The sequence below is a fragment of the Synechocystis sp. PCC 7339 genome (assembly GCF_019924095.1).
Taxonomy (GTDB): Bacteria; Cyanobacteriota; Cyanobacteriia; order Cyanobacteriales; family Microcystaceae; genus Synechocystis.
In genome coordinates, this window is the sequence record NZ_CP063659.1 from 346,030 (window position 1) to 461,372 (window position 115,343).

Below are 115,343 nucleotides of genomic sequence, written 5' to 3' on the forward strand. Positions count from 1 at the left end.
AACGACAGGCAATGTCGGAACCCCGAATAGTACTTTGCAGAATGCGGGCGATAATTTTTAGTACATGATCCCCGGCATCGTGCCCCAGTTGGTCATTGAACTGTTTGAAATGGTCAATGTCGGCCATGATGACCCCAATGGCATGGTTATGACGGCGGGCCCGGCTAATTTCCTGCATCAAAAATTGCTTTAGGTAACGACGGTTAAATAGTCCCGTTAATGGATCTCGACTACTTTCATTTTCAAGTCTTTCCCGGAGTTTGATATTGGCGATCGCCAAACTGATTTGTTCTGCAATGGCCTTAGCCAACTGTTGTTGTTCGGGGTTAATACTACCGGCTTGATCACTGCAAAGATTAAATAAACCAATGGTTTCTGCCTGGGCAATGAGGGGAATACACAAACTTTCCTTGGGCAAACATTGACTATTTAGGTGATTACAAAAAAGATCATGTTGTTGCTCCCCCACCCAATGGGCTTGACCCCGCCGCAGAGCCCAACAATCTAATCTGTTAAAAACCGTTTGGGAACAAGTTACATTTCCCCAGGATTTAACCATTTCAAAATAGTTAGCGGCGGAGTCGAAAAGAAAAATTGTCCCCGCAGTGTTAGGAAAAAAAGGAGGAGCTAAGGCCGCCACACTAGCACAGGCATCGGGCACCACCACGCATGACTGTAAATAATCACTTAGGGTGGAGAGTACTTCCATTTCCTTGTTGCGGCGCTTAAGTTCCTCTAACCGTTGTTGCAACTGTTCATTAACTTGGTAGAGTCGTTCTTCACTTTTAGCCAAAGCTTGGGTCCGTTCTAAAACCCGTTGTTCCAATTCTTCGTTTAGTTTTTCTAGCTCTGCTTCTGCTCTTTTTTGCGCGCTAACATCCATGGCTACCCCTTGCAACCCCACAACTTCCCCATTCGGGTGGTGAACCGCTTCAATTCTTGTCCATATCCAGCCCTCGGTGCCATCACATCGGAAAAAACGGAATGTGAAACCCTGGGTCTCCCCTGTTTCTAATACTTTATCGACAACATCTTGATGTCTTTGGCGATCGCCTGGAACAATGACGGCAGTGGCATTTTCATAGGTAACTGGAGATTGGGGATCCCAACCAAATACTTCATACATCTCCTCTGACCAATCAATTTTTCCAGAGGGCAACTCAAATTTCCACCGGCCTAATTTAGCCAGTTTTTGGGTTTCTGTAAGTTCTATTTCCCGTTGCCGCAGTTTATCTTCACTTAACTTGCGATCAGTAATGTCTGTACCAGTCGCTAAAACTTCAACTAAATTACCCTGAGCGTCAAAAATAGGCTTATTTTTCCACGCAACCCAAACTCGATCACCATTTTTTTTGATATTTTCATTTTCATTGTATTCATACTTATCAGGATTGTCACAAATGTCCTTGACTAAAGTTTCTAAGTTTTCACCGCTACTACTAATCCTAGAAACAATAGTTTCCATGACAGATTTGCCAACTATTTCTGCTTCGGTAAAACCAAAAAAATCCTGACCATATTGATTAATAAAAATAATTTCGCCTGTCGGTTTCCAGCGCAATATGGTGTTGTTGATGGATTCTACTAAATTACGATATTGCCACTCACTTTTTTCTATTCTCAGGCGAGCCTCATGGCGATCATTAATGTCAACACAGGAACCAATGTAACCCAGAAATTTTCCATCCGAGGTAAAATGGGGTATCCCATTATCCAATAACCAACGGTATTCCCCAGCGGCATTGCGGAGGCGATATTCCATGGTGAAGGGTTGACGAGCATCAAAGGCTTGAACATAGGTATCTAAACAGCGTTGAAAATCATCGGGATGTACCCCTTCCGCCCAACCATTGCCCTCCTCTTGTTGTAAAGTTCGCCCAGTAAAATCAAGCCAGGGGCGATTGAAATAAAAACAGCCCTTATCCAAGCCAGACATCCAGATTAAAATCGGGGCATGGTCTGCTAAATTAAAAAAACGTCCTTCGCTTTCTTTGAGCATAACTCTTAGAGTCTTTTGGCCATCAATATTGAAGCTTTCTGTTTTAACAAAAGTTTGTAAGCTACTGGTATCTTAAGAAAATAATTTTTGCTTTTGTCATTAATATCTCATTGTCTTGGGGGTCATTGACCATGGGAATAAGACCGACAATTAGATTTTATTATTAATGGGATTTAGTTGGCCGGTCTTTTTTGTTAGCTAATGCTACCCTTACAAGCTAGCAAAAATAATTGTCTGAGGTGATAAAATTCACAGAACTTTACGTGATTTCACGCAAAACCTCCGTGATCACAGCATATTAATGTCAAGAAACCTAATCCGCCATTATGACTCGATTGCGACCAGCGGCCTTGGCTCGATATAGGGCTTCATCGGCTGCTTTGATAATAGTAGCCATGGTTTCTCCATGGTCAGGGTAACAGGCTACCCCCAGGGAAACGGTCAATGTGCTCAAGTTCTTTCCTTTGTATTCCACTTCCATGGAGGCGATCGCCTGACGGAGAGATTCTGCCTTGGCTAGGGTATCTTCCATGGAGGTTTGGGGCAAAACAATGGTCATTTCTTCCCCGCCGTATCGACAGGCAATGTCAGAACCACGAATGTTACTTTGCAGAATGCGCCCAATAACTTTCAACACATGATCTCCGGCGTCGTGGCCCAATTGGTCATTGAACTGTTTGAAATGGTCAATGTCCCCCATAATGACGCCAATGGAATAGTTATAGCGCCGAGCCCGGCCAAGCTCCTGCAGAAAAAACTGCTCTAGGTAACGGCGGTTAAATAACCCCGTGAGTGGATCTCGTATGCTCTGATTTTCTAGCTTTTCCCGCAATTTGATATTGGCGATCGCCAGACTAACCTGTTCGGCGATGGTTTTAGCTAACTGTTGTTGTTCTGGGTTAATTACTCCAACTTGCTTACTACAGAGATTGAGCAAGCCGAGGGTTTCCCCCTGGGCAATCAGAGGAATGCACAAACTTTCCTCGGCGGAACATTGATCATCCAGATGGTTGCAAAATAAATCGTGTTGGTCTTGCCCTACCCAATGAACCTGACCCCGCCGCAGAGCCCAACAATCAATGCCATTAAACACCGGCTGGGAACAGGGGAAAGCTCCCCAGGTTTTGGCCAGCTCAAAATAATTGGCTGTAGAATCAAAAAGGAAAATTGCTCCGGTAATATTCGGAAAAAGTGGCTTAGCCAGGGCGGCTACACTGGCACAGGCATCTTCTACCACCACACAGGACTGTAAATACTCGTTCAGGGTGGAAAGCAATTCCATTTCCTGATTGCGGCGCTTCAGTTCCTCCAGCCGTTGTTGCAATTGTTCATTGACTTGGTAGAGTTTTTCTTCACTTTTCGCCAAAGCCTGGGTTCTTTCCATTACCCTCTGCTCCAGTTCCGCATTGAGCTTTTCTAGTTCCGCTTCTATCAGTTCCCGTTGGTGGAGGGCCTGCTTCTGTTGCTTTATGTCGACCACCACACAAATGGTTAAATCAGTATTCCCCTCAAAGGGAGCTGCCCCAACTAAAACCGGGACAGTGCGGCCATTTTTATGAAAGTACTCCTTTTCCCAGGGCTTAGTGAAGCCGTATTTTCGCAAATTTTCTATGGCTTCAACATCCTTGGCCCGGTGTTCTACTGGAGTAAGTACGTCCCAGCGGATTAATCCCGCTTCTAGTTCCTTGCGGCTGTACCCTATCATGTCCAATAGACAATTGTTAGCCTCGAACACTTCACCGCTGAGACTAGCAAACATAATGCCGACAATGTCCGACTCAAACACTTTACGAAAACGAGACTCACTATTTTGTAGGGCAATTTCCGCTTCTTTTTGTTTAGTAATATCCATGGCAACGCCCTGGAGCCCGGTTATTTCCCCGTTTGGATTGAATAAAGCTTCCGTTTTTGCCCAAATCCAGCCCTGACTGCCATCGGTTCGACAAAAGCTATAGGTAAACTCCTGGGCTAGCCCTGTTTGCAAAACGTACTGCACTATTTCGCCAAAGCGTTGGCGATCGCCTGGGTGGATAAGCTGTTCTAGCTCTTGATAACTGGGGGGCCCCTGTTGGGGATCCCGGCCAAACATTTGGAAAATTTCCTCTGACCAATTAATTTTGCCGGAACGTAAATCGAATTTCCAGCGACCTAATTTAGCTAATTTTTGGGTTTCTATCAGTTCTGTTTCCCGTTGCCGCAATTTATCTTCAGCCAATTTCCGGTCTGTAATATCTATTCCCGAGGTTACAAATTCAATTAGATTACCTTCTTTGTCAAAAATGGGCTTATTTGTCCAGACGATCCAGGCTCGATCGCCATTTTTTTTAATATTTTCGTTTTCGGTAGATTGATACTTTTCGGGATTTTGGATGATATCTGCGATGTAGGCCTCTAAATCATGCCCCGAACTGCTAATTAAGGGCACAATGGTCTCGAAAACTGACTTACCGACCATTTCTTCGGCGCTAAAACCAAAAAAATCCTGGGCATATTGGTTGGCAAAAGTAATTTCCCCCGTCGATGACCAACGACCCACAATGGTATTGAGGGACTCCACTAGGGTGCGATATTTTTCTTCACTCCCTTCTAATACATGCCGAGTTTCTTGGCGGTCATTAATGTCAATGCAATAACCCATATAGCCAAGAAATTTTCCATCCGGGGCAAAACGGGGCACCCCATTCTCCAACAACCAATGGTATTCCCCCTCTCGGTTCCGTAGACGATACTCCATGGTGTATGGCTGCCGAGCATCGAAAGCCTCAACGTAGGTTTGTAAACAGTGGTCAAAATCTTCGGGATGCACCCCCTCCGTCCAACCATTACCCTGTTCCTGTTCGAGGGTGCGGCCGGTGAAGTCGAGCCAGGATTGATTGAAATAGAAACAGCCTTTGTCCAAACCAGTGACACAAATTAGCATAGGGGCGTTATCCACCAAGCTAAGAAATTGTTCTTCACTCTCTTGGAGAATGGCCGCTAGGGACTGGCCTTGGTCAGAGCTTCCATCGTCATCGACTGCAATCTCAGGTTGGTCGGGGTGAAAAAAAGTTTTCAATACCTGCTGGGACTTAAGAGCCGCTAATTCCGCCCTCAAAGTCTCTAATTCTGCCATTAACGAACCAACATCCGGACTGTCATCAGCCATATAATTCCATGATTTCTAGGCGATCGCCATTTTCTGCTGTTGCTACTATCGGTCACTATCCACGGTTAATCTGGGCAAATGGGGCAAAAAATAAAATAAGTAGTCATGCACCCGAGTCTATTAGCAGGCCCCGTCTCCCCAGCATAACAGAAACCTAGAAATTGTTTGAAAAGCCCCCTAACTGCCCAATTTTTGTAAAAAATCTACATATAAGTCAGTCCTCCAGCCGGAGCTTTAGGGGATCGATTTAGGAGGAAAACTAAAACTTTGGCAATTAGCTCTTATGTTGGCGGCTTGTCGGGACGAGGCTACGTCTCCTGGCAGTAGTTGGGTTAGAATCGGGGGAATTGTCTGTTGAGGGGAACTAGCCCCCAATATTCCCATTTGAGAAAATTATGTCAGTTTTAGCGGCGTTAGCGGCGATCGGAGTACTTGCGGTATTAATTGCGGTGCATGAGTTGGGGCACTTTGCGGCCGCCCGTTTACAGGGCATCCATGTCACTCGCTTTGCCTTGGGATTTGGGCCACCGCTGTTGAAATATCAAGGCGCTGAAACGGAATATTCCATCCGAGCCATTCCCCTGGGGGGCTATGTGGCTTTCCCCGATGATGATCCAGACAGTGAAATTCCTGCCGACGATCCCAACTTGCTAAAAAACCGCCCCATCCTCGACCGGGCCATTGTCATTAGTGCAGGGGTAATTGCCAATTTGGTTTTTGCTTACTTTCTGCTCATTGGTCAGGTAAGTACCATTGGTTTTCAGAATATTCAGCCCGGTTTAGTCATTCCTCAGGTGGACAGTGCCTCTGCAGCCCAGGCGGCCGGGGTGGAGCCGGGGGATATTGTGCTTTCCCTCCAGGGCAACATTTTACCCGGTTTTCCCGATGCCACCACCCAGTTTATTGACATAGTGCGGCGATCGCCGTCGGTGCCCATCACAGTGGAAGTGCAACGGGGGGAAGAGACTAAAACCCTAACCATTACCCCCAGTCAGGATCCCGAAGGTCACGGTAAAATTGGGGTCGCTTTGTTGCCCAACGTGGAAACCAAACAGGCCGCTAATCCCATCCAAGCTTTAACTTATAGCGCTGAAGCCTTTGAACGAATTGTCAAGCTGACTGGCCAGGGCTTTTGGCAGTTGGCCAGTAACTTTGCCGACAATGCTTCCCAGGTGGCCGGGCCGGTAAAAATTGTTGAGTATGGCGCTAACATTGCTCGCTCGGATGCCAGTAACCTATTCCAATTTGGGGCGCTGATTAGCATTAACCTAGCTGTAATTAATATTCTGCCTCTACCTGCGTTGGATGGTGGCCAACTGGTGTTTTTGTTGATTGAAGGACTTCTGGGCAAGCCCCTACCCGAAAAGTTCCAAATGGGGGTGATGCAAACGGGGTTAGTGCTTCTGCTGAGCTTGGGGGTATTTTTGATTGTGCGGGATACCCTGAATTTGACCTTTGTGCAGGAGTTTTTGCCTTCCTTTGCGGGCTATGAGTAGTTTGTTACGAAAAATGGCCAGTAAAAAACAACGGGCGACGGAAATTCTACTTATTCTCAAAAAACTTTACCCCGGTGCTACCTGTAGCCTGGATTATCAAACCCCAGTACAACTTTTGGTGGCCACCATCCTTTCGGCCCAATGCACCGATGAACGGGTAAATAAGGTCACCCCAGCCCTGTTTCAGCGTTATCCCGATGCGGCGGCCCTGGCCTACGGCGATCGCCAGGAGATTGAAGAATTAATCCATTCCACTGGTTTTTTTCGTAATAAAGCTAAAAATATCCAGGGAGCTTGCCGCAAAATTGTCGAAGAATTTGACGGGGAAGTGCCCCAACGGATGGAAGAGTTATTGACCCTACCCGGAGTGGCCCGCAAAACCGCCAATGTGGTTTTAGCCCACGCTTTCGGTATCCTCGCTGGGGTGACGGTGGACACCCACGTCAAACGCCTGAGCCAACGGTTGGGCTTAACTAAAGCGACCGATCCCATTCGTATTGAGCGGGATTTAATGAAACTGATTCCCCAGCCGGATTGGGAAAATTTTTCTATCCATATTATTTATCACGGTCGGGCAGTATGTGCGGCCCGCAAGCCCCTCTGTGGGGAATGTCAATTGGCCCATCTTTGCCCCAGTGCTCAAGCGAGTTGAGATCCACTAAGGCTGAAGATGGAAGTTGGAATCAGTTTACCAAGCTCCCCCGACTTCTCCATAGGGGAATTAAAACTTGTAACTTGGTCAAAGATTAGAAAAAAGCGATTAGTACTGGTGGAAAGGTAAAAAAAAGCGGCCAGCTTCGCCCCCATTAAATTAGGTTCGGAAACTAGCCCTGTGCTACATTGTGCACCCGCTTTTTTGAATCCTGCCATCATTATCTGATTCTCACTGGAGGTCAACAAGCGGATAGGTCACTGGAGAACGGTGATTCTAGTCACAGGCGATCGGTGCCACTTTTAAGCTCAATCCGAAGATGCAACCAGGCGATCGCCAAATTTTTGCCCTGGCATTAGAACGTGTTTGAAAAGTCCCCCAGTCCCAGTATTGCTGGAGCTTTAGTGAGGAGGTTTAGGTAGAAAAATGAGACTTTTTGGCCCTACTGCAGATAAACCCAACTAGTATGGTTTCAAGCGGCTTCGTTTCCAGCAGGGGCGGGGCCAATGGATATACTGGGGGAACAATCCACCTCAGTCTGTTTTAAATTACTAAATTCTTCTTGTTTATGCCCATTTCTCCCACCTCCCTAGCTAGCGATGATTATTGCGTACTTGGTTTAGCCACCTGCTTTTTGCGGGAAGACGGTGACTTCCATGCGGTAGACATCATTGAGCCCATTCCCTCCGCGGCCCTAGAAGCCATTCTCAAACAGGTGCCCACTTCTTACCAATGGGCAATCGCCGTGCGGGCAGGGGAAGTTTTCCAGGGAGAGGAAATTAATAAACCGGATATTTTTGACCAGAGTGCTCAATTCTGTGACGATTTTGCAGAACGGTTTACGGCAGCGGCCCGGACTTACCAAGTTCGACCCCAAGCCAAAGAACATTTATCCATTGGGGAAAAATGGGACAAATTTAACTTTTCCCTGGAAAAGAAACGGATCCTCAATGACAGTAAAGTGGTGAAAACTGAGGATAACGTTAAGCAACATTCCCACACTCACCAACGTTTGTAGGCAGAAAGCCCGAAGCAAACAACGGCAAATTTCAAAGAGGCTTTTAAAAGCCCCCTCGGTTCCCATAAGTTTGGGGAGAAACCAGAAAAAATTGCCCCAGAATTACAGTCGCTTTAGTGGATCAGTTTGGCAGGCAAACCAGATCTTAGGAAACGACGGATTGCTGTTTTTTTCTGGCTCGGTGTTGGGTAAACCAACTTTGTAATTGTTCACGGCATTGTTCCTGACACACTCCCCCCAGGCGTTGCAGACGGTGATTAGAGGCGGCGCTGGCGGCTAAGTCGAACACGCTATCGATGGTGCCGGTTTTGGGGTCGGGGGTGCCATAAACCAATAACCCTAAACGGGCTTGGATGATGGCGCCGGTACACATGGGACAGGGTTCCAACGTGACATAAAGAGTGCACTCATTCAAGCGCCAATGGCCTAGCCGACGGCAAGCAATTTGAATGGCCAGCATTTCCGCATGGGCGGTGGGATTTTGATCCCGTTGTTTACGATTTTGAGCAGTGGCTAAAACTTGCCCCATGGAGTTGACCACCACTGCCCCCACGGGAATTTCCCCCACGTTGCCCGCTTCCTCCGCCAAGGCGATCGCCATTTGCATCCAATCTTCATGGGTGGGCAGGGGTTGAGGCAATTGATCCATTGGTTATGTTTGAGTTATTTTTTTTGTGGGATTAATCAATGAAATTAATCAACTTTAATGTTTGGTTGATAATAGCATCGCGGTCTACTTTTTCTGCTAAGTTAACGGCATCATAAATTCCACCAAACGCTTCCAGGGATGCGTTATCTAAAGCTCGATCATAAGCTTCAGCTAAAATTTCTTGTAAATTCATTTGACTAACATGATAACCCACTGCTTGCCTGCGTTTATTAATACGTTCAATGGCGTTAATGGCATTACGAATAGAAACTTCCCAAGAATTAGTGCTCCTTGCTTCTGCCTGTTGTTTGATTAAATGAACCAGTAAAACAATGCAATAACTATAAATTTTATTGATTTTATCCTCTTTGCTCATTGTTTCTAGTTCGTCAATTAAAGCCAATGCGGCAGCGGTTTCCCCAGATTGTACTAATTGTTTTAACTCTAATAATTCTTCCATGGTCTCAACCTAAGTAATGACACCCATCTGTTCAATTTTACGGCGGGCTTCCACTGATTGGTGAAAATCCACACAGGGGCGGGGATAATCTACTCCCAATTGTAGTCCCCATTGTTTTTGTTCTGTGGCAGATAATAACCATGGTTGGTGGATTTTTTCACCGGGTAAATTATTCAATTCTGGCAACCAATGACGTAAATAATCTCCTTGGGAATCGTATTGTTGACTTTGTTTGGGAATATTAAAGTAACGGAAATCCCTAGCGTCATTACCTATGCCAGCGGTGTAGTTCCAATTGCCCCAGTTACTACAAACATCGTAATCAATTAAGCAAGATTCAAACCATTCTGCTCCCCAACGCCAATCAATGCCCAAATTTTTGCAGAGAAAGCTAGCGACATTTTGCCGTCCCCGATTAGACATAAAGCCGGTGAGATTTAATTCCCGCATATTGGCATCCACTAGGGGGTAACCAGTCTGTCCCGATCGCCAGAGTTGAAAACGAACTTGATCCCGTTGCCAGGGAATTTTTTTGTTCAGCAATCCTCCTTGGTTAAATAACCTATTGCCATATTTTTGGGCCACAAAACGGAAAAAATCCCGCCACATTAGCTCGAAAATTAACCAATAAGTAGAATCATTACTAATTCGTTCCTGCTCGTAGCGTTTCACTTCTTGGTAAATGAAACGGGGGGAAAGGCAACCCAATGTTAACCAAGGAGAAAACTTGCTGGAATAATCTGCTCCCACCATGCCATTGCGGGTTTCTTTATAACTTTTTAGGCGATCGCCATCCCAAAAGTAGCTTTGTAACCGAGCTAAGCCTGCTGTTTCTCCCCCTTGGAAAGCTAAAACAGAACGAGCATCCATGGTAGCGGCGGGGAAAAATTCTGACGGCGGCAGAGTTAAGGTCAGTTGAATATCAGGGCTAGGAGCCAGTGGAGAAGGGGTAGAAAAACACGGACGAATGGGGATTTTTTGCTTTTCGACACTTTTGCGGAAATTGGTAAATAAATCTGGCAAATCTTGGACAGAAAAAGGTAAATCTTCGGGATGGTAAAGGGTACTCCCCCAATAACCTTCTGCTTGTATGTCTACAGCTACTAATTGCTTAACTAAACTGCGCTCTACATCTAATTCTTCTTGGGTAACTTCCCGATGGTAATAAACAGTTTTAGCGTTAATTTGCTCAGCTATTTGGGGGATTGCTTGCTCCGGTAATCCCGTCGTTACTAACAACTTATTCCCTACTTTCTGCAAATTTTCAGCTAAATTCTGCACCCCTTGTCGCAGGAAATTAGCCCGCCAAGCTCCCGTTTTTGGAAAACCCTGGGCCGTGTGGCCAAATTGCCTGGGGTCATAACAGTAAACAGCGGCAACTGCCAAACCCGATCGCCATGCCTGGTAAAGAGGTTCGTGATCATGCAAACGGAGATCATTGCGAAACCAAACTAAAGCAGTGGAACGGGCCATGGCAATAACCGAAAAACCTTTCTCCGTAAGGAATCTAATTATCCTGGGGCAAGGCCCGTAGATGATTTAATCGTTCCTGGGCTTCCGATAGTTCCGGGGTCAGGGCCAAGGCTTGTTCATAACTGGGGATAGCTTGATCCTTTAGTTCCATCGCCTCCAACACAAAGCCTCGGCTCAGCCAAATATGACCATCCTCCGGATTTTGTTGCACCGCTTCTTCAAAATTAGCTAGGGCCTCCGTTAACCGCCCCATATTCCCTAACGCACTACCCCGGTTTTGCCATGCCGGCCCCATATTAGGATTCAAATTAATGGCCTCACTCCAACTGGCGATCGCGGCCTCTAACTCCCCTGTTTCCGCCTGCTGTAAACCGAGATAGAACCAATCTTCTGCAGTGGTAGGTTCCGGTAACTTTACTGGACTTTGTTGAAACTCAATTCCAACTTCGGGCATATCTTCCCGAACATTTAGACTAGATTCTGTTTTAGTAGCTTCCAAGTTTTGTTCCGCCGGTTCAGCTTGGGCCGCCCCATCTTCGGAAGGGTTATCCAACATTTCCGCCGGGATGCTGAATTTTTCCATCAAAGCTTGTAAAACCGCCTGGGGATCGGTGCTCTCAATGCCCAAAAAGCCGGCAAAATGGGCCACTAAACCGGGATCATGGGGTAAGCGTTGCACCAACTCATCAAAGGTGAAACTTTCCATTTGCCCTTCAGCTTGAGCCTGCTCCACCGAGACTAAATCTGGGCCATCATATTCCCATACCGTATCCATCTGGGGTGGTGACTGGCGAGCATACAGTTCCCTGCCAATGCGCTGGGATTTATCCCCAATGGGGGCAATCTGGGGAAAGGATTGGGCCAATTCCCCCAAACGCATCATCCGGGCGGCTAGAACCAAATTAGGGGAAGGGGAAGCCAGCACCGTAGTTTGAAACCGATCCAACCAATCAAGCCATTGTTTAGGGCGACAGCGGTGGTCCAACTGTTGAAAAAATTTGAGAATGCGTCCTTCGTGCCAACCGTGGGCAATGCCTTCTAGCAGTTGATTAAACAAAAATTCATAATCAGTGTCGCTCAGGGGGGGAAGTTCCTGGAGGGATTTAGTCCTCGGCCCTGGGCCGCCCACCAGGGGGGCAAAAAGTTGTTGTATCCACTGCCAAATACGCTGGAAAAATTTCTGCATCCTAAAATGGGGTGACGGTCACTGTTGACGGATTACGGGGGCGACACTTACTGACAATTATTCTAAGCCATGGTTTGCCCCTCCCTAAGGATTATCAACACCAACAGATTTTGGCCCTGGATTTTTGGCGATCGCCGGTTGCAATTTGAAATCTGCCACTACCATGGGGGGTAAAGTATCAGCGTCATTGCCCAGTCCGATTCCATTGGAGCCATTGCATGAGTACCACCCAAGCCCCTCCCCTCGTTTCCCTCCAAGCCCCCAAGGACGTTTCCCTAGAGGCGATCGAGTCTGAGTTAGCCCAAATTTGGCAAACCAGTGCCCAACAGGAAGAGGGTTTAATCGCTACTAGGGCCACCACTTTCAGTTTTTTAGTGTATGAACCGGACGGGGTCCAATCCCTGCTAGCCGCTCTCGGTTACTACACCGGCCCCATTGATGGCATTGCGGGGCCCCGCATGACCGCCGCCATTAAATCGGCTCAAAAAGCTTTGGGGGTGGCGGTTACCGGACTATCTAGCCCAGAATTTAAACAAGCATTACAGACTGCCTTTGAAGCGGCCCACCGGGAAGGCAATTTACTCAGCACCGCTGAACGGATCACTAAACCCTATTCCCCCGACTTGGAAGGGAGTGGCATTGCCGATACCATTGCTGCCTCTAACCCCTGTCGCATTATTACCCTTTGTCCCACCGCGGAGGATGACCAAGGGGTACAGGCCCAGCTTTCCGCTTACTGTCCCATCCAAAAGACTCAGCACAATACCCTCATTTGTTGTGAATACATCACCCTGCGGGGTACTTCCGATGCGTTAGAGCGCATTACCGGTGTGATCACAGAGTTAATGTTGCCCACCCTACCTAAATATGTGTGGTGGAAAGCAAGCCCAGAAATGGAGTATGGACTATTTCAAAGGTTATTGTCCCACGCGGACATGATCATTGTGGATTCCAGTATTTTTAACAATCCCGAACAGGATTTGTTCCAATTGGCCCAATTGGTTAATAAGCCAGAGGCGATCGCCGATTTGAATTGGAGCCGCTTGGCCCCCTGGCAGGAGTTGACGGCCGAAGCATTCGATCCGCCGGAGCGTCGTTCTGCGGTGGGGGAAATTGACCAAATTTCCATTGATTATGAAAAGGGTAACCATGCCCAGGCATTGATGTATTTGGGCTGGGTGGCCAGTCGTTTGCAATGGACTCCCATCAGCTATAGCTACGAACCAGGGGTGTACGAGATTCACAAAATCCAATTCTGTGCCCCCAACCAACGGGCCATTGAAGCAGAACTGGCCGGTTTACCTTTGGCCGATACGGGGCAGGTACTGGGGGATTTAATTAGCCTTAAACTGGGTTCCACCAATACCCAGGCCCATTGCGGCACCGTGCTTTGTTCCGGTACCGTCGGCTGTATGCGTATGGAAGCAGGGGGCGGAGCGCAAAACTACCGGGTGCAACAGGTCACTGCCCTGGACGACCAAAATACGGAGCAGTTACTGGGACGACAATTGCAACGCTGGGGCCGGGATGGTCTCTACGATGAATCCATGGCGATCGTGTTGGCTATTTTACAACTGTCCCAGGCAGGATAATGGCAGAATAAACATTAACTTCCTTTGGCTTAATGCGTTCTTAACCTTCTTCGGCTATGACTTCCCCCACTGTTCCGTTGATTTCCTTTGACCAGTTACAAAAAAACTTTGGCCCCCTCGAGGTTCTGCGAGGAGTAACGGGGGAAATTTATCCTAAGGATGTTATTTCCATCATCGGCCCTTCTGGCTGTGGCAAAAGTACTTTTTTGCGTTGCCTCAATCGCCTAGAACCCATCAGTGGTGGTCAGTTAGAGGTGGCTGGGGTGGATTTATCTGGGGCAAAGATTGACCAAAAACATCTGCGGCAATTGCGGGTGCGGGTGGGCATGGTCTTTCAGCATTTCAATCTTTTTCCCCACTTGACGGTTTTGCAAAATCTGCTATTGGCTCCCCGCAAAGTGTTGCAAATTCCTATGGCCGAAGCTAAGGATAGGGCCCTGACCTACCTGGATAAAGTGGGTTTAGGCAATAAAGCAGATAACTACCCTGACCAACTCTCCGGCGGCCAAAAGCAACGGGTGGCGATCGCCAGGGGTTTGTGTATGAAACCGGAAATTCTGTTATTCGATGAGCCTACCAGTGCCCTAGACCCAGAACTAGTGGGGGAAGTGCTGAATGTGATGAAACAGTTAGCCGAAGAGGGCATGACCATGGCGGTGGTGACCCATGAAATGCAGTTTGCCCGGGAAGTATCCAATCGGGTCTTTTTCTTTAACCAAGGGATCATTGAAGAAGAGGGAGACCCCGACGAAGTTTTTCGCAATCCTAAGAGCGATCGCCTGCGGGCATTTCTCAGTCGCATTCAGTCCAACTAGTTAGTTCAGTAATCAATTTTTTTCTAAATTCTCCGTATTTTCACTGTTGATTTTTCAACCAAATTTTCTGCCTTCCTTAGCTTTTTCCTAAAATGGTGGGGACTTAAAACAAAAAGCCTAGGACGAATGCCCCGGTGACCGGCCTAAGTAGCCATAAAAATAGGCTAGCGAAAGGCGATCGCCAGCCTAGGGATAGAAGTAAAAGCTTTACTAGTGTGGTTTTTGATCTATTTTCCGGTAATGCTGGGTTAAACAGCCTGGAAATTGCGCCAAACCCCCATTAAAATCCCCTGGATTTCAACATCACTGGCTTTCAGTTCTTGACCGGGGCCTTTGTTGTTGGAGGCCTTAAGTACGACTTTAGTGCCATCTTGGTAATAGCGTTTGATAGCAATTTTGCCACCCTTAATGCTGGCAGCTACCAATTCCCCATCTTCGATTTCTTCTTCCCCAGTCACAGAACGGAGAATCAGCATATCGCCTTCGACAATAAAGTCGTCCACCAGGTCATTGCTCATTACCCGGAGGGCAAAAACCGATGACTTCTTCATCAGGGGGGCAAAGTCAATCTTTTCCACTTCCTCTGCGTCTGCTTCCACCAGTTCACCGCCTTTGAGTTCGCCGATGACGGAAACTCCTTTGGGTTTTTGATGAAGAATTCTCAGGGTGCGGGCTTTGCCATCAGTCCAATCAACGTAACCCTTATTGCGTAGCCGTTCCAGCCGACTTTGAATGGGGGCCGGAGAACGCAAATTCATGGCCCGCATCATTTGGCGGATAGAGGGGGCATGCTGGGTTTCGTCAATGTAACTAACTAACCAGTCAAAAAGTTCTTTTTGGGCTCGGGTGAGAGGTTCCATGTAATATCTCCTATAGGAATGTATTTAGGACTCTCGGACTATTTTAAACCCAGTCATAACATTCAGGGCAACTATACTAAAAAAGATACAAAATTTTACATTTCTGCGGATTTTCCCTCATTTTTGGCTATTAGAAGGTGATCGCCGCTGTGATTGACGACGGCAAAGCAGAATCAATGATTACCCCGAAAAACGTTACTGTTGTCACCCTTGATCTCAGCGATTACCGATCTTCTCAGTTTCCTGCACCTGTTCAATTAAGCCCCGCACCTCCTTGGTACCAGCGGACGGTTCAAAGGCCAGGGGAAATTTGCCACTGCCAATCATCCGTAGTCCCAGGGGTAAAATACTAGCAATGCCCTTGAGGTCCCGGAAAAAATTACCCACTACATAGATACCAAATTTACGCTCATCCACCCAACCGCCGGCTTTAACCAAATCCACCATGACTTTACGGTGACGCACCGGGCGACTGTCCTGGGCTGTTTTCTTGGCCAGAAGGGCAGATTTAATTTTCCCAATCTGGTCCATGGGGGCTACTTCCATCGGGCACACTTCATTGCAGAGGTAACAGCGGGTACAACCCCAAGCTCCGGCGGTGGCATTGTTGTAGTTTTCGAGGCGATCGGCCGTGGCTCCATCCCGGGAGTCGGCCAATAATCTTTGAGCCTTTGCCAGGGCGTGGGGGCCAACAAAATCGGGGTTAACAGATTTAGCATTGCATTCGGAATAACAGGCCCCACAAAGGATGCAATTACCCATTTGGTTGAGTTTTTCCCTTTCCGCCGGGGTCTGGAGAAATTCCCGTTCCGGTACCTTGCGGCTCTGGGTACTAACATAGGGTTCCACCCGTTCCAAGTCGTCCCAGAAGGGTTGCATATCGACAATCAAATCCTTGATGACAGGCAAATTACCGAGGGGAGCCACCGTCACCACAGGAATGCCCGCTTCGTTAACCTGGGTAAATAATTGGGTTTCACTGCCCACATTTTCCTTACAGGCCAAGGCTGATCGCCCATTAACCCGCATACTACAACTGCCGCAGATGGTGTTGCGACAATTTTTGCGGAAGTTTAAGCTGCCATCCTGTTCCCATTTAATCCGATTTAAACACTCCAAAATAGTGGTGCCGGGCTCCACTTCTAGATCAAATTTTTCTAGGTAGGGAGACTGTTGCGGTTTTTGGCGCAAAATTTGGAATTGGACTTGCATAGAAAACACCGTGGGGAAAGCAATGTTGGCTGAGGCTCCACCTCAAAGTTTAGTGGAAGATTCATTGCCGTGGGTGGGGATTGGGCTGTGGCGATACGAATTGATTTCATATTGGTGTGAAACACTGAAAAAGTTGCGTTGTCATAGTTCTATGCAAAGCCGGATGATTGCTCGGAGTTGGGCTTTTACCCTGATGTTGGGAATATTAACGAGATCTTCTGCCGTAACTTTTGCCCATGCGGGGCACGGAGATGAATTTCACCAAAGTGAATCGGCCCAATCTGCCCAGGACATTTCCCTTGATGCAGATACCATTCGTCGCCTCCTCCCAAAAAGATTTTCTCCATAAATTGACCACTCAAATGGTGTGTGAAAACCAAACCATCACCGTTAAGCATCAGGGGATTTTGACTGTAGAAAGTGAACTAGGGCAAGGTAGTTGGTTTGCCGTTAGGCTTCCTCTGTTCCATGGAAGTGGAGATGGCTATGGTCTGAGCTATGGTAGTGGCTATGCTCATGCCAGAATCCTTGTTCAAAATGGTCAGAGGGTCGTAAAAAATAAAACAGAGTAAACAAGCTGAGGGCTAAAGTAGCCAGGTAGAAAAAACTGTTTTGAGCAGAGTAACTGCCTAGCCAGCCTGCTAAGGGATAGGAAAAAGTCCACCAGAGATGGCTCCAGGCAAAATGGGCACCATAAACTCGGCCTTGAAGGTTTTTAGCGACTCGGTTAGCAATCAAGGTTTGGGTGGGTACATTGACCAATACCAGCAACCGCCCACAAAACCAATAATCCCTGTAGATTTGCCATGGGGACAGGCAGAATAGCAAGGGTCATTAGAACAGCCCCAAAAGTAGTTAAAATAATGTGTTTTTCTTGTTGCTGACCATTACCTAAACCGAGGGAAGCCACCGTCGCTCCCAGCCCAAAAGCCGCCATTACCCAACCGTACTCAATTTTGCCTAAGTTCAAAACCCCTTGGACATAACCAACGGTATTAACCAAAATTCCTGCTCCAGCCAAGGACACGACTAACTGCATAGTTAGGGCATAACGAATCAGGCGATCGCCGAAAAGACATTGGGTTCCAGTAGCTATATCCTGTCCAATTTGGGCCGGGGTACGAACTGGCTGGGGAGCTGAGTTAGCCAAAAGCTTTCCTGGCAATGTGAGGATCAAAACGGCGGCTATCAAAAAAGTGAGGGCATCCCCCCAAAAGATATTTCTTATTCCCACAAAAGCTGCCAAGCTACCTGCTAACCCTGGCCCTAAAACCCCCAAAAGTTGATAAGTGGCACTGGAGAGGGCGAACCGCGAAGCGGCGGCGGAGCCTCCCGCCTGGGGATATTCGTCATTCTTTGTCACTAGAGGAATCGTCGCAGTATAAGTCGGGGTAAAAAAGTCGTTAAATACATTTAGCCCCAGAACTAGTCCATAAATTTGCCAAGCTTCGGTCACCCAGGGAAATAGACAAATAATTCCGAGTCTTGCCAGATGGGTGAATATCATAATTCGCTTGCGATCATAACGGTCGGCGATCGCCCCTGCCACAGGGGACAGCAGTACAAATATCGTTACTCTCAGGGTTAAGGCTCCAGCAAGGATGACCCCGGCCCCTTCACGAGCTAAATCAAAGGCTAATAGGGCCAATCCCACCCAGGTCAGCGCATCCCCCAGCAAATTAATGGTCTGTGCCAGGTATAACTGGGCGAATAGACGGTTTTGTAAACAATGGAGGATGGGGGGCAGTTTGCCCATGGTGCTGATGGAGAGTAGAAAGTTGATCTCTATTTTATGCCCCCAGGGGGGATATTACTTGCCCAATAGTGGTTAGGGCTAAATGGTTTGTTAATTAGCTTGGGCGAGTTCCTCCGCCAACAGTTTTTGATAAATTGTTGGCAGAGAAGCAGTCATAATATTGTCTTCAATACCATGACCTAAACTTGTCCAAGTGGGAGAAAGCTTTTTCAATACTTCTTCAACCTGACCCTTTTGCAATTGGGTGGAAAGGTCTATGCCCCAATGGTGTTGATCCATCAGCCATCGATAGGTAACTAAATCCTGGGATTCAGGGTCAAAACTATAGTTTGTTTTTCTTATTTGACGTTGAGGATGATATGAAGCCGCTTTTTCCTGCCAAGTTTTAGTCAAAAATTGATAACGTCCTGCCGCTGTGGAGCAAAGCCCTTGATTTACTTTTGTTTTAATAGGGATACAGGTATTGGGATGATGGCTTAAATCATGGATATGTTGGCCGCCATAAAGCAGAATATAGGGATTTTTACCATTAGATTCACTGGCAGAAATCGTCCGCATTAAAGCTCTGATATAAGGGTCACCTCCTTCCATTGCTAGGGGCGGTAAATGCCCAAAAAAGGGATTAATTTTTTCGGATTCAGGAGACTTTTTGACAAAAGTTGCCAAACATAGGGCAAATAACAAAGCCACCAGGGCAAAATGGGGCCACCAAGATGATTTTTTAGCCCTTCGGGGATGGCGATTATAGCGAGTCAGATTTTGAGTAATGGTCATGAAAGTTAACCAGCCAAAAGTATAGATAAAAAATCTCTCCTAATGTTCTTAAAAACAGATAAGGAGAGATAAAAATTCACGTTTAAAAATTCAATTTTTGGACACTCACTGTATCGTTACGGATAAAGGGAGTAATTTGATCTACATTGGTGGGCCGTTTGGGCATTAACCATTTACCGAATTTGGCATAGAGGGCAGGAATCACCAACAGGGTTAGGGCTGTGGAGGTACACAAACCACCAAGCACAACGATCGCCAAAGGTTGGAGAATTTCATTACCTGCACTGCTGGCCGTAGCAAGGGGTAACATCCCCAAAGCTGAAGTTAAAGCAGTCATTAGAATAGCATTGACCCGTTCCATAGACCCTTTAAAAATGGTTTCCTTGAGTTTCATTCCCTGGGCAAATTTCTGGTTGTAGTTATCCACTAGCAGTAACCCATTCCGTACTGCCACTCCAAAGAGGGTAATAAAACCCACTAGGGAAGCGATAGAAATGACTCCGCCGGTGAAAACAACGGATAGCAAACCCCCAATTAGGGCTAGGGGGAGGTTGATCATAATGGCGATCGTTGCTGGGAGAGATTTAACTGAAAAGAACATCAACACTCCAATCACCAAGGCGGCAATAAAACTAAAGAGAAGCAGACTATTAGTTGCCCGTTGTTCTGACTCAAACTGACCACCATATTCGATGAAATAGCCCTGGGGAAGTTGTACCTTTTGTTGAATTTGAGCTTGCACATCCCCCACGACACTACCTAAATCCCGCTCAGACACGTTGGCGGAAACCACAATTAAGCGAGAAACATCTTCACGGTTAACGACATTGGCTCCCATGCCGTATTCCACCTTAGCTACATCCCCTAGGGTAGTTATCTGACCAGTGGGCGTACTAATGGGAATTGCGCCGATGGCATCGAGACTATTGCGCTCAGTCTCCGGTATCATCACCACCACATTGATCAATTGTTGATCTTCAGGCACTTGGGACACAACCCGTCCATTTAAGGCCGTTTCCACTACGGCGGAAATATCAGCCATCTTTAACCCATACTGGGCGGCGGCGGTGCGGTCATAGTGAATTTGCACTTGACGGATGGGTAGCTGGGGTTCTAGTTGGAGGTCAACAATCCCCGGCACAGTTTTCATGGCTTCTTGTACCTGCTCCCCGATAGCCCTTAGTTCCTGTAGGTCTGGGCCAAAGATTTTAACGGCGATCGCACTTCTGACCCCTGATAACACCTCATCCATGCGGTGGGAAATAAAGCCCCCCATATTGGAAGCTACCCCCGGCAATTGGTTAAAGGCTTCCCGTAACTGTTTAACACTACCCTCCCGGTCTTTGAGCGCTTCATCACTCAATTCCACATCAACGTGGGCCATACTGACCCCAGCCCCATCGGCATCCCCCGGCGCACGACCAGCTCGAATTTGTACCCATTCATAAAAGGGATTATCCTTGAGGTTATTAAATAGGGCTATCCCAGCCCGATTGGTCATATCGAGGGAAACCCCTGGAAAAAGAACCATGGAATTGACCATGGATTTTTCTCGAAACTCTGGTAGAAAAACCCGTCCCAGACTAGGAACCAAAGAGACTGAGGCAATTAAAGCGATCAGGGCTATGCTCAAAATCACTTGGGGAGCGCGGAGGGAAAAATTTAACAACGGACGATATAACCGCTCTGCCCAGCGGGAAACAAAAGTACCTTCCTGGGGCAGTTGTTGGTTAGCCAAGAGAATCCCACACAAAGCCGGGGAAACGGTCATGGCCACTAGGGTGGAAGCACCAATGCAGAGTAAATAGGCTAAACCCATGGGGGCAAAAATCCGCCCTTCTACCCCCGTTAAGCTGAAAATAGGCGCAAAAACCACCACGATGATCACGGTGGAAAAGATCACCGCCAATCGGACTTCTACGGAAGTTTCATAAACTACCCGCAAAGGATGTTTGGGATTGCCTTCGGCTTGGTTGGTGCGTAAGCCCCGATAGCAATTTTCCATATCCACAATGGAGTCATCCACCACGGAACCGATCGCCACGACTAATCCCCCTAGGGTCATGGTGTTAATGCCTAATCCCCAGGCTTTCATGAACATCAAACCAATGAGCAGGGAAAGGGGAATGGCCGTTAAGGTAATCACCGCCGTGCGCCAATTCATTAAAAAGATCAGCATAATCACTGAAACAATGACAATGCCCTGTAACAGAGAAGTACTGACGTTGCGAATGGCAGAGTCAATAAAGTTAGCTTGGCGAAAGGTTCTGGCAATCTGCACATCGGCGGGAAACGTGGGTTTTAGAGAGGCGATCGCCGCTTCTACCGCTTTAGTGACCGTTGGCGTATCCACATCGGGTTGTTTATTGACCATCATTACAATGGCCGGTTGGCCGTTAAAGCTAGCATCTCCCCGCTTGAGGGCACTGCCAGTTTTAACTTCAGCCACATCCTCTAGCAGGATAGGTTGGCCGTCCACCACTTTCACCACCGATCGCCGCAGGTCTTCAATGGTTTGCATTTGACCCAGACCCCGTACCAATAGTTCTTGACCACCGCCAATTAAGAAACCCCCTGGGGCATTGGAATTGGCTCCAGCACTGGCTTGGGTAACTTCATTGAGGGAAACTTTGAGGGAACGCAGTTTGGCCGGATCGACTAAAACCTGTTCCTGACGTTCATCCCCTCCGTAGATGGTGACTTGGGAAACCCCTGGCACCGAGAGGATTTGGTTGCTGACGGTGGTTTCGAGCAATCGTCGTAGCTCCATTAAGTCGGAACTTCCCTGACCATTGATCGTAAAGGCATATTGCAAAATCGTTCCCAGGGGAGAAACCAAGGGCGAAATTTCCGGGGGATGACTCCCTTCCGGTAGTTGATTAGTGACCTGTTGCAGGCGTTCCGTCACTGTTTGACGGGCTTTATAGACATCCGCATCCTGGTCAAAGACCACACTGACCATGGAGAGGCCCACCTTAGAAGAAGACCGCACCGTTGTTACCCCCGGTAAACCATTCACCGCACTTTCAATGGGAACAGTGATTTGGGTTTCCACTTCTTCCGGTGCTAGGCCGGGGGCTTCGGTGTGAATATCCACCTGGGGTGGGGCAAACTCAGGAAACACATCCAGGGGCATTTGGGCAACACTAATGACTCCCCAAATGGTGATGCCAATGGCCGCAATGACAATAAACCAGCGTTGGGCGATCGAAGTTTTGAGAATTTGATTGAGAAGATTATTCAACATAAGTCAATGGGGGCAAGGGCTGGAGAGGAAAATTAAACTTATTTGCCAAAAATGTTTTTGCCTTTGCGACTCAGGTTATAAGCTCGTAATCCCAGAATTCCAGCCCCAATAACCCCTAATCCTCCCAAGGCAATGGGTAAAACGGGCAATCCTGATTCTGCCGCCACGGGGGGGCTTGCCTGGGTTTCATTGGGAGCAGTGCTTTGGGTTTCAGCAGGGGAAACGGTTTCAGGAGCCTCAGCTACCACCGGTTCCTCAGTTTCCGCCTCCGCCGTTTGAGTTTTGCGGGATTCAGCATAAAGGGATAAAGAGCCCTGGGTAACTAACTTTTCCCCCACCGATAATCCTTCAGTGATTTCAATCAATGCCCCCTGGGTTGCTCCGGTCGTCACAGGCACCGGCTCATAAAAACCTTCATACTGCACAAACACCAGTTGCTTATCTCCCCCGTCCACCAACGCTGTGGCAGGAATATAAACCCCCCCATTGCCCTCCGGTGCAGAGGCGATCGGTTCCACCACAATGCCTAACAAGGAATCGGTTTCTGCATTCACGGCAACCCGATTAATGCCTCCCTCGGCTTGAAACTCGTCACCGTGACCTACATGAGCGATCGCCAGGTTAGGTACTGCCAGGGTTAAACCGAGAGCCAGAAGGGAACTTGCTAATTGAATCGTTTTCATCACACCACCTCACATTGGGAATTTGGCCAAGATTTTTTCCAGTCTGCCAGAGGGGGTATGAAATTCAGGTGAAATTCTCCTTCCCCCGCTAAGATCAGACCGTTATAAAAAAGACAGAGGCGATGCGAATTTTATTGGTGGAAGACGAAACGGATTTGGGACTGGCAATTAAAAAAGTGCTGGTTAGTGAAAAATATGTAGTGGATTGGGTAACGGATGGCTCCCAAGCTTGGGATTATTTGGACCATCAATGGACGGAATACACCCTTGCCATTGTGGATTGGTTACTGCCAGGATTATCGGGTTTGGAACTCTGTCAAAAATTACGGGCCCAAGATAATCCCTTGCCGGTGTTGATGTTAACGGCGTTGGGAGAACCGGAAAATCGAGTCGAAGGGCTAGATGCGGGGGCAGATGACTATCTAACAAAACCTTTTGTGATGGCAGAGCTATTAGCGAGATTAAGGGCACTACAACGGCGATCGCCACAATTCCAACCGCAAATTTTGACTTTAGGCAACTTCAGCCTTGATCCCAGTAATAATCTGTTATCGGTAACTATCTCGGAGCCGTCAAACCCAGAAAGACAGGAAATTGCCTTAACCGTCAGAGAATTTCAAATTTTTCAATATCTGATGCAAAATCCCGAGCGGACTATTCCTGGTAGTAAGATTCGGCAACAACTGTGGGATCTTGATGAAGAACCGATGAGTAATGTGGTGGCGGCCCAAATGCGTTTGATACGGCGTAAGCTAGCTCAACAGAATTGTCCTTGCCCCATTAAAACAATTCCTGGTCAAGGATATCGGTTCACCCTTTTGTTATGAATACCCGTCGCCTCTTTGCCCGTAGTCGTCTGCAATTAGCTTTCTGGTATGCCCTAGTAATGGGGGGAATTCTTACCCTGTTGGGATTAGGGGTTTATCGTGCCATTGTGCAGGCCAACTGGATGGCATTGGAGCGGGAAGTGGAGTCGATCGCCGGAACGTTGCATGACAGTTTAGAGCCAATGCTACCGAGGAATGCCAGTCCCACGGGGGTATTACAAAAAATGTTGCCCGATCTATGTTTGATTAACCAACCTTGCCAGGTTACTCCCACCCTGATTGAACGCCACACATTGGGCATTAGTGATCGCCGTTTATACTACATTCGCTTATTTGATTATCAAGGCAACCTGCTGGCCTTTTCCCCCAATCAACCGTCTTCCCTATCCCCCATTTTCAACAAGGAAATTTGGCAGACTATTCAACCACCAAAGGGCGATCGCTATCGGCAATTCACCACTATTTTGCATAGCGCCGGTAATACAAATCAATCCTCCTGGGGTTATCTACAAATTGGCCGGAGCCTGGCGGCCTTTGATACGGAAAATCAACGTATTCTTTGGATTTTAGGAATAAGTTTACCTCTTGCCTTAGCTTTAGTTGCCCTTTCCAGTTGGGGCTTAGCAAGGTTAGCTATGCGTCCCATTTACCAGTCCTACCAACAACAGCAACAATTCACAGCCAATGCGGCCCATGAATTGCGATCGCCGTTGGCGAGTCTGTTGGCTACGGTAGAAGCGGTGTTACGCATTGACTCAAGCCATTCCCCAGAAATTAACACCATGTTAAATACCGTTGAACGACAGGGGAGGCGATTAAGCCAATTGATTACCGATTTATTGTTGCTAAGTCGCTTGGAGCAGGAAACCACCGTCGAAGATTGGCGAGTTTGTTGTTTAAATGATTTAGTCAGTGACCTTGCTGAAGAGTTTTTGGAGTTGGCGATCGCCGCTGACATTGATTTGAGCAGTGATGTTACCTCAAAAGAAATTTATGTCTTGGGTAATGAATCCCAACTTTACCGATTAGTCTCAAACTTAATTGCCAACGCCATTCAATATACGACTGTCGGCGAAAATATCCGTATTACTCTGACATCTAGTGAGGAAATAGCTACCATTACCGTTCAAGATACGGGGATTGGTATTGCCCTCGACCAACAGGAACGAATTTTTGAGCGTTTTTACCGAATTAATCGGGATCGTTCTCGAAAAACGGGGGGGACAGGTTTAGGACTCGCCATTGCCCAGGCGATCACCGTTAAGCATCAAGGCGTTTTGAATGTAGAGAGTGAATTGGGGCAAGGTAGTTGGTTCACCATACAGTTGCCCATTGTCTCCGCATCAATGGCCCATTCTTAACCCCATTTCATCTTGGTTTCATATTCCTGTGAAAGACTAAGAACGTTGCACTGTCGGAATTCTATGCAAAACCGAATCATTGCCCAGGGTTGGGCCTTCTCCCTGTTGTTGGGGGTGCTGGTATTGTCTCCCAAGGCAACCTTCGCCCACGCTGGCCATGGGGATGAATTTCACCAAAGTGAATCGGCTCAATCTGCCCAGGGCGTAGCCCTTGATGGGGATACTATTCGTCGCCTAGATATTCAAGTAGAGCCTTTACAACCTCGTTCCTTAATGACCGGCATTAGAGCAACTGGCCAGATTGAAACCCTGCCGCAACAACGGGTTGAGGTCACAACCCCCGTGGGGGGAAAATTACTCGAACTATTAGTTAATCCAGGGGAAAGCGTTACGGCCGGTCAAGTCGTCGCCATTATGACCAGTGCTGAATTAGCGGAACTACGCACCACCGCCCAAGACCGACGGAGCTTGGCGATCGCCGCTGTGGAAGAGGCCCAAGCCGATCTAGAGCTAGCTCGGGAAAATTACCGCCAACAGCAACGGGTCACCCAAAGTGAAATAGAAGAAACCCGCATTGCCAAGGATTTTGCCCAAGAGCGTTACAACCGAGACCAGGAACTCGAAGCCAATGGAGCCTTACCCCGTCGCCAGCTTTTAGAATCGGAAGTGGCCTTAGCCCAGGCTCAGGCTAATCTAGTGAGAACCCAAAGTCGTTTACCTGTCAGTGAGGCAATCGCCCAAATCAAACGGGCCCAAACCGCCTTAAATGTTGCCCAAAAACAGGTCAAATTAAGCGAGGAAACCTATCAGACCCGTTTGCAACAACTGGGAACCAATGCCCGCGCCGACGGCACCATTGTGATTACAGCTCCCATTGCTGGCATAGTCATTGACCCCGCCACTACCCCAGAGCATGAAATTAAGGTCGGAGAATCCCGACAGGATGCAGGGGAACCGATTTTTACCATTATCAATAGCCAGCAAGTTCAAGTTTCAGCCAATATTTACGAAAAGGATTTAAACAAAATTCGCCAGGGCCAACGCATTCGGGGCTGGGCTAGTAATACGCCAGAAAAAATCTTTACGGGAAGGATTAATCAAATCGGCTCCGTGGTGGAAGGGGAAAATCGTATCGTTTCGGTGAAAGCGACATTGGATAATGCGGATGGTCAACTAAAGCCCGGTCTGTTCGTTGAGTTGGAAGTTTTAACCGACCGCACTCCTGCCCCGGTGTTAGCCGTACCCCAATCGGCCATTGTCAAAACTAACGATCAGCAAAATCTTGTTTTTGTGCAGAATGGCAATGTTTTTGAACCTATTACCGTGACCCTAGGACAGGTGGCTGGGGATTGGGTAGAAATCAAAGAAGGCTTATTTGCAGGGGATTTAGTGGTTTCCCAACGGGCCAGTCAACTCTATGCCGAATCTTTACGCACCAAACCTCCTGAAACGGTAGAAGAGACCGAAGAATCCCTAGAAACAACAGAATCGACCTTTTCTCTACCGGTCTTGCCAACATGGCTTTTACCCTTGGGGGGAACTGTAGTTGCCGCTGGACTATTTTGGGCCGGTAGTCTCTGGGGAAAACGCCAACAGAGCCAACCGTTGCGGGAACGTAGCTTAATGTCTAGCCCAGACGAACCATCTCTGGAAATCGAAAAAGTGCTGGTTGAAAGTCCGTCCCCCCAAGACTTTTCCTAAATTCCCTGTCCCATCGAAGCTATCCATACTTCGGCAAGCTCAGTAACCTCGCTCAGTAACCAAACCCTTCTTATTCACTTACAAAATGCTTAATGCCATTCTCAAATGGTCGATCGCCCAACGTTGGTTAGTGGTTATTGGGGCCATTCTGGTGGGCATTTTAGGAAGCTACAACCTCACCCAGATGCCCCTGGATGTATTTCCCCCCTTTGCACCGCCCCAAGTTGAAATCCAAACAGAAGCCCCAGGCTTAGCACCGGAGGAAATAGAAACCCTAATTACCCTGCCCATCGAAAGTGCTGTTAACGGCACACCGGGGGTAGAAATGGTACGTTCATCGTCCGCCGTGGGCATTTCCGTCGTTAAGGTGATTTTTGCGGATAACACAGATATTTATCGGGCCAGACAATTGGTAACGGAACGGTTGCAATCTGCCCGGAGCAAACTACCGGCCGGTGCGGAGGAACCACAAATTTCTCCGGTTTCTTCCCCCATTAGCACCATTTTGATGTACGCCTTAACGGTGGATGAACCAGATAACCCCGAAGCAAATTTGATGGAAGTGCGACGGCGGGTGGATCGGGAAATTACCAATCAAATCTTGGCCGTACCGGGGGTTTCCCAGGTGGTTGCCTACGGGGGAGACGTTAAGCAGTATCAGGTTTTGGTAGATCCGGCTCTGCTCAAGGCTTTTAATATTTCTCTACAACAGGTGACAGAGGCGGTAGAAGAAGCCAATGTCAATGCGGCGGGGGGATTTTTATTAACTGCCGATCAGGAAGATGTAATTCGAGGTTTGGGGCGCATCGAAAATATCTCCCAATTGGCAGATTCTGTGGTGACAGCCAGGGACGGTAAACCCATTCTGCTCAGGGATGTGGCGGAAGTGACCATTGGCCCCGCCTTGACTAGGGGAGATGGCAGTGTCAATGGCCAACGGGCAGTGGTGTTGGTGATTGATAAACAACCCCAAGCGGATACCCCCACGGTGAGTAAGGCGGTGGAAAAAGCCATGGCAGAAGTCAAAGCGGCCCTGCCCACCGGGGTTAATCTCCAGGTGACGTTTAGGCAAGAAAATTTTATTGAAGCGGCGATCGCCAATGTGCGGGATTCTTTGCGGGATGGGATCATTATCGTTGCCGTGGTGATGGTTCTGTTTTTAATGAACTGGCGTACCGCTGTTATTACCCTTAGTGCCATTCCCCTTTCCCTTCTCATTGGCATGATGATTTTAAGTTGGTTCGGCCAAGGGATTAATGCCATGACCCTAGGCGGTTTAGCGGTGGCGATTGGGTCGGTGGTCGATGACTCCATTGTGGATATGGAAAATTGCTATCGGGGTCTGCGCCAAAACCAGGCCCTAGGCAATCCCAAGCATCCTTTCCAAGTGGTTTACGATACCTCCGTCGAAGTCCGTACCAGTGTGATTTTTTCCACAGTCATCATTGCCGTTGTGTTTGCCCCCATTTTTAGTCTAACGGGGGTCGAAGGGCGGATTTTTGCCCCTATGGGAGTGGCTTATCTGTTATCTATTTTTGCTTCCACCCTAGTGGCCATGACCCTTTCCCCAGCCCTTTGTGCCTTATTACTCACCCCTTGCCGTTTGCCCAGTGATGAAACTTGGTTGGCTCGCATTTGCCAAAGGATTTATCAACCTCTATTAAAGTTCAGTACCCACCATCCCCGCTGGATTATCGGGGCGGCGATCGCCTTTTTTGTTTTTGCCCTCAGCCTCGTTCCCGGTATGGGGCGGGTCTTTTTACCGGAATTTCAAGAACAGTCCTTGGTGAATGCCATGCTCCTTTATCCCGGCAGTTCCCTGGAAGCCACTAATCGGGTCGGTTTTGCCCTCCAGGATGCCCTCAAAGATGATCCTCGTTTTAGTACAGTGCAGTTACGCTCCGGTCGTGCGCCGGGGGATGCCGATGCCGGTGGGGTGAATTTAGGACATTTGGACGTAGAACTCAGTGATGAGGGAATAGCCGACCGAGAAGCCAGCATTGAAACCCTCCGGGCGGAATTTAATCGTATCCCTGGGGTTGCCCCCAATGTTGGTGGTTTTATCTCCCATCGTATGGACGAAGTACTTTCGGGGGTCAGAAGTGCGATCGCCGTTAAAATCTTTGGCCCCGACCTTGAACAACTCCGCACCATCGGCAAATCGGTGGAAACCGTCATGGCGGAGATTCCTGGGCTGGTGGATTTACAACTAGAACCCCAAGTCCCGGTGCGTCAGGTGCAAATTCAGTTTGATCGACTGGCCGCAGGGCGATATGGATTAACCGTCGGGCAACTTTCCCGCCTGGTTGAAACCGCATTGAATGGCCGGGTTGCCTCTCAGGTTTTACAAGACCAACAATTATTTGATCTCTTGGTCTGGCTGAAGGCAGATGCCCGCAACAACTTAGAAACCATCAGCAATTTGCTAGTGGATACCCCCACCGGCACTAAGATTCCCCTGGCCCAAGTGGCTCAAATTAGTTATGGCACTGGCCCCAACACCATCAATCGAGAAAATGTTTCCCGGTTAATTGTTGCTTCTGCCAACGTTAAGGGTCGAGATCTCCGTTCCGTTGTTAGCGACATCCAAACCCAAGTTAGGTCAAAAGTCACCCTTCCCACTGGTTATTTCATCCAGTACGGCGGCCAATTTGAATCGGAGGAACGAGCCAGTCAAAATCTTTTAATTTTTGGCTTTTTATCCATCGTTGTCATCACCGTTCTGATGTATTTTGCGGTTAAATCTTTGCCCGCAACCCTGATGATTATGGTCAACCTTCCCCTGGCCTTAGCTGGAGGGATTTTGGCGATCGCCGTTACGGGAGGAGTTATTTCCGTAGCATCCCTGGTGGGTTTTATTACCCTATTCGGAGTCGCAGTTCGTAATGGTTTATTGCTGGTAGATAACTACAATCAAAAATTTGCCCTAGCATTGCCCCTAGCCCAGGTGATCCAGGAAGGTTCCCAGGAACGATTAGCGGCAATTTTGATGACTGCCCTTACTTCCGCTCTAGGTATGCTTCCCCTGGCGATTGGCACCGGAGCCGGTAAAGAAATTCTCCAACCCCTGGCGATCGTTATTCTCGGCGGACTGTTCACCTCCACCGCTTTAACTCTACTAATATTACCCGCTTTATATGCCCAATTTGGCCGGTTTTTACGTCCATCGGCTAGCGTTACTACTCCAGAATCAACCCCCATTAATGTTCTGACAAAAGTTTAAATTTTAATTTATTTATGAAGTTCTCAATCCTAACCAATCCTGTTATCCTTTTAGTCACAGCTTTTCTGCTCAATGCCTGTGGTAATCAAACTTCGCCAACGGATATTTCCGTTAGTCCGACCCCGGCTCCTGCCATTGCTCCTACAGAAAATGTTGAGGAGAATAAAACCGAATCCCATGGAGGTCAAGGAGGACAGGTAATTGAAATGGGGGATTACCATTTAGAACTGCTCACCCTCAAAGAAGCCGGAGGTTTCCATCTTGACTTTTACCTACAAAAAGGAGCTGACCATAGCCCCATTACTGATGCCATTGTGACCGGTAAAGTTCAATTACCTGATGGCACTCAACAAGACATTAACTTTAAATATAGCGATCAAGACAAACACTATACTGCCCTTCTTTTTACTCAGGTACCAGGGGATTATAAACTCGCAATCTTAGTTGATATTAACGGTGAAAAAGTTAATGGAAGGTTTAATTTTAGCTATTAGAGTCTGTTTGAGCAACTTTAGGTGAGCCCATGTTAAACCCACTGTCTTCCCTAGCTCAGGCCCCTCCCCGTTCGCAAGGGGAGTATGGGATTGGTCTTCAATGTATGCCTTTCCCTGTCCCAAAACTAGATCAAATTTCAGTGCCAGACTATTTTTCATCCTGATTTCATATTGCTTTGTCAGACTAGACATAGGCACAAAAATAGGAGGGAATAACCTCTATGCGTAATCAACTCTGGATTTATGGTTTGGCTGGATTGCTCCTCAGCGGTTCAGCGGCTGGGGTGACGGCGGTTTATCGTCATCAATCTCCACCACAGATGATGGCCCAACACGGAATGCAGATGCAATGGACAGACCAAAGTTTCATTGAAATGATGATTCCCCACCATCAGGATGCCATTGATATGGCGGAGATGGCCCTGCAAAAAGCAGAACATCCTGAACTCAAAGAATTAGCTCAGAATATTATCCGAGACCAGGAAAGGGAAATTAAAGAAATGAAAACCTGGTATCAGCAATGGTTCGGGAAAGTAGTGCCTCCCCTGTCGAGCCAGGAAATGATGGGAATGCACCAAGGTCATGGCATGATGGCGATGGATTTGGAGGCTTTGGCTACTGCAAAAAACTTTGATCAGGAATTTATTCGTCAGATGATTCCCCACCATCAAATGGCAGTGATGATGGCCAGTCATTTAAAAACTAATACAGAACGCCCGGAGATGGATAAATTGATGGATGATATTATCCGTTCCCAAAGTGCAGAAATTAAGCAAATGAAGCAATGGTATCAGGCTTGGTATGGCCAATAGGAGACAATGAGACTTTTATTGGTAGAGGATGAGCCTGATCTGGGCATGGCGCTGGAAAAAACCCTCCGACGGGAAAATTACATTGTTGATTGGGTGCAGGAAGGTAATATGGCCTGGAGTTATCTGGATCAGGGTTGGGTGAACTATACCCTGGCAGTTTTTGATTGGATGGTGCCTGGCCTGTCCGGGATAGAGCTATGTCATAAACTCCGGGCCCAGGGTAGTTCTTTGCCCATCTTGATCCTGACAGCAAAAGATCGGATGGAAGACCGAGTCAGGGGTTTAGATGCGGGGGCAGATGATTATCTAATCAAACCTTTTGGCATGGCTGAACTATTGGCCCGTTTACGCTCCCTACAACGGCGATCGCCGCAATTACAACCTCAACATTTACAGGTCGGAGGGTGGCAATTAGATTATGGGAGTTTTGTGGTGATAACACCAGGACGCCAAAAAACTTCCCTGACTGCCAAGGAATTTCAACTTTTAGAATGCTTGATGAAGCATCCCCAACAAATTCTCAGTAGTGAACAAATTAAAAATCAACTTTGGGCTGTGTCGGTGGAATCCACAAGCAACGTAGTGGCCGCCCAGGTGCGTTTACTGCGGCGGAAACTAGGGCAATATGGCCATGTGATTGAAACTGTTTATGGCTTAGGATATCGTTTCCAGCCCCATCAAGTCCATGCAGAAAAATAGACTTTTCAACCTATCCCGTTGGCGTTTGGCCAGTTATTACGCTGGGGTAATGGGATTGATTTTGGGTTTTTGTGGTTTGGCCGTTTACGAAATGACCTCTCAGGATCATTGGCGATTGCTGGATCAAGAGCTTACTTCCCTAGCGGGAACCCTCCATGATGGATTGGAACCACTCCTAGGTCAACCGGGACAGCTAGAACCCTCCGTTAAACAATTTCTACCTAATCTTTGCTTAGGCAATCAAGTATGCTCTCCCCTACTTCAACAAAGGCATATTCTTAATGCCACCCAACAACCAGGCTATTATGTCCGTTTTTTGGACTTGAACGGTCAATTATTAGCAACAGCAGGGGAAAATCCACCCGGTTTGGCCTTCGAGAGAGAAACCACCCGCCAGTATCCTTTAACGGATCAAAGGGGCGATCGCTATCATCAGGTGTCCCTGCAACTTAAAACGGTAACAGGACAACCTTGGGGTTATCTAAAAGTGGGACGTTCCTTGACGGAATATGACCACCATTTAGACACGATCAAGAGTTTTTTAATCTTTGGTTTGCCCATTGTGATGATCGGAGTGGGGTTGGCCAGTTGGTGGTTAGCAGGCTTAGCCATGGAGCCAGTTTATCGCTCCTATGGCCAAATTCAGCAGTTCACCGCCGATATTGCTCACGAATTACGCACACCGATTACAGCTATTCAAGCTACCTTAGAAACAACTTTAAACACGGAGTCTAGCTCAGAGGAAGTCTACAATACCATCCAAATACTGAAACGACAAAATTTTCGCCTTACCCATTTAATTAACGATTTATTACTCCTCTCCCGTATGGATTTAAAAACAGTGAATCAGAATCAATTTACACTGTGTTGTCTTAACGATTTAGTTAGTGATTTAACAGAGGAATTTTCTGGTTTAGCGATCGCCGCTGGGGTATCTTTATCAGCAAAGCTAGACAGCCAAGAAATTATCTGGGTAAGGGGGGAAGAAGAACAGCTTTATCGTTTAGTGGGTAATTTAATCAGTAATGCCATTCATTACACTCCAACAGGGGGAAGGGTACAAGTTATTCTTGAGACTGATCAACGACAAGCCATCATTAAAGTTCAAGATACGGGCATTGGCATTGCTCCCTCCCAGCAAACTCGGATTTTTGATCGTTTTTATCGGGTAGATACGGCCCGCTCTCGACAGCGGGGGGGGCAGGATTAGGCCTTGCCATTGCCCAGGCGATCGCCATCAAGCATCAAGGCTGTTTAACAGTGGAAAGTGAGTTAGGTCGGGGAAGTCTATTTACTGTACAGTTACCTTTTTCTTCTTGTTTCTGACAGTCTCCCTAGGTTAACCAGAAGCGCTCAATGGTGCAGGAAAAATGGGAGAAACGCCATAAAATTTAACTGTGGGGAGCAAATTAGCTCAAGATAGTTGCTTTACCCTATTTTCCCAAGTCTTTGACGCCGTTCAATAACATCACCAATCCGGCTACTAAAATTCCCAAGGCGATCGCCCCTAAAATCCAATCTAAATTAGCCGTATTTTCCATATTTTCCAAGGGTTAATGTCGAGATGGCAGTGAATGATTTGGATGGGTAACCATGGCTACTTTTCACTCAGTCCTAACTAGAACATCCTAATGCAACTGTTGGGCCAAACTCCCTTCTGTGGAATTTTTGTTAATAAAATTGACAAACTCTTCCACCATTTCTGGGTTACGCCAACCCCGTTGGGCTTCTCCTTGTAAAATCTCCAAGGCCTGGACTGTATTTACCGCTTGCTTATAGCGACGATTATTAGTCAAAGCAGTGAAAATATCAATGATTTGAAAAACCTGTGCCAGCAGCGGAATTTCCTTCCCCCGGAGGCCGTCAGGGTAACCACTGCCATCCCATCGTTCATGGTGATAACGCATAATTTCCCCCACAGCTCTGCGTCCAGCCAGGGGTTCAAAAATGGTGGCTGCCACATGGACATGGTCCCTTACACAGTCCAATTCTGTGGAGTTGAGGGGCCCTTGTTTGAGCATAATTTCATCGGGTACTTGGATCATGCCCAAATCGTGTAGACGGGCCGCAAAAACGAGGTCATCAATTTGTCCCTGTTCTAGACCGAGAAATTGGCCAAAACCCGCCACTAGTTGACTACACGTAATGCTAGCTTCGCCGACAGCGTAACGTTCCTCGATCACCGCCGCTAAACGAAACAAAACCTGTTCAATCTGGGCCACAGATTCCGTTAATTTCTTTTTCTGGATCAATAAATCCACTTGATTGAGCAGTTCCACCCGCTCCAAGGGTTTGAGTAAATAGGCATCGGCTCCACTAGCCCGACTACGGAGACGACATTGGGGGTCATCCATGGCATTGGTGAGGATGACAGGAATATGTTGCCCGGCGGAGCTATGTTTGATTGCTTGGCACAGTTCAATGCCATTTTGGTGGGTTAAATTGACATCCATCAACACTAAGTCTGGAGCAACTTTTTCCACCTGTTCCACCACTTGGCCACAACTAAATCCCTGGGTGGTTTCCCCTTCAATGATTTGGTAGTTGTTCAAACGTAAAAGGTCGGCGCTGGCGATGCGACTGTAGGGGTGGTCATCGAGCAAAAAAATACGGAGGGGAGAAATTTGGTTCACGGATAGCCAGGGTTAAACTGCGGTCTTGTTCATCATCCTCTGCTCAAGGGGTTTGGGGTCTCCTTGGGCCACAATTTTGCCTTCTTCCAGCAGAAAAGCTCCATCACAATAGTCTAGCTCTTCCAAGCGATGGGTTACCCATAGGGCGGTGATGCCCCTTTCTTTGACTAGTTTTTGTACTTGCAATACTAATTCCCGTTGACTGTCTCGGTCTAGCAGGGCAGTGGGTTCATCCAACAACAGAACAGCACAGTGTCTGGCGATCGCCCCGGCAATGGCAATGCGTTGTTTTTGACCACCACTGAGGGCGTAGATGGGTCGGCGGGCCATATCGGCTAAGTTAACTGCCTGAAGAGCTTCTCCGACTCGACATTTCACCTCCTGGGGAGATAGTTTTTCTTTGACTAAACCAAAGGCAATGTCGGCTCCTACGGTGGGCATGACCAATTGATGGTCAGGATTTTGGAAAACAAAGCCCATGGGCTCCGCTAATTTCACTACACCGCCATGGGGAGTGAGGAGTCCCGCCAATAACCTTAACAGGGTAGATTTTCCACTACCATTGGTGCCCAACAGCATCCAAAATTGGCCCTGAGGCACCGCCAGGCTACAGTTGTGCAAACCAGGACGGGTGGGGGACCACTGAAAACTCAGATCCTGGGCGACGATGGCGGGGGCAGGGGGAAACATGGAAATTGGGAAGGGATAGGCCACTCCAATTTTAAGTTACTGAGCCAAAGCAGGTCGATGGGCACTGGACCTTGCCTCTGTTCAAAATTAGGTCTGGAAAATAGCTCAGCTTAGGTCGGTTTAGGTACACTGCAAAGAGATTTCATTTCTCAAAATTATTGCCATGGCAACTATCCAAGCTTTGTGGCGCTTTTCCCGACCCCACACCATCATTGGTACTACCTTGAGTGTTTGGACGGTGTACCTATTGGCCATGCTGGGGCACGGTACTCCAGATATTTTTCTAGCTTCCCTTAGTTTGGTTTTGGGCGCTTGGCTGGCTTGCCTGTTGGGCAATGTTTACATTGTCGGCCTAAATCAGTTGTGGGACGTTGAAATTGACCGCATCAATAAGCCGAATTTGCCCCTCGCTAACGGAGATTTTTCCATCGCCCAGGGCCGTTGGATTGTGGGACTTTGTGGCGTTGCTTCCTTGGCGATCGCCTGGGGATTAGGGCTATGGCTGGGGTTAACGGTGGGGATTAGTTTAATCATTGGCACGGCCTATTCTGTCCCCCCGGTGAGATTAAAGCGCTTTTCTCTGCTGGCGGCCCTGTGTATTCTCACAGTGCGGGGAATTGTCGTTAACTTAGGCTTATTTTTATTTTTTAGAACTGGTTTGGGTTCTCCCCCTACCCTGATTACTCCCATCTGGGTTTTGACTCTATTTATTTTAGTTTTCACCGTGGCGATCGCCGTCTTTAAAGATGTACCGGATATGGAAGGCGATAGACAATTCAAAATTCAAACCTTAACCCTACAAATTGGCAAACAAAATGTATTTATTGGAACGCTAATTTTGTTAACCATTTGCTACGTCGCCATGGTTATTTGGGGCTTATGGACTGTATTTCCTCTGAATATACCAGTTTTTATTGGCTCCCATTTGTTTTTATTATTCTTGCTTTGGGAGCGGAGTCGGGGGGTGAATTTGGAAGACAAGGGGGAAATTGCTACTTTTTATCAATTTATCTGGAAATTATTTTTCTTGGAATATTTACTTTATCCCCTAGCCATTTGGTTGCCCGCTTTTAAGTTGAGTATATTTTGATAATTTTTCTGCTTTTTAAATCCCCAGTATTCTGTAAAAAATAATTAGTATTCTGTCGAAAATAAATGGAATTTCCTCCCCACAGTGGTTACCACTGGCAAGGCCAGTCTCCCTTTTTTGAAGGTTGGTATGTGCGTCTGCTTTTGCCCCACTCCGGAGAAAGTTTCGCCTTTATGTACTCCATCGAAAATCCCGCTGGCGCTCGCCATTACAGCGGCGGTGCTGTACAAATTTTGGGGCCGGCTACAGAGACAAAGGCAAATCAGGATGACCAACTAATTTGGCGGACCTTTCCTTCAGTGAAAAAATTTTGGGCCAGTCCCCACCATTTTGCCCTGGGTCATTGGGGAAAACATACAGGCAATAACCCGGCCAGACCTCTACCATCGGACGAATTTTTTGCCCTGGTTAAGGAAGGCTATCAAATCTACCAAAATCAGCACCAAGGACAAATCACCAATGGCGATCGCCATTGCCGTTGGCAGTTCACCGTGGAGCCGGAAATTACCTGGGGTAATCCCCAACGTTTTCCCCGGGCCACAGCGGGTTGGCTTTCCTTTTTCCCCATGTTTGATCCTGGTTGGCAAATTCTTTTCGCCCAAGGTAGGGGGCACGGCTGGCTGGAATGGCAGGGGGAACAGTATGAATTTGACCACGCCCTAGTCTATGCCGAAAAAAACTGGGGCCATTCCTTTCCTTCTCGCTGGTTTTGGCTCCAAGCCAATCATTTTCCCCAACATCCAGGGTTGAGCGTCACTGCGGCCGGCGGGGAACGCATTGTCCTTGGTCGCCCCGAAGAAGTGGCTTTAATTGGCGTACATCACCAAGGTAATTTTTACGAATTTGGCCCGGGCCATGGCACCATCACTTGGCAAGTAGCTCCCTGGGGCAGTTGGCAGCTCAAAGCTAGCAATGACAGGTATTGGGTTACCCTATCAGCAACAACGGAAGGGAAAGGCAGTTTAGTCCACACCCCCACCGCCCAGGGTTTACAACTTAACTGCCGAGACACCACTAGAGGACATTTACATCTGCAGTTGGGAGCTATCTGTAAGGATTTAATAGTGGAAACCATAACGGACACCGCCGGTCTGGAAGTGGGAGGTATCCCACTTCCATCAGTCTAGGCAGATGAATAATAAAAGTTATCCCATAAATTTACCAGATATTTTAATCTGTCAAGCTCATTAACCCTGTTAAAAAGCTTAGTCAATTCTCTCAAAAGATGGGCGGGACTGAACAAAATTTTGTGTAAGGGGAGTAAAATCCAATCAAAAAAAGGAGACCCCAATGGTACGTAAAAAACAAGAACCGAATCGCGTCGATGTGTTACTAGATGAGTTGCTAGAAGAGCATAAAACCCCCGAAGAAATTTTGAGAGAGTCAGGACTAGACTACTAAAACAACTAACCAAAAGGTTGATAGAGAGCCCTGAGTGGGGAACTGAATGCTCATCTGAATAACCAGAAAGAAGAAGAAAAGGGCAATAGCCGGAACGGTTATTCAAGGAAAACAGTTCAATCAAACCAGGGTGAAATGGAAATAGCAATCCCTCGAAACAAGGAGAGTAGCTTTGAGCCAGTGTTAGTGCCTACCCGAACATCAACGGACGAAAAAATTCTGGGGTTGTATGCCAGGCGCATGAGTACTCGGGACATAAGTGCCGAACTGCAGGAATTGTATGGGGCAAAGGTGTCAGCCAGCTTGATTAGCGAAGTGACAGATTCAGTAACGGAGGAAGTTAAAGCCTGGCAATCTCGTCCATTAGAGGAGGTGTATGCCATTGTTTACCTAGATGCACTGTATGTAAACATCAAAGTCTCAGGTCGAGTGAGCAAACGGGCAGTGTATGCAGCGTTGGGTATTGACCGGGAGGGAGACAAACAGCTACTAGGACTATGGACTGGGGAAGCAGAAGCCGAGGGAGCCAAATTTTGGTTACGAATCCTGACAGAGCTCAAGAATCGGGAGCTAAAGGATATTCTAATTGCCTGTTGTGATGGCTTAAGGGGCTTCCCTGAGGCGATTGAGGCAGTTTATCCCCAAACCTAAGTCCAACCAACTATGTATTGTCCATTTGATGCGTAATTGCCTTAACTCTGTCCCCTGGAAAGACCCCAAGGCAGTGGCGACAGATTTGAAGCGGCTCTGGATGCTTTTTCCCAGAAATGGGATAAACTTTACCCCGCTATCACTCAAATCTGGCTACGTCATTGGGAGCATGTCATTCCCATTTTTGACTATCCCATGGAAATTCGACGGGTAATCTATACCACCAATGCTATTGAGTCCATGAACTGTTCTTTACGTAAAGTAATTAAAACCAAAGCCGTTTTTCCCGACGAAGATTCTGTTTTTACGCTATTACATTTAGCCATGAGGAACTTCACTAAAAAATGGCAACGCCCTATCCGAGATTGGCGAGCTGCTGCTTTCCATTTTGCTATTCTTTTTCCTGAACCCTTTTCTCTTTAATTTTCCTCTTTACACAAAATCTAGACCACTCTCCAGATTTGAATTATATAGAGCATGACTTTAGTGCATTAAAGAGGGTGAGAATGTATGCACTTTTGGGTACTAGCATAGATAAAATTATTCGAGATTACTGCACAGCTTAGCGTCTCATAATTATCCTAATCAGCTATATCTGATTTTCTTGGATATTAATTGTTGATCTTTTTAACCAAGAAGAGGGAGAAAATAATCTCCCCTCTCTGATTTAACGTCAACTAAACTGAGGTTAGAGTCTTCTCCCCAGTTAAACTTGCATCTCCATTGGCCTCAGGAGAACTCGCCTCGGAAGGGGGAACTGCCTGCCAGAACTTGCCCAAATAATCGGACCAGTTAGCCAAAATTACTTTCCCTTTCGGACTGCCTGTTCTTTCTACATGGGCCGTGATCATGGCTTTTAGTTGTTCTTCCCCTTTAGGAGCGGTAACCCGTTGCAAGGTGATAATTTCCGGATTGATTTTTTCCGGTAAATCCCCCGCTTCATCGAGGAAGTAGGCCAAGCCGCCGGTCATGCCAGCCCCCACGTTGCGACCCACAGGGCCAAGGACGACAATCACGCCGCCGGTCATATATTCACAACAGTGATCGCCAGCTCCTTCAATCACGGCTTTACCCATAGAGTTACGCACTGCAAAGCGTTCCCCCGCCCGGCCGTTGGCATAAAGGTTGCCCCCCGTTGCCCCATAGAGACAGGTGTTACCGATAATCACATTATCTTCCGGTGCAAAGCTGGCCTGGGAATGGGGCACGATGACAACTTCACCACCATTCATGCCTTTGCCCACATAATCGTTAGCTTCTCCTTGCAGATGCAGAGTCATGCCATCCAGGTTGAAGGCTCCAAAGCTCTGGCCTGCGGCTCCTTGGAAGTTGAGGGTAATACTGCCGGTGAAGCCATTGTTGCCATACTTTTTGGCGATCGCCCCGGAGAGACGGGTGCCCACGGTGCGGTCGGTGTTGACCAGCCGGTAGGTTTTGGTCACCGTGGTTTGATGGTTAATGGCTTCTTGGATGTCAGGGTCAGCCAAAATATCGTCATCCAACACAGGACCGTTGCTGTGGACAGGCTCATGGTTTAACCACTGTCGATTTTGCTTAGTATCAGGCAAATTCAGCAAACAATCTAAGGTCAGATTCTGGGTTTTGCTCAACTGGACATCGGAGCGAACTTTGAGCAAATCGGTGCGGCCAATGATTTTGTCCAAACTGCGATAACCCATATGGGCCAACAGGGAACGCACTTCCTCGGCAATGAAATACAAGAAATTGACTACCTGCCCCGGCACTCCTTTGAACCGTTGCCGTAACCGTTCCTGCTGGGTGGCAACCCCCACGGGACAATTGTTGGTGTGACAAACTCGGGCCATAATGCAACCTTCGGCAATCATGGCAATGGAGCCAAAGCCGTATTCTTCTGCCCCCATGAGCGCCGCCATCACCACGTCCCAACCGGTTTTCAGACCACCGTCAGCCCGGAGCAAAACGCGGTCCCGTAGTTGGTTTTCCATGAGCACTCGATGCACTTCGGTAACGCCCAGCTCCCAGGGAGAACCGGCGTGTTTGATGGAACTGAGGGGAGACGCTCCCGTACCGCCGTCATGGCCAGAAATTTGAATAATGTCCGCATTGGCCTTAGCGACCCCAGCGGCGATCGTACCAATGCCAATTTCCGCTACCAATTTCACCGATACCTGGGCTTCAGGATTAATTTGGTGCAGGTCGTAGATTAGCTGAGCTAGATCTTCAATGGAGTAGATATCGTGGTGGGGAGGGGGGGAAATGAGAGTTACACCGGGTTTAGAACGACGCAACATGGCAATGTATTCACTGACCTTCTTGCCAGGCAGTTGACCCCCTTCACCCGGTTTGGCTCCCTGGGCCATTTTGATTTCCAACTGTTTGCCGCTCATGAGATATTCCGGGGTGACCCCAAAACGGCCGGAGGCAATTTGTTTAATGGCGGAGTTAGCCGTGTCGCCATTTTGTAAGCCGTGGAGGTGGGGCAATGTGGGGGAGTTGCCTTCTGCATCTACGTCATCTAGGGTGAGGTAGCGCACCGTATCTTCGCCCCCTTCCCCGGAGTTGGATTTGGCCCCCAGCCGATTCATGGCGATCGCCAAAGTTTCATGGGCTTCCCGAGACAGGGCACCGAGGGACATACCACCGGTACAGAAGCGTTTGACAATGGATTCCACCGATTCCACCTCTTCCAGGGGAATGGCAGTCTGGTCAGGATTAAGATCAAGCAGATCCCGCAGCGCAGTAACGGGGCGCCCCCGGAGATATTGACGGTACAGGCCGTAGTGGTCATAGGCTTCGGCGTTGGTTTCATTGCCCCCCCGTTGGTAGGCCGCCACCGCTTTATGGAGGGATTTAGACATCTCCGGAGAGTTCATGTGGTACTCCCCACCGGGACGATAGTTAACAAAGCCAAAGTTTTCCAACTTTTTAGCCATTTGCGGGAAGGCCATGCCATGGAAAACCATCACTTCCTGGGCCACGTCGGCCATGGTTAACCCCCCCACTCGGCTAGTGGTGCCAGCAAAGGCATATTCCACCAATTCCGCCCCCAAACCGATCGCCTCAAAAATTTGGGCACCGTGGTAGGAGGACAGCAGTGAAATGCCCATTTTGGAGAGAATTTTAAACAGCCCTGCTTCCACCGATTGACGGTAGTTCTGCAACGCAGTGGCCAGGTCGATTTTATCTAGGCGGCCATTATCCATCAGTTTCTGGGTTTTCTCATCCCGCCACCATTGCCGTACTGATTCCAAGGCCAGGTAGGGACAAATGGCAGAAGCGCCATAGCCCACCAAGCAAGCAAAGTGATGGGTGCTCCAACATTGGGCCGTATCCACCACCAGGGATGCCTGTAACCTTAACCCGGCCCGAATCAGGTGATGGTGCACTGCTCCCACTGCCAGTAGGGGAGGAATAAAGCTCTGATTTTGGCCCAACGTAGCTCCATTGGGCCGGTCGGTTAATATCAAAATTTCAGTGCCGGATTGAACCGAGGTGATCGCCTTTTGCACTAAACTATCCAGGGCATTCTGGAGACTATTAACGCCGCCTAAATCGTAGAGGGTGGAAAGTACCGCAGTGTTCAATTGACCCTGTTTAATCGCCTCCAACTCCAACTCATTCACCAACGGCGATCGGAGCTTGATCATGCGGGCCGCTTCAGCCTTGGGCTCGAGAATATTGCCCCGGGGCCCCAGGAACATGGCCAAAGACATCACCAAATTTTCCCGCAGGGGGTCAATGGGGGGATTGGTCACCTGGGCAAAGCGTTGTTTGAAGTAGTCGTACAGTAGGCGGGGTTTATGGGACAGTACGGCCAAAGGAGCATCGTCCCCCATGCAAAAGGTCGGTTCCTTACCTTGATTAGCCATGGGGACAATCACCATTTCCACATCTTCGGCGGTATAGCCAAAGGCCGCCTGTTGTTGCAAAGTCGTTTCAGTGTCGGCAAACAGACTTTTGTCAGCAAAACTTTCCGAGGCAACCATTTGACGATTTGCTTTTAACCACTCCCCATAGGGATGTTTCCGGGCCGCCTGCTGTTTAATTTCGTAGTTTTTGAGAATTTTTTTCTGGTCTAAATCCACAGCAATCATTTGCCCCGGAGCTAACCGACCCTTTTCCACAATGCTTGCTTCTGGTAAATCTACTACCCCCGCTTCGGAGCCCACCACAATGTAATCATCTTTGGTAATGCAGTAGCGGGCCGGACGTAGGCCATTGCGGTCTAACCCGGCCCCGACAATTTTGCCGTCACTAAACACCAATAGGGCCGGGCCATCCCAGGGTTCCTGCAGGCCACTGTAATAGTCATAGAAATCGGTAATTTCGGGATAGTTGTTTAATGCCGGTTGATTTTTGTAGGCTTCCGGCACCAAAATCATCACCGCTTCGAGGGGCCCACGGCCAGTGCGGGTTAATAGTTCTAGGGCACTGTCGAGGTTGTAAGAATCGCTGTTAGCTTGGTTGACAATGGGAGTTAGAGCTTCCAATTCGGCCTTTGTCCAGCCTGGTACTTCTAACGCCGCTTCTCGGGCCGCCATCCAGTTAATATTTCCCAGGAGAGTATTGATTTCCCCGTTGTGCCCCAGCATGCGCATGGGCTGGGCTAGGGGCCATTTGGGCATGGTGTTGGTGCTAAACCGACGGTGGTAAACGGCGAAATTACTGATGTATTGGGGATTGAGTAAATCTAAATAAAATTCTCCCAAAACAACACTACGAACCATACCCTTATAGACGATGGTGCGGCAGGAAAAGGAACAAACATAAAAATCTTCCGCTAGCCTTTTACCAATGATGGAGCGGGCGATGTATAGGCGGCGGTCGAACTCATCCCCGGCACAACCAGCGGGGCAAGTGACCAAAATTTGTTCAATATGGGGTTGATTACTGCGGGCTTGGCTACCCAACACGTCTGGGTTCACCGGCACTTCCCGCCAGCCCAGCACCGTTAATTTTTCTAGCCGTACTACTTCTTCCACATAGGCCCGGGCCACTTCCCTTGCGGAAGGTTCCTGGGGCAAAAAGACCATTCCCACCCCCAGGCGATCGCCGTTGGGCATGGGCAAATTGCGAGTGGCAAACCACTGGGCTAACAAATCCCGGGGAATGGCGGTCATCACCCCGGCCCCGTCCCCCGAATCATTATCGGCACTGCATCCCCCCCGATGCTCCATGCATCCCAAGGCCTTTAGGGCCTGCTCCACCAGAGTATGGTCCGGTTTACCCCGGAGATTAGCGATAAAACCCACACCACAGGCATCTCGTTCTTCCACTAACCAAGGTTGACCAAGGAAAGGTTGGGTAGAATTGGTGGCAACAGAGGAGTTTAACATAGGTGCTAGCAACGGATATTGGAAGAAAATGTGGACGGCAATTGGAGACCCCAAAGGGCCCCTCAGCTTGGGGGCGGTGGTTAATTTTACCAGCTAGCCTAGGCAGTGGTTTGTTCGCCTTAACCGCTTCATGGTGGCGATCGCCAAATTTTGGGAGGGAGACGAAATTAACCTGATCGATTTTGCTTGTAACTATTCTTCACATTATCGCGCACCGAAAACCCAGATTAACTATTTTTTTGCACCACAGCCAGCAAAATTGGACTAGGAACGTGTTTGAAAAGTACAAAGCTAGGTATTTATCCCCCTAAATCTCCTCACTAAAGCTCCGGCTCAAAAAGGGGGACTTTTGTGACCTTTCCCTCCTTCCCAAGGGGGGCTAGAGGGGATTAGACAGCCAAAACTCAACTTTCCAAACAGGCTCTAAAGCCCTAGATAGGGGTTGAAATCTTAACTGCATCAGGTCAACATCCCTTGCCGTGTTAAAACCTTTTTACCGGTTAATTTCACAGTGAACATTTACGAGGCTTGTTAACCCAAAAACAATGGATAAACCTTCACCTTGGCGATCGCCTGCAACAATGGCTGGAGTTGGAACCTTGCTTACAGGAAGGAAATTAAGTTGCGGGAAAAACCGGACATTACTGCCCAGATTTTCTCGAGGGAAACTCTGATAGTGCTTCAAAAACCAAGACAGGATCAAGGATTGACTAGATCAAAAACGGCAAAATTTGATCCACCAAATTAACTTCATCGAGGGCAATGAGGGCAACCCCCGCAGTGATTACAGCGATGCCCAGCCACCGGGCAAGGGGAATGGTTTCTCTGAGCAAAAATTTGGCCCCTAATAAGCTCATCACATAACCCAACGCTCCCGCCGGTCGGATCAGGCTAATATCCGTCCAACTGAGCAGAGAAATGAAGGTAACAAAACTGATGGTTTGACAACCAATACCCCCTAAAACCGAAGGATGGGAAAGGATGCGGCCAATTAATTTGACCATTTTCAAGGGCGATTGCAAGCTTACAGGACCAATTTGTTTCATGCCCCGGGCGATTAATACGTCTCCAGCCGAATCGGTAAAAATTAGAATTAAAATGCCAAACCAAACTCGGGACAGGGCAATACCCACGGGAAATAACCACAATGGCGATCGCCGGGAAGACTTCACTGGCACGGCAGGGGGCGGGGTCGGACTAAACTTTTCCCGCATCAATTGGGAGCGGTGGCGATGTTCTGACCAACAGACAATAAACACGCCACTGGCGATCATAAAAGTGGCCAGCCAACGGTAAAAAGAAACTTCTTCCCCCAGTATTAGCCACGCCAGTAGAGCATTGAGGATATAGCTAGAAGAAAATAGGGGGAGAACTAAACTGAGATCCAGTCGAGATGTGGCGGTGAAATAGAGAAACAGAGCAAACAACAACGTGATTACCCCCACCACAATCCAAGGGGAGGTGAGCAGATAGAGAAATAAGGCCCACAAACCCGCCGGGCTATAGTCCTCCACTGCCCCAAACACTTTCATGCCCTGGCTGAGCCAAATATCCCCTAAAACCTGGGTTGTGACCATGGTCAGCAGGAGGCCAATGGTTTTCCACTCCGTTAACGTTAAGCGTTTAGCTCCGCTGAGCAAAGTTAGTGATCCTCCTTGTCCGAGTGTTGATGGGCAAAACTTGCCTGGATAGACTAAACCTAACCGATGAACATAGCTAGGCCATCCGTTGCTTTGAGTAGGCGATCGGCTGCTCTTTCTGGGTGGGGCATCATACCCAAGACATTACCCTGACCATTGGTAATGCCAGCAATGTGGTGTAGAGACCCGTTAGGATTACTGGCCGCGGTCAATTCCCCCTGGGCGTTGCTGTAGCGGAAGAGAATTTGGCCGTTATCTTCCAACGCCTTTAACGTATCTTCGTCTGCAAAATAGCGGCCTTCGCCGTGGGCAATGGGAAGGGTTATTACCTGTTGGGATTGGTAGCCCTGGGTCCACAGGGTATGGTTACTTTCCACCCGCACTGTTACCCGGTCACAGATGAAGTGTAAATCCCGGTTGCGGATCAAAGCCCCCGGCAGTAACCCAACCTCCGTCAGCACTTGAAAACCGTTACAGATGCCCAACACCCTTTTACCTGCTTTGGCATGGTCAATGATGGCGGCCATGATGGGGGAAAATCTGGCGATCGCCCCACAGCGGAGATAATCGCCGTAGCTAAAGCCCCCCGGTAAAACCACCACATCCACTCCCTGGAGATCGGCTTCCTGGTGCCAAATAAAACGGGTTGGCTGGTTCAACAAACCGGCAGTGACGGTGGCAATGTCCCGATCGCAGTTAGAACCGGGGAAAACAATAATACCAAAGCTGGTCATGGCGTGACGGCACCTTCTAGGGCAGTAATTTCAAAGCAATAATTTTCGATCACCGTATTGGCCAATAGTTGGTCACACATGGTGTCTAGCTGTTGGGAAGCGGTGGCTTCGTCCGGGGCCGCGAGGGTTAATTCAATATATTTACCAATTCTGACTTGGGAAACGCCATCGTAGCCTAATTGTTGCAAACCGGATTGCACAGCGGTACCGGCGGGGTCAAGTACGGAGGGACGGAGGGTAACGTAAATACGACAATGGTAGGAATGGGACATGGAGGGCCTTACCGGGGAATCTGCCACTGTTAATCCTGCCTTAGAAAGTCTTTCTCGGCAAGGTTCAAGCCTTGGGGTCAATGGGGGTAACCATATTAGGAAAATCGATGGAAATTGTCATGGCTACCAAGTTTTTTGCATCACCAGGGCGTGGGGGGAAAAGCCAAATTTTTCATACAGTTCCTGGGCCCCTTGGTTGTGGGTAAAAACCTGTAGTGCCAATCGCCGATCACCCCTTTGTTGACCCCATTGTTGGGCCTGTGCCATCAACGCAGTGGCAATACCCCGACGGCGGTGGGCCGGTTCCACATACAGCATAAAAATGTGGCCATGGCGATCGCCCGTGACCTGATCAACGGCGTTACCTAGCCAAAGGCCGGCAATGGGCTGGGCACAAGCAGTTTTTTCCCCTTGGCTATTTACCCTCTGATCCTGTACTGGCAAGTTAATTTGCGCCATCAATCCTAAGGGGTCTTCCCCAACGGAAAAACTATTATCATGGTGAACAGGGCTCCCCTGGCCAGTTTCCGGAGTGACCCACCACAATGGCGATCGCCAAGAAAAATAACTTTCCACTGTTTGTCCCAAATGGGAGAAGTCGTGCCGTTCTGGAAAGAGGGCCTGGTAAGTACGCTCCAAAAAATCCACCAGTAACCGTCGATCTCTGGTCGTTCCCTTATAGAGACAATAACCGGGGGGACTTAAGGCTGATTTTTCCATGGTTGCTGAACGCTATTGACCAGAGCAAGCAAATTGACTAAAATTTGCCAGTTTTTCCCATTTTCCCCAGATCGCCATGAAGTATCCCCTCAAAAACCTGCTAGGGTTTGGGCTCACTCTTATCCTAACGGCGATCGCCCTGGTCAGCCTGAACCAAAGACAAGTTTTGCAACCCCTCACCGTGGGCATGAGCGACTGGCCTGGTTATAGCGTCATCCTGTATGCCGAAGCTAAGGGCCTATTCACCAAGCGGGGACTAGACGTTAAGCTAGTTCATTTTGAAGAACAGAATGACAATCTCCGGGCCACCATGCGGGGTTACCAGGATGCTAGTTTTGCTCCCTTGCCCCAGGCCATGCAATTGGATTTTCCCCAAGCCACTCCAGAGTTCATCCTTGTTGCGGATGTTTCTGCCGGCTCCGACGGCATTGTGGCCCGGCCGGGATTAAATTTCATGGCCCAAATGGCCGGCAAAAAAATTAGTGCCCGTTTTGGCAGTATTGCCCACGTAATTTTGCTTGAAGCCTTATGGGCCAGCGATCTAGACCTGGACGAAGTGGAAATTGTTGACATACCCAATGAAGAAGGGATCGCCCACCTCAAGGATGGTTCCATTGACGCGGCAGTGCTTTGGGAACCGCTGTTGCACAAAACAGCCCAAGAAATTGGGGGTAACATTATCTACACCAGCGCAGAAATAGACAGCATGGTGGTGGATGGTCTGATAACCCGTGCAGAAGTGGTTCAGGAAAAACGAGAAGAATTAATTCGCTTCATTCAAGTATGGCTGGAGGTAATGGATGCGGTGGAAACCGATCCCCAAGAGGTTTTCACCATTGTGGCCCAACAGTTAGAGGTCCCTGTGGAAGTCTTTGTCCAAGGTTTCCAGGGTATGATTCACGGCGATCGCATCTTGAATGAGGAAATGTTAGTGCAAAGACGATTAGAGCCCATCATTGCCAGAAACTATCGATTATTACGAGAAAGTTGTCGTCATCGCTTGATTATTCGAGATGATATTGTCATAAATTCCCAACCATTTTCCCAAGCTGCGGAACGTCTTTAGCTATGGTTCAGGACAAACCCACTTTTACCCGCCCCCTACGTTACCAGTTGCTGGCTGGTTGCGCCCTCATTCTCCTGTTTACCAGTGCCATAGCTATAGTTTTTACCAGGCAACAATTACAAGAAAAATCAAGAATTAATATTACCAGAAGAGCCCAGCGATTGACCGAAGGTTTGGAATTTGCGGCGGAAGGTTTGGTAGAAACTAATGATGTTTATCGCCTCAACCGTTTAGTGCAAAATTATGCGGCTTGGCCCAACGTACAAAAAATTTCAATCATCGATCCCAATGGCGTTATCATTGCCCATGGTGAGGGGATAAAAATGGCGCGGGAAAAAAAATATGCCCAACTCGCACCAGCTCTTTTTCCTATTTTTGAACAGGTTTCCATCAGTGGCATTCCCCAATCCCTAATTACCAAAATTGATGGTGAAGAAGTGGTGGTTTATGCTCTTCCCTTTAACACTTATTCTTTTCCTGAGGAGGGAGAAAGTTCCGATGACCAAAATACCCATCAACGGGGAGTGGCAATCACTGTTCTAGCAAAACAGGAATTAAACCGAGAGGTTAACCAGGCACTTTTATTAGTTGTAGCTTCGTTCGTTATTGGCACTGTGGTGATCGTTCTGCTGTTGGGTTTACTAATTAGATATTCTGTCTTGGCCCCTTTAGGCAAACTGCACCGAGCATTAATTAACTATGACAATGTTGAGCAGTTTAGTTTGCCTTCCCTACCAAGTAACGAAATTGGTTTTTTGGGCCAAACCTTGGTGCAGACCTTCAATCAATTGCAGGTTTATCAACGGGAAGCCCTAGAAATTGCGGAAAGAAAATATGTGGAAATTGCCCAACGCTACGAATTAGCTTCCCAGGCCACAAGGGTATGGGTGTGGGAATATCAGCCCCAAATGCACTATATCGAGGCCGATCCAAATTTAATTGCTTGGTTAGGCTTTAAACAATCCCTTGAGCAGGAAGATGATGATTTTTTCATTCACCCTGACGATCGCCCTGAGTTCTGGCAGGCCATTGAGCAAGGTTTGGCCGATCCAACAGCGGAATTATCAGCAGAATTGCGTTTAGAAACTGCCGATGGTGAAATTTATTATTGTTTGTTGCGTGGACAAATTCATCAAGAGGCAGACCCAGTATTCACCAGGATTATTGGCACGATCGCCGATATTACGGAGATTAAGAAAGCTGAAGAACAATTAAAGTTTTCCAACAAAATTCTAGCCAAAGCCACCCAACTCAAGGATGAATTTCTGGCAAATATGAGCCACGAATTACGCACTCCCCTCAACTCCATTTTAGGCATGGCAGAAGCCCTACAAAATCAATTTTATGGCCCCTTAAATGGCAAACAAATTCAGTCTTTGGAAGCAGTGGAAAGGAGTGGAAAACATTTACTTTCTTTGATTAACGACATTCTTGACCTTTCCAAAATTGAAGCTGGGAAAATGGAGTTGGATTTAGAGCCAACTAACTTACCGACTCTGGTTAATCATAGTTTGACTTTTGTGCAACATTTTGCCCTACAAAAGCGAGTTAATTTGTCATTCAAAATTCTGCCCAATCTCCCAGACGTGGTGGTGGACAAACGAAGGATTTGCCAGGTTTTAATTAACTTACTCAACAATGCCGTTAAATTTACGCCGGAAGGGGGCAAAGTCACTCTACAGGTTAACTTGTTCATGGAAGAAGGGGCTCCCAATCACCATGGTCAATTGCCTCAGCTACAGATCACAGTTATAGACACAGGCATTGGCATTGCAACGGAAAGGTTAGGTAGTATTTTCGAGCCTTTTGTACAGATTGATGGTGCCCTCAATCGTCGTTACGACGGTACAGGACTGGGCCTCTCTTTGGTGAGAAAAATTGTTGAACTCCATGGAGGATCGGTGAATGTTACCAGTGAATTAGACCGGGGGAGTCAATTTTTGGTCGTTATTCCCTGCCTTCTTCAGGATGACGTTGGCTAATTTCACCAAGACGAACTATTTAAGGTTTCTAGCATTGATAATTTAATTCCAACAACCATCACTTTAATCAGCGAAAATTCCGCCTATGCCACTACCCTTAGTAGTTATTTCCGGGCCAGGGGTTACCAAATGCAATGGTTAAACTGCTCTTTTCCCACCATGGCCCAGTTAACTGCCTTACAACAATCGGTCAATCAATCTTCCCATTTGCTGGTGATGGATTTGCCCCAGGTTACCAACGCCACCAAGCAGACGCTGGATGAGATCAGAGACTTCTTGGGGGCTGATTCTGTGACCATTGTTGCTTTGATCGATGCCATGGATTATGCGGACGGTGACACTGTGCAAGCAGAGATTGCGGCCGATCAGTTTTTGGTCAGGCCAGTGCGCTTCCACCGATTGATGGAAATTTTTCTACAACATTCCCAGGCGATCGCCCCTAATCCCCCCTGGAGCTAACAATAGGGCGATTGTCCTCACGCTACTGCAATTGATTCTGGCAACTACAGCTTCTGAAATAATTTGACTTTCTGTTTCGGAAATCTACCGGCAATTTCAGGTAAGGCCAGGGGTAAGCCACGAACTAACGGCGATCGCCATCGGGCATAATCGTTTCGCCAAACTGTACCCCCTCTAAATCTGCATCGGTCAAGTCCGCCGCTGTTAAGTTGGCCCCCGTCAGGTTAGCGCCCTTTAGGTTAGCCCCGGTCAAATTGGTATTGCGTAGAAATCCCCGCTCCAAATTAACTCCACTTAAGTCTGCCCCGGCCAAGTTGGCCTCGGTTAATGCCGCCTCCGTCAAATTGGCCCCACTGAGATCAGCCCCAGCCAGATTAACCTGATCTAACAACGCCCGTCGCAAATTCATTGACGATAAATTCGCCCCCGACAAATTAGAACGGTTTAAGCGGGCATTTTCCAAATTAAACTCCCGCAAATCAGCCCCGGCCAAGTTGCAATCTAGACACTCCCCCGTCTCCTGTAACTGAGATAACGGATCAATCTCTTCGGTGGCAGGATTACAAGCTATCAGGGCTAAGGTTCCCACCAGTAGCAGGCCTAGGGTGAGTCTTTTTTTCTTCATGGCGATCGGAGTTCCTCTAAGGTTTTCTGTTGTGGAGAAAGAACATAAAACGTATCCCGTCCTGCATTATCGCTGGCGATATGGAGAAATTGCACCGGCTTGTCATCCCGGTACACCTCATACACCCGCAAGCCCGTATCCCGATAACCTTCACTCAAGCGAAATCCTTGCGCCTCCAAACGGGCCTGTAAATCTTGGGTGACATTTCGCACTGTTGCCCCCTCCAGAAAATGACAATTGTCTGAGCCATGGCATCCCGATGTCGCCCCTTCCAGGTGGGGAATTCCCGGCATCAGTTCCCTTATGGGCTCCGGGATGGGTTCCGGTTCGATGGGTCTGGCCTCTAATGCGGGAATAGGTTCAGGCTCAATGGCTTTGGTTTCATTGGCTTCCAAGGCCGGCTTCGGTTCGGGGGTTGGTGGGGCTGGCTGGGGTGGTGTTACAGCTTTAGGGGGAGCTTTAGGGGGAGAGGGTTGGGAACGGGGGGGCTTTGGCGTTACGGATTTAGCTGGTGCTTGGGGAGCCGGTGGGGGGGGAGGTGTAGGTTCTGGTGTCGGTTCCTGGGTTGATTTGGCCATGGGGGCCGGTGTGACTAAATCTGCTAGGGGAACTGTGGCGATCGCCTCTGGGGGAGACTCGGCCGACGTGGGAGGGGAAGGCTCCGGGGGCAGGGGCAACCACAATAGCCCTCCATGGATAGCAGACGCACAGACAAAGGCTAGGAAAAATTTTAACTGATGCCAGGGGGGGACCACATGGAGTCAACAAAAGGGGAGGAACAGGAACTGGCAACAAAAACACCGTACCCCCGATGATTTGAGCACGGCGTTTGATCCGTCCAAAACAATATCGTGTTCTGGCTTCTATCTGCAAGTTATATGCAATAAGCTGGAAACACAATCCGGCAATTATTCAATTTTATTCGCATTATTGCCAACCCACCTCATTCATCAAACGGGCTGAAACGGGCTGATAGCGTCCTAGGTTAGAAACATTGAGGGGATCCCCCTTTAGTTGTCCATGGCTGGCGAGCACCGGATCAATGGGAACCCCTGAAATAACTGGATACTCATTATTACCCTCGGCAAAATAACGCTGGGCCTCATCACTGGCTAGATACTGCAGGAAGGCGATCGCCGCATCCCGATTAGGGGCATTTTTGAGCACCCCGGCACCACTAACATTGACGTGGGTACCCCGCTCCCCGGGGCCAGTATTGGGAAAGAACATACTCACTTTTTGCACAACTTCCTGATCGGCGGGATCTGGGGATTTTTGCAGACGAATGTAGTAATAGCTATTGGCGATCGCCACATCCCCTATGCCTGCCGCAACAGCCCGAATTTGCGCCGTATCATTACCCTCCGGTTGCCGAGCAAAGTTACCCACCAAACCCTCCAGCCAGCGACGGGTGTCCGGTTCCCCATGGATAGCAATGCGGGAGGCGGTGAGGGAAAGATTGTATATATTACTGGAGGGACGAACCAGAATTTTCCCTCGCCATTGGGGATCCGCCAGGGCCTCGTAGGTGGAAAGATCCGCCGGATTAACCCGGTCTCGACTGTAATACAAAACCCGCGCCCTTTGGGTAAAGCCATACCACAAGCCATCGGGGTGCCGCAGATTTTCGGGAATGCGCTCATCCAGCTTGGCAGTGCGAACGGGTTGAAAAAGTCCCGCTTGTTCCGCCCGCCACAACATACCGGCATCTACGGTAAACAAAATATCCCCTGGGCTATTAGCCCCTTCACTCTGAATGCGCTCAATCAGTTCTTCGGCGCTGGCTTCAATGAGATTAACCTTTCCAAAGGCATCATAAAGGGCATCATCGGTGTTGTAATGCCGGGAGGAATAGAGATTGATGGTGCGGGACTGGGCTGAGGCCCGTCGGGGCAGATTCGCTACCACCAGGGCGGTGAGGGCGGTTCCTCCCACAAAAAAAGTCCGCCGGGAAATCTTAGTTGTCATTGATGTCTATGGCAATGGATAGTGGGCAATTGAAAAGGGAAAATGAAAAACATGAACCCGACCCAGCATTCCCTAACTTGGGTTGGTCTAGGCCTGGGCTGGTTGGGCGAGTCGTAGTCATCCTGATAAGCGCCTAAACTGGGTCAACTTTGGCCTATCACTTTTACTGCAAATTAAGTGCAATAATTTACAAAATATTGAACCACTTGCGCCGGATAATTGCAAGAGATTACTATTTAGAAGTTTTCCTGCCCCCTAGTCATGTTGCCATCGCCACTGTTGTTGACTGAAACCCCACGACTCCTAGACGAGTTTTCTAAAGGGGGGGCAGTGATGTTTCCTTTATTACTGCTGTCAATTCTGACCCTGACCACTGCTTTGGAACGGGGTTGGTTTTGGAGTCGTCTGTTAATTCAAGAAGATCGGATTGTGCGGGATGTCCTGGATGCGGCGGTGGAGGATTTGGCCAAGGCTCGGGAAATCGCTGAATATGCCCGACATTTAGCCATTGGTCGCTTTCTTCTAGCCCCGTTGAAATTGCGTTACCCCAGCCCAGAAACCTTCCGTTTAGCCATGGAAGCCACCGCCGATAAAGAATTTGTCCGGATGCGACGGGGGGATAAACTGCTGGAAACCATTATTGCCCTGGCTCCCCTCCTGGGCCTGTTGGGCACCGTCACAGGCCTAATTCGTACCTTTAATAATCTTAATATCGGGGGGGGAGGCTCCAGTGTGGAAGCAACCCAGGCCGCCTCCGGCATTGGAGAAGCCTTGATCACCACAGCGGCAGGGATGATGGTGGCTATTTTTGCCCTGCTGGTATTTCGCATTTTGGTTAGCTTACAATCCCAACAGATGGACTATTTTGCGGAAGTGGGCAGTGAGTTGGAACTGATTTACCGGGAAATTTGGTATGAACCCCATCAACCAATGCCTAATTTATTAAGGGCGGCTAAAGTTGCTAAGCCTTAAAAAAACAATGAAAAGCAGAGTTAGGGGGGCGAGGACGCCGGGGGTAAATTTAGTACCGATGATTGATGTGTTGATGTCGGTATTAACTTTTTTTGTGATTTTAACCATGTCCTTGACTGGAAAGGTTATTGCTGACCTGGAACCGCCCCAGGGTTCCGGAAACCCTGTTGAACAAGAAGCATCATCCCCGCCCAGATTTGAGGTGGGTTTAAATCGTCATGGGGAGCTTTTGGTGGAAGGAAAAGTTGTGGAGCAGGAGGCCTTTTTACAGGCGATCGCCATCTTTTTAGAAACCCATCCCCAGTCTGAGGTGAGGTTAACGGCGGATAGTCAGTTGAATTTCCGTCAAGTGGATGATTTATTAACCCAAATGGCGGAAGTTGGGGGAGATCGTGTGCTTTTGGTGATGGGAAAATAAGTGATAAAACAATGAGATTTAAACATCAAAAATCCCGCAATGATTTACCGGAACTAGAAATCACCCCCATGCTCAATGTGATGTTGGTGGTGTTGGCCTTTTTTGTGGCCGTGGCCGCTAACCTAGCGGAAGAAGGGCCGAATTTAATGGTGCGTTTACCCCAAAAAACGGAAGCTTTGGATAGGGATGACTCAAACAATGGTGAGGAGCCAGAATTTCTCCAAGTGATGCTACAGACTGGGGGAAAACTGTCGGTGAACGATCGCCCCCTGGAAAAGGCCCAACTTCTAGAGCAATTACCGGATTACCTGCAACAATCCGCCGATCGCCGTGTTTATCTCCAGGTAGCGGGGGATGTGCCCTATCAAACTGTCATTGAAACCTTAACCGCTTTGCAAGAAGTTGGGGGCGATCGGGTTTCCCTGGTGATCGGTGCTGGTGAAGAGCCTTGAAGGTCTGTTTTTAATGGTTCAATGGAGGAAAAAGTCTCTGTAGCTAATTCCCCACAATAAAGTCATGAAAATTATTAACACCGCCCATGCACCGGCCCCCGTTGGCCCCTACAACCAGGCGATCGCCGCCAACGGCTTTTTATTTACTGCGGGACAAATTGCCCTAGATCCCCAAACCATGACCATTGTGAGTGAGGGAAACGTGGAAGCCCAAGCAAAACAAGTCTTGGCTAATTTAGGGGCAGTGTTACAGGAAGCAGGCTGTGGTTGGGAAAATGTGGTTAAAACCACGGTTTTTTTGCAAGATATGAATGATTTCGCCGCTGTTAATGCCATCTATGCCCAATATTTCGATGAGGCGATCGCCCCGGCCCGTAGTTGTGTAGAAGTGGCCCGCCTGCCCAAGGATGTGTTGGTGGAAATTGATTGTGTCGCTGTGTTACCAAGCTAGGGGAATGTCAGCTAGTAATCCGGACTCCATGCTCTAATAGAACTATTGACCAAACTGATTTGTTCGTAATGTCAGGCCGCCCCAAGGGGTTATACCACAATGCCAACGGCGGCCCCACTGTTCCAGGAGTATCAATTATGGCTGGATCTCTTTTTACCGATGCCAGTAAACGCCTCGAAAAAGCCCTTAAATATGTGGCCATTTCCGATGATGCGGGGGAAAGATTAAAGTACCCCAAAACTAGCCTCAGCGTTTCCATTCCGGTGCGCATGGACGATGGTTCCCTAAAAATTTTTCCCGGTTACCGGGTTCGCTACGACGACACCAGAGGCCCCGGCAAGGGTGGGGTACGCTACCATCCCAACGTCACTATGGATGAGGTGCAGTCCCTTGCTTTTTGGATGACCTTTAAATGTGCCCTGTTAAATTTACCCTTCGGGGGGGCCAAGGGGGGCATTACCCTCAATCCCAAGGAACTAAGTCGGGCGGAATTAGAACGCCTTAGTCGGGGTTACATCGAGGCGATCGCCGATTTTATTGGCCCGGATGTCGACATCCTCGCTCCAGACGTTTACACCAACGAAATGATGATGGGCTGGATGATGGACCAATACAGCATCATTCGCCGCAAAATTAGTCCCGCCGTTGTCACCGGCAAACCAATCACCATGGGGGGCAGTCAGGGACGCAACACCGCCACTGGTACCGGGGCTTTTTTCATCATGCAGGCCATGTTGCCCAAATTTGACCGGTATCCCGAAAATACCACCGTGGCTGTCCAGGGCTTTGGTAATGCGGGCATGGTAGTGGCGGAATGCCTATACCAAGAAGGCTACAAAGTAGTGGCCATTAGTGATTCCCAGGGGGGCATTTACAACGAACAAGGGGTGGACATTCCCGCTGCCATTGACTACAAACAACACAACCGCAGTTTGGCTGGCATGTATTGTGACCAGACCCTGTGTGATTTGGGGGACAATCAACAACTGAGCAACGCTGAATTGTTAGCCCTGGACGTAGATGTACTGATTCCCGCCGCCCTGGAAAATCAACTTACTGCCGACAATGCGGATCAGGTGAAGGCCCGTTATATTTTTGAAGTGGCTAATGGCCCCACCACCAGCGGCGCCGACGATATTTTAGTCAGCAAAGGCATCTACGTTTTTCCCGATATTTTGGTCAATGCTGGGGGGGTGACGGTGAGCTACTTTGAATGGGTGCAGAACCGCAGTGGTCTGTACTGGAGTGCCAAGGAAGTTAACGATCGCCTGAAGGAAAAAATGGTGGAGGAAGCAGAACAGGTGTGGCACATTGCCCAGGACTTGGAAGTGAATGTGCGGACTGCGGCCTATATCCACGCCCTTAACCGCTTGAGTGAAGCTATGGACGCCAAGGGCACCAGGGACTACTACCAGGATACTTAGGAAAATCGGTCAGGAAAAATCTGAAATAATGGAGGATAGAGTTTTTTCCTTCCAATCCTGTTCATTTTTCACTGTTCACCATGACCGAAACTGCAATTACCACCAGCGATAACGTCGAAAAGTATGGCGAGCGGGAAATTCGGGATGCCCAACTGATTACTTTCCCCAATCCCCGCCCAGGCCGTCGTTATGATGTCCACATCACCCTGCCGGAATTTACCTGCAAATGTCCTTTTTCCGGCTACCCCGATTTTGCCACCCTTTATCTAACCTATTGTCCCGACCAAAAGGTGGTGGAACTGAAATCTATTAAGCTTTATATCAATAGTTACCGCGATCGCCATATTCCCCACGAAGAAGTAACCAACCAAATTTTGGATGACTTTGTGGCGGCGGCCAATCCTTTGTACGCTAGACTGAAAGCGGATTTTAACCCGCGGGGTAACGTCCATACGGTGATTAAAGTGGAATATCACCAACCAGATAAGCAAATTTAGATCAAGAAAAACCTATCCTAATTCGGTTTTCCAGCTTGTTTCTGCTCTATGAGGTGAGGTCATGACCGCCTGGCAAAAGCTACAAAAAATTGCGCCAGCGGCGATCGGGGCCTGCTTATTTGTGCTTTCCATTGGGGCCATCCACTCGGAATTGCATCACTACGGTTGGCAAAATGTTTTGACAAGTTTCCAGGGCATTGTCAAAACCCGTTTGGCCGGAGCCTTTGCGCTCATGCTGATCAACTACATAATTTTGACTGGCTACGACACCCTGGCCATGTTTTATCTAGGGCAATCTTTACCCCTAGCCAAAACTAGCTTTGTCGGCTTTGTTAGTTACGCCATTAGTAACAGTGTGGGTCTGGCCCTCCTCAGTGGCAGTGCCATTCGTTACCGGCTCTATCAATCCTGGCAGGTTCCCGCCTCCATCATTGCCCAGGCGATCGCCTTTTGTAACCTCAGTTTTTGGGTTGGTTTGCTGACTGTGGGAGGCATAACTTTTGTGGTCGATCCCTTACAGTTGCCCACGTTTCTCCATTTACCTTTTTTATCAGTCCATCCCATCGGCTTTACTTTCCTCGCCATCATTGGGGTTTATCTGCTGGTGACAGGCAATTTGATCAAACCTTTCAAAATTGGCCGATGGCAAACTCCCAAAATTCCCTTTGCCGTATCCCTGGCCCAAATTGGTCTGACTGCAGTGGATTGGATTTTAGCCTCGGGCATTTTATACGTTCTGTTACCGGGGCACCATCACCTGAGTTTTCCTGGCTTTTTTGGCATTTACCTCCTGGCCCAGGTGGCGGGCATTATCAGTAACGTGCCGGGGGGACTGGGGGTATTTGAAACAGTGGTGCTGTTTTTGTTGACTCCCAAATATTCCTCGGTGGAGGTGCTGGGGGCATTGTTAGCCTACCGAGTGATTTATTACTGGATTCCTTTGGGCAGCGCCAGCCTAAGCTTAGGAGCATTCGAGCTTTTCCAACATCGACGGGAACGACGGCAGAAATCTGGTTCTGAGTAGTTTTTCTGCCCAATCACATATGGGGATTGATTTGTGGATAACCCAAAGGACGAATCTGTTGACTTTTTCGTTTTTCCTCTAACTGTTTCAGTTCGTCGTAGGGCACCCAATGGATGCAGTCCACCGGACAGGTGTCGATCGCCTCTTGGATTACCGCCTCATCATCCCCATTTTGGCTAAAGGCCCGGGAGCGGCCGTGTTCCTGCTCAATTGTGAAAGTATTGGGGGCTACGTGGGCACAGTTTTTGCAACCAATGCAGGTCACCTCGTCCACATAGACCCCCCTTTCCCGCAACTCCCCACCCAATTCCGGCTCCAAACCAGAACGGTCATCGAAGTTACGCCAATCTCCCCCCAACTCCGGTTCCAATCCAGAACGGCGATCGGGAGGAAAATTTAGATCAGCCATCACCATCACGCACTCCAGCGTTGCACAACCAGGCGAACCGAACCATCTTCATTTTTTTGTTGTTCCGTTACGGCAAAGCCCTGTTTAGCCGATTCACCAAGTACGGTTTCCAGAGCATAACCCTGGGTGATTTTTTGTAAAAATCCTTCCACCGATAGGGGTTGCTGCCAGTACTGCAAATCCGTCACCAGCTCATATTCCTGACCATTCCAGCTAAAGCCCAGGTCATAATCATTGCCCTGTTCGATCACCACTGCGGCCTTGGCGGTCAAACCCTGGTAGCCTCGCACCGTGGCTGGCCCTTCTTTCCAATCCAACCCCAAGTTGGTCAGGGTGGTTTTCAACACATCAAGGTTACGGATGCGGGTTTTGATATTGCTAAAGTGAGACATAGGAAGTTACAAAAAAGTTGAAAGAATCGAGTAGGCTGGTTTTTTAAACTTTCGATAAACAAAAATCACCGACTAAAGGGATTTTCAGGTTTCCCCAGGCCAACTAGAAAGGGTCTGGGACTGCTGAACCGACTGGTTCAACGGATTGATTTGGGCAAAAAACTCCGAGGTGGTCTGCTGGGTAAGCACTACCCCTAGTTCAGCCTCGATCGCCGCGGTCACTTCCTGACAAGAGCGGCCCACAATGCCGGTTACCGTTTCTTTTACTCGGCCGTCGGGGTAAATGACGAATTCCAGAGTTTCTAGATTCACGGTCAATCCTCCCATGGGTGATCAGGGTGATAGTTCACTGTCTGGGTAATGAGTGGCCGGAACTCCCCCAGTGATTAATCCTGGTTGATGGGGCCCGACAAACCAGAAGTTATTCTAGTTTTGGCCCAACTAGCCAAGAAACTGGCATAAATTGTAGCAAAAATTAACATTTCTTGGGGACGCAAACCCCTATAGAGAGCATAGGGAAAGAATGGAAACAAAGGCATGGCAAGCTCCCAAAATTTCAAAAATCAAACTCAATTACTCTTATAACCCTTACCTGGCCGAGCCCCAATAACTGAATACAGCCGAAAAATTCGCCAAAACTTCTCTCGTCGCCAGAAAACTGAGAAGACAAAATCGCTCAAACAGGATTCAGAATTTAAGTAGTTATTTTTTTATTGTATTTTCCTGTACAGAAAAGTTCTTAGTTTTATGCTGTAGTGTGAGACACACAGAAAAGTTGTCAAAAAAATCTGTATTTAAGACGATTATATGAAAAATCTTTGGATATTGCGTATTTGCTTGTCAACAAGCCCTTTTTTATTGCGTTATTTGCTCCATAGATATAACTCTCTGTGTATGACTGCTAAATTTACTCAGCCCAGAGGATACTCAGATGAAAATTACCAAGGTTCGCTTGGCGATCGCCTTTGCCGTAACAGTTTTATTTGGGCAACCGGCCTTTGCTGATACATATATCCTTTTGATGAATGGTCTGGATGAAAAAATTTCCATTAACGGCAGTGCGCCGCTTGACGGCGAAGGAGGGGGCATTTGGTCACCCCTTGACGCTACTATCATTACCTCATCTGGCAAAAAGATCGGACAGATTAAAGATATGCACCAACAGTGCCCCCAAGGAGGCTGGTTAATTCGGGGCGCAGCCACCACAACTACTGATTACTGTATCCAGTTGGGCTTTGCTGAGGTTGGTTGTCTATTGGCAATTCTCGACGAGAAAGATTCAAAATATACTATCGAAATGGAGAAAGTCCGCGGCACTGTCTGTTCCGACCAATGGTTCAATACCAAAGGTAAAACCATGTTTTTAGAAGCCTATGACCTGTACGAAAGGCAGACTAGGTTAGGGCAGGATGGGGCCAAGGCCGCCGCAGAGTTTATATCCGCTGTCAAAGGCAAATAGTAAATAAAAGGAAAAAAATCTTGTTTGCTTTTAGTTGATCAATTTCCCCAGCTCTCTTTCAGCACCAAAATTTTGTACTATGCCGATGGCTGGGATCTTTGTTGTACCAATTCAGCAGCCAGTTTAATAGCGGCTACCATGCTATCAGCCCTAGCGATACCTTGCCCTGCAATGTCAAAAGCAGTGCCATGGTCGGGGGAAGTACGGACAAAGGGTAAGCCAATAGTGGTGTTAATAGCTTGATCAAACGCTAGCAGTTTAACGGGAATTAAGCCTTGGTCGTGGTACAAAGCCAAGTAAGCATCGGATGCCGTCGTTTGGGCATCGGTTAACCAAGCTTTTCCCGGACTGACCCACATGGTATCCGGGGGAATGGGGCCGATTAATTTGGCCTGGGGATGTTTTTTTCTAGCTTGCTCCAACCAGGGAATCAACCAATTTTGTTCTTCCTCGCCCAATTTGCCCTCTTCACCGCTGTGGGGATTTAATCCGGCGATCGCCACTGACGGTGCAGTAATGCCAAAGTCCTGGGCTAAGCAAGTTAACAATAAATCCAGTTTGCTGTCCATCAACTCCGGGGTCAACGCCGATGGTACAGCTTTCAAGGGAATATGGGTGGTGGCTAGCAGGGTGCGTAAAGTCCAACCGGTAAAGGGCGATCGCCCGACAAATGCCATGCCAAAGCGTTCTACCCCAGCACGGCTGGCTAAAACTTCCGTTTGCCCTGGGTAATTATGGCCAGCGGCCTGCCAAGCGGATTTGGCGATCGGGGCAGTGACAATGCCGGCAAATTCCCCGGCTAAAGTTCTGGCGATCGCTTCATTCAAATAAGCAAAACTGATGGCCCCACTAACTGCATCACCCCGGCCCACCCTGACTTTTGCTAGGTCGGGATGATCCACGTCGAGTAAATTAATCCTTTCCGGATCGGCTAAGTTTAAATCCGGATTTTTGGCCAACAGTTGCCCGTGGGTTTGGGCCAACACAGAATGGGAACCAATCACCGTCAACTGGCAAATTTCGGCTAACTCGGCTTCAGCTAGGGCTTTGAGCACCACCTCAGGACCAATGCCAGCCGGATCCCCCAAAGTCAAAATTAAACGGGGCAAACTCATACAATCCATACTCAATCAGGTTTAAGAGGATATTCCTATGGGATAATGAACCACCGACAACAAAGATTTTTTCATCCCAAATTATTCATCCCCCATTGAGGAATTAACTATGACCGCGGAAAGCATGTTGGCCAATGGCGCCTTTATCATGATTGGCTTGACCTTGTTAGGACTGGCCTGGGGCTTTGTCATTATCAAACTCCAAGGTAGCGAAGAATAGAAATTCCTGGGCCAAGGCGGTTTGATCCCTCCTGGTTTGGGAAAAAAATATTGAAGTGATACTGATACCAGGACGATTAACTGTCCATTGTGCCATTGCCTAGTGTGAATTTTACCTATCAGTGCCAAGCCCGGTGTTCCCATAGCCAAGCCCGGGCTGGAATTTTTCAAACACCCCATGGGCCGGTGGAAACTCCCCGTTTTATGCCCGTGGGTACCTTAGCTACAGTTAAAGGCATTACCCCTGCCCAGCTAGCCGATACCCAAGCTCAAATGGTGTTGGCCAACACCTACCATCTCCATCTCCAACCAGGGGAAAAGATCATTGCCGCCGCTGGGGGAGTACACAAATTTATGGGCTGGCCGGGCCCCATGCTGACGGATTCCGGTGGGTTTCAAGTTTTTAGCCTCAGTCAATTACGCACCATCGATGAACGGGGGGTCACATTTAGATCGCCAAGGGATGGCCGCCTGATTGATATGACTCCAGAAAATTCCATTCGCATCCAAAATGCTTTGGGCGCCGACGTGATTATGGCCTTTGATGAGTGTCCCCCTGGCCAAGGCGATCGCCTGATGGTGGAACAAGCTACAGCCCGCACTTACCGCTGGCTAGAAAGGTGTATTGAAGCCCACCAAAGACCCCAGGATCAAGCCCTGTTTGCCATCGTCCAGGGAGGCACCTTTTTAGACCTGCGTTCCCAAGCAGCGGAACAACTCATTGCTTTGGATTTACCCGGTTACGCCATTGGCGGAGTAAGCGTAGGGGAAGCACCAGCCCTGATTGACAAAGTGGTGCAACACACTGCCCCATTATTACCAGCCCATAAACCCCGTTATTTGATGGGGGTGGGCACCTACCGGGAAATGGCCAGGGCAATTTTTGCGGGCATTGATTTGTTTGATTGTGTCATTCCTACCCGTTTTGGTCGCCACGGCACAGCATTGGTACAGGGGCAACGGTGGAACTTAAAAAATGCTACTTTCCGTGAAGATCATCGCCCCTTGGATGAAACGTGCCCTTGCTATACCTGCCAAACTTTTTCCCGGGCTTACCTAAACCATTTGATCCGCTCCAGGGAGATGTTGGGGTACATTCTGCTTTCTTTGCACAATATTACGGAATTAATTCGCTTCACCCAAAGCATCCGCCAAGCAATTTTAAATGATACTTTTACCCAAGATTTTGCCCATTGGTTAACCCCACCAGAGTAGATCGATAGATTTAGGGAAATTTAGGCGATCGCAAATCCAGTGTGGGGACGTACTGACGGCTCATGGAAACCCAAAACAATGACTTCTTTAGGAATACCATTGGCAACTAGTTCATTGGCAATGCCGTCCTCAGTTCCATCACGTTGTACCCAATAAACCTTCAATGGTGGAAATCGTAACCAGATCCATAATACCAAGCTTCTAGACGGCGTTTTTGTTCAAAGCTAGGATTAGTAAATAGAATATTTTTACCCAGGGGATAGGCTATGCTATGCACCGCTAAGTTGGTATAATGACCGAGCCATTCTAGCAAAGCTGGTAGGCCAATTTGAGGCAATAAAGGTAACACGATGAACGGATTTACCCTCGGCAAAGTTTGGGTTAGACCAGACCATTGGATTACATCTTGCAAAAAAGGTTCCATTACTTCTTGTCCTTGCCGCTCCATAACAGCAAAAACTGCATTCATTAAGTGATTAATTTGATCTGGATCTGATTTTTGCCCGACTTTAACCCCCATGGTTTGTTGAAATAACCAAGTAACCCCAATATTAGGTTGATAGGGTTGCAAAAGAGCTAGATCTGCCGCAGTCAAATAGTCCCCGGCCAAGGCTTCCCCAATGCTGTTAGTTAATCGTTGTAAATGGCGTACCATACCGCCGAAACCACCAAAGCTAACGGGGGATTGACTGCCGGCACTGTCTCCCACTGCTAGCATCCGATCCCAAGGAAAATGTAAGGGGCTAGATTTATAGGCCGGGAAAAAACCAGATAAAAACCGTTGCCATTGCAGTTGGTCTAGATTAACTCTTTGATAACTGGGCAATAGGCGAAAATATTCCTGAAAAAGAAATTCTAAACTGATGCGGTCTGGATGCACATCTACATAGGTAAATAAATAGGTGGTGCGGCCATCCCGAGCAGGAAAAGCTTCCCAAAAGTATTGACAATTGTTGGCAATTTCCGTGGTGGTAGCAATTAAATCTCCAGTGCTGTTATCAGAATAACCCTGGGCGCAACTACCGACAACGAGGCAAACTCCATCGGGGATTTCCCCTTGTCGAGCCTGATTTACCAAAGGAGAACCGTGGCCCATGGCATCAATGAGCAAACGGCTGGTGAGTTTTTCTTCGACTTGATTTTCTCCATTATGCTGATAATGAATAGCAACTCCATCGGGGTGAATAGTTGCTTTCTGAAAGGCACTATGCTCTAACAATTTACCTCCGGCTTGGAGGAATTTTTGCTTAAGTTTTTCTAGTAAATAAACTGGGTCTACACCCACATTTAAAACATTTTCTACCCAAAATTCCTGCCCGCCATGGAAGGCAATGCGACCGGGATTATACTCACTGGCGATCGCCGTTTCCAATTCTTCTGAGGTAAGTAGGTTTAATTCGACAAAAGTTTGTAACTCCTGGCGAGAAATGTTCCATTCCTGGGCACGGCCCTGTAATTTTCCCCGTTCTAGGACAGCAATGCGCCAACCATTGGTTTGTAAACTGGCAGCTAGTAAAATCCCCAGGGTACCTCCGCAAATTACTGCGTCAAAATTCGTTTCCCCCAAGTTGGCGTTAACTTTTTGGGCTACTTCGGCAATGGGCGGTAAATTTCCCTGACATAGGGCCTGCCAACGCCGATCTAAACGTCGTAGATAACCCAGGGCATCCCCTGGCACAGAATTAAGTTTAGATTCCACAAAAGCTGTGGGCGTAGTTACATAGTTCATCTAATCAATTTTTTAGTTAAATTTCCTGAGCAAAAGTTATGATGCGTTCGTATAGTTGGGAGCTAACCCGAAATCCTGTTTGATTGATCAAACTGTCAATAATTGGTTTCACTTGCGGGATAAGATTTATTTGTTTGGCAACAAGTAAAACTCCCAAAATTCCGACTATTGACAACCCTAAGCGAGTGGTTTCCCTTCTCCCCAAGCGATCGTCCATTAGTAGATCATCAGCCTGTAAATCAAGGGCCAGGGCTATGGCATGGGCTTCTCCATAATCAAGTCCCCGTTCCCTTTGTAGTTGTTCAGCTAATTGATAGCTAGGAGGACTAGGCAAGCGGGTCTGAATCCAATCTAATTGGAGAATTAAGGAAATTTTGGGATTAGTGGCGACGGCGATTTCACTGGCAACAGCTTCTGGAATAACTACACTTTTATAAGTTGCTTGTAATAACCAAAAATGATCCACAACAGCAAGATTAGCAATGGCCGAGGTGTCACTAACAACAATCATAGCCAACTGCGACTTTGCAGATGCTGAATGTCCTGTTCAAATTCCTCCACATCGTAATGAATACAAATTCCCCGATCTGATAGGAGTTTTTGAAATTCCATAATTCCCATGGAGGAAATTTTACTGGCACGACTCAGGGAAATTTGTTCTTGTTCAAATAGGGCAATGGCAATTTCCCGAAGCCAATCATTCTGATCGAAGTTTCCTACCTGACTTAGGTGATCCGGTAGGTTTAAAGTGATTTGCATTGGACTACCATCAACCACTACCCTTTGATTCTACTGTTATGCCGTTGCCATAGCCACGATCGCCAAGAGGGTATTGATCAGGTAAAAGGAGCCCACAATCTGGGTTTCAGTCCAGCCGCTTAGTTCTAAATGGTGGTGGATGGGGGCCATTTTCAACAGCCTTTTGCCTACCCCGTCGGGTCCTTTGGTGGCTTTGTAGTAACCTACTTGGGCAATGACAGAGAGGGATTCCGCCAGGAAGATGCCACTGATCAATAGCAGTCCCCAGAGATTGCCGGTCATGATGCCCACCGCCGCTAAACTCCCCCCCAGGGCTAAAGACCCCGTATCCCCCATAAATACCCGAGCAGGATTATGGTTATGGTGCACGAAACCAATACAGCCACCGGCCATGGCGCAGCAGAAAAAGGCCAACGCCGGATTGTCCTTCACCACCAATAAACCCAACCCCACAAAGGCGATCGCCCCGGTGCCGGCGGCTAAACCATCCACTCCATCGGTCAAATTAGTGGCATTGCTTTCCGCCACTAGGGCAAAGGTTGCCACTAACCAAAAAAGGAAGCTCAGGGGTAAGACAAATTGCATAATGCGAATGTTGGTGATGTCCGTTGGCCCATAAAAAAATAGCCAAGCGCAAAAAATAACGGCGATCGCCACCTGTAAAAATAATTTCTGTTTAGGGGTTAAACCTTTATTAGATTTGTATTTTAAAATTTGCCAGTCATCCACCCAACCGATCGCCATATAACCCAAAGTTACTAAGCCCACCACCATGACATCGGCGTTAAACTGAGTGCCCACCACGGCGATCGCCACCGCCACGGGCACAAAAAAAATCCCTCCCATGGTAGGAGTACCCGCCTTTTTAAGATGACTTTGGGGGCCGTCGGACTGGATCACTTGGCTTGCTTTCAGATTTATCAACATTGGTACCACCGCCATACCAATTAAGGCCGTGACCAAGGCCGTAAAACCCAAGGCAATCAGTAATTTCCCATTGCCTAACCAAGGCAGACCCGCCCAGCTACTCAACAGGGCCATCAGGGCTAAAGCCAAGGCCCAGAGCAAGATTAGCAAAGTTTTACCGCTGGGATTTTTCCAACTGGGAAGGGACGAAGATTTTGCGTTGGCCATAGTCAAAAAATTAGTTCAGGGGTTGATCAATGACGTTTTCTCCATCAGACTAGCATCAAGGTTGCTGGCCTTTGGCTGTCGATTTTGCTGACAGATTGTAAGTATCAAGAACCATGCCCTTAATTACCAAACTAAAAAAATATCGACGCAAATATCAACGCTTCTTCTGGCTCGGTTGTGTTGTTTTAGCCCTACTACTGATCATTCCCCATCCTAGCCAAGCTCAGTTTGTGATGCCCCAAGGCTTTAGCACCCAGGGTGATTATCAACCCCCCGGAGTTTCCCGTTATGGCCCCATTGAAGTGGCCCCGGTACGATCGCCCGTTGATAACAGTTTTTTGTTTGATGTGGCATCTCCCACCGTGTATAACCGCCAAGAGAATACCAGCGAGGTCCCCGTAGAGCAGAGAGCCCAGGACATTGAAAGCAAACTGGAATTGGCTATTTTCACACGGGACATGAATCCCGACGATCTAAGGGTAGAAACATCTCGGCTTAACAATGTTGTGGTGGTTACTGTTAGCAATGATGATTATCCCCTCCCCCTGGTGCTGGCCTCCGTTACGGAAAATGATGCCGATTTCAACGGGCAACCTATCGATGTTTTAGCAGAGCAATGGCGGGAAAAACTGGATAAAGAAATTCGTCGGGGCCAGGCCAGCACTACCCCAGAAGCCTTACAGCAATCTTTTACTAAAGCTTTCCAAATATTTGCAGTGCTTATGGTGGCAACGGTCATCATTGGCGGCATTAAATATCTAATTTCTCGTTATCATCAAAGGCTTCTCAAGCGGAAACAGGCGATCGCCGCTGAAAAACAAGCGGAGTCGGAGAGCTTGGCTAACCATGATCCAGACCCCATAGAAGTTAGCTATACTACCCCGGAAGTGCTAGGGGAACAACAACGGCTCTTTTGGCAAAGATTACCCCAAATACTTAGTATCGACCGCAAAATTGGTTTTTGGAAGTTTGTCCAGTGGCTATTATTTTGGGTGATTATCCTCGGTTGGTACTTTGGCTTATTTGCCATCTTCCGGGAAATTCCCGGCCTAGCCACCCTCAGTGGCGCAATTTTAGGCAGGCCCCTGCAATTACTACTGCTATGGTTTTTCATCGGCTTAGTCATCCGCATCAGCCATCGCATCATCGAACTGTTAAAAAACAATTGGCAGAATAATAATACTGCTGGACTGAATAAATTTATCAATCTAGGGGATAACCAACGGCGAGATCTGCGCATTTCTACCATCGCTGGAGCTATCAAAGGCATGGTGACCGTGGTGATTACCGCCAGCGGCCTGTTAACAGCCCTAACCATCCTGGGAATTCCCACCGGTTCTGTAGTGGCGATCGGGGGGTTATTGGCCTTGGCCGTTTCCTTTGGTGCCCAGAGCTTGGTGAAGGATTTGGTAGATGGATTTTTGGTGTTAGCAGAAGATCAGTATGCCATCGGGGATGTAATTGACGTGGGCTTCGCCGCCGGAGGGGTGGAAAACTTAAACTTGCGGGTGACCCAGTTACGGAGTGCCGGAGGAGAATTGGTCACCATCCCCAACAGTGCCATCACCCAGGTTAAAAATCTGACCCGCTCTTGGTCTCGCGCTAATTTAAGCGTGAATGTGGCCTATGACACTGACCCAGCAAAGGCTATTAATGTCCTGCGCCAGGTGGGGGAAGACCTGTATAATGACCCAGAATGGCACGACAAAATGCTGGCAGTTCCCGATGTGTTGGGCATTGATAGTCTTACCCATGAGGGCATGACCATCACCATCTGGATTCAAACCGCCCCTGCCCAACAGTGGTCTGTGGGCCGAGAATTGCGTTTCCGGGTACGTCAGGCCCTGACGGAAAATAATATCGAAATCGGTGTTCCCAGGCAGATTTACACCACTAATGGGGCCGCCAATCCTCTCGTTAGTGCTCTTGAATCCAGTGCGGAAAGTTAGTGTTCGCGGGATTTAGACCTCTCCTAGGTAGATGCCCAACGATTTGGCCGTTTTAACCATAAAGCCATCCTTGTCCACCGGGAAAGCACAACGGTTTTCCTGGTGACATTTTTTAATGATGCCGATAATGGGTTGCAAATCAGTGTGCTCCACTTGACCATTGCGCCAAATCACCACTTGGTCATAAATCCCCTGTTCAATCAACTCCACTGCCTTGATGCCAAACACCGTGGCCAACAGGCGATCGAAAGATAGAGGTGTGCCACTCCGTTGTAAATGGCCCAGGGTGGTAGCTCGAATATCCAAATCGGTCAAATCACAAAAACTAGGATCTTTAATTTCACACAGATGCTGGCTAGTTTGACTAATTTTTTCCGTTAGATAGTCAGCAATATACTTATTCTTTTGTTCATTTTGATCATGGACACCTTCGGAAATAACAATAAGGGCAAAATGGCGGCCAGATTGACGCAAATTCACCAGTTGGTCACAGCAACCACGGATAACTTCTGGAGTTAGGCAGGGGGTAATTTCAGGAATTAAAATAATATCAGCTCCACCGGCAATACCCGCATGGAGAGTTAAATGCCCCGCATCCCTTCCCATCACCTGGACAATGATAATGCGTTCATGGCTAGCGGCGGTGAAAGTGAGGTCGTATAAAGCTTGGGTAACAATGTCCACTGCAGTACTAAATCCCACTGCCAAATCGGTAAAAGGCACATCGTTATCAATGGTTTTAGGAATGGCAATAATATGCCAATTTCCCTTGGTAGCTAAGTCGTAAATAATATCTAAACTGCCATCGCCACCAACAACAATGAGCGCTTCAAGGTCAAGCATGGCATAACCTTTAAGAATGGCAGCGGCGATCACAGGTTGTTCTGGGTGCCCTTTACTCAAGGAACCTAAAACGCTACCACTGAGAAATTGCAACACGTCCAAACCTTTGAGCATTCCAGGCAAAGCATAGCCATGTTTGGTTAACAGTAAATCCTCTGCTTGGTATTTTCCGTGGGCGACTTCAACAAAACCATCGGTGCCATAGGGAATGCCATACACTTCCCACCCCTTGAGAGCTGAGGCCTTAACCACTGATCGAATAATGGCATTGAGGCCAGGACAATCACCGCCACTAGTTAAAATTCCAATACGTTTTGTGCCCATACCAAACCCCCTTAATTTATCCGTAATTTAAGTTCTTCAATGGCTGATCCATGGTCAAAATCAAGCTCAAATCTATCGGCAATCACTGATCCGGCAGTCTATTAACCAACGGGTTCAAGGGGATCAAGGGCTTTCCAAATGGGGGCATAGGTCTGCAGAGCTTTGACATATTGGACTCGCTCAAAGGCAGTGGGATCGGGGCAATTAAGTTGACTCATACTGCCTTGCATTTGCCGCACCGATTCATATTCGTGCTCTTCCATCCAATGGGCTAAACTATTTTCTAAAGTGTGGATATAGCCAATGCCGTGCCGCAGTAGGGCACTGACCAATTGGGTAACTTTTGCCCCGGCCATTAACACCTTGACCAAATCCACTGTGTGTAAAATCCCACTGGTAGCAGCCAAGTCGCAGTCAATGCGCCCATATAAAATTGCTAACCAATGCAAGGGAAGGCGCATGCTTTGGGGGGTACTGAGCAGAATATGGGGATAAACTTCGAGGCTTTCTAGGTCAAAATCTGGCTGGTAAAAACGGTTGAAAAAAACTAGTCCATCAGCGCCATGATCGGCAAATTTTTTCGCCATATAGGCCATATTGCTAAAGAAGGGAGCAATTTTGACTGCAACGGGAATTTTAACTTCAGCTCTGACAGTTTTTACGATGTCAAGATAATTCTTTTCCACTTCTGTACCAGGTACATCTAGATCTGTAGGTACGTAGTAAATATTGAGTTCAATGGCGTCAGCCCCAGCCCCCTCTATTTGTTGGGAATAGTCTAACCATCCTCCTAAGGTAGAGCCATTTAAGCTACCAATAATGGGAATATCTAAACTCTCTTTGGCTAGGCGAATATGGTTGAGATATTCTTCGGAACCAACATGAAAAACCTGAGGTTCAGGAAAATAGGTTAAAGCTTCAGCAAAACTATTCGTCCCGTGGGTTAAGTGATGATGCATTTCCAATCTTTCTTGCCGTAATTGCTCTTCAAAGAAGGAGTGGAGCACGATCGCCGCAGCGCCACTATCCTCCATTTTTTTGAGATTGTCTAGGTCTTCTGTCAATGGGGCACAGGAGCCGACCATGAGGGGAGATTTCAGATTCAAGCCGAGGTACTGTGTAGTGAGATCCATGGCATTTAGTCGATTTTAGGTTAATGGAAGAAAATAGACAGGGGAATTATGGAATTATTAGATGAGGGAATTAATTCTAGCCTCTTGTCACTCGTAATATTGCGGAAAGAATCCATCTGGCAGAAAGGTTCGATCAAGAATCTCATCCATGAAAAATGGATTAATTTCTGGCAAAGTGTTTAAAGAAACTCCAGTTTCAGTAGCTATCATTTTGCGGGCATGGCTATAGACTTTATTTAAGTTTTTACATAAATGTTGCTTTAAATTAGGACTCCTTAAAAAACATTGATAGATTCTATTTCTACTTTGATCGATCATTATCCTCCAACTATTCGACCAAGTTTCTGGTTGGTATTTCCATTTAAGGAGGTGAATCAAAATAATCACGCAGTTTTCCCTGACAATACCTTGCTCTATGTGACTTAATGATTGAATTTTTTAGGCTAGATTTTCAAAATCAAGTTGCTCCCAGTTGTCGTCTTTTAAAAGATTGGCAGTAGTTTCTAGCCAAAGATAAAAATCTTGTTCATAAAGGGCTTTCGTCTGAATTTGAGTAACCATAAGCTTATCCTCATAATTGTTATTCAACTGATAGGGGAACAGGTAAAGTTATTTCCTCCTAATACCGATTCTAAACATATTTAGGAATTGCCTCCGGAGACGAGGCAACACTATGGCTTTTACCGTTACTTTCCCCACCCAGAGAGCGTTTCGCCAGATATTCGTACATGGCCCAGCGAGTGTTCACATCCCCTTGAGCTAACTTCATTAGACGTTTGGCCTCCTCCGGTTGACTACGGGTGAGCATGGCAAAGCGATTTTCTGAGTACACCGTTTTATCAATGGGGATTTTCGGCGATCGCATATCCAGTTGCAGGGGATTTTTGCCTTGATCTGTCAACAAGGGGTTGTAGCGGTAGAGTAACCAACGGCCACTGTCCACCAGTTCTTTTTGATGATTCATGGCGGTGGTCATGTTGATGCCATGGGCAATGCAGTGAGAGTAGGCAATGATTAGGGAAACACCGGGATAGGCTTCAGCTTCAATAAAGGCTTTGATGGATTGTTCATTTTTAGCCCCCATGGCAATGCTGGCCACATAGACGTTGCCGTAGGTCATGGCCATCAAGCCCAGATCTTTTTTGGGAGAGGGTTTACCTCCGGCGGCGAATTTAGCTACAGCGGCCCGGGGGGTGGCCTTTGAGGCTTGGCCCCCAGTGTTGGAATAAACTTCCGTGTCCATTACCAGGATGTTGACATTGCGACCACTGGCCAGCACATGATCTAAACCGCCGTAACCAATGTCGTAGGCCCAGCCGTCTCCACCGATGATCCAAACGCTTTTCTTAACCAGATAATCCACCACGGAAAGAAACATTTTTGCTTGGGGAGTTTCCAGATTTTGTAAGCGGTTCTTAACCTGTTCTATCCATTGTCGTTGCTCGCAAATGTCGGCTTCGGTGGTTTGCTGATTTTCTAAAATTTCCGTTACTAGGGTTTCCCCCAATTCTTCAGTAAAGGTTGTGAGTAATTCCCCGGCAAATTCGGTCTGCTTATCGATCGCCACTCGGAAACCAAGGCCAAATTCGGCATTATCTTCAAATAGGGAATTGGACCAGGCCGGGCCCCGACCGTCGGCATTTTGGGCCCAGGGGGTAGTGGGTAAATTACCGCCATAGATGGAAGAACAACCGGTGGCATTGGCCACCAACATCCGATCGCCAAATAATTGACTAACAAGTTTGAGATAGGGGGTTTCTCCACAACCGGCACAGGCTCCGGAAAATTCAAATAAGGGCTCCTGCATTTGCTGATGGCTGATTTTGTTGAGGTTTAACCCTAGGCGATCGGGATTAGGTAAGTTTAAGAAGAAATCCCAGTTGGTTCGTTCCTGTTCCCGCAGAGGTAGCTGGGGCTCCATATTGATGGCCCTCAACCGAGGTTGGGATTTATTTTTAGCAGGGCAGACATCGACGCAAATGCCGCAACCGGTGCAATCTTCCGCCGCCACTTGAATGGTGAATTTAGACCCTTGCCAATCGTGGTCTTTGGCGTTAGTGGATTTGAAGCTCACCGGAGCGTTAGCCAATTCTTGTTCGTTGTAAACCTTGGCCCGAATCACTGCATGGGGGCAAACAATGACACATTTACCGCACTGCACACAAACATCGGGATCCCAAACAGGAATTTCCTGGCCCACGTTGCGTTTTTCCCATTGGGTGGTGCCGGTGGGGTAGGTACCATCACAGGGCAAAGCGCTAACGGGTAAATCGTCCCCTTGGCGGGCCATGATTTTGCCCAATACTTCCCGCACAAACACGGGGGCGTTATCAGGAACCACGGGCTGCATAGCAACAGCGTCCTCACTGACGACATCGGGAATAAGTACTTCATAGAGATAGGCTAAGGTGGCATCCACCGCTTTAATGTTCATTTCCACAATCTCTTGACCCTTTTTGCCGTAGGTTTTTTGGATCGATTGCTTAATTTTGGCGATCGCCTCTTCCCGAGGTAAAACCCCTGCGAGGGCGAAAAAACAGGTTTGCATCACTGTATTAGTGCGGCGGCCCATGCCTGCATCCCTGGCCACCTCGTTGGCGTTAATGGTGTAAACCTTGAGATTTTTGTCAATAATTTCCTGCTGCACCTTGCGGGGGAATTGGGGCCAAATTTCCTCGGGGCCGTAGGGACTGTTCACTAGAAATACCCCGCCATCAACGGCTGGTTCCAGCACCTCAAACTGTTCTAAAAATTCCCACTGGTGACAGGCGACAAAATTGGCTTGGCTAATTAAATAGGTGGAAAGAATCGGTTTGGGGCCAAAGCGGAGGTGAGAAACGGTCACCGAACCGGATTTTTTCGAGTCGTAAACAAAGTAGCCCTGGGCGTAATTATCCGTATCTTCTCCAATGATTTTGATCGAGTTTTTATTGGCTCCCACGGTGCCATCGGAACCCAAGCCGTAGAAGATGGCCCGCACCACCGAGTCCGCTTCAGTGGAAAAATTGGGATCATAGTCAATGCTGGTGTGGCTGAGGTCGTCGTTAATACCCACGGTGAAATGGTTTTTCGGCTCAGCCTGTTGCAGATGATCCAATACCCCTTTAACCATGGCCGGGGTAAATTCCTTGGAGGATAGGCCATAACGTCCACCGATAATTTTCGGCATCATGCCCGCTTCAAAAAAGGCTGTCAGCACATCCTGATAGAGAGGTTCCCCAATGCTCCCCGGTTCCTTACACCGATCCAGCACAGCAATTTTCTGGACGGTTTTAGGTAGAGATTTAACCAGTCGATCGCCAGCAAAGGGACGATAGAGCCGTACTTTCAGCAGACCGACCTTTTCCCCCTGGGCAGTGAGAAAATCTACCGTTTCCTGGGCCGTTTCCGCACCGGAACCCATTAGTACCATCACCTTTTCCGCCTCTGGATGACCAAAATATTCGTAGGGAGAATAATGACGGCCGGTTAACTGGCCAAACTCTGCCATCACCCGTTCCAGCACTGCGGGATAAACGTCATAGAAGGGATTTACCGTTTCCCTGGCTTGGAAATAGACATCGGGATTTTGAGCTGTCCCCCGCAACTTCGGGCGATCGGGAGTCAAAGCCCGTTCCCGGTGGGCCACCACATCTTCATCTTTAATCAAACTACGGAGAACGGATTCCGGTAATAACTCAATTTTTTGTTCTTCGTGGGAAGTGCGGAAACCATCAAAAAAATGAAGTCCCGGTATCCTGGTGGCAAAACTTGTCGCCGTGGCAATCAGAGCCATATCCTGGGCTTCCTGCACAGAATTGGAGTTTAATAACGCAAACCCAGTGTTACGGGCCGCCATCACATCACTGTGATCACCAAAAATGGATAAACCCTGAGCTGCTAAAGAACGGGCTGCCACATGCAACACCATGGCCGTTAATTCGCCGGCAATTTTGTGCATATTGGGCAACATCAACATCAAGCCCTGGGAAGCGGTGAAAGTAGTGGTCAAAGCCCCTGACTGCAAAGCACCATGTACTGTCCCAGCTGCTCCCCCCTCACTCTGCATCTCCACCACCAAGGGTACAGTTTTCCAGAGGTTGGGACGATGTTCAGAAGCCCAAGCATCCGCCCATTCCCCCATGGGAGAAGAGGGAGTGATGGGATAAATAGCAATGACTTCGCTCAACTGATAGGCCACCCGGGCCACCGCTTCATTACCATCGAGGGTTGCATAGGTAGGTAAACTCATAAACGAATCGTCCTCAAAGGATTTAGCAAGGGCAAACAATACCAAAAATGTGGAAAAGGGCAGTTGATTTTTCTAGCTGGGGGGATACTGCCGAACAATTATAGAAATCGAAAAAATTACTAAAAATAGCTACGGGTCAGCGGAGATTTAACAACCTTAGAGTTGTTTTTGTTGATATTGATGGAACTAAATTTCCCAAAAGCTTGGCTGAGAAATGAAGCTATGGATTGAGCAATTACCAATGGTGTTGGAGCATGACGTTCTCTCTGGGGCTTAGTTTTATCTTGAACCCAAAATCAGAAAATGGAACAATTTCTTATTGTTTGTTAACGAGATGAAATACTGTGAAGTTTTGTAATTGATCCGTGTCAGGAAAAAGATTTTGCCTTAACTATTGTTGGAATTGTCATGACAGCGGCAATATTAACCTGATTGTTGAGAGGGCCCAGGTCTAATAGCTGATCAAATTTCAGCAATTTTCCAAAAAATTAGTCCTAATAAGTGAAGTTGTTTAAAGGATCCCTGTCCTGCAAATTTTCCCTCTATCACGGGCGATGTCGAACTGCCCCTACTCACTGGCGATCGCCGTTTAGCCATTCCTGCTCGCCTGGAAATAGTTAATAGTTACGAACAAGCAAAATAATGACAGGGCAGACAATATTAGTTTAAAAGTTCTATTAAAATAAATTCTCTCTGTATCCACTTCACCAAATCAAATCTAAATCCAAGATAAACATTGGCAAAACATTTTCCCCTGATAAATTGCTGGGATTCTCGACTATTTCTACCCCTTGACCCTGACAATAAATTTCTACTTCCCTACTTTGTCGATTAATCAGCCAACCCAAACGCGTGCCGTTTTCCAAATATTCCTGCATCTTTTCCTGTAGGGGCTTTAAATTGTCACTTGGCGATCGTAGTTCAATCACAAAATCAGGACAAAGGGGCACAAATCCTTGTTTTTCTTCCGGTGTTAATGCTGTCCATTTTTCTAGGGGAATCCACGCCGCATCAGGGGACTTATCCGCGCCATTGGGAAGTTTAAAGCCCGTAGAGGAATCAAAAACCTTACCAAGCTGATACTGTTTATTCCAGTGTCTTAATTGATAATTAATTTCAGAATTCTTTTCGCCAGTTTCTCCGCCAGTAGGGGGCATAATGATTAAATCTCCCTGATAAGTTCTCTCAAATCGCAAATCACTGTTGTTTTGACAAAGTTGATAAAACTGCTGGTCGGATAATTTTAAAGAATCCATTTTAATCTTGAGCGGATTCATAGTTGTTCTCCCAATCATCGGGGGGCAGGCATTGGCTTCTAGTTTAACATTGAAATTTTAGCGATGTTGTGTTTTCTTAAGATTTGATAGTTTTAATGCAACATCAATTTTTCACATAACAATACAAAAATATTTAGAAATTTCCATCAAACCATTCCTGATCAACCGGGTTGCAATAACATCAGTCGGCGGGGCTCCAAGCACACAGGCCAAGGCTGGGGACGATGACGCAACATTTCCCATTTTTCTTTGAATACTTCCGCCTGGAGATGGTAATCATCTCCATGGAGGGGCGGCTTGCTCAACTTGAGATAGACAGTCATGCGGTGGGGAGTTTCACTGGTCCACACCACCCAGCCAGGAAAGGTATTGATTGGGGAATGATCTTGATCAAAGCGGTCTAAAAATTTAATTTGATGGGCCCGAATGCCAATGTGGGTCTGGGAAGAAGAAACCGGTTCCATGATGTGCAGTGTGCATTGCCAATCCAAGGCCCAGACAGTGTAGCGATCAATAGGCTGAATGGATGAATAGTTTTTACAGTCAGTCAGTTGGGCAATGGCCACAGTCCCAGGGCGATCGAAAATGGCTTGCTTATCCCCCGTTGCCACCAGTTTGCCTTGATTAAGCACGAGTAGCTTCTGACAAAGTCGATAGGCTTCTTCCAAGTTATGGCTGACAAACAGGGTAAACCCCTGGTAGCTGACAAGAGTTTTCAATAGTTGCTTTTCCAATTCATGACGCAAATGGGTATCTAGGGCAGAAAAAGGTTCATCCAATAACAGTATGTCTGGATTGGGAGCCAAGGCCCTGGCCAGGGCAACTCGCTGTTGCTGACCACCGGATAGTTGATGGGGATAAAGATCGCCCATTTTTTCTAAATTTACTAAAGTCAATTGTTCGTTAACCCGGAGCGATCGCCGTGGGGCGGGGAGGTGTCGTAACCCAAAGGCAATATTCTCGGCCACGGTCAGATGGGGAAATAGAGCGTAGTTTTGCAACACTAAGCCAACTTTCCGTTCATGGCTAGGCACATTGATATTCCGTTGTGAATCAAACAGGGTGCGACCGTTCAGGACAATTCTTCCTTGGGTCGGGGTTTCTACCCCTGCCAGGCAGCGGAGTGTCATGCTTTTGCCGGAGCCCGATGCCCCCAACAATCCCACTGTTTCCCCCTGGGCACTAAAGGCCACATCCAGGGTAAATTGGGCCAATTGTTTTTGTAGTTTGACCTCAATCCCTGGGGCATTTTTTCGTTGCTCTGGATGACAAAAAGGAAGGCTGTGTCCTGGTTCCAATTGGGTCACAGTCAGCGCCCCGATGGATAGATGTGCTGATGGAGAGGAGGCGATCGCCGGGGAGTATCTACCCCGAACTTTAGCTTGATAGTAACTTTGCCAGATATTGGCGGCCACAATACCGGACAGGGAAAGGGACAAAATAACACTGACCCATAGCCACGCTTCCCCCATGGCCCCTGCCTCCGTGGCAAAGTAAATCGCCATTGGGATAGTTTGGGTTTGGCCGCGAATATTGCCCGCCAACATCAGGGTGGCCCCAAATTCCCCTAGGGAACGGGCAAAGGCCAGGGTTGTACCAGCTACAATGCCGGGGATGGAAAGGGGCAGTAAAACCCGCCAAAAAATGTACCTTTTGGAAGCCCCCAGGGTTTGGGCAACTTGCAAGAGATGGCGATCGACCTGCTCAAATGCTCCCAAGGCGGTTTTGTACATGAGGGGAAAAGAGACCACCGTTGCCGTTACCACTGCGGCATACCAGGTGAATACAATGGTAAAACCCAACTCGGCGGTTAGTTTTCCCACTGGGCCATTTTTTCCAAACAATAGCAACAATAAAAAGCCGACCACCGTGGGGGGCAGGATTAAAGGGGCGATGAAAATGCTCTCTATCACCGATTTCCAAGGACTCTGGGTGCCCAGCATCCAATAGGCCGCCGCAATGCCAAGGATAAACGTGGCGATCGTGGCCAAGCCTGCGGTTTTGAGGGAAATCCAGAGGGGAGTCAGTTCGATGGCTATCAAGGGGATATGTAGGACGGATTGGAGGGGCAGACAAATTATTGACCAGGGCCGAAACCATATTGAATAAAAACTTCCTGGGCCGCTGGACTGGCCAGAAATTCGGCATAGGTGCGGGCCGCCTCTGGGTGGGCACTAGCCATAATCAAGGCGATCGGATAAACAATGGGAGCGTGTAAATGCTTGGGGGCGATAGCTACCGTCCTCACCCGGTTTGAAATTTGGGCATCGGTGACATAAACAACCCCGGCATCGGCATTACCACTTTCAACGGCACTGAACACACTCCGCACAGAGTTGCCATAGACAAATTTAGGCTGTAACTGCGGCAATATCCCTAGGTTAAGAAATACTTCTTCTGCGTATTGACCAGCCGGCACACTGCGGGGCTCTCCCATCGCAATACGCCTAATTGAGGCATCAGTCAGTTGCTCAAATGCCTTAATATTCAGGGTGGAATCCTGGGGAACAATCAAGGCCAAACGATTGCTGAGTAAATTACGACGGCTATCCTTATCAATTAAACTTTTGGCTTGCAACCGATCCATTTGTTTGGATGCGGCGGAAATAAATAGGTCAACGTCGGCTCCCTGTTCAATTTGCTGTTGCAGTGTGCTGGAAGCGGCAAAATTATAATCCACCCTAATGTTTGGATGGGTCGATTCAAACACGGGATCCAATGCTGCAATGGCATTCTGTAAACTGGCCGCCGCCGACACGGTTAGGGTAATGGGTTCCGTTTTTAGAGTAGCGGAAGTTTCCGGAGTGGGGAACGACGGGTAAAGCCGAGAAGCACTGGATGCTGTTAGTAAAGCAACCAAAGCCAGTAGCCCAAAATAGTTTTTTCTTGTTTGTCTCACTTCCTTTTTGAACTTAATAGCTTAAAAATTAAAATGTCTTTTAAAAGCAAATAAATTATTATGATTTCTTGCTTTTTATCCTACATGAAATAAATACAGATAAGCTTAGATGATTTTATCCCAGAGTTCTACCCGTAAAGGCTGGAGGGCATTGTCCAACTCCGGGGCAAGGATGGGGGAAGGCAACATAAACGGAAACCAAGTTACCAGGGCAAGATTTTCCGTCACTTGATAGAAATCGCTGGGGTTAGGGCCGTCAATGTGCCTTGAGTTGACCCCAAAACCTAATCTCTGGCGACGGTACTGGAGTATGGGGGCGTAATTCGTCAACCAAGTGTAAAATTCTGGGGCCTGTTGTAGGGAGCCCAGGGTTTGTTGCAGTAACGGTTCTGGCATGGGGGTTCCATTGACCTGTAACCAAGCTTGATTGATTAACTCCCCAGCCCGGGCGGGGTTTTGCCAAGCTTGCACCACCTGGGCAGCGACGTTGCCTAAGGCAGGGAGATATTCCTCTAGTTGGGCCGGATCTCTGCTTAATCCCACCACGGCCTGGGCCTGGCGATCGCCAAATTGATTTAACTCTGCTTCTGCTTGGGGAAATTGTCCCAACCACCAATGGATCCCCCCCTGGATTTGCCCCAATAGCTTTTGGTAATCCCCATCATCACCATGGTCTTGCCGTAGTTGACTGAGGGTGGACTGGATTTTTGCCATCAATGGTGGGTACAGCAGGGCAAAGTTGGGATTGCGCCAGAGGGGATTGGTGATAAATAGAGGATCCCGCAGACATTCCAAACTAAAAGCTTCTATCGCCAAGTCTAACTTTTGTTGCACTAACAGACTCAGCCCCAGACCATAGAAAACCCCCCGTTTGGCGGGCACCAATTGGCTGGCAGTGGCAAAGGATTGACTAGCTTGGGGGGGGTCTTGTCCCAGGGCTAACCATCCCAAATTGTTATGGATAAATTCCTGGTGGGGGGAAGCTTCAATACTCCGCTCAAATGCGTCGATCGCCCTATTGATCAATTCTTCCCGTTCCCCGGCATCGGCAGTGGTCAAAGCAATGTTGCCCAAATTCCAACCCAACTGGGTGGGGTAATAGGCTTCCCAGGGAGCGAGATTTTCTGCTTGGGTGAGGTATTGGGTGAATGCCGGCACCTTTTCCGCCGCCAAAGCCCGAAAAGCCACTTCCGATAATTGCCAAGCCCGCAAAATCGGAAATAACCACATGGCGACCACCAATAGTAAGGTAATGCCGGCAAAGAATACAGGGCGAGCGAAACGATTGGGTTTTGGTATTACTGGATCGGCAGAGTAAAGCTGTAGTAAACAGGCAAAATAAATAATAATAATACCGCTGATACAAACATTGTCTAATTGATAATCTGTCCAACTGGTTATCCCATAGGCTAGCAGGGCACTAGTGAGAGTCCAAATAAGAATTTTTACTGTGGCTGAATCAACATTATTGTCCTTGGTAATGATTAAATTTTTGCTCGTTAAACTGCGAACTAACTGCCACACTAAACCAATGGTAAACAGTGAGGGAATTAATATGCCCCAAACTCCCAATTCCGCAAATAATTGGGCTGGGGTGGAATGGAGCTGGTAAATAAATTCCGATTCCCGCCCGGCCCATACCGGTCGATAAAGTTGATATTGTAGGGGTACATTACCCAAACCAATACCAGTCCAAGGGTGGGCTGAACCCATGCGCCAACCAATTTCAGAATTAATTAAACGATAGGCAAACTGTCCCGCCCCTTGCCCCTCCATAATGCCAGTGAAACTGGTCAGTAAACGGTCGTTAGTACCAATAAAAATCCCCACCACGGCGATCGCCATACTGCTTAGACCCAACCACCAAAGCCAAGGCAACCTGCGCAGTAAACCAACGCCAATAATAGCTAGTAGTAATAGGGCTGCTAAACCTAACAGGCCACCCCGGGAGCTAGTGGTGTAAAAATCGATTAAACCCAGTGCTAAAGCCATGGCCCAAAACCAGCGTTTTTTGCCTTGATTGAGCCAAATTAAAACACTTAGCAGGGGCAAAATTAACACCAAGTAACCCGCCACGTAATTTTGGTGACCAATGGGGGCCCAATTTTGTAATTCCAATACCCCAAAGCTAAAGGTTTTAGTGAGGCCCATTTCTTTGGCGATCGCCGCCGATTGCCAGAAAGGAATTAGGGTTTGGGTAAACCAAAGTAAGAGGCTAATGATAATAAAAGCAAAGCCGACATAGCCCTGCAAAGTTAATAGTTTTTTGATAGTTACTAGGGGTTGGGGTTGAATTTTTAGCCAACCTCGTAGTCCATACAAACCAGCCCAAAAAGCTAATAGCGTCCAGCTATACCAATGAGACTGGGCGGGAAATTGGGCCGTTATGCTCCCCACCGCTACGGAGATCGCCAATACCAACAGCAACCAGTCGAACCCCAGTCCGAGGAAAATTAAGCGTTTATTTAGTCCGATTTGCCACAAACACCACAGCACAGTCAACCAGAGCCAAGTCTGCCAAACAAAGACCCAGGGCCAACTCACCAACAAACTATTGCCATTGGGCAACAGGGTAAATAACCCATAAAGTAATGCCATCAATAGCCCCAACAATCGTCCTGGGTTACTAAAAGGGGGAGTGGATGAAGGGGGACTAACAGGAGTGGAAGGGGAATCGGCGGCCATGCGGGGCAATACTCACAGGAAAACACTTTTCCATTTTGCCCTCTTCTCAGAAAAAAACCGCCCCGGAGGACGGTAATCAGATTTTCGTGTGTGAGGAGGAAATCGCGTCGAGTTCTGCTTATTTCTTAACCTCACTGTATTTACGATTCTAAACTAAAATTTAGGGCCCTCCACTCACCCGATTGAGTGAATCGCGACGATCGCCATGGCGGTAGAATCAAGGCTGACCAAGCGATTACATATCTACAAATATCCGTGCCATTGTCAAGAATTTGTTGATGATAGGGGAAGTAATTGCCAATGGGTGGGCGGCATGTCGAGAAAAAACCATTTTAGAGCCTTTAAACTTCGACTTTTGTGCGAAATTTTCTCTGTTCGCCGGCGGCCAACTTAGCCATGTCCACTGCGGCATGGAGCCCTTCTTGGGGGGAACGCTCTGCAATACCTAAGTCCACGGTGATATTTCCCTGCTGAAAACCGAAGGCTAACCTTTCCCCAATGAAATCCGCCTGGCTGATGTGGCACTCAATGCAAAGGATGGCAAATTGCCTTGCCCCAATGCGGGCACACAAATCCTCTTGACGACAAATGGTACGAATAACTTTGGCGGCCTGGCCTATCAGGCGATCAACCTCTGCTTGGGGGCGTTGTTCATCTTCTAGGTCAACAATAATCACACTGACAGGAAAACCAAATTTTTGGCAACGGGCTTCCTCGCTGGCCAATAACTTTTCCCAACCTAAATGGCTATAAAATCCAGTAACTTCATCCCGGTCTGTTAAAAATTGCTGTTGTTCCTCCCGTCGGGAAGCCACCTCTGCCTTGAGGAAAAAGTCCAAAATGGTGCTGAGCAATTTGGCAATCAATTCCACCAGGGGCAATTCATCGGCCAAGTTGTCCGGCTGAGGCTGGGGATCAATGGCACACAAAGTGCCAAACAAAGCACCGTTGCCGTAAGTGATGGGCACTCCCACATAGGCGCCGATGGGAACTTGTTTGGCGATGGGGGCATTACGATAAACCTCTACCAAATCAGATTGGGGGGCAATATGGGGCCCCTCTCCCCTGACCATACGGGAGCAAAAAGAGTCAGGCCAATGGAAAACATCCCCTTTTTTCACCCCATAGCCGTTACCCTCCGCCTGGAGCACAATCCAATCATCCAACTCGGTGCGGGTAATCATCCATAGGGACAGACCCACCCGTTGCTGCAAATAGCCCAACGCCGCCTGGGCCGCACTATCGAAGTCGGAAAAAGAATCGGTGGTAAACATGGGTTGGGGATGTTATGGGTACTATTAGTTTAGCCTCCGCCCTGACCATTACCATTGCTTTCCCAAAGGTTAAGGGATCCAAAGTGATCTAATAAGTTGGGGCGAAAATTTTTTCCCACCGGAATATGGGCAGGGGAGAATTGGCAAGAAACAGACCCCAAGCCAAAAACCTCCCCGAAGGAAGGCTTACCAACCATTGTGAACAGCCTCGACTAGACCAGACCTACAGGTCGCCGCCCCGGAAAGCTAGCACAAAAACCACGGCGGGCCCAGCAATGACAATTAGCCCCAGAAAAGTCAACTGAAAAATAGGTTCTAAATTGAGTGCGGCAAATAATTCCATAATTTCTCCTGTTAAAAACTGCTGGCTAGACTCAACGTAAGCAAGGATAATAAAACCAATGTCTATAATAGCTGGGTTGGTTTCGTCCCCTGGACTTGCCGTCATAAAAATACATAAAGTTATGTGAAGAAGGAGACTGGCTATGGCAACTTGGTATTGCATGCAGGGGTGTGGCGCTTGTTGTAATCTCACCCCAGAGGACCGGCCAGAGTTGGCCGAATATCTCACCCCAGAGGAGTTAACCCTTTACCTCAGCCTAGTGGGGGAGGATGGTTGGTGCATTAATTACAACCACGGCGATCGCCTCTGTGAAATTTACCCAGACCGGCCCAGTTTTTGCCGGGTGAAGCCGGATAACTTTGCCCGGATGTTTGCCATTGCCCCGGCGGAGTTCGACGAGTTTGCCAGCCATTGCTGTGAAGAACAGATTGAAGGGGTTTATGGCCCCCGGAGTGGGGAGCTAAAAAGCTATCAACAGGCACTATCAACCGTGGCAGAATCAATCTGAATCTGATCAAACGGGGTCCAATAATTCAAAGAAGCGGTAATGGGCGAGACCGTCTAGAATGCCTGCAGCATAACGTTTTTCGGAAAAATAAATTGGTTCAATTTCCCCTAGGTTAGAAAGCTCCTCGTGGTGACGGTTGGCCACGACGACGGAAAGGGTATTGCCCCGCATCATATCCTCGTCTGCTCCGGAACCTCCAGCGGTGAAAACGTGCTCCAGGGGAATATTCCACTGTTGGCTTAACCAGCGCACTGCATAACCCTTGGAAGCTCGGATGGGCAAAATATCCAGAAATTGGCCAAAGGAGATAATTGTGTTGACGGTCTGTTCTCCTTTATGCAACAGTTGCCGAATTTCCTCCAAACTGGGGGCGATCGCCCCGTCGTAGAAATAGCTAATTTTATAGGCACTTAGTTCTTCTTTGGGTTGGAGCGCTAAACCGGGCAATTTTCCCAAAAGGCGCATAATGGCGTTACGATTCCACAAATAATCAATATGATGACGCCAACTCTGATCGGGGATCAAATCCGGGGAGGAATAAATTTCTGTCCCCATGCTGGTGATCAGTATATCCGGTTGGGGAATGCGATACTCCCGCAAAATTTTCAGCACGGAATCCAATCTTCTCCCAGTGGCAATGCAAAATCCGACATTTTTACGATGTTGATAAAGCACCTCCAGCAATTCATCCAAAGTTTGGCGATCGCCTGGTAGTCCTCCCTCCAATGCCCCCAGTAAATTTTGGTCCAAACTAGTTACCAAGGCACCGTTATAGTACAAAGTCCGCCGCCGCTTTAGATCACCTCGTTTCAGGACTGAAGTCTGTTGCATTAGAGCATTGACGGCATCCAAGTAACTGTCAACGTGGGAATGCCAGGAATAGTGGCGCTTAACCCCTTCCAGACCCCTAGTGGATAAAATTTGCCATTGTTCGCTTTCGTTTAATACGCTCAATAATTTATTGGCAATATCCGTCTCATCCAGGGGATTGATCAGATAACCGTTCTGACAGTTTTTAATAATATCCACCGGGCCACCATCCTCCGTGGCCACAATGGGCACCCCACTGGCTGCTGCTTCAATCAAAGTTAAACCAAAGGGTTCTGTCAACGCCGGGTTGGTAAATACCCCCTGGGACAAAGCGGTGAGGCGAAACAGAGCATACACATCTTCGGGTTGATTGTGCTTGGGGTAAGCCACTTTGCCATAGAGGTCGTAGCGGTCAATGGTCAACAGTAAGTCCGTCAACACTTCCCGGGGGCCCATATCCAAATCCGTAATATCATCCCGATTGCCCGCCACAATGACCAAATTTGCCCGGGCTTGCAACTCCGGTGACTGGCCATAGGCCTCGATCAACGTGTGGATATTCTTGCGGGGATCCGGTCGGGACAGAGCCAGAATAAGGGGCTTACGGGGTTGGCGTAAAAATCGACATAGCTCCGTCACAATGGAGCTTTCCCACTCGTCTCCCTTGGGGGGATAAAACTTTTCTAGATCGGTGCCGGGGGGAATCACCAACATCTGATCTGGTTGGTAATAGTCATACTGGGCATACTGTTCCGCAATTTCTTGATGGGTGCTAGTAATTACCCTCGCCGCTGACCCCAGGGTTTCTTCCTCGGCGTTAATCCGTCGGGCCATATTGTAACGACTTTCAATTTCGTCCGCCTTGATGCCGCTGAGCAGAAGACGGGTACGCTTACTGCGCCCCAGGGAATGCCCCGTGTGTACCAAAGGAATGCCCAATTGGTGGGAGAGTCTGGTGCCCACATAACCGGCATCTGCATAGTGACTATGGATAACATCGGGCAATTTGGGCTGTTCTTTCAGATAGTCCAGGGCGTGGTCAGCAAAATTATCCAAATAATCCCAGAGCATTTCCTTGGCAATATATTCCTCCGGGCCGCATTCAATGCGGACAATATGGGCCCGATCGCCAATTATTTCTTTGGGTTGGGCATAGTCTTCATCTACCCTGGGGTCTTTAACCAAACGGGTCATTAAATCCACCCTAGCTACCTGGGGATTTTTGACTAAGGCCCGGGTCAGTTCCAGCACGTATTTAGTTTGCCCACCAGTATCCGCGTCCCTGCCTAGTTCAAGATTCTCTCCCCGAATCAATCCATGGATGCTAATTAGTAAAATGTATTTTGATGAATAGCTCATAAGTCTTACAAGTTACTATAATTGATCGCCAGTGATGCCACAGGCTACCATGGTGATGATTTTAACCGCTGAAACTAATTAAACTTTTTCGGTTTGCTCTTGTTAGAATGCTGCCAATCTCCGTCTAAATTTGCCGATGACCTATGTTAACTGGTCGGCCCTGGCCGAAATTTCTGAGTTAGAGCCCTATTTTGCCGAAGATTTTGCTGGTTTTCAGCAACAAATTCAGCAACGTTTACCCGGACTGACAGCGATCGCCCCTGAAGAATTGGATAACTTAGCGGTTTTACGGGTGCTTGAAGTTTGTAATGGTTGTTTGCAATGGGCTTTCCGTCGCCAAGATAAACATTGTTTATCGGTGGAACAAACCAGGGAATGTATGCAAACAGTAATTGGCTTTATTAAGGTGAAAAAAATCACCTGTCCCAGTGGCAAAACCATTACTTTTACCCCGGTGATCGAACAATTAATCGAAGAGGGAACTCAGCTTTATCGTCAGGCTTTCAAGCAAAATAATCAAACCGCTAAACAGAAATATTACGCCTATTCCACAGCCCAATTCATTGCCTATGGCGGCGATCGCCTCGGCTGGGCCCAAGACCTAGTGGAAAAGGAATTTAGCTCCCTACTCACCCCCCATTTTGTCCTGCGGGGGAAAAACTACATTGCTCCCTATCTACAGGCCATTACGCCCTAACGCCTCACAAATTAAATGATCAGACAGGGGCATCATCTAATTTCTTTAGCAACCAACTTTCCAATTCAAAGTAGAAGATCGGGGTCGAGCAAAAACACCGTCAGCTTTTCCGACTTTTCTTCCACCAACATCACATGGCTAGCCGATTGGAGGGTGTCATTTTGGCGGTAAGAATCCGGCAATTGACGAATTTGTTGGGGCAACACATCCAGCAGCGTGGGGGCATTATTAACCAACAGACAAAATTCTTCCCCACTCCGATTTTTAGTCAAGATAAAATATTGTTTCGTTTGCGCCGTCGGGGGCTGCGGCACACCAAAAAAGCGGCGATATAGATCCACCATGGTGACAGAACGGTTTTCTAAGTTCACCAATCCGGTGGCGGACAGACCACTGCCATGGGCGGGGCTATGGGGCAAAATCTTCACCACTAGGGCAATGGGTAGGGCCAGGTTAAGTTTTCCCACAGCAAAAAGGAGAAACTTTTCCGGTCTTACAGAGGGGGCAGAGGTCTGACCGATATGAACAGGGGCATCAATGGAAGAGGAATAGAGCGCCATATTTTGCAAGCGGGGAAATAATAACTTTTAACTAATAACTACTAACCGATAGCTGACCAGCGGCCAGGAGTTCCTGCACTGCCCCAAGGAACTGTTGCTCAATATAGGGCTTGGTGAAGTAGGCATTGGCCCCCAGGGTTTTGGCCAACTGTCGGTGCTTATCGCTACCGCGGGAAGTGAGCATGGCCACCGGAATTTTGAGCAGGTCAGCATTGCGGCGTCGTTGCCCCAGAAATTCAAAGCCATTCAAGTTGGGCATTTCCACATCACAAATAATCAAATCCACTTCCCCCGTTTGGGACAGGGTCTTCAGGGCTTCCTGTCCATCCTTAGCCTGCATCACCCGATAACCAGACCGTTCCAGAGTGAAAGCCAGAGTCCGCCTCAGCGCCGCCGAATCATCCACCACTAAAATGGTTTTAGCCTTCCGTCCTGGAGTGGGGAGCGGTTCCTCCCCTGAGTCCGCCATGGCCAAATTATCTATACCTTTTTGCCAATGCCATTCCAGCAGCAGCGCTCCATTCACCACCGGGATTAAGGTGCCGTCCGCCAGAATAGTGGCCCCATAAAGGTAAGAAGGGGCAGGCAACAGAGGCGCAAAGGGTTTAATCACCAATTCCTGTTCCGTCACCAAGCGGTTCACCTCCAGGGCGTAATATTGCTGACCGAGCCGGAGTAGCACCAGGGGCAAGTGCCAATTGTCTGGTTGGGGCACCGTGGTCAACAGCTTACTGGTTTGTTGCTCCGACAAAGGACACTGATAGGGCAGTAACTGAGCCAAGGAATAAATCGGGATGGTCAATTGTTGCCAATGGAGAAAGCGTTGCCCCCCACTAGTTTTGAGTTGTTCCGCCGTCGGTACCATCAACTCCGCCACACTATCAGAAGGGATGGCGATCGCCGTGAGAGTCCCCTGGTCCTGCCCCACCAAGCACACCAACAACTTAGCAATGGTGAGAGTCAAAGGTAAGCGTAAGGAAAACACCGTCCCCCGTCCAGGGCGAGAAGACACCACAATAGTTCCCTTCAGAGCCTGCAACTGTTGCCGCACCACATCCAGCCCCACCCCCCGGCCCGACAGCTCGCTCACCTGGTCCGCCGTGGAAAAGTTCGGCTCAAAAATCAAATCATTAATCTGCTCCGTCGATAACCGTTGCCCCTGTTCCTGGGTAATTAAGCCCCGTTCCACCGCCCGTTGCAAAATTTTATTCCCGTTGAGTCCGCCTCCATCGTCCCGCATTTCAATAATGGTCTGATTGCCCTGGTGATAGGCATGGATCTCAATGGTGCCCGTGGCCGGTTTTCCCGCCGCCAAACGGGTATCAGTATCCTCAATGCCATGGTCAAAAGCATTGCGGAGTAGATGGAGCAGGGGGTCATAGAGCTTCTCCAGGGCCAAACGATCCACTAACACCGCCGTGCCATGGAGCTTAATCTGCACCGGCTTATTAAACTTGCTGGCCATATCCCTGAGCAAACGGGGAAAACGCTGTAGAATTTCCCCCAGAGGTAGCATCCGGGCCCACATCAGTTCATCTCGCAGGGAAAACAGCATTTGCTTTTGGGCATCCACCGTTTGATTGGCCGCCCTGGAAAATAGCACCACATCATCCACTGCCTCCTCCAACTGCATCATCTCTTCTAAAATTTCTTGCAACTGGGCCGAGAGGGTGCCATAGGAATCCATTTCCAACGAGTCAAAGGTGTTACCTAGCCACCCCTGGGGTTGCGGCTGGGCCCGGAGCATAGTGTCCCCTTCCGGCCGGATCGCCAATTGGTCTGCCAACTGCCTCAACTTCAAAGCCATGGCTTTGAAGGTGCCGAAACGTTGCCCCAGGGCCCCCACCGCTGTTTGCAATTGCTGATTTTGTAAAGAAAGGCTATTGCGATTAATCGCCAATTCCCCCACCCAATTATTCATGCGCTCTAACCGCTGAAAATCCACCCGGATGGAAAGATTAGCCGGATTTTGCTCCCTCGGTACCGCCCGCCGTTCGGGGGTGTGTTCCACCAGAGGAGTTGGAGTCTGCTCTTCCTTTTTAGGAGTAGCAATAGGCTCTGCGGGAGTTGCAACGGGAGGCAAAGAATCAAAAGCTTCCTCCACCGCCCGCACCAAGAACAAAGTTTCCCCAGAAGGATCTACTTGCTCTACGGCAGGGACTGGGCTCTCCATCACTATATCAGCAGTCAACCCACCAAAAACTTCCTCCAGGGAAGGGGGGGACTCCACCGTTTCAGCTTCCATGGGAGTTTGCTCCAGGGTAGGGGAAGCCTCTGGCCCAAGCTGGGGTTGCCATGGCCCAGTCATGGGCATAGTGGGGGGAGACGGTTCTTGCTCTGTCTCGTCCTCATCATCGCCAAAAAATAGATCCCCCAATACCGGAGCCGGAGCAGAAAAGGGCTGGGATCGGGACTCTGCTGGGGGAGAAAGCCTTTGTCCCAGGGCTAACAATGCCGCACTTGCTTCCCCCCCCCGTTGGCGATCGCCGTTTTCCAGCACTTGTTGAACACCGGCCTGCCAATCCGCCAAAGCCTGGGTGGCAATGGTAGATAATTGTTCCGGGTTGACCGCCAGGGCCTGTTGCACCGCTGCACAAATACCTTGGAACCCCGGTAAGTTAAGAATTTCCGCTAGCCCCAGAAAAATTTCCGTTCGGCTAGTCAAGACCTCCCGCAATGATTCTGGCCCCTGGTGTTGGGCCGCCACCACCGCAGCAATACCCTCGGCAATGTCCACTTCAAATACTGATGCCACCACATCCACCCCTAGGTCAGCGGAGCTGGGCAAAAACTGTTCCCCCGCCGCTAAATGGCCCCCCAGTCGTTGCTCTAGGTTAACAATGGGCCCCTGGGCGCTCTGCCAAGCCGTTTCTGGGTCGTAGTACCCCTGGTCAATTTGTTGCTCCAACGGGTTCCGCAGGCAGTCAAATCCTTGCAATAAAAGGGTTTCCATAGTTTGGTCTATGGCCACTTCTTCGTTATAGAGCGCCTTAAAAATATCCTCCAGTCGATGGGCGATATGTTTGATGGTTTCCAACCCCACACTGGCGGCTCCCCCCTTGAGGGAATGGGCCGCTCGCATAATGCCATGGACCACCGCCGCTGACCGGTCTTGCCCAATGGTCAATAGCCCCGTTTCTATTTCCTGCAACAGGGTGGGCGCTTCCTCAATGAAAAATCGGTAGGCCGGTTCCTCCAGGTTCACCCTTTCTGGCCCCAAGCTGGGTCGGCGATCGCTGGCGGGAATCGCCCCTTCCCCGGACTGGAGCAGCATTGCCGTGGGCTCTTCCGACCATTCTGCAAAGACATTTTCCTCTGCTGTGCTAATGGCGGTGGGAATTTCTCCTAGCTCAGGAAAGTCCATGCCGAAAAATTCTTCCTCAGCCCCGAAACTACCAAACACATCCTCCAATCCCGCCATTTCTTCCTGATTCGCTTCCTCCGGCCCCCGCACCAACGCCACTAAGGCATCACTGGGTTCTCCCCCCTGTTGGCGATCGCCATTGTCCAGCACTTGTCCACAGCTCTGTTGCCAATCCTCCACCGCCACCGCCGCCAATTCCCCTATGGGTACCTCAGGATTCCCCAAACCTTGCGCCACCAGGTCAGTAATTTCCTTAAACCCAGGCAAATTTAAAATTTCCGCCAGCCCAGCAAAAATTTCCGTTTGCGCCGACAACGTTGCCTGCAATGTGGCCTGGTCTTCCCCCGCCAACGTAGCCCTAATCTCCGCCAATCCTTGGGCAATATCCACCTCAAACAACGAAGCCACAATGTCCACCCCCAAATCCGCCGAGCTGGGCAAAAACTGTTCCCCCGCCGCCAGATAGTCTCCCAACTGTTCCTCAATGGCCGCAATCACCGGCAACCCCTGCTCTAAAACCCCACTATGGTCTAACTGCCCCGTTTCAATCTGGGTGGTGAGGGCTTGTTTAAGGTGGTCGAAGCATTCCAGCAACAGTCCCTCCATGGTTTCATCCACCACCACCGCATCGTTATACAACGCCTTGAAAATGTCCTCCAGCCGGTGGGCTAACTCTTCAATGGCCGGTAGTTGCACACTGGCCGCTCCCCCCTTAATGGAATGGGCCGCCCGCATAATGCCATGGATTTGGGCTGGTGTTCTCTCCCCCCTCAACTCCAGCAGGCTCATTTCAATCACACTGAGCAATTCTGGCGCTTCTTCAATGAAAAACTGGTAGGCGTGGTCACGGATATCGGAGTTGAGCATGGCGGCAATGGGGGTGTTAGGAGTGGGGCAAAAGGGTGGCGGCTAGCTGTTGCCAATACTGCTGATTCATTTCCAGTTGCTGGTTATGGCTATTCAGTTGCTGGTTGCTGGCCTTGATGCCACTGGTCAATTCCCTCGCCTGGGACTGGATAGTCACAATTAAGGCTTCCATGGCCGCCGTTGCCTCCGCTGATTGGGCCGCCAAGCTCCGTACTTCGTCCGCAATGACCGAAAAGCCCCTACCTTCTTCCCCCGCCCGGGCCGCTTCAATGGATGCTTTCAGCGCCAACAGGTGAGTCTGGGCCGCAAATTGTCGAATCAAGTTAATTGTATTGGCAATCTCCTGGGTGGAACTATCCAGCTTTTCCAGTTGTTCCCCCGTGGTGGCCATGGTTGACCGTACACTACGCATGGTCTGCAGGCTCTCTGCTTGCCCCTGGCTAATCTGCCCGGACAGTGCAGCCCGCTGTTCCTTTGATGGTTGGTTCTCGTTTGCAATGGTGGGCATATCAGGCATAGCAATTGTCAGGTATGGGTTTTATGGGTTCGTTCGTTATCCGTGGGCCAAATCATTGCACTTTGAATTGCTTGACCGCCTCTTGCAATGACTGGGCCACCGCCAGCAGTTCTTTAAAAGTCGCAGATACGCCACTGGCTTCGCTGGAGTTTTTGTCCGCAATCTGGGCTACCAGGGCCATGGTTTGGGTCACCGATTCACTGGTTTGGGACTGTTCAATGGCCGCTGAGGTAATGGCTTCCACCAAGCTGCTAATCTGGGCACTCACTGCGGTAATTTGGTTCAAGCTCCGCCTTGTTTCTTCCACTAGTTTGGTGCCCGCCACTACCTGCTCTGTGCCCGCTTCCATGGCATTAACTACTTCATTCGTTTCTGCCTGAATCGTCGCCACCAGTTGGGAAATTTCGGCCGTTGCCTCTGCTGATTGCCTTGCTAGGGAACGCACTTCGTCCGCTACCACGGCAAACCCCCGTCCCTCTTCACCGGCATGGGCTGCTTCGATGGCGGCATTGAGGGCTAGGAGGTTGGTTTGGTCGGCAAAGCTGCCAATTAGGTTCACCACTTTGGAGATTTTTTGGGATGATTCCCCCAACCGTTTCACCTGTTTGGCGGTGGCGGCCACTGTCTCCCGAATTGCCACAATCCCGTCCACAGTGCGGTTCATGGCATCTTCTCCCTGGTCTACGGTTTGGGTGGCCCGTTGTACCGCCGATTCTGCTTGGGCAGCATTTTCTGCCACTGCTTGGATGGATTTGTTCATGGCCTGAAGTCGTTCTAGGGCTTCCGCCACATCCGAAGCCTGTCGATTGGCTTGCTGGGCTAGTTGCCGCACTGCCACTTCGTTAGTGTCCGTAGTCTCGGTAAATTGACTGGCCGCAGTTTGAACTTGGGTCACAATGCGCCGCAGGCTTTCGATGGTTGCGTTGTAGGAGTCGGCGATCGTGCCAATTTCGTCCTCGGTGACGTGGGCCCGGATGGTTAAGTCGCCCCGGCTGACGGGGTCTACTTCCATTAATAATTCCAAGGCCCGCTTTTGCATTTTTTCGCGCATTTGCCGTTGTTCTACCTCGGCTATTTTTTGTTGGGCCAACAGGTCGGAGCGTTCTAAGGCTAGCCCCACCTGCACGGTCAATTGGCCAAATAAATCGATTTCATTTTGGTGCCAGTCTCTCGGCCCGGAGCATTGGTGGGCGATGAGTAGTCCCAGCAGGTTGCCCTTGTAGTTGATGGGGGCGACTAAATTGGCTTTGACTTCGAAGGGTTTGAGCTGACCAATGTGGCAGGGAGTTAAGCCGGCATTGTAAATATCTCTGGTGGCCTGGATGCGTCCGGAACGGTATTTTTCCACATAACTATCAGCGAAACAGGGGTCAGCAATGGTGGCTCCTAGGGCTTTGGGATACCCCTCCGCCACGGATTCTACAATTACTGTGCCGGCCCAGGTGGCATCGAATCGATAAACAATCACCCGATCAGCTTTGAGGGCGAGGCGGATTGCTTGGGCGGCGATGTCAAAAACCTGCTCGCTGTTGATGGCGGCGGAAATTTTTAGGGTCAATTCTTTGAGGATTTGGGCTTGTTGGGCGCTCTCATTGCGTTCCTGGATAAGGTTGGCCCGGTCTAAAGTAGTTTGCAGTTCTTCGGTCAACTGTTGGAGAAATTGTCTTTCCCTCATTTCCCAATGGTGGGGACGTTGGCAATGGTGGGCCATGAGCAGGCCGAGGGGGTAGTTATCCCGGTAGAGGGGCACTGTCAAGCTCGCTTTGACTTGGTGTTGCTCCAACCATTGGCGGTGGGAGCTACTGATGCTGGCACTGTCAGTGTCGTTGATGGCGACGATCTGGGAAGGAATATCTTCCTGGGCCCAAGGATGGGGGTCTTTGCTGTCAATTAAACCTTGGGTGGCCAAGTCCAAAGCTTGTACTACCATGGCTTCTGACTGATAGCGGGGATGGTAGTAAAACACTAACCGCTCACAACCAAACAGGGTCCTGGCTTGGTCGAGGTTCTTCTGAATTACGCCTTGGATTTCGTCAATGTCGGAAAGGTTGGCCCGGGAAAACTCTGTCAATAGTTCTGATTGTTTGAGGGATAAATCCTGCTGATGGCGCAATTTTTGAACCTGGGCACTGAGGGCATCAATGGTTTGGTCGGCGATCGCCAATTCATCACCGGCCACGGCTGGGGGTTGGTCTAGATTCCGGTGGGAATACTTTGCTTTCGATGCCAGAGCGGTTTGGGCTTTGGTATTTTCCCCCACCATCCAATAGGCAACGAAGGCCGCCCCCACAGCGGTCACCAATAGCCCGATCAGAATCTGGTCACGGATTTGTTTGGTGGTGGATTCCTTCACCTGTTGCTCCAGGGGGGGAACCTGGAGTCGGTCCACACTGTTGAGATTTAGCCCCCCAATCACCCCGGCAGGGATCAAGCCAATTAAAAGAGCTATCAACACCGCCTTATTGCGGAGGGAAAGTCCTCCACCCTGGGCCGGTGGATTGGTTGAGGCAGAAACCGGGCTCAAATTGTCCGGATCGGCGATCGCCATGAGGGGAGCCAGGGGTTGCATGGGAGGTAACTCCACCTTGGGCAAATTGATCGGGGACGGTGGGGTCAACTCCGCTGCCGATTGGGTCAGGGCCGCCAGGGCGTCGGTGTCAATGGCTGGGTTGGAGCTAGTGGCAACATTCTCACCCTCTACAGTATCGGTTTCTGCCACCAAGGCCTGGGCCATGAATTCAGCCCCATCTACCCCCGGTTCCTCAGCTAACTTTTCTAGGGAAACCAACGTCTCTGCCTCGGTGTCATGGTCTGCATTGTCGCCATTAATACCATTTTCCTTTCCATCCACGAACCAATTCAGGGATTCCTTTGCCTCACTTTCCACCTCTCCATCAAAGGCGGTAAAAGTACTGCTATTTTCTGGCAATTCATCCTGGGCTTCGGAGGTGTTCGTCAACTCAGGAAAGAGGACATCATCAAGGGACTCACCACTGCCCACGGAGGGGATAGCGTCGGGGCGGCGATCGGAGGGAGGAGTTTGGGTCATGGTTATAATTTACCAGTTAGGTAACATGGGCAGGGAAGGGGCGACATCAGTACCTCTAGCAAAGCATCAAGCTTGGTTTGAGGGGTCTATCCTAAAGTCTAAGAAGAGAAATACAAGTACTAAAAATAAAGCTGTAATTGTTTCATTCCTAGTTAGCTTGCTGCTGAAGCTAAAATTCCAGTCAAAAGTGTAGAAAATTTAGCCAATAGTTAGCAAATTGATCGGTTGATTCGTTTAATAAATTCAATAAAAATCAATAAAAGTTAATTAGGATTAACTTGGGTGGTGGCCACGAGGCGGCCCACTATGGACTGGGCATCCAACACCACATACATCACCCCTGGGGGGCTGACCCAAAATCCCCGCACATAGGGTGCAAGGTCAGAACTAACGCTGGCGGCGGGGGGAGATTGGATTTGATCCGTTTCACACCAGGTAATGTCCTTCACCTCTGTGACCACTAGTCCCAACATCTGACTGCGTTGACCTGGCGATCGCCTGCCTCCGCTGGGATCAAGGTCGAAGGGTACACCTCCATTTAAAATAATAACCTGATAGTTGGTGCGGGAACCGGATTGGAGATGCCAAGGAGATAGCCCCAAAAAAGCGCCAAAATCAATCACCCAGAGCACTTCTCCTCGCCAATTATGAACCCCCATAGTCCAAGGAGGCATGTGGGGAATGGGGGTAATCTGCCCCAGGGGCACCGTCAGAATCTCCGTTAACTGGAACAGAGGCAAAATCAAGTTGGTGTCTGGTTCAAGGACAAATTGTAAAAACTGCTGGCGGGGGACTTGGGTATCCCCCAGCATGGCGTTGGAAGAAAAGGTGTTGGCTGGCAAAACAGTTGCTCCTAGAAATTGCCCCAGGGGGGACCGGAAAAATCAACAAACTTTAGTAATAGATAATTTGCTCATCGGCTGAGAAAATTAATTGGTTAGCCGGAGAAAATTAACGGGAAAGCATAGCGCGTAAAATTTAGATAAATTGCTTAATTACTGTGTTGAACTCCTCTTGATCAATGGGTTTAGTAATATAGGCGTCCGCCCCTTGGCGTTTGCCCCAAAATTTATCCATATCCGTGGCCTTAGTGGAACAGAGGATGACTGGAATACTTTTAGTTTGATCTTTGTCTTTCAATTCTCGACAAATTTCAAAACCACTGCGCCCCGGCAGTACAATATCCAAAATAATTACGTCGGGCACCGCCTGGGACAATTTTTCCAAGGCTTCTTCGCCACTGATGGCTGTGGTGACGTTAATGCCTAACTTCTGACAAAAATCACTGATAATTGAACGTTCTGTGGAGGAATCGTCAATAATAAGTGCGCTGCCCATAATGTTGCCTCGGTGCTTGATTAGTCGAAAAGTGAACAATAAACAGTAAACAGTTATAAATCCTAAACCAAACCGCAAAAGTATTGGTTCGGAATTAAGACAGACTCCGCAATTTTTCAGAGTTGCCTTCGGTCAAGTTATTCCGCTGGCACCGATGCTTGCTCTTGGAGGTGTTTTTTGATAGTTTGCAAAACCATGTCCGGGTTGACGGGCTTACTCAAAAAATCGGTGGAGCCGACCATTTTGGCCCGCACCCGATCAACAATGCCGTCATTGCCGGTAAGGATGACAATGGGAGTACTTTTGAAAATGGATAATTTACGCAACTGTCCACAAATTTCATACCCGTTGGCATTGGGCATTACCAAATCGAGGAAAATTAAATCCGGTTTACGGGCCAGAAGAATGGCGATCGCCCGTAGCGGATCATTAACTCCCACAAACCGATAACCGGCTGTGATGAGGATTTTTTCCATGGTCTGACAAATCAGGGGACTGTCATCCACACAGGCGATCAGAGGGCCACTGGGCACATCGGGCTGGGCCACCACTCCCCTCACTGGCGGAGCAATGGGGGGCGGCAAATCGGGAATTTTAATCAACTCCACCAATCCCAACTGCAGATAGGGCAAAAGGGAAGTGGTTACACTTAACACATCCCGCCTCATGCGCACGGACAAATCCCGTAGGGACTGATTCCCGTCCAGCAATTGCTTGAGGGTTTGGTACACCTGGAAAGTGGTGCGTTGTTGCAACTGTTCCGCCTGGCGAATGATGGGGGCCGCATTGGGGGAGCGGTCCGCAATCTTGGCCCCCTGCCATTTGCTCCATAACTGTTGGGACTCGGCAATCATCTGGTCTGCGTCAATCAGCACCAACCTAGTAGAGAGCAAATTATCCTGACGCAGATCACAGGCCACCTCCATGGATTGGGTAATGTCAAACAATACTTCTACCACCGTGGCCCGAATGAGTCGGGCGGCCTGTTCCCTGGTGACCTTCTGTTGGGCTACCCAGTGACAGAGTAGTTGGTATTCCCAGCAAATTTGTAAATCCTGGGGATCAATGCTAGCTAAATCCGTTTGCACAGAGGCTAAATTAGCAGCAATTTGAGGCAGGTAGGAAGCAATTTGCCGACGCCAACGCCGGACAGCATGACGCCCTCCGGTGGCATACATAATGCGGCCTAGATAAAGATAAAATGACCACTGTTCCCCCGCTGCAGTGGAAAGAATTAGTTGGCCGCTAAAACGGGGTTGCTTCAGTCCATCGAAGAAACTGGCCTGTCGGGAGGCGGTGAATTCTTGAATTGGAACTGAGTGGGAGGAGGGAGTGGGAGCTGTCATTTAATCAAAGGGGGAGGCAGGTCAACAGCAGGATGGAGGGGGGGGGCATACTTATAGCTTGCCCTGAAAGGGGTATGGATTGCCAAAGTACGCAAGAAAACTTCATCGACTTTACTAGGCCGACTTTGGCAAAAGCTTTTGTATTAACCATTATCGCACAATCTTAAATGGGATTACCAGGGTTGATCCCGGCCATCAACAGCGTAAATGCGGTACAAAAAAGAGACAATTGCTAAGGCAAACTTCCCCAGACACCATGATCCCAGCTCCCCCTCGCCTGCACTACCAAGTGGCAATGCCAACCCCCCAGACCCACTACTTTACCGTGGATTTCCATGTCCAAGGTTTCGCTGCTTCTGTACTAGAATTAAAATTTCCCGTCTGGACACCGGGATCCTATCTGGTACGGGAATATGAACGACATTTGCAGGACTTCCAAGCCCGGAGTCTAATCAGCGGTGAATATTTGGGCCATCAAAAGTTGGGTAAGGCCCATTGGGCCATTGCCTGTGGAGAGGAAGAAGATATTGCCATTTCCTACCGTATTTATGCCGATGAATTAACCGTAAGAACCAATCACTTGGACTATAGTCATGGTTTCTTCACCGGGGCGGCATTGTTTTTTTACCTGCCAGGACACACAGATGTGCCCCTAACCTTAACCGTTGTTCCCCCCGAACCAGCCTGGGCGATCGCCACTGCCCTGCCCTGTAAGGCAACGGATCTGACCACGGGGGCAAAAACTTTCCATGCCCAGGATTTTGACACGTTGGTGGATAGTCCGGTGGAAGTGGGTATCCATCAAGATTACGCCTTTGAAGCCCAGGGTAAGGAACACCATTTTGTAGTCTGGGGCGAAAGTAACTTAGATGGGGAGCGGTTGGTCAAAGATACCCAGAAAATTATTGCCACGGAAGCCGATCTGTTTGGGACATTGCCCTACGACCATTATTGGTTTTTGCTCCACACATCCAACCAGGGCTATGGCGGTTTAGAGCATAAAGATTCCTGTGTGTTGAACTATGATCGCTTTGGTTTTCGGGATCCGGAAAAATACCAACGGTTTTTGCAACTGGTGGCCCATGAATTTTTCCATCTTTGGAATATCAAGCGCATTCGCCCCCAGTCCCTGGAGCAATTTGATTACGACCAAGAAAATTACACCCCTTCCCTCTGGTTTTCCGAAGGCACCACCAGTTACTATGATCTGCTCATTCCCCTCCGGGCCGGACTGTATGATCGCCAGACCTATCTAAAAAATTTGGGCAAGGAAATCACCCGCTACCTCACTACCCCAGGGCGTTTGGTGCAACCCCTGGCTGAATCTAGTTTTGACGCCTGGATCAAACTCTATCGTCGGGATGCCAACGGCGATAACAGTCAAATGTCCTATTACCTCAAGGGGGAATTGGTGACTTTGATGCTGGATTTGCTCATTCGGGAACGACACCAAAATCAGCGTTCCTTCGATGATGTTCTACGGGCCATGTGGCAGGAGTTTGGCCAGGAAGAAATTGGTTTTACCCCAGCACAATTGCGGGCAGTGATTACCGGAGTGGCGGATACGGACTTGACCGAATTTTTCTACACCTATCTCCACACCACGGCGGAACTTCCCCTCAACGATTACCTGCACCCCTTTGGCTTGTGTATTAAACCCGTGCAGGAAGATTTGACTCCCTATTTGGGCATTAAGGTTAAATCGGAGGCTGGCCAGGAAAAAGTCACCTTTGTGGCCGCCCATTCCCCCGCCGCCATGGCTGGCATTAGTCCCCAGGATTTGTTGCTGGCGATCAATGGTGTAAGGGTTGGGGCCGAACAGCTTTCCCTACGGCTGAAAGACTACCAAGCCAATGATATGATTCAGTTAACGGTGTTTCATCAGGATCTGTTGCGGACGGTGGATGTGGTGCTGGCATCTCCCCAAGCAAACCGTTATGAAGTGGCGCCCATGGCCGACCCCTCGGACAGCCAACTTCAAAATCTGGCGGGCTGGCTAGGTGAATCCTAATGCCCTGGAAAACACGGGTAGCACATTATTCCCCTTTGGATGACTGGGGTTAAGTCCAGGGAGTACAAGTCTTTTTTTTGATTTTCTGATGCACAAGTTTTTGCCGATCGCCTACTTTGAAGATAAGTTTGTCCCGTTTGAGGATGCCAAAATATCCGTTGCTACCCATGCCCTCCACTATGGGACGGCGGCCTTTGGGGGTTTACGGGGCATTCCCGACCCTGAAGATCCGGGCACCATTTTACTGTTTCGCCTAGACCGCCACGGCGATCGCCTGAGTAAGAGTGCCAAGTTTTTGCACTACGACATCAGTGCAGAAAAAATCAAGGAAGTTATTGTTGATTTTGTCAAGAAAAATCAGCCCGATAAATCCTTCTACATCCGTCCTTTGGTGTACAGTTCCGGTTTGGGCATTGCCCCCCGCCTGCACAATCTGGAAAAAAATTTCTTGGTTTACGGCTTGGAAATGGGGGATTACCTGGCCGCCGATGGGGTTAATTGCCGCATCAGTTCCTGGTACCGTCAGGAGGACCGTAGTTTCCCGTTGCGGGGCAAAATTAGCGCCGCCTACATTACTTCTGCTTTGGCCAAAACGGAAGCGGTGGAATCGGGCTTTGATGAAGCCATTTTGATGAATTCCCAGGGTAAGGTCTGTGAAGCCACCGGCATGAATATTTTCATGGTGCGCCACGGGCAAATTATCACTCCTGGTAATGAACAGGACATTCTCGAAGGGATTACTAGGGATAGTATTCTCACCATTGCGGCGGATTTAGGTATCCCCACCTGCCAGCGGCCCATTGATAAATCGGAGTTGATGATTGCCGACGAAGTGTTTTTGAGTGGTACTGCGGCAAAAATCACCCCAGTTAAACGGATTGAAAACTTCACCCTCGGTGGCGATCGTCCAATTACGGAAAAGTTACGCTCCGTGTTGACAGCGGTGACGGAAAATCGGGAACCCAAACATCAAGATTGGGTATTTAAAATTCCTTTGAATGGCTAGTTTTTCTCGGCAATATTAGCGCATTTAGACCGAACTTAAAGAATTAGAGTTAACCCATGTTGGATCAAAGCCAAGTTCAAAAAATCGCCCACCTGGCCCGTTTGGACATTACCCCAGAGGAAGAAAGCCAATTTGCTTCCCAGCTCAGCAGTATTTTGGACTACTTTGACCAATTGAGTGAACTACCCACCGAAGGAGTGGAACCCACCACCAGAGCCATCGAGTTGAGCAACATTGTCCGGGACGATCGCCACATTAGTTGGGACGGAGACAATGCGGCCAACACCCGCCAAGCTTTGCTGGACAACGCACCGGAGCCGGAGGGAGACTTTTTTCGAGTCCCCCGTATTATGGGTGGTGACGACGCCTAATTGAGTCTGGTTACTGAGTAGGGATTACGGTTCTTTTCATTTGACCGACTTGCCTAGGGAGCCTGCCAAATTTTTTCATGGTAGGCCCTGGGTTCGATGTAGGTATCAATCCATTCCCCGTGGCTATGGCCGTGGTCGTGACCATGGTGGTGATGCCCGGGGCCGTGGCTGTGATCATGACTATGGCCATGGCCTTTAAAAGCAAGGCGAAACTTACAGGCCTCACAATTCATGGCTACCTGCCCCAATTGGGTTTCAATTTCCCGTTCCCGTACCAACGCCAATAATTCCGGTTGAATACCCATTTCCGCCAGGGACTGAATTTCAATTTCCGGGAAAGCGGTCCGTTGCTCCTCGGTGATAGTGAAAATTTTCTTCACCAAAGCCCCCATAAACAAAAAATAGGGCAAAACAATAATGCGCTTGGGCTGATATAACCTAGCCCGGCGGAACCCTTCTTCTAAGCGGGGATGGCTAATGCCAATGAAACAGGTTTCCACGGTTTGGTAACCACTGCCTTCCCAGAGCATGCGAGCCATTTTATACACATCACCGTTGGCATCGGGATCGCTGGAACCCCGACCCACAAACAATAGCACCGTATCTTGGCGATCAATGCCCCGGGGGTTGGCCTCGGGACTATCTAACTGACTCAACCGTGCCTTCCACAAATCAAGAATGGCTGGGGTGATGCCAAAATGACGACCGTAGGAAAAACTAATCTCGGGATGAGCCTCGCGACTGCGGTCTAGCTCATTGGTCACATCGAATTTGTTATGGCGGGCCGCAAAGAGCAAAATAGGCAGGGCAGAAATTTCCCTAAAGCCCTGGCCCACACATTGCTTTACTCCAGCCTGGATATTGGGCTCCGTCAACTCCAAAAAACAGGGGATCACCGGGCGAGAATGGTCTAATGCTTGGTACTGGGCTACAAAATCTAAAAACGTTTGGCGACCGTCTTCGTCCCTGGTGCCATGGCCAATCATCAGTAGGGGTCTTTGGTAGGGCAGGGGGGGAAGCTCAAGCTCAGGAAAAAAGGAAACAGAGGCGGGAACACTGGTTAAGGTCATTAGAATGATTGACTGATGAATAACAAAAAAATCGAGCTAGGCTCACCGAATCCAGGAGAGTTCAGGGGATCGCAGAAGAAGGATCACAACGGACAGCATCCAGACCTAGACAAGATAACCGGCATAGCAATTGCGGTAAGTTGATTGGGCGGATTTGACCCCAGCCATGGCTCATTATGCCAGGGTTACTTGGTACTGGACTATGCCCAGGGAGAGCATCAGCGCCACCAAGCTCAACTGTTTTCCACTGGGGCGAAGATATTTAAGCTTTTGGGCAAACATTTAACCTCCACTGGAGTAGTACCAATGATTTCGCCGTCAACGACAATTTTTTGCGGGGGGTTGGTTGTAACTTTAATCCTTTCTCCATAGAGATGCACCACGTTTTCATTGTCGGTGGGATTTTTTGACAGGGCAGAGGTGAAGAGGTTGGTTACCATCCGCAGACCCTGTAACGCTGTTTGGCTACTGGCCACGGTGATGTCGAGCAAGCCATCGGTGAAAGAGACCTGCCCTGCTCCCTGGGCAAAGACGGAAGTGGGAGGGGCCGCATTGGCGATCGTAATAGCGCTGGCTTCCATGGTGGTGGTTTCCGAATCAATTTCGATCTGGGCTTCAAACAATTCCTGTTCCCTGGCTTGTTGAATACCCGCAAAAATGTAGGCCATTACCCCCAGATTATTTTTCAGTTCCCGATCCGCTTTTTCTACCATTTCCGCTTCAAAGCCGACCCCCGCCAACAAAAGCATGGGAATGTCATTGCACAGTGCCGTATCCACCACTTTGGTAATGCCCCGGTTGATGGTTTCACAGGCCCCGACAATTTGGGTGGGAATGCCCAGGGCAACGGAAAAAGCATTGGCAGTACCCCGGGGAATAATACCCAGGGGAATGCCGGTATCGATCAGGGCGGCCGCTACGCCGGATACGGTGCCATCACCGCCGGAGGCAATGATAAAGCTATCTCCTTCCCCGTCCGATTGTTCGTTGGCTTGCCTAATTTTCTTAACAATTTCCCTGGCCTGGTCGGTGACGTTAACATCGGCACTAGTGAAAATAATTTTGAGATTAATTTCCGACTGTAAATGCTCTTTAATTAAATCTAGTTCCCGTTCCACATTGCCCTGCCCTGCTACAGGATTAAAGATTAGATGGCCAGTTTTAGTTTTACCCAATAGTTTAATCACTGCCTTGGCGGTGGCTAAATTAATTGCCAGGGGAACGTTGTATACTTCACAAAGTCGCAATAGGGGCTGGATGTCCGGCTCGTGGGGTTGGGCATAGAGGGGATCAATCAAAAAAATGACGGCGGCAATAGTCCCATCGATGATTTGGGTGGCAATTTGGGTGTCCCCCCCTAGGGGCCCAGAAAAAACGGTTTCCACAGCCAAGCCGGTTTTGTTTTTTACCAATTCCCCTGTTTGACCAGTGGCGATGAGGTCATAGCGAGAGAAAAGGGATTTGTGCTGTTGGACAAAATTAACTAGAGCGTCTTTTTTGTTGTCGTGGGCAATGAGGGCTATCTGGGCGGCCATGGTGTTTCCCGATGGTGGAATGGAGAGTTAGTGTGAATTCAGAGGTTCAGATTCACAATGGTAATGGAAACAGCCTTTAGCCGTATGGATTTGGTTCAGTCGCCGGTTATTCCGGTGGTGGGACAGTGGATTGCCGATTCCCCTGGCACAATTTCCCTCGGTCAAGGGGTGGCTTTTTACCCTCCTCCGGAAGAGGTGGCCGTGGCGGTACGGGACAGTCTGGGACAGGCTCCTCTGCATCAGTATCAGTCAGTGGTGGGTATACCGAGCTTAATTTCTGCTCTAACGGAAAAGTTACAACGGGACAATGGCATCCATCTCTCCTCTACCCAGGCGGTGGTGGTGACGGCTGGGGCCAATATGGGTTTTTTAAATGCAGTGCTGGCCATTACAGAGGTGGGGGACGAAATTATTCTCAATACTCCGTACTACTTCAACCATGAAATGGCTGTTAGAATTGCCGGGTGTCGGCCGGTGTTGGTGCCCACTGATGGGGAATATCAACTCCAACCTGATCTCATTGCCCAGGCGATCGCCCCCCGGACTAAGGCAGTGGTGACCATTTCCCCCAATAATCCCACCGGGGTTATTTATCCAGAGGTGGATTTACGGGCGGTGAACCAACTTTGCCGGGAGTGGGGTATTTATCATATCCATGACGAAGCCTACGATTATTTTGCCTACGACCAAACCCCAATTTTTTCCCCTGGGGCCATACTGGATAGTGGAGACCATACCATTTCCCTCTATAGCTTTTCCAAGGCCTACGGCATGGCCGGTTGGCGAATTGGTTATATGGTCATTCCCCAGAATTTATTGCTAGCGGTTAAAAAAATTCAGGACACCAATCTGATCTGCCCGGTGGTGATTTCCCAATATGCGGCCCTTGCTTGTTTACAGGTGGGTAAGGCTTATTCAGCCCAGTTTTTGCCGGAGATGGCCGCCTGTCGCCAACAATTACTGGACACCCTGGGTCAATTGTCCGATTATTGTCGTTTAGTGGTGCCCCAGGGAGCTTTTTACTGTTTGCTGGAGGTTGATAGCCCCTTGACGGATTTAGAGCTAGTCCGAAGGTTAGTTGATGAATTTAAAGTGGCGGTACTGCCCGGTTCCACCTTTGGCATGGAGTCCGGTTGCTATCTCCGCATTGCCTATGGTGCTCTACGGCGGGCCACAGCCAGCACGGCCATTGCTAGATTGGAGCAGGGATTAAAACATCTTTGTTGAACTGCGCCCTGCCGGTGATTTTATCTGTGTGGTGAAATGCCTAAAATTGCGCCTAAAGCCCACCTAAGGAAATCTATTTGTCCTAAGCCTTGGCAAAGTTGACCAATCCTCTGGGGGAGCGAAAATTTTATGAGAGCTTTTATTTGTAGATTGATATTTTTCCCGATCGCCCTTTGTGTCTGAGGTTTCAGAGGGTAAGTTTTCCGTTAAAGTCCAGAATGGAGAGTTGTTGCGGTTGGGGTAAATCTGACAGATGGAAAGAGAGGAAACCTACAGGCAAATCAGTGGGATCCGGCAGAAATTAGGACAGCTAGAACCAAAAGCGCCGAACAGAAACAATCTGCTACGGAACTTGTCTCAATTGCTATCCCAGGCAACTGAAGGAATAGAAGGGAGAAAGGAAGTCTGTAATTGCCAAGTGCAGATCTTGGTGGAGCAGGCCCAGGCCCTGAGCCAGGATGGGTTAAATCCGATTCAACTGAGTTTGTGTGAAAGGGAAATACTGTCCCAGGCGATCGCCATTTTGGAGCAGTCCGGGCAGTTATGGCGTAACTACGAGGAAAGATATGTGGATGCCTACGCCGAAGCTTGGTTGAAGACCCTGGAGTACTTTTACCGCCATTATCAAGAGTATGACCCCGGTAAAGCCCAGGTAGCCACATGGTTGAACTTCCGGCTCAAAAATGAATTCACAAGCCAGAAAATTAAAATCCAGCAACAACAGCAGCGTCAAATTCAAGCCTCAACGGAGGAAGAAGGGGAGGGATTGCTGGCCATGATGGCTTCCCCTTCCTATGGTGACCAGGCCAAAATCATGAGCGAAGGCATAGTGCAGTGGCTGGAGGAAAGTCCAGAGTTGGCAAAGGAGAGCATCAAAAATCAGCCCCAGTTAACGGTTAAACTCCTTTTGGAGCAACGTTTTCTGCGGGAAGTGTCCTGGGGGGATCTGGCCAAAGAGCATAACGTGTCAGTGCCTACCCTCAGCAGTTTTTACGAGCGCAAATGCCGTCCTAAACTCATTGACTTTATCCAGAGCAACTACGACTTCATCACCCCGGATTCCCCCGTTAACCCCTGTGAACATTTGCGGACATTGGCAGGGAGTCCAAACCTCAGGGGCATTAACTTTGTTGAGCAACTGCAACAATGGCTGGAGTCGGAACCTTGTTTACAGGAAATTAAGCTCAGGGAAAAACCGGAGATTACTGCCCAGATTTTCTTACGGGAAACCCTAGCAGTGCTTCAACAACCACGACAGGGGCTAACCCAGGTGGCAAGTAGGTTGGGGGTAGAAGCGGGGGCACTGGAAATATTCTATGAATTTAGGGTCATTCATCAAGTTTTGGTATTTGTGCATAAAATCCAGCGGGAACACCGATAACTAATTAGGTCGAAGGCTCCCTTGCTCCAGCGGAGATCGCCAAATAATACGCCGAGAATGAATTGTTAAAATCATGAACAACTTAGTACAATCCCCATCCATTCCCCTCACCACCCAAGACCGACAGTGGGTGCAACGGTTAGCCGTGCAGTCCGGTTGCCAAGGGGAAAGACTACGTCGCCTTATTTCCAACCTTCTAGCCATCAAAGCAGTGGCCCATTGGTTAGATATTTATGGCATCCCCTACGATTGGTCGAGTAGTTACAGTTCTCAACCGTTATTACATCTAGGGGAAGAGGTGGCGGATCTATATTTGCCGGGGTTAGGACGATTAGAATGCCGTGGCATTGCTCCTCAACAACAAGCAGTACAATTCAGCCTCGAAAGTTGGTCAGACCGCCTGGGTTATGTGGTGGTGGAAATGAACCCCGATTTAACCAGCGGCAAATTGTTGGGTTGCGTCGAACAGGTTAGTGCCGCCCCCCTACGGAGGGAAATGCTACAACCACCGGATTTTGTCTTTAGTCTTGTTGCCCAAGCCGAATTGCAAAGGGCCCAGTCTCCGGTGACTACCACCATAGAAAACGGACTCAGAACCGCCGCTACCGTTATCCAACAATGGCTCACCACCGCCCAGGAGCAGGCTTGGCAAATGGCAGAATTTTACCTGTTGGAACCAAGTTTTTCCCCTGTCCGCAGTGCCAATACCGTCGAGAGAATCATTGATAAGCTCCATAGTGCTAACAGTGAAGCGGCTCGGCAACGGTTAATCATTACCCTAGGGGAACTAGTGAAACCGGAAGACACTGCATCGGTGGTGCGGGAATTGTCGCAAATCATTAACCAGACGGGAGATGAAGATACCCGTTGGTTAGCGGCTGGTACCTTAGCCCGCATTGAACCCCGGCATCCCCAGGCGGCCCATCGGTTACAGAAAACCATTGGGGCAGAGTTGAACCTGGCGGACATTGCCCTTAATTTACTCATTGCCCTGATGCCTGGCCCAGACCAAACCATTAACGGCTCCATTGAGTTAAAAACCCCCAACCAACAGCAGACCCTCCCCCCTGGTACCCGTTTAACCCTTTTATCGGCGGAAAATGAATTCATTGACGAGATTGCCGTAACCGGAGACCAGACCCCCGGTAAAAATCTGTTGAAAATTGGTCTGACCATCGACCCCGGCACCAACTTCCGCATTCGAGTAACGGTGGGTGGGGAAAGCATCACCGAAGATATTCAGATCTAGGTATGCCATGGATCTACAACTGTTGGTGCTGAAAATCATTGAGGGGGACTTTGCCACTGGATTTACTGTGGCCCTGGATGTGGAAACTATTACCCAGGGGCAAAACAGAAGCCAACGGAGGGATTTCTATGGTCGTTTACCGTCCCTTGCTCCCAACCTAGACCTCTACCAACTCCATCAACAGTGGGTTAGTGAAATTATCACCGCCCGCACGGGGCAACCCCAACGACGACGGGGCATTAGGGTTACCAGTAAGCAGGCGATCGCCAGCCATTACGACCAACCGCAAACGGAACAAAAACGGGCCTTACAACAGGCAATGGTGCAATGGTTAACCAGTCCAGAACCCGGTTGGCAAGCTATAGAAAAGGAGATCATTCGTTGGAGTCAAAGGTCAACTGTGGAAACCCAGTTGGTGATTCAGCTTGGACAATCCCTTTATCAATCTGCTCGCCCCATCGCTGCCACTTTAGCCAAATTACCCTGGGGGGAATGGCCCCTACTGCAAAAGGAATCCCTAAGTCCCATTCACTTTGCTGTGAATACCTGTCAATATGCTTTACCACCTACACAGGTTTCCAACCCAGAAGTTATTTCTCCCATTGTCCGCCTACAACGGTACTTTTTCCCCGCTATCCGTATCCTCCATGTTTTGGGTAATAACGAAGGCATTGATCTAGCCCCCGATCAAGCTGTATTAGCTGGTTTAAGCCATCAGGGAAAGAAGGTAGAAGTTGTCACCCTACATCAACCGGATTATCAAAGTTTGAGTAGGGCCCTTAAAGATGGGGCTGGTTTTGACCTCTTTGTTTACTCTGGCCACAGTCAGGCTTCCTTTGACCAGGACTTAGCGGCCATGTTACTGGGACAACCAGGCACCGTGGAAGGGGTCACGATCGCCAATTTACGTCTTGCTTTCCAACGGGCGATCGCCAATGGGTTGAGGGTGGCGGTGTTTAACTCCTGTGCCAGTGCCCAACTAGCGGAGGCCTTGCTAGATACGGGATTAAGTACGGTGATATCTATGCAGGAAGAAGTGGCGGACATAGTGGCCCATGGCTTCTTGGATAGTTTTTTACGCCATTACGTCCAGGGAAAACAATCTATTTTTCGGGCGGTACGCAGTAGCCTAACGGATTTGGAGGAATACGATCGCCGTTACCCAGGGGTGGGTTGGTTACCGGTTATTCACCACAATCCCACTGTGGCCCCGCCTCTTTGGGAAGAATTACGTCAGCAACCCCAATCCATCCGTCGCACTGGTTTATGGGCAGTGGGGACAACGATTCTGGTTTTGTTACTACGGTGGTTTGAGCTAACCCAGGGGCTAGATCTGAAATTGTTTGACCTCATGCTCCGTTCCCAACCAGTTTCCACTGCCGTTGATGAGCGCATTTTAGTGGTTACTGTTGACCAAAATGACCTGGATATTTTGCGGCAAAATGGCTTGCAATCAGCGGCGGGTAGTGATGTTATCTCCGATGGGGCTTTGGTGGCAGCGTTGGAGAAAATTAATAGTTACCAACCCCGTTGGCTTGGTCTGGATATTGTTCGGGATTTGCCTATCTCTGAGGGTAATGCTCGTCTCCAGGAGGTTTTCCAAAATGGCGATCGCCTGCTTGTAACCTGTGGTTTTGCCGATCAACAGGGAGAGCAGTTATTGCCACCACCGGCCATTGATGCGGATAGTCTAGCCTTTATTAATATGCCCATTGACCGGGATCAGGTCATTCGCCGCCAATTATTGTTCGGAGAGTTTTCCCAGACTGAATCCTGTTCCACCAACCAATCCCTGGGTCTTTCTCTAGCGTTGAATTACCTGGGGGAAGAAGATATATTCCCCGCCGAAAGTCCGGTTTTAACCCTCAATCACGTTACTTTTACGCCCCTTGCGGCTAAATCCGGGGTTTACCGTGCCAATGAAGTGGCAGGCTATCAAATTCTCTTCCTTAGTTTACCGAGGGGAGCAATTCGGGAAATTAGTCTTTCTACTCTTTTTGCTGATACTGAACAACGGTTAGACCTCAAAGATAAGGTGGTTCTGTTGGGTTATGGTCACAAGGACAAACACAGCACTGCCCTAGAGTCAGATATTCCTGGGGTCGTGATTCATGGGCAAATGGTCAAGCAGATCTTAGATGCTGTTTTAGATGAAAAACTTCTGTTGACCACTACTTCACAGGGAGCAGAATTACTCTGGATTTTGTTTTGGGTAGGTCTTGCCACCGGCGGCATTCTGGGAGTGATCGTTATGGATGGAGGCCGTCGTCAACAACAGTTGGTGATTATAGGCTCATTAGTGGCAGTAAGCAGCTCTGGTTGGCTTGTTCTTTGGGCTAGTGGATTATGGCTACCCCTGGCATCCCCATTATTGTTTTTGCTGTTAATGTTGGGGGGAGTTTCCGTAAGTAAGTCAAAATAGTATGACCAATAATCCTTGCTTTTTAGGCTAAAATAGTCCTGCCAATAATTTTACTGCGGTAAGTTATGCAATGTAAAAAGGTTTCTATTTCCCTCCCCTCGGAAATGATGACTTTTGTTGACCACTATCAAAATTATGCTGGCTGTAAATCCCGTTCCCAGGTAATCGAGGAGGCTCTGGAGCTGCTAAAAGTTAGGGAGTTAGAAAGAGCTTATCGGGAAGCTTCCCTGGAGAACGATCCCATTTGGGAAGCAACAACCATGGACGGATTAAGCGATGAAATGTGGTGAAATATGCTGTACGAACCTTTGCTTACCATTCCATAAGCCCTCGCACTTCTTCGATGTGAATAATATCTCTTTGTATTGCTACATAAAAATTCACTGAAATGTAACAAACTATGTACTTTGTTGTTAGCCTGTGCAGATATAACTATTGGTAAAATGTGATGCATGTTTTTTATCAAAAGTTCTAATAGCAGAGTTTTTCTATGGATATATCAACTGCAAACTATATTTTACAGTGCTGTAAGTTTTTGAATAAAAACTTTATCAATAGCAAACTAACTCTGATATGTGAAAAAATAGATCAGCTAGTACTTGCCGATGTTTATTCGGCATTTAGTGCAATACAGGATGCTTTAACTACTGATAATGAAAAAACTCGTAATATAAGATTAATATTTGCAGAAGAAAAACTTTTAAAAACTACAGGGCTGGATATTAATCTAGTTACTGGCGACTATAAAAACATTTTTTTGATTTCGCTATCTCATTATGGATTAGCATTTATATGTTCATTAAGAAGAGATACAATAACAAGCGCAAGGCACGCATTAAGAGCCTTTTTATATGATACTAGAACAACTAGAAATGAACTAACGCCTGAATTATATTTAAAGTTATTTAAAAATCAATGCGATTACATATTAATGGAAAAAGCTAATGAGATAAAAAATATTAAAGATAAGGATTATACTTGGGAGTTAATTAGCAATAATGTCTTACTTTCCCTAGGGAAAAAACCAGTTAGTCTAGTTCATGGTCTAAATTCACTTTCAAGATTTTTGTCAGGAGATAAAGAAGGATCGCAAAAATCTCTACAGAAAGCCCTTATAGTACGCTATCATAAGTCCGTAAATAAAGAGCTTTTACCGGCTTATGAAATAGAAGATATTAATGAAAAGTTTGAAAGAATTATCGATGAAAAATGTAAAAATTTATGCTTGTGTATGTTAAATGAAACGTAAGTTATGATTCATTTTTTGCTTGTTTCATTCCTTCGCTACGAGCGGCGGCAAGCTCTTTTGCAGTTGCAGTCCCACCACTGCGAAAATAAAGTTCTGCTGCATTACCCATACCATGAGTCCAGAAAAATACAAAGGCAGCACCTCCAAAACCTCCAGCCCCTGGCATACCAATCTTAAATAATGCTAGACAAACTTGCTGACCAATCATTCCGCCTCCAACAACAGCAAGTATTTCTTTAACTGTTTGTGGATTAATTTTGTACCCATAAATATTTCCAATGGCACGAACCATAAGCATCTGTACAGGTGTAATTGTCCAAATATCTGCAAATGGTATTGGCATAGGAGCAATAGCTGATGCAGTCCAAGCACTGATTTTTCGTACTTCTTGAGCCATTTGTTGACGTTGAAGCTCTTGTAATTCACTCAAGTCAGCACTTAGAAAATACTTCATTCGCTCGCCATGCTTGCCAAGATGCTGAAGTAGTTGAACTGGAATATCAGTCATTTGAACACGATCCTCGACTAAAGTATAAATTAATTATAGACTTCTATCCTTATAGCGGATTATAATTTTTTAGATTGTCACGAATTTTAACTTTCTATGAGTGAGTACTTACATTTTTCGATTTATCTCAATAGATAATGCTTTAGTGAGAAATTTTTCACTGACCGATACAAAATTAGATCCACTTGTCCATTATTTAAAAACGCTGAAACTCTTGTTTTATGTTGATTACAATCAGAGTACTAGCTTAGGCAGCATTAAAGTTATCCATTGTCTGTCACCATACCGGATTATGTAAGTTGACGGCATTACCACAGGATATGCTCTTAAAAATATTGGTGACACTCATTAAATTGTCTTGTCGTTTGAGATAAGTTACAGTCGATAGCTAGTAGATCTATTCCGTCTACAATTCTTGGAATAAAATCATTATTAATTATTAAATTCTCCCAGCATTTTTGACGATATTCTGGTTGGTTCTGAAACTTATCAATGGCAGATTGTAACGGTCGCATAACTTCATAGGCAGATTCTGCTTTTTCCCTACTGACTGGCGAAATCGGGGAAGATAAACGGAGAACAGCTAAGTCAATCAGATCCCTTGATAAAATACTTTTATCCATAAAGCGGTCAGCATTGGCCAAAAGCTTCGATATCCAAAGGTCTTCTTCGTTCAGACAGGGTAGTGATAACCAAGGTAGTTTTCTGGGTTGTTCGATGACAAATCTGGCTTCGGCAATAATCTCAAGTTTGATGGGAATATTATTACTTTCTACTAGCAAGCGAATACCGTATTGATCCATGTTACTCCGACCAACTATCAAGCTTTTTGATTCTAAAAATAAAGCATCGTAACCTTTGTTAAAAATTAGTTTTCTCAGTTGTTTATAGCCTCTAGATTGTATAGAGCAAATGAAATCAATATCATTACTTTCTCGAAATTCTTGATTAAGCAATGCGATTAGCGTCCCGCCACCAAAGCAAGTATAAGTCTCTTGAAAAATTTGATGATCTAGCTGATTTAAAACGTTGAAAATTTCATTATGATGGGGACGATTAAACATTATAGTTCAGTGATTAACCAAGAGTGATATTTTCTGGCGATGGTTTCTAAAAAAACTAGCTCTTCTGGCGATGGCTCAAACAGGGAGCGATATTTCCAGCCTCTCTCATAACGGCTCAACATTTCTTCTAAGCTTAATGCTTTGGGGGTTTTCATTTGCCAACATAAAAATTCTAGGAATGGCAATTGTTGGGGAATTCTGATGGGATTATTTTCAATCATGGTATTTGATATTTTGCCATCTTCTATAAATTCAATCCTTGCTTAATAACTTCCCATTCAATTGGTTGTTGATTTTCTGGATCATTCTCAGCGTTAATGGTGTCTCAAACATCAATCAGATCCTCAAGTTCTTCAGCGTTGATAATGGCTAATTCACCTTGGATGATTTTTTCCGGTAATTGTGTCACGGAAAGATTCAAATGATTTGCAAAAGATTTAAGTTTTTGCCATGTTTGGGGGGAGACTTCTAACTGATATGCGTTTGAATGTTCTGATTAAGAGCCTAAATTATTTTAACTCCATTGCACATTCACTGATGGGGGTAGCCATACCGGTTCTAATGGATTCTCCCATGGCGGGAATAGAGAGCAAATAAAGGGTTTCTTGGATGGATTCCCAGTCTTCTTGGCTCAGAAGGACAGCATTATTCCGTTTGCCAGTAATCAAAACAGGTTGATGATTTTCGGCAACTTCATCCATCAATCGAAAAAGCTGACTACGAGCTTGGGTGGCACTAAAGTTATCCATTGTCTGTCACCGTACCGGATTATGTACGTTGATGGTATCACACTCACTATATTAGGTTAGGCTTATTACTAAGACTTTTTGCCCTATGCCAACAGGAGTGGAAAGATGGCGCAGAAACTCATAAATATCAGTGTGATCCGTTTTTTCCTCTTTCTGGGTTTGTTGGGAGCGTTGTTACTGCCCCAGAATGCACTACTAGCAGGAGAGAAGGACACCAGGGTTAAGCCTAAGCCGGTACGTTGGCAACCACCGACGGATGTGGGGCAATCGGGGCGACGCACTGGTAATCCGCCCCGCACGGTATTAGGCGGTTCCCGCAATGGTTGTGGTGCTTCTGGGGACTTGCCTTTAACTGCTTTGATCCCCAAGAGTTATGAAGGCAGGGTGGGGGTGGAATCCCCGGTGATTTATGTTTATTTTCCCTATGACCAGGGCACTAACTATCCGGTTAGTTTTACTCTCAAGACTTGGCAGAATGGGGCTGAAGCTGTGTTGCTGGATCGGCAGTGGCAGGTGCCGGCCCAGACGGGTTTGTTATCCATTCCCTTGCCGGAGGATCTGGAGTTGGAGCGGGGTTTGGTCTATCGCTGGAATTTTACGGTGGATTGTGGTGGCCCCCATAATACGGCGATCGATTATGTGGAGGGAAATCTTAGTCTCGATCCTGAAGCTCTTTCCCCAGTGCTGTTAGCTCAGTTAACAACAATGACTCCAATGGAAAAAGTTGAGTTATATTTTCAGCAGGGCTGGTGGTACGACGCTATTCATAGTTTGTTGACCTTAGAGGAAGATAACACTTCTACTCTGACGGATTTATGGGCCCAGTTGTTGGCCCATGAAGGCTTAAGCTCCCTTAGCCCTATTACTGATTTATCCAGCTCTGGTCAATGAAAACTCTATTTTTTCAGCATTGTTTGGGGTTATTCCTCTTGGGAGGAATATTGCTACCAGGGTTAGTTTTGGCTCAGTCGGATTCCCAGATTTTGTTAGATGTGCAGGGAGAGTTAGAGGAGGGAGATATAGAGTTGAATAATGGTAGCTTTTTTGATTCTTATGAAATAGAAGTAACTACCAAT

At 48.2% G+C, this 115,343-nt stretch carries 98 protein-coding genes and 4 pseudogenes (2 of these 102 only partly in view); 47 read left to right on the forward strand and 55 right to left on the reverse strand.

Annotated elements, in window-relative coordinates; all coding sequences use genetic code 11:
* Together IQE94_RS01580 and IQE94_RS01585 are read right to left on the reverse strand one after the other, a co-directional pair.
* On the reverse strand, positions 1 to 1,999 hold the 5' portion of the coding sequence (locus tag IQE94_RS01580; protein ID WP_223342570.1) for a diguanylate cyclase. The gene continues 260 nt to the left of window position 1, outside the view; the window shows 1,999 of its 2,259 coding nt (coding positions 1-1,999); the start codon lies at positions 1,997 to 1,999; its stop codon lies beyond the left edge, outside the window.
* A 313-nt stretch (positions 2,000 to 2,312) separates the two neighbouring features.
* Positions 2,313 to 5,144 carry a diguanylate cyclase gene (locus IQE94_RS01585; protein WP_223342571.1) on the reverse strand — a complete coding sequence of 944 codons (2,832 nt, stop codon included), beginning with the start codon at positions 5,142 to 5,144 and terminating at the stop codon, positions 2,313 to 2,315.
* A gap of 395 nt (positions 5,145 to 5,539) precedes the next feature.
* Here IQE94_RS01585 and rseP point away from each other — a divergent pair, with 395 nt between their 5' ends.
* From rseP to IQE94_RS01600, 3 genes are all read left to right on the forward strand, one after another.
* Positions 5,540 to 6,640, forward strand: a complete 1,101-nt coding sequence (rseP, locus tag IQE94_RS01590; RefSeq protein WP_212715709.1) for an RIP metalloprotease RseP — start codon at positions 5,540 to 5,542, stop codon at positions 6,638 to 6,640.
* Positions 6,633 to 7,292 (forward strand): endonuclease III, encoded by a 660-nt coding sequence (gene nth, locus IQE94_RS01595; RefSeq protein WP_194013981.1) that lies wholly within the window; start codon positions 6,633 to 6,635, stop codon positions 7,290 to 7,292. Before rseP ends, nth begins: the two co-directional genes overlap by 8 nt.
* A gap of 568 nt (positions 7,293 to 7,860) precedes the next feature.
* Positions 7,861 to 8,310 (forward strand): hypothetical protein, encoded by a 450-nt coding sequence (locus tag IQE94_RS01600; RefSeq protein WP_223342572.1) that lies wholly within the window; start codon positions 7,861 to 7,863, stop codon positions 8,308 to 8,310.
* Between the two features lie 145 nt (positions 8,311 to 8,455).
* Here IQE94_RS01600 and IQE94_RS01605 read toward each other — a convergent pair whose 3' ends face one another.
* Genes IQE94_RS01605 through IQE94_RS01620 form a run of 4 tightly spaced genes read right to left on the reverse strand, consistent with a single transcriptional unit; the run spans position 8,456 to position 12,078 of the window.
* Positions 8,456 to 8,950 (reverse strand): nucleoside deaminase, encoded by a 495-nt coding sequence (locus IQE94_RS01605; protein ID WP_194014077.1) that lies wholly within the window; start codon positions 8,948 to 8,950, stop codon positions 8,456 to 8,458.
* Positions 8,951 to 8,990: 40 nt separating this feature from the next.
* Positions 8,991 to 9,419: a DUF29 family protein gene (locus IQE94_RS01610; RefSeq protein WP_223342573.1), complete on the reverse strand. Its 429-nt coding sequence runs from the start codon at positions 9,417 to 9,419 to the stop codon at positions 8,991 to 8,993.
* 9 nt (positions 9,420 to 9,428) lie between these two features.
* On the reverse strand, positions 9,429 to 10,892 hold the full coding sequence (locus IQE94_RS01615; protein WP_223342574.1) for a DASH family cryptochrome: 1,464 nt from the start codon (positions 10,890 to 10,892) through the stop codon (positions 9,429 to 9,431).
* A gap of 34 nt (positions 10,893 to 10,926) precedes the next feature.
* On the reverse strand, positions 10,927 to 12,078 hold the full coding sequence (locus IQE94_RS01620; RefSeq protein WP_223342575.1) for a tetratricopeptide repeat protein: 1,152 nt from the start codon (positions 12,076 to 12,078) through the stop codon (positions 10,927 to 10,929).
* Between the two features lie 11 nt (positions 12,079 to 12,089).
* Here IQE94_RS01620 and IQE94_RS01625 point away from each other — a divergent pair, with 11 nt between their 5' ends.
* The 3 genes from IQE94_RS01625 to IQE94_RS01635 all read left to right on the forward strand — a co-directional run bounded on the left by IQE94_RS01625 (position 12,090) and on the right by IQE94_RS01635 (position 14,485).
* Positions 12,090 to 12,227, forward strand: a complete 138-nt coding sequence (locus tag IQE94_RS01625; RefSeq protein ID WP_212715714.1) for a hypothetical protein — start codon at positions 12,090 to 12,092, stop codon at positions 12,225 to 12,227.
* A 69-nt stretch (positions 12,228 to 12,296) separates the two neighbouring features.
* Entirely contained in the window at positions 12,297 to 13,670 is a 1,374-nt protein-coding gene (gene opcA / locus IQE94_RS01630; protein WP_212715715.1) for a glucose-6-phosphate dehydrogenase assembly protein OpcA, read from the forward strand.
* A 56-nt stretch (positions 13,671 to 13,726) separates the two neighbouring features.
* Positions 13,727 to 14,485, forward strand: a complete 759-nt coding sequence (locus tag IQE94_RS01635; protein ID WP_212715716.1) for an amino acid ABC transporter ATP-binding protein — start codon at positions 13,727 to 13,729, stop codon at positions 14,483 to 14,485.
* Between the two features lie 248 nt (positions 14,486 to 14,733).
* On the opposite strand, the gene lexA is transcribed toward IQE94_RS01635, so the two are convergent.
* Together lexA and IQE94_RS01645 are read right to left on the reverse strand one after the other, a co-directional pair.
* Positions 14,734 to 15,345, reverse strand: coding sequence for a transcriptional repressor LexA (lexA, locus tag IQE94_RS01640; protein ID WP_212715718.1), 612 nt, complete (start codon positions 15,343 to 15,345; stop codon positions 14,734 to 14,736).
* 216 nt (positions 15,346 to 15,561) lie between these two features.
* The gene (locus tag IQE94_RS01645) at positions 15,562 to 16,557 is read right to left on the reverse strand and encodes a succinate dehydrogenase/fumarate reductase iron-sulfur subunit (RefSeq protein ID WP_212715720.1); all 996 of its coding nucleotides are present in this window, start codon (positions 16,555 to 16,557) and stop codon (positions 15,562 to 15,564) included.
* A 236-nt stretch (positions 16,558 to 16,793) separates the two neighbouring features.
* Between IQE94_RS01645 and IQE94_RS18785 the strand changes: the two genes are divergently transcribed.
* Positions 16,794 to 17,129, forward strand: a complete 336-nt coding sequence (locus IQE94_RS18785; RefSeq protein ID WP_370630494.1) for a hypothetical protein — start codon at positions 16,794 to 16,796, stop codon at positions 17,127 to 17,129.
* A 155-nt stretch (positions 17,130 to 17,284) separates the two neighbouring features.
* Here IQE94_RS18785 and IQE94_RS01655 read toward each other — a convergent pair whose 3' ends face one another.
* The 4 genes from IQE94_RS01655 to IQE94_RS01670 form a co-directional block, all read right to left on the reverse strand.
* Entirely contained in the window at positions 17,285 to 18,313 is a 1,029-nt protein-coding gene (locus tag IQE94_RS01655) for an MFS transporter (RefSeq protein WP_370630495.1), read from the reverse strand.
* 90 nt (positions 18,314 to 18,403) lie between these two features.
* Entirely contained in the window at positions 18,404 to 19,087 is a 684-nt protein-coding gene (locus IQE94_RS01660) for a glycoside hydrolase family protein (RefSeq protein ID WP_223342577.1), read from the reverse strand.
* Positions 19,088 to 19,169: 82 nt separating this feature from the next.
* Positions 19,170 to 22,334, reverse strand: coding sequence for an efflux RND transporter permease subunit (locus IQE94_RS01665; RefSeq protein WP_223342578.1), 3,165 nt, complete (start codon positions 22,332 to 22,334; stop codon positions 19,170 to 19,172).
* A 38-nt stretch (positions 22,335 to 22,372) separates the two neighbouring features.
* Positions 22,373 to 23,017 carry a cobalt transporter gene (locus IQE94_RS01670; RefSeq protein WP_223342579.1) on the reverse strand — a complete coding sequence of 215 codons (645 nt, stop codon included), beginning with the start codon at positions 23,015 to 23,017 and terminating at the stop codon, positions 22,373 to 22,375.
* Positions 23,018 to 23,139: 122 nt separating this feature from the next.
* Here IQE94_RS01670 and rppA (IQE94_RS01675) point away from each other — a divergent pair, with 122 nt between their 5' ends.
* The 9 genes from rppA (IQE94_RS01675) (at position 23,140) to IQE94_RS18790 (ending at position 33,460) form a co-directional block, all read left to right on the forward strand.
* Entirely contained in the window at positions 23,140 to 23,844 is a 705-nt protein-coding gene (rppA, locus tag IQE94_RS01675; protein ID WP_223342580.1) for a two-component system response regulator RppA, read from the forward strand.
* A complete protein-coding gene (gene rppB / locus IQE94_RS01680; protein WP_223342581.1) occupies positions 23,841 to 25,205 on the forward strand; it encodes a two-component system sensor histidine kinase RppB in 1,365 nt (454 codons plus the stop codon). The genes rppA (IQE94_RS01675) and rppB (IQE94_RS01680) overlap by 4 nt, the downstream gene beginning before the upstream one ends.
* Before the next feature lie 63 nt (positions 25,206 to 25,268).
* Positions 25,269 to 26,906, forward strand: a complete 1,638-nt coding sequence (locus IQE94_RS01685; protein ID WP_223342582.1) for an efflux RND transporter periplasmic adaptor subunit — start codon at positions 25,269 to 25,271, stop codon at positions 26,904 to 26,906.
* An 85-nt stretch (positions 26,907 to 26,991) separates the two neighbouring features.
* Positions 26,992 to 30,129: an efflux RND transporter permease subunit gene (locus IQE94_RS01690; protein WP_223342583.1), complete on the forward strand. Its 3,138-nt coding sequence runs from the start codon at positions 26,992 to 26,994 to the stop codon at positions 30,127 to 30,129.
* A gap of 14 nt (positions 30,130 to 30,143) precedes the next feature.
* Positions 30,144 to 30,623 carry a hypothetical protein gene (locus IQE94_RS01695; protein WP_223342584.1) on the forward strand — a complete coding sequence of 160 codons (480 nt, stop codon included), beginning with the start codon at positions 30,144 to 30,146 and terminating at the stop codon, positions 30,621 to 30,623.
* 221 nt (positions 30,624 to 30,844) lie between these two features.
* Complete coding sequence (locus IQE94_RS01700; protein ID WP_212715737.1) at positions 30,845 to 31,435, forward strand: DUF305 domain-containing protein; 591 nt, start codon at positions 30,845 to 30,847, stop codon at positions 31,433 to 31,435.
* A 6-nt stretch (positions 31,436 to 31,441) separates the two neighbouring features.
* On the forward strand, positions 31,442 to 32,134 hold the full coding sequence (gene rppA / locus IQE94_RS01705) for a two-component system response regulator RppA (RefSeq protein WP_212715739.1): 693 nt from the start codon (positions 31,442 to 31,444) through the stop codon (positions 32,132 to 32,134).
* Positions 32,121 to 33,344, forward strand: coding sequence for a two-component system sensor histidine kinase RppB (gene rppB / locus IQE94_RS18760; protein ID WP_370630496.1), 1,224 nt, complete (start codon positions 32,121 to 32,123; stop codon positions 33,342 to 33,344). The genes rppA (IQE94_RS01705) and rppB (IQE94_RS18760) overlap by 14 nt, the downstream gene beginning before the upstream one ends.
* Positions 33,345 to 33,370: 26 nt before the next feature.
* The gene (locus IQE94_RS18790; protein WP_370630533.1) at positions 33,371 to 33,460 is read left to right on the forward strand and encodes a hypothetical protein; all 90 of its coding nucleotides are present in this window, start codon (positions 33,371 to 33,373) and stop codon (positions 33,458 to 33,460) included.
* A gap of 302 nt (positions 33,461 to 33,762) precedes the next feature.
* Here the strand turns inward: IQE94_RS18790 and IQE94_RS01715 are convergent, their stop codons facing one another.
* On the reverse strand, positions 33,763 to 34,767 hold the full coding sequence (locus IQE94_RS01715) for a two-component system response regulator (RefSeq protein WP_212715743.1): 1,005 nt from the start codon (positions 34,765 to 34,767) through the stop codon (positions 33,763 to 33,765).
* Between the two features lie 12 nt (positions 34,768 to 34,779).
* Positions 34,780 to 35,457 (reverse strand): energy-coupling factor ABC transporter ATP-binding protein, encoded by a 678-nt coding sequence (locus IQE94_RS01720; RefSeq protein WP_212715745.1) that lies wholly within the window; start codon positions 35,455 to 35,457, stop codon positions 34,780 to 34,782.
* A 163-nt stretch (positions 35,458 to 35,620) separates the two neighbouring features.
* On the opposite strand from IQE94_RS01720, the gene IQE94_RS01725 reads away from it, so the two are divergent.
* The 4 genes and pseudogenes from IQE94_RS01725 to IQE94_RS01740 form a co-directional block, all read left to right on the forward strand.
* Positions 35,621 to 36,547, forward strand: coding sequence for a homogentisate phytyltransferase (locus tag IQE94_RS01725; RefSeq protein ID WP_223342585.1), 927 nt, complete (start codon positions 35,621 to 35,623; stop codon positions 36,545 to 36,547).
* Positions 36,548 to 36,612: 65 nt separating this feature from the next.
* Positions 36,613 to 37,674, forward strand: coding sequence for a tocopherol cyclase family protein (locus IQE94_RS01730; protein WP_223342586.1), 1,062 nt, complete (start codon positions 36,613 to 36,615; stop codon positions 37,672 to 37,674).
* A 304-nt stretch (positions 37,675 to 37,978) separates the two neighbouring features.
* Positions 37,979 to 39,022 (forward strand): annotated as a pseudogene (locus IQE94_RS01735) (IS256 family transposase).
* A 26-nt stretch (positions 39,023 to 39,048) separates the two neighbouring features.
* A pseudogene (locus IQE94_RS01740) lies at positions 39,049 to 39,165 on the forward strand (IS630 family transposase); the annotation flags it as partial.
* 111 nt (positions 39,166 to 39,276) lie between these two features.
* On the opposite strand, the gene gltB reads toward IQE94_RS01740, so the two are convergent.
* From gltB to IQE94_RS01765, 5 genes are all read right to left on the reverse strand, one after another.
* Positions 39,277 to 43,947, reverse strand: a complete 4,671-nt coding sequence (gene gltB, locus IQE94_RS01745; protein ID WP_212722146.1) for a glutamate synthase large subunit — start codon at positions 43,945 to 43,947, stop codon at positions 39,277 to 39,279.
* 680 nt (positions 43,948 to 44,627) lie between these two features.
* A complete protein-coding gene (locus IQE94_RS01750; RefSeq protein WP_223342587.1) occupies positions 44,628 to 45,557 on the reverse strand; it encodes an EamA family transporter in 930 nt (309 codons plus the stop codon).
* Positions 45,558 to 45,616: 59 nt separating this feature from the next.
* Positions 45,617 to 46,291: a phosphoribosylformylglycinamidine synthase subunit PurQ gene (purQ, locus tag IQE94_RS01755; protein WP_212715751.1), complete on the reverse strand. Its 675-nt coding sequence runs from the start codon at positions 46,289 to 46,291 to the stop codon at positions 45,617 to 45,619.
* Positions 46,288 to 46,590 (reverse strand): phosphoribosylformylglycinamidine synthase subunit PurS, encoded by a 303-nt coding sequence (gene purS, locus IQE94_RS01760; RefSeq protein ID WP_212715753.1) that lies wholly within the window; start codon positions 46,588 to 46,590, stop codon positions 46,288 to 46,290. The genes purQ and purS overlap by 4 nt, the downstream gene beginning before the upstream one ends.
* Positions 46,591 to 46,686: 96 nt before the next feature.
* Entirely contained in the window at positions 46,687 to 47,283 is a 597-nt protein-coding gene (locus tag IQE94_RS01765; protein ID WP_223342588.1) for an N-acetyltransferase, read from the reverse strand.
* A 76-nt stretch (positions 47,284 to 47,359) separates the two neighbouring features.
* On the opposite strand from IQE94_RS01765, the gene IQE94_RS01770 reads away from it, so the two are divergent.
* The 3 genes from IQE94_RS01770 (at position 47,360) to IQE94_RS01780 (ending at position 50,790) form a co-directional block, all read left to right on the forward strand.
* Positions 47,360 to 48,349: an ABC transporter substrate-binding protein gene (locus tag IQE94_RS01770; RefSeq protein WP_212715757.1), complete on the forward strand. Its 990-nt coding sequence runs from the start codon at positions 47,360 to 47,362 to the stop codon at positions 48,347 to 48,349.
* A gap of 2 nt (positions 48,350 to 48,351) precedes the next feature.
* A complete protein-coding gene (locus IQE94_RS01775) occupies positions 48,352 to 50,331 on the forward strand; it encodes a HAMP domain-containing sensor histidine kinase (protein WP_223342589.1) in 1,980 nt (659 codons plus the stop codon).
* 129 nt (positions 50,332 to 50,460) lie between these two features.
* Complete coding sequence (locus IQE94_RS01780; RefSeq protein WP_223342590.1) at positions 50,461 to 50,790, forward strand: hypothetical protein; 330 nt, start codon at positions 50,461 to 50,463, stop codon at positions 50,788 to 50,790.
* A 124-nt stretch (positions 50,791 to 50,914) separates the two neighbouring features.
* Here the strand turns inward: IQE94_RS01780 and IQE94_RS01785 are convergent, their stop codons facing one another.
* From IQE94_RS01785 to IQE94_RS01795, 3 genes are all read right to left on the reverse strand, one after another.
* Complete coding sequence (locus tag IQE94_RS01785) at positions 50,915 to 51,415, reverse strand: pentapeptide repeat-containing protein (RefSeq protein ID WP_212715762.1); 501 nt, start codon at positions 51,413 to 51,415, stop codon at positions 50,915 to 50,917.
* A complete protein-coding gene (locus tag IQE94_RS01790) occupies positions 51,412 to 52,170 on the reverse strand; it encodes a hypothetical protein (RefSeq protein WP_223342591.1) in 759 nt (252 codons plus the stop codon). The genes IQE94_RS01785 and IQE94_RS01790 overlap by 4 nt, the downstream gene beginning before the upstream one ends.
* Before the next feature lie 172 nt (positions 52,171 to 52,342).
* A complete protein-coding gene (locus IQE94_RS01795) occupies positions 52,343 to 53,383 on the reverse strand; it encodes a Fe(3+) ABC transporter substrate-binding protein (RefSeq protein WP_223342592.1) in 1,041 nt (346 codons plus the stop codon).
* Between the two features lie 196 nt (positions 53,384 to 53,579).
* Here IQE94_RS01795 and IQE94_RS01800 point away from each other — a divergent pair.
* The 7 genes and pseudogenes from IQE94_RS01800 (at position 53,580) to IQE94_RS01830 (ending at position 58,621) form a co-directional block, all read left to right on the forward strand.
* Positions 53,580 to 54,355, forward strand: a pseudogene (locus IQE94_RS01800) (MotA/TolQ/ExbB proton channel family protein).
* 7 nt (positions 54,356 to 54,362) lie between these two features.
* On the forward strand, positions 54,363 to 54,773 hold the full coding sequence (locus IQE94_RS01805) for a biopolymer transporter ExbD (protein WP_212715768.1): 411 nt from the start codon (positions 54,363 to 54,365) through the stop codon (positions 54,771 to 54,773).
* Between the two features lie 11 nt (positions 54,774 to 54,784).
* Positions 54,785 to 55,225: a biopolymer transporter ExbD gene (locus IQE94_RS01810; RefSeq protein ID WP_212715770.1), complete on the forward strand. Its 441-nt coding sequence runs from the start codon at positions 54,785 to 54,787 to the stop codon at positions 55,223 to 55,225.
* Between the two features lie 64 nt (positions 55,226 to 55,289).
* Complete coding sequence (locus IQE94_RS01815) at positions 55,290 to 55,676, forward strand: RidA family protein (protein ID WP_212715772.1); 387 nt, start codon at positions 55,290 to 55,292, stop codon at positions 55,674 to 55,676.
* Between the two features lie 137 nt (positions 55,677 to 55,813).
* Complete coding sequence (gene gdhA, locus IQE94_RS01820) at positions 55,814 to 57,100, forward strand: NADP-specific glutamate dehydrogenase (protein ID WP_223342593.1); 1,287 nt, start codon at positions 55,814 to 55,816, stop codon at positions 57,098 to 57,100.
* 80 nt (positions 57,101 to 57,180) lie between these two features.
* Positions 57,181 to 57,597 (forward strand): preQ(1) synthase, encoded by a 417-nt coding sequence (queF, locus tag IQE94_RS01825; protein ID WP_212715776.1) that lies wholly within the window; start codon positions 57,181 to 57,183, stop codon positions 57,595 to 57,597.
* 61 nt (positions 57,598 to 57,658) lie between these two features.
* A complete protein-coding gene (locus tag IQE94_RS01830) occupies positions 57,659 to 58,621 on the forward strand; it encodes a lysylphosphatidylglycerol synthase domain-containing protein (protein ID WP_212715777.1) in 963 nt (320 codons plus the stop codon).
* Between the two features lie 13 nt (positions 58,622 to 58,634).
* Here IQE94_RS01830 and IQE94_RS01835 read toward each other — a convergent pair whose 3' ends face one another.
* The 3 genes from IQE94_RS01835 to IQE94_RS01845 form a co-directional block, all read right to left on the reverse strand.
* Positions 58,635 to 59,036 carry a ferredoxin gene (locus IQE94_RS01835; protein ID WP_194020620.1) on the reverse strand — a complete coding sequence of 134 codons (402 nt, stop codon included), beginning with the start codon at positions 59,034 to 59,036 and terminating at the stop codon, positions 58,635 to 58,637.
* Positions 59,036 to 59,422, reverse strand: a complete 387-nt coding sequence (locus IQE94_RS01840) for a DUF1257 domain-containing protein (RefSeq protein ID WP_212715779.1) — start codon at positions 59,420 to 59,422, stop codon at positions 59,036 to 59,038. The genes IQE94_RS01835 and IQE94_RS01840 overlap by 1 nt, the downstream gene beginning before the upstream one ends.
* 84 nt (positions 59,423 to 59,506) lie before the next feature.
* Positions 59,507 to 59,749, reverse strand: coding sequence for a DUF2997 domain-containing protein (locus IQE94_RS01845; RefSeq protein ID WP_212715780.1), 243 nt, complete (start codon positions 59,747 to 59,749; stop codon positions 59,507 to 59,509).
* A gap of 604 nt (positions 59,750 to 60,353) precedes the next feature.
* Here IQE94_RS01845 and IQE94_RS01850 point away from each other — a divergent pair.
* Positions 60,354 to 60,881, forward strand: coding sequence for a hypothetical protein (locus IQE94_RS01850; RefSeq protein ID WP_223342594.1), 528 nt, complete (start codon positions 60,354 to 60,356; stop codon positions 60,879 to 60,881).
* 77 nt (positions 60,882 to 60,958) lie between these two features.
* On the opposite strand, the gene pdxA is transcribed toward IQE94_RS01850, so the two are convergent.
* A complete protein-coding gene (gene pdxA / locus IQE94_RS01855; RefSeq protein WP_223342595.1) occupies positions 60,959 to 62,005 on the reverse strand; it encodes a 4-hydroxythreonine-4-phosphate dehydrogenase PdxA in 1,047 nt (348 codons plus the stop codon).
* A 100-nt stretch (positions 62,006 to 62,105) separates the two neighbouring features.
* Between pdxA and IQE94_RS01860 the strand changes: the two genes are divergently transcribed.
* Positions 62,106 to 62,216: a PetM family cytochrome b6-f complex subunit 7 gene (locus IQE94_RS01860; protein ID WP_010873987.1), complete on the forward strand. Its 111-nt coding sequence runs from the start codon at positions 62,106 to 62,108 to the stop codon at positions 62,214 to 62,216.
* Positions 62,217 to 62,305: 89 nt separating this feature from the next.
* Positions 62,306 to 63,430, forward strand: coding sequence for a tRNA guanosine(34) transglycosylase Tgt (tgt, locus tag IQE94_RS01865; protein ID WP_194017022.1), 1,125 nt, complete (start codon positions 62,306 to 62,308; stop codon positions 63,428 to 63,430).
* A 20-nt stretch (positions 63,431 to 63,450) separates the two neighbouring features.
* Here tgt and IQE94_RS01870 read toward each other — a convergent pair whose 3' ends face one another.
* The 5 genes from IQE94_RS01870 to mraY are packed head-to-tail and all read right to left on the reverse strand — an operon-like array spanning position 63,451 to position 67,052.
* Positions 63,451 to 63,594 carry an element excision factor XisI family protein gene (locus tag IQE94_RS01870; RefSeq protein WP_249213848.1) on the reverse strand — a complete coding sequence of 48 codons (144 nt, stop codon included), beginning with the start codon at positions 63,592 to 63,594 and terminating at the stop codon, positions 63,451 to 63,453.
* The gene (locus IQE94_RS01875; RefSeq protein ID WP_223342596.1) at positions 63,591 to 65,159 is read right to left on the reverse strand and encodes an FAD-binding oxidoreductase; all 1,569 of its coding nucleotides are present in this window, start codon (positions 65,157 to 65,159) and stop codon (positions 63,591 to 63,593) included. The genes IQE94_RS01870 and IQE94_RS01875 overlap by 4 nt, the downstream gene beginning before the upstream one ends.
* A 16-nt stretch (positions 65,160 to 65,175) precedes the next feature.
* Positions 65,176 to 65,670 carry a DUF3368 domain-containing protein gene (locus tag IQE94_RS01880; protein ID WP_223342597.1) on the reverse strand — a complete coding sequence of 165 codons (495 nt, stop codon included), beginning with the start codon at positions 65,668 to 65,670 and terminating at the stop codon, positions 65,176 to 65,178.
* Positions 65,667 to 65,936 carry a UPF0175 family protein gene (locus tag IQE94_RS01885; RefSeq protein WP_212715787.1) on the reverse strand — a complete coding sequence of 90 codons (270 nt, stop codon included), beginning with the start codon at positions 65,934 to 65,936 and terminating at the stop codon, positions 65,667 to 65,669. The genes IQE94_RS01880 and IQE94_RS01885 overlap by 4 nt, the downstream gene beginning before the upstream one ends.
* 18 nt (positions 65,937 to 65,954) lie before the next feature.
* Positions 65,955 to 67,052 carry a phospho-N-acetylmuramoyl-pentapeptide-transferase gene (gene mraY, locus IQE94_RS01890; protein WP_223342598.1) on the reverse strand — a complete coding sequence of 366 codons (1,098 nt, stop codon included), beginning with the start codon at positions 67,050 to 67,052 and terminating at the stop codon, positions 65,955 to 65,957.
* A 113-nt stretch (positions 67,053 to 67,165) separates the two neighbouring features.
* Here mraY and IQE94_RS01895 point away from each other — a divergent pair, with 113 nt between their 5' ends.
* On the forward strand, positions 67,166 to 69,001 hold the full coding sequence (locus tag IQE94_RS01895; RefSeq protein ID WP_223342599.1) for a mechanosensitive ion channel family protein: 1,836 nt from the start codon (positions 67,166 to 67,168) through the stop codon (positions 68,999 to 69,001).
* A gap of 12 nt (positions 69,002 to 69,013) precedes the next feature.
* Here the strand turns inward: IQE94_RS01895 and IQE94_RS01900 are convergent, their stop codons facing one another.
* The 10 genes and pseudogenes from IQE94_RS01900 to psb30 form a co-directional block, all read right to left on the reverse strand.
* On the reverse strand, positions 69,014 to 70,168 hold the full coding sequence (locus tag IQE94_RS01900; protein WP_223342600.1) for an ATP-dependent 6-phosphofructokinase: 1,155 nt from the start codon (positions 70,166 to 70,168) through the stop codon (positions 69,014 to 69,016).
* Positions 70,169 to 70,269: 101 nt separating this feature from the next.
* A complete protein-coding gene (locus IQE94_RS01905; RefSeq protein WP_212715791.1) occupies positions 70,270 to 71,301 on the reverse strand; it encodes a dihydroorotate dehydrogenase-like protein in 1,032 nt (343 codons plus the stop codon).
* 87 nt (positions 71,302 to 71,388) lie between these two features.
* A pseudogene (locus IQE94_RS01910) lies at positions 71,389 to 71,862 on the reverse strand (DUF29 domain-containing protein).
* A 70-nt stretch (positions 71,863 to 71,932) separates the two neighbouring features.
* Positions 71,933 to 75,532, reverse strand: a complete 3,600-nt coding sequence (nifJ, locus tag IQE94_RS01915) for a pyruvate:ferredoxin (flavodoxin) oxidoreductase (RefSeq protein WP_223342601.1) — start codon at positions 75,530 to 75,532, stop codon at positions 71,933 to 71,935.
* Between the two features lie 704 nt (positions 75,533 to 76,236).
* Entirely contained in the window at positions 76,237 to 76,827 is a 591-nt protein-coding gene (locus IQE94_RS01920; RefSeq protein ID WP_370630497.1) for a Uma2 family endonuclease, read from the reverse strand.
* 143 nt (positions 76,828 to 76,970) lie between these two features.
* Positions 76,971 to 78,848 (reverse strand): molybdate ABC transporter permease subunit, encoded by a 1,878-nt coding sequence (gene modB / locus IQE94_RS01925; RefSeq protein ID WP_223343187.1) that lies wholly within the window; start codon positions 78,846 to 78,848, stop codon positions 76,971 to 76,973.
* 38 nt (positions 78,849 to 78,886) lie between these two features.
* Positions 78,887 to 79,669 carry a molybdate ABC transporter substrate-binding protein gene (modA, locus tag IQE94_RS01930; protein ID WP_223342603.1) on the reverse strand — a complete coding sequence of 261 codons (783 nt, stop codon included), beginning with the start codon at positions 79,667 to 79,669 and terminating at the stop codon, positions 78,887 to 78,889.
* Between the two features lie 144 nt (positions 79,670 to 79,813).
* Entirely contained in the window at positions 79,814 to 82,393 is a 2,580-nt protein-coding gene (locus tag IQE94_RS01935; RefSeq protein ID WP_223342604.1) for an O-antigen ligase family protein, read from the reverse strand.
* A 341-nt stretch (positions 82,394 to 82,734) separates the two neighbouring features.
* Positions 82,735 to 83,667 carry a diguanylate cyclase domain-containing protein gene (locus tag IQE94_RS01940; RefSeq protein ID WP_223342605.1) on the reverse strand — a complete coding sequence of 311 codons (933 nt, stop codon included), beginning with the start codon at positions 83,665 to 83,667 and terminating at the stop codon, positions 82,735 to 82,737.
* Positions 83,668 to 83,890: 223 nt separating this feature from the next.
* Positions 83,891 to 84,010: a photosystem II reaction center protein Ycf12/Psb30 gene (psb30, locus tag IQE94_RS01945; RefSeq protein ID WP_190599593.1), complete on the reverse strand. Its 120-nt coding sequence runs from the start codon at positions 84,008 to 84,010 to the stop codon at positions 83,891 to 83,893.
* A gap of 142 nt (positions 84,011 to 84,152) precedes the next feature.
* Here psb30 and IQE94_RS01950 point away from each other — a divergent pair, with 142 nt between their 5' ends.
* Positions 84,153 to 84,518: a YkgJ family cysteine cluster protein gene (locus tag IQE94_RS01950; RefSeq protein WP_212715797.1), complete on the forward strand. Its 366-nt coding sequence runs from the start codon at positions 84,153 to 84,155 to the stop codon at positions 84,516 to 84,518.
* A 6-nt stretch (positions 84,519 to 84,524) separates the two neighbouring features.
* On the opposite strand, the gene IQE94_RS01955 is transcribed toward IQE94_RS01950, so the two are convergent.
* Positions 84,525 to 86,687: an HAD-IIB family hydrolase gene (locus tag IQE94_RS01955; RefSeq protein ID WP_223342606.1), complete on the reverse strand. Its 2,163-nt coding sequence runs from the start codon at positions 86,685 to 86,687 to the stop codon at positions 84,525 to 84,527.
* Between the two features lie 136 nt (positions 86,688 to 86,823).
* Here IQE94_RS01955 and IQE94_RS01960 point away from each other — a divergent pair, with 136 nt between their 5' ends.
* A complete protein-coding gene (locus tag IQE94_RS01960) occupies positions 86,824 to 87,384 on the forward strand; it encodes a hypothetical protein (protein WP_223342607.1) in 561 nt (186 codons plus the stop codon).
* Between the two features lie 65 nt (positions 87,385 to 87,449).
* Here the strand turns inward: IQE94_RS01960 and IQE94_RS01965 are convergent, their stop codons facing one another.
* The 7 genes from IQE94_RS01965 to IQE94_RS01995 form a co-directional block, all read right to left on the reverse strand.
* On the reverse strand, positions 87,450 to 87,944 hold the full coding sequence (locus tag IQE94_RS01965) for a CheW domain-containing protein (protein ID WP_212715801.1): 495 nt from the start codon (positions 87,942 to 87,944) through the stop codon (positions 87,450 to 87,452).
* A gap of 31 nt (positions 87,945 to 87,975) precedes the next feature.
* Complete coding sequence (locus IQE94_RS01970) at positions 87,976 to 92,175, reverse strand: Hpt domain-containing protein (protein WP_223342608.1); 4,200 nt, start codon at positions 92,173 to 92,175, stop codon at positions 87,976 to 87,978.
* Between the two features lie 16 nt (positions 92,176 to 92,191).
* Positions 92,192 to 92,692 (reverse strand): methyl-accepting chemotaxis protein, encoded by a 501-nt coding sequence (locus tag IQE94_RS01975; protein ID WP_223342609.1) that lies wholly within the window; start codon positions 92,690 to 92,692, stop codon positions 92,192 to 92,194.
* A gap of 52 nt (positions 92,693 to 92,744) precedes the next feature.
* Positions 92,745 to 95,741, reverse strand: a complete 2,997-nt coding sequence (locus IQE94_RS01980) for a methyl-accepting chemotaxis protein (protein WP_212715803.1) — start codon at positions 95,739 to 95,741, stop codon at positions 92,745 to 92,747.
* 263 nt (positions 95,742 to 96,004) lie between these two features.
* Positions 96,005 to 96,583, reverse strand: a complete 579-nt coding sequence (locus tag IQE94_RS01985) for a chemotaxis protein CheW (RefSeq protein ID WP_223342610.1) — start codon at positions 96,581 to 96,583, stop codon at positions 96,005 to 96,007.
* 136 nt (positions 96,584 to 96,719) lie between these two features.
* On the reverse strand, positions 96,720 to 97,079 hold the full coding sequence (locus IQE94_RS01990; protein WP_190599552.1) for a response regulator transcription factor: 360 nt from the start codon (positions 97,077 to 97,079) through the stop codon (positions 96,720 to 96,722).
* A gap of 137 nt (positions 97,080 to 97,216) precedes the next feature.
* Complete coding sequence (locus IQE94_RS01995; RefSeq protein WP_223342611.1) at positions 97,217 to 98,425, reverse strand: response regulator; 1,209 nt, start codon at positions 98,423 to 98,425, stop codon at positions 97,217 to 97,219.
* A 256-nt stretch (positions 98,426 to 98,681) separates the two neighbouring features.
* Between IQE94_RS01995 and IQE94_RS02000 the strand changes: the two genes are divergently transcribed.
* The 3 genes from IQE94_RS02000 to gatC all read left to right on the forward strand — a co-directional run bounded on the left by IQE94_RS02000 (position 98,682) and on the right by gatC (position 101,813).
* The gene (locus IQE94_RS02000) at positions 98,682 to 100,436 is read left to right on the forward strand and encodes a M61 family metallopeptidase (RefSeq protein WP_223342612.1); all 1,755 of its coding nucleotides are present in this window, start codon (positions 98,682 to 98,684) and stop codon (positions 100,434 to 100,436) included.
* Positions 100,437 to 100,524: 88 nt separating this feature from the next.
* Positions 100,525 to 101,442 carry a branched-chain amino acid transaminase gene (locus tag IQE94_RS02005; protein ID WP_223342613.1) on the forward strand — a complete coding sequence of 306 codons (918 nt, stop codon included), beginning with the start codon at positions 100,525 to 100,527 and terminating at the stop codon, positions 101,440 to 101,442.
* 56 nt (positions 101,443 to 101,498) lie between these two features.
* Positions 101,499 to 101,813, forward strand: a complete 315-nt coding sequence (gene gatC / locus IQE94_RS02010; protein ID WP_212715808.1) for an Asp-tRNA(Asn)/Glu-tRNA(Gln) amidotransferase subunit GatC — start codon at positions 101,499 to 101,501, stop codon at positions 101,811 to 101,813.
* 53 nt (positions 101,814 to 101,866) lie between these two features.
* Here gatC and IQE94_RS02015 read toward each other — a convergent pair whose 3' ends face one another.
* A complete protein-coding gene (locus IQE94_RS02015) occupies positions 101,867 to 102,883 on the reverse strand; it encodes a sirohydrochlorin chelatase (protein ID WP_212715810.1) in 1,017 nt (338 codons plus the stop codon).
* 233 nt (positions 102,884 to 103,116) lie between these two features.
* The gene (gene mgsA / locus IQE94_RS02020) at positions 103,117 to 104,418 is read right to left on the reverse strand and encodes a methylglyoxal synthase (RefSeq protein WP_212715811.1); all 1,302 of its coding nucleotides are present in this window, start codon (positions 104,416 to 104,418) and stop codon (positions 103,117 to 103,119) included.
* 63 nt (positions 104,419 to 104,481) lie between these two features.
* On the opposite strand from mgsA, the gene IQE94_RS02025 reads away from it, so the two are divergent.
* The 6 genes from IQE94_RS02025 to IQE94_RS02050 all read left to right on the forward strand — a co-directional run bounded on the left by IQE94_RS02025 (position 104,482) and on the right by IQE94_RS02050 (position 111,946).
* A complete protein-coding gene (locus IQE94_RS02025; protein ID WP_249213851.1) occupies positions 104,482 to 105,645 on the forward strand; it encodes a pyridoxal phosphate-dependent aminotransferase in 1,164 nt (387 codons plus the stop codon).
* A gap of 352 nt (positions 105,646 to 105,997) precedes the next feature.
* Complete coding sequence (locus IQE94_RS02030) at positions 105,998 to 107,026, forward strand: hypothetical protein (protein WP_223342614.1); 1,029 nt, start codon at positions 105,998 to 106,000, stop codon at positions 107,024 to 107,026.
* Between the two features lie 73 nt (positions 107,027 to 107,099).
* Entirely contained in the window at positions 107,100 to 108,275 is a 1,176-nt protein-coding gene (locus tag IQE94_RS02035; protein ID WP_212715817.1) for a DUF1822 family protein, read from the forward strand.
* A 7-nt stretch (positions 108,276 to 108,282) separates the two neighbouring features.
* Positions 108,283 to 110,697, forward strand: coding sequence for a CHASE2 domain-containing protein (locus IQE94_RS02040; RefSeq protein WP_212715819.1), 2,415 nt, complete (start codon positions 108,283 to 108,285; stop codon positions 110,695 to 110,697).
* A gap of 65 nt (positions 110,698 to 110,762) precedes the next feature.
* The gene (locus tag IQE94_RS02045; protein ID WP_212715821.1) at positions 110,763 to 110,987 is read left to right on the forward strand and encodes a ribbon-helix-helix protein, CopG family; all 225 of its coding nucleotides are present in this window, start codon (positions 110,763 to 110,765) and stop codon (positions 110,985 to 110,987) included.
* Positions 110,988 to 111,187: 200 nt separating this feature from the next.
* Complete coding sequence (locus IQE94_RS02050) at positions 111,188 to 111,946, forward strand: hypothetical protein (RefSeq protein WP_223342615.1); 759 nt, start codon at positions 111,188 to 111,190, stop codon at positions 111,944 to 111,946.
* 1 nt (position 111,947) lies between these two features.
* Here the strand turns inward: IQE94_RS02050 and IQE94_RS02055 are convergent, their stop codons facing one another.
* From IQE94_RS02055 to IQE94_RS02070, 4 genes are all read right to left on the reverse strand, one after another.
* Positions 111,948 to 112,454 (reverse strand): DUF697 domain-containing protein, encoded by a 507-nt coding sequence (locus IQE94_RS02055; protein ID WP_212715825.1) that lies wholly within the window; start codon positions 112,452 to 112,454, stop codon positions 111,948 to 111,950.
* 326 nt (positions 112,455 to 112,780) lie between these two features.
* Positions 112,781 to 113,518: a nucleotidyl transferase AbiEii/AbiGii toxin family protein gene (locus IQE94_RS02060; RefSeq protein WP_223342616.1), complete on the reverse strand. Its 738-nt coding sequence runs from the start codon at positions 113,516 to 113,518 to the stop codon at positions 112,781 to 112,783.
* A complete protein-coding gene (locus tag IQE94_RS02065; RefSeq protein WP_212715827.1) occupies positions 113,518 to 113,739 on the reverse strand; it encodes a hypothetical protein in 222 nt (73 codons plus the stop codon). The genes IQE94_RS02060 and IQE94_RS02065 overlap by 1 nt, the downstream gene beginning before the upstream one ends.
* Before the next feature lie 288 nt (positions 113,740 to 114,027).
* Positions 114,028 to 114,267 carry a type II toxin-antitoxin system Phd/YefM family antitoxin gene (locus IQE94_RS02070; protein WP_212715829.1) on the reverse strand — a complete coding sequence of 80 codons (240 nt, stop codon included), beginning with the start codon at positions 114,265 to 114,267 and terminating at the stop codon, positions 114,028 to 114,030.
* A 105-nt stretch (positions 114,268 to 114,372) separates the two neighbouring features.
* On the opposite strand from IQE94_RS02070, the gene IQE94_RS02075 reads away from it, so the two are divergent.
* Together IQE94_RS02075 and IQE94_RS02080 are read left to right on the forward strand one after the other, a co-directional pair.
* Positions 114,373 to 115,158 (forward strand): DUF928 domain-containing protein, encoded by a 786-nt coding sequence (locus IQE94_RS02075; RefSeq protein WP_212715831.1) that lies wholly within the window; start codon positions 114,373 to 114,375, stop codon positions 115,156 to 115,158.
* 68 nt (positions 115,159 to 115,226) lie between these two features.
* Positions 115,227 to 115,343 carry the start of a tetratricopeptide repeat protein gene (locus IQE94_RS02080; protein ID WP_223342617.1) on the forward strand. It continues 3,087 nt past the right edge of the window, so only the first 117 of its 3,204 coding nucleotides appear in the window; its start codon is at positions 115,227 to 115,229; its stop codon lies off the right edge, out of view.

Bases quoted from the DNA above. Each gene is read 5' to 3' on its own strand.
- pdxA (WP_223342595.1), bottom strand. From the start codon at position 62,005: ATGGATTGTATGAGTTTGCCCCGTTTAATTTTGACTTTGGGGGATCCG.
- IQE94_RS01690 (WP_223342583.1), top strand. From the start codon at position 26,992: ATGCTTAATGCCATTCTCAAATGGTCGATCGCCCAACGTTGGTTAGTG.
- IQE94_RS01920 (WP_370630497.1), bottom strand. From the start codon at position 76,827: ATGATTGGGAGAACAACTATGAATCCGCTCAAGATTAAAATGGATTCT.
- IQE94_RS02035 (WP_212715817.1), top strand. From the start codon at position 107,100: ATGAACAACTTAGTACAATCCCCATCCATTCCCCTCACCACCCAAGAC.
- IQE94_RS01775 (WP_223342589.1), top strand. From the start codon at position 48,352: ATGGTTCAGGACAAACCCACTTTTACCCGCCCCCTACGTTACCAGTTG.
- IQE94_RS01900 (WP_223342600.1), bottom strand. From the start codon at position 70,168: ATGGGCACAAAACGTATTGGAATTTTAACTAGTGGCGGTGATTGTCCT.
- IQE94_RS01685 (WP_223342582.1), top strand. From the start codon at position 25,269: ATGCAAAACCGAATCATTGCCCAGGGTTGGGCCTTCTCCCTGTTGTTG.
- IQE94_RS01670 (WP_223342579.1), bottom strand. From the start codon at position 23,017: ATGAAAACGATTCAATTAGCAAGTTCCCTTCTGGCTCTCGGTTTAACC.
- IQE94_RS01950 (WP_212715797.1), top strand. From the start codon at position 84,153: ATGGCAACTTGGTATTGCATGCAGGGGTGTGGCGCTTGTTGTAATCTC.
- IQE94_RS01835 (WP_194020620.1), bottom strand. From the start codon at position 59,036: ATGGTGATGGCTGATCTAAATTTTCCTCCCGATCGCCGTTCTGGATTG.
- IQE94_RS02025 (WP_249213851.1), top strand. From the start codon at position 104,482: ATGGAAACAGCCTTTAGCCGTATGGATTTGGTTCAGTCGCCGGTTATT.
- IQE94_RS01725 (WP_223342585.1), top strand. From the start codon at position 35,621: ATGGCAACTATCCAAGCTTTGTGGCGCTTTTCCCGACCCCACACCATC.
- IQE94_RS01935 (WP_223342604.1), bottom strand. From the start codon at position 82,393: ATGGCCGCCGATTCCCCTTCCACTCCTGTTAGTCCCCCTTCATCCACT.
- IQE94_RS01585 (WP_223342571.1), bottom strand. From the start codon at position 5,144: ATGGCTGATGACAGTCCGGATGTTGGTTCGTTAATGGCAGAATTAGAG.
- IQE94_RS01995 (WP_223342611.1), bottom strand. From the start codon at position 98,425: ATGACAGCTCCCACTCCCTCCTCCCACTCAGTTCCAATTCAAGAATTC.
- IQE94_RS01830 (WP_212715777.1), top strand. From the start codon at position 57,659: ATGACCGCCTGGCAAAAGCTACAAAAAATTGCGCCAGCGGCGATCGGG.
- IQE94_RS01905 (WP_212715791.1), bottom strand. From the start codon at position 71,301: ATGGATCTCACTACACAGTACCTCGGCTTGAATCTGAAATCTCCCCTC.
- IQE94_RS02055 (WP_212715825.1), bottom strand. From the start codon at position 112,454: ATGACTGATATTCCAGTTCAACTACTTCAGCATCTTGGCAAGCATGGC.
- psb30 (WP_190599593.1), bottom strand. From the start codon at position 84,010: ATGGAATTATTTGCCGCACTCAATTTAGAACCTATTTTTCAGTTGACT.
- IQE94_RS01700 (WP_212715737.1), top strand. From the start codon at position 30,845: ATGCGTAATCAACTCTGGATTTATGGTTTGGCTGGATTGCTCCTCAGC.
- IQE94_RS01980 (WP_212715803.1), bottom strand. From the start codon at position 95,741: ATGACCCAAACTCCTCCCTCCGATCGCCGCCCCGACGCTATCCCCTCC.
- IQE94_RS01635 (WP_212715716.1), top strand. From the start codon at position 13,727: ATGACTTCCCCCACTGTTCCGTTGATTTCCTTTGACCAGTTACAAAAA.
- IQE94_RS01620 (WP_223342575.1), bottom strand. From the start codon at position 12,078: ATGCAGAAATTTTTCCAGCGTATTTGGCAGTGGATACAACAACTTTTT.
- IQE94_RS02000 (WP_223342612.1), top strand. From the start codon at position 98,682: ATGATCCCAGCTCCCCCTCGCCTGCACTACCAAGTGGCAATGCCAACC.
- nth (WP_194013981.1), top strand. From the start codon at position 6,633: ATGAGTAGTTTGTTACGAAAAATGGCCAGTAAAAAACAACGGGCGACG.
- IQE94_RS01860 (WP_010873987.1), top strand. From the start codon at position 62,106: ATGACCGCGGAAAGCATGTTGGCCAATGGCGCCTTTATCATGATTGGC.
- IQE94_RS01765 (WP_223342588.1), bottom strand. From the start codon at position 47,283: ATGGAAAAATCAGCCTTAAGTCCCCCCGGTTATTGTCTCTATAAGGGA.
- IQE94_RS02065 (WP_212715827.1), bottom strand. From the start codon at position 113,739: ATGATTGAAAATAATCCCATCAGAATTCCCCAACAATTGCCATTCCTA.
- IQE94_RS01850 (WP_223342594.1), top strand. From the start codon at position 60,354: ATGAAAATTACCAAGGTTCGCTTGGCGATCGCCTTTGCCGTAACAGTT.
- IQE94_RS18785 (WP_370630494.1), top strand. From the start codon at position 16,794: ATGCGGGGCACGGAGATGAATTTCACCAAAGTGAATCGGCCCAATCTG.
- IQE94_RS02070 (WP_212715829.1), bottom strand. From the start codon at position 114,267: ATGGATAACTTTAGTGCCACCCAAGCTCGTAGTCAGCTTTTTCGATTG.
- rppA (WP_212715739.1), top strand. From the start codon at position 31,442: ATGAGACTTTTATTGGTAGAGGATGAGCCTGATCTGGGCATGGCGCTG.
- IQE94_RS01815 (WP_212715772.1), top strand. From the start codon at position 55,290: ATGAAAATTATTAACACCGCCCATGCACCGGCCCCCGTTGGCCCCTAC.
- IQE94_RS01810 (WP_212715770.1), top strand. From the start codon at position 54,785: ATGAGATTTAAACATCAAAAATCCCGCAATGATTTACCGGAACTAGAA.
- rppA (WP_223342580.1), top strand. From the start codon at position 23,140: ATGCGAATTTTATTGGTGGAAGACGAAACGGATTTGGGACTGGCAATT.
- IQE94_RS01970 (WP_223342608.1), bottom strand. From the start codon at position 92,175: ATGCTCAACTCCGATATCCGTGACCACGCCTACCAGTTTTTCATTGAA.
- mgsA (WP_212715811.1), bottom strand. From the start codon at position 104,418: ATGGCCGCCCAGATAGCCCTCATTGCCCACGACAACAAAAAAGACGCT.
- IQE94_RS01875 (WP_223342596.1), bottom strand. From the start codon at position 65,159: ATGAACTATGTAACTACGCCCACAGCTTTTGTGGAATCTAAACTTAAT.
- IQE94_RS02060 (WP_223342616.1), bottom strand. From the start codon at position 113,518: ATGTTTAATCGTCCCCATCATAATGAAATTTTCAACGTTTTAAATCAG.
- opcA (WP_212715715.1), top strand. From the start codon at position 12,297: ATGAGTACCACCCAAGCCCCTCCCCTCGTTTCCCTCCAAGCCCCCAAG.
- IQE94_RS01785 (WP_212715762.1), bottom strand. From the start codon at position 51,415: ATGAAGAAAAAAAGACTCACCCTAGGCCTGCTACTGGTGGGAACCTTA.
- IQE94_RS01770 (WP_212715757.1), top strand. From the start codon at position 47,360: ATGAAGTATCCCCTCAAAAACCTGCTAGGGTTTGGGCTCACTCTTATC.
- nifJ (WP_223342601.1), bottom strand. From the start codon at position 75,532: ATGAGTTTACCTACCTATGCAACCCTCGATGGTAATGAAGCGGTGGCC.
- IQE94_RS02005 (WP_223342613.1), top strand. From the start codon at position 100,525: ATGCACAAGTTTTTGCCGATCGCCTACTTTGAAGATAAGTTTGTCCCG.
- IQE94_RS01805 (WP_212715768.1), top strand. From the start codon at position 54,363: ATGAAAAGCAGAGTTAGGGGGGCGAGGACGCCGGGGGTAAATTTAGTA.
- IQE94_RS01720 (WP_212715745.1), bottom strand. From the start codon at position 35,457: ATGTTTCCCCCTGCCCCCGCCATCGTCGCCCAGGATCTGAGTTTTCAG.
- IQE94_RS01955 (WP_223342606.1), bottom strand. From the start codon at position 86,687: ATGAGCTATTCATCAAAATACATTTTACTAATTAGCATCCATGGATTG.
- IQE94_RS02015 (WP_212715810.1), bottom strand. From the start codon at position 102,883: ATGACCTTAACCAGTGTTCCCGCCTCTGTTTCCTTTTTTCCTGAGCTT.
- IQE94_RS01940 (WP_223342605.1), bottom strand. From the start codon at position 83,667: ATGTTTACCACCGATTCTTTTTCCGACTTCGATAGTGCGGCCCAGGCG.
- IQE94_RS01895 (WP_223342599.1), top strand. From the start codon at position 67,166: ATGCCCTTAATTACCAAACTAAAAAAATATCGACGCAAATATCAACGC.
- rppB (WP_370630496.1), top strand. From the start codon at position 32,121: ATGCAGAAAAATAGACTTTTCAACCTATCCCGTTGGCGTTTGGCCAGT.
- IQE94_RS01665 (WP_223342578.1), bottom strand. From the start codon at position 22,334: ATGTTGAATAATCTTCTCAATCAAATTCTCAAAACTTCGATCGCCCAA.
- IQE94_RS01660 (WP_223342577.1), bottom strand. From the start codon at position 19,087: ATGACCATTACTCAAAATCTGACTCGCTATAATCGCCATCCCCGAAGG.
- IQE94_RS01730 (WP_223342586.1), top strand. From the start codon at position 36,613: ATGGAATTTCCTCCCCACAGTGGTTACCACTGGCAAGGCCAGTCTCCC.
- IQE94_RS01610 (WP_223342573.1), bottom strand. From the start codon at position 9,419: ATGGAAGAATTATTAGAGTTAAAACAATTAGTACAATCTGGGGAAACC.
- IQE94_RS01795 (WP_223342592.1), bottom strand. From the start codon at position 53,383: ATGACAACTAAGATTTCCCGGCGGACTTTTTTTGTGGGAGGAACCGCC.
- IQE94_RS01845 (WP_212715780.1), bottom strand. From the start codon at position 59,749: ATGGGAGGATTGACCGTGAATCTAGAAACTCTGGAATTCGTCATTTAC.
- gatC (WP_212715808.1), top strand. From the start codon at position 101,499: ATGTTGGATCAAAGCCAAGTTCAAAAAATCGCCCACCTGGCCCGTTTG.
- IQE94_RS02040 (WP_212715819.1), top strand. From the start codon at position 108,283: ATGGATCTACAACTGTTGGTGCTGAAAATCATTGAGGGGGACTTTGCC.
- rseP (WP_212715709.1), top strand. From the start codon at position 5,540: ATGTCAGTTTTAGCGGCGTTAGCGGCGATCGGAGTACTTGCGGTATTA.
- IQE94_RS02045 (WP_212715821.1), top strand. From the start codon at position 110,763: ATGCAATGTAAAAAGGTTTCTATTTCCCTCCCCTCGGAAATGATGACT.
- rppB (WP_223342581.1), top strand. From the start codon at position 23,841: ATGAATACCCGTCGCCTCTTTGCCCGTAGTCGTCTGCAATTAGCTTTC.
- gdhA (WP_223342593.1), top strand. From the start codon at position 55,814: ATGGCTGGATCTCTTTTTACCGATGCCAGTAAACGCCTCGAAAAAGCC.
- IQE94_RS01960 (WP_223342607.1), top strand. From the start codon at position 86,824: ATGACCTATGTTAACTGGTCGGCCCTGGCCGAAATTTCTGAGTTAGAG.
- IQE94_RS01645 (WP_212715720.1), bottom strand. From the start codon at position 16,557: ATGCAAGTCCAATTCCAAATTTTGCGCCAAAAACCGCAACAGTCTCCC.
- IQE94_RS01965 (WP_212715801.1), bottom strand. From the start codon at position 87,944: ATGGCGCTCTATTCCTCTTCCATTGATGCCCCTGTTCATATCGGTCAG.
- IQE94_RS01990 (WP_190599552.1), bottom strand. From the start codon at position 97,079: ATGGGCAGCGCACTTATTATTGACGATTCCTCCACAGAACGTTCAATT.
- IQE94_RS01655 (WP_370630495.1), bottom strand. From the start codon at position 18,313: ATGGGCAAACTGCCCCCCATCCTCCATTGTTTACAAAACCGTCTATTC.
- IQE94_RS01880 (WP_223342597.1), bottom strand. From the start codon at position 65,670: ATGATTGTTGTTAGTGACACCTCGGCCATTGCTAATCTTGCTGTTGTG.
- IQE94_RS01975 (WP_223342609.1), bottom strand. From the start codon at position 92,692: ATGCCTGATATGCCCACCATTGCAAACGAGAACCAACCATCAAAGGAA.
- IQE94_RS01695 (WP_223342584.1), top strand. From the start codon at position 30,144: ATGAAGTTCTCAATCCTAACCAATCCTGTTATCCTTTTAGTCACAGCT.
- mraY (WP_223342598.1), bottom strand. From the start codon at position 67,052: ATGGCCAACGCAAAATCTTCGTCCCTTCCCAGTTGGAAAAATCCCAGC.
- lexA (WP_212715718.1), bottom strand. From the start codon at position 15,345: ATGGAACCTCTCACCCGAGCCCAAAAAGAACTTTTTGACTGGTTAGTT.
- IQE94_RS01615 (WP_223342574.1), bottom strand. From the start codon at position 10,892: ATGGCCCGTTCCACTGCTTTAGTTTGGTTTCGCAATGATCTCCGTTTG.
- IQE94_RS02050 (WP_223342615.1), top strand. From the start codon at position 111,188: ATGGATATATCAACTGCAAACTATATTTTACAGTGCTGTAAGTTTTTG.
- IQE94_RS02075 (WP_212715831.1), top strand. From the start codon at position 114,373: ATGGCGCAGAAACTCATAAATATCAGTGTGATCCGTTTTTTCCTCTTT.
- purQ (WP_212715751.1), bottom strand. From the start codon at position 46,291: ATGACCAGCTTTGGTATTATTGTTTTCCCCGGTTCTAACTGCGATCGG.
- IQE94_RS01600 (WP_223342572.1), top strand. From the start codon at position 7,861: ATGCCCATTTCTCCCACCTCCCTAGCTAGCGATGATTATTGCGTACTT.
- queF (WP_212715776.1), top strand. From the start codon at position 57,181: ATGACCGAAACTGCAATTACCACCAGCGATAACGTCGAAAAGTATGGC.
- IQE94_RS01840 (WP_212715779.1), bottom strand. From the start codon at position 59,422: ATGTCTCACTTTAGCAATATCAAAACCCGCATCCGTAACCTTGATGTG.
- IQE94_RS01780 (WP_223342590.1), top strand. From the start codon at position 50,461: ATGCAATGGTTAAACTGCTCTTTTCCCACCATGGCCCAGTTAACTGCC.